This is a genomic window from Streptomyces sp. NPDC003032 (assembly GCF_053591415.1).
The window spans coordinates 1-113672 of the sequence record NZ_JBSFTT010000003.1; the positions used below are offsets into that span (position 1 = coordinate 1).

The window sequence follows — 113672 nt, forward strand, 5'->3', positions numbered from 1 at the left end:
AGGATGATCGAGATCCGCAAACAGAACCCCGCCTTCGGCCTCGGCACCTACACCGAACTCCCCTCCTCCAACCCCGCCGTCCTCGCCTTCCTCCGGGAAGCGCCCCCGACGGAGCAGGGGGGCGACGACGACCTCGTGCTGTGCGTGCACAACTTCTCGCGTTTCGCGCAGCCCACCGAACTCGATCTACAAGCCTTCAACGGACGCCATCCCGTGGAGCTGATCGGCGGGGTGCGCTTCCCGGCCATCGGTGAACTGCCCTACCTCCTCACACTGGCGGGGCATGGCTTCTACTGGTTCCGGCTGCGCGAGGAACCGTCGTAGGATCCAGCCGCGCGACGCCCTCGCGGGGCGGTTTCCGCCGCCCCGCCCTGGGCACTCCTACGCACAGCCGGCACTCCCGCACTCTGCCTTGTCCGCCCCGCGGAAAGGACGCGACGCCATGTCGGAAGCCGCCACCCGCCCCACCGCGCACGCCACGGCGCTGCTCGCCTCGCTGGACCCGCTGCTGCGCGAGTGGCTGCCGAGGCAGCGGTGGTTCGCCGGGAAGGGCCGCCCGATCGGCGCCTTCGAGCCGGTGGCGGTGACCGAACTCCTGCCGCGCAGCTCCCCGGCGGGCCTGTTCCACCTGCTTGTGCGGGTCCGCCAGCCGATCGTCCCCGCGCAGGACGCCGCCCTGCACGGCGCGGCGGCCGAACGGCCCGCCGACTGCTACCAGTTGCTGATCGGCGTACGCCGCACCCTCCCGCCGCAGCTGGCGCCCGCCCTCATCGGACACGTCACCGAGGGCCCTCTCGCCGGTCAGACGGTGTACGAGGCGCTGCACGACCCACGGCTCACCGCGCTGCTCCTGGAGCGGCTGCGGATGCCGGGCCGGCACGGCCCACTCCGCTTCGAACGCGACATGAGCACGGGCATCCCCTCGGGCCTCGCCCCGCGCCTGCTGGCCTCCGAGCAGTCCAACTCCTCCGTCATATACGGAGATACGTTCATCCTGAAGCTCTTCCGCCGCGTCGTGCCCGGCGTCAACCCCGACCTGGAACTCCCGCTCCACCTCGCCCGGCAGGGCTGCGCACGCGTACCCGCCCCCGCCGCGTGGTTCCTCGCCGATCCGGCGCCCGGCGCGGCCACGGCGGACGAAGCCTGCGGCCTCGGCGTGCTCCAGCCCTATCTGGCCGCCGCCGAGGACGGCTGGGAGCTCGCCCTGCGCATGATCGACAAGGACGAGTCCTTCACCGGCGAGGCGCGGGCGCTCGGCCGCGCCACGGCGGAGGTGCACGCCGCGCTCGCCGCCGCGCTGCCGACCGTCACCCTCGGCCGGGCCCAGGTCGAACTCATCGCCGACGGCATGGCCCAGCGCCTCGCGGCGGCGGCGCAGGCCGTCCCCGCGCTGCGGCCGTACGCCCCGGGGCTGCTCACCGCGTTCGAGGCGCTGGCCGACCTCGGCGGCGAGGGCCAGTCGTGGACGGCGCAACGCGTCCACGGCGACCTGCACCTCGGGCAGTGCCTGCGCTCGCCCGACGGCCACTGGTCGCTCATCGACTTCGAGGGCGAGCCCGCGCGCCCGCTCACCGAGCGCCGCCTGCCGCAGCCGCCGGTCCGCGATGTCGCGGGCATGCTGCGCTCCTTCGACTACGCGGCGTGCGCCACCGAACCGTGGGCCTCGCGGTGGGCCGCGGACTGCCGGGCCGCGTACTGCGTCGGGTACGCGGACGTCGCGGGCCGCGACCCGCGCACCGACCCGGTGCTGCTGCGCGCCCACGAGACGGACAAGGCGGTCTACGAAGTGCTCTACGAGGCCCGTCACCGCCCCGACTGGCTCCCCGTCCCCCTGGCCGCGGCCCGGCGCCTCGCCGGGGACGGCTCCGCCGACGCCTCCCACTGACCACCCTCTTCCGGAAGGAGGCCTCTCCTGTGGCCCCCCGTCCCCGCAAGCCGTCTGCCGAAGCCCCCGCCCCCGCCCCGCCCGCGCCCCGCACCCCGGAACCGGACCCCGCCGAGCAGACGCCCGCCCCGAAGGGCACGCGGAAGACACCGGCCCAGAAGAACCGGAAGAGCCAGAAGAAGGCGACGAGCGGGACAGCCGAGGCGGCAAGGGCGACCAAGGCGGCCAAGACCGCGAAGAGCCCGAGGACCACGCGGAAGGCGGCCGCGAAGACGGTCGCGAAAGCGGCCGTGAGGACACCTCCGGCCCCGGCCGTCGCCGCGTCCCCCGTGCCCGAAGAGGACCGCGTCCGCCTCCTGGACGGCACCCACCACGACCCGCACGGGGTCCTCGGCGCCCACCCCGTACCGGGCGGCACGGCCTTCCGGGCCCTGCGGCCGTACGCCAAGGCGGTCGCCGTGGTCGCCGGGGACCTCCGCGCCGAGCTGCACGACGACGGCGACGGGTTCTTCTCCGCGGTGCTGCCGACGGGGATCGCGCCCGAGGACTACCGGCTCCACCTCACGTACGAGGAGGCGGAGCTGGAGATCCACGACGCGTACCGCTTCCTGCCCTCGCTCGGCGAGCTGGATCTGCACCTGATCGGCGAGGGCCGGCACGAGCGGCTGTGGGACGCGCTCGGCGCCCGGCCGATGATCCACCAGGGCGCGACCGGCACCCGCTTCACCGTGTGGGCGCCGAACGCCCGCGGTGTGCGGGTCATCGGCGGCTTCAACTTCTGGGACGGCACCGGCTTCCCGATGCGTTCGCTCGGCGGCACCGGCGTCTGGGAGCTGTTCGCGCCGTCCGTCGGCGAGGGCGAGCTGTACAAGTTCGAGATCACGCGGCCCGACGGTTCGAGGACGCTGCGCGCCGACCCGCTGGCCCGCCGCACGGAGGCCCCGCCCGCGAACTCCTCGGTCGTCCACGAATCGCACCACGAGTGGCACGACGAACAGTGGCTGACGCGACGCGCCGAACGGCCCGCCCACGAAGCTCCGTTCTCGGTGTACGAGGTCCACCTGGCCTCCTGGCGGCCCGGACTGACATACCGTCAACTAGCGGAGCAGCTGCCCGCCTACGTCGCCGACCTGGGCTTCACCCACGTCGAGCTGATGCCCGTGGCCGAGCACCCCTTCGGCGGCTCCTGGGGCTACCAGGTCACCGGCTTCTACGCGCCGACGGCCCGCCTCGGCACCCCCGACGACTTCAAGTACCTGGTGGACGCGCTGCACCGCGCCGGGATCGGCGTCCTGATGGACTGGGTGCCCGCGCACTTCCCGCGCGACGACTGGGCGCTCGCCGAGTTCGACGGGCGGCCGCTGTACGAGCACGAGGACCCGGGCCGCGCGGCGCACCCCGACTGGGGCACCCTGGAGTTCGACTACGGCCGCACGGAAGTACGCAACTTCCTCGTCGCCAACGCCAGTTACTGGTGCGAGGAGTTCCACATCGACGGCCTGCGCGTCGACGCGGTCGCCTCGATGCTCTACCTCGACTACTCCCGCGAGCACGGCCAGTGGACGCCGAACGTGCACGGCGGCCGCGAGAACCTCGACGCCGTCGCCTTCCTCCAGGAGATGAACGCCACCGTCTACCGGCGCAACCCCGGCGTCGTCACCATCGCCGAGGAGTCCACGGCCTGGGACGGCGTGACCCGGGCCACCCACCACGAGGGGCCGGGCGGCTTCGGCGGCCTCGGCTTCGGCCTGAAGTGGAACATGGGCTGGATGCACGACTCGCTCGGCTACGTCTCCAAGGAGCCGGTGCACCGCAAGCACCACCACAACGAGATGACGTTCTCGATGGTGTACGCGTACAGCGAGAACTACGTCCTGCCCATCTCGCACGACGAAGTCGTCCACGGCAAGCGGTCGCTGGTCTCCAAGATGCCCGGCGACTGGTGGCAGCAGCGCGCCAACCACCGCGCCTACCTTGGCTTCATGTGGGCCCACCCCGGCAAGCAACTCCTCTTCATGGGCCAGGAGTTCGCGCAGGGCGCCGAGTGGTCGGAGGGGCACGGCCCCGACTGGTGGCTGCTCGACCCGGCGTACGGCGCGGAGCCCGACCACCGGGGCGTGCGGGATCTCGTCCGCGACCTGAACACCGTCTACCGGCGCGAGGGCGCCCTGTGGCAGCGCGACACGGACCCGGGCGGCTTCGCCTGGGTGGACGGCGACGCCGCCCATGACAACGTCTTCGCCTTCCTGCGCTACGACACGCAGGGGGCCCCGCTGCTCGCCGTCTCCCACTTCTCACCGGTCGTGCGGCACGCCTACCGCCTCGGCGTGCCGGACGAGTTCGCGGCGTGGCAGGAGGTCCTGAACACGGACGAGGCCCGCTACGGCGGCAGCGACGTCACCAACCCCGACCCCCTGAAGCCGGAGCCGGTGGCATCGCACGGCAGCCCCGCGTCCCTGCGCCTGACCCTGCCACCGCTGGCTACGGTGTGGCTGCGACCTGTTTGAGCGCGGCGGGCAGCTCCTCGGCGTACAGGATGCCGAGCCGCTGCGTGGCCCGGGTCAGGGCCACGTACAGGTCGCTCGCGCCGTAGCGCGCCGGTTCGACGACCAGGACCGTGTCGAACTCCAGGCCCTTCGCCTGACGCGGGTCGATCAGTACGACCGGCCGCGTCAGGTCCGGGGCCTCCCCGGCCGTCACTCCGGGGAGCTGTGCGGCGAGCTCCTGATGGAGGTCGCGCGGGGCGATCACCGCGAGGCGGCCCTCGTCCCGGGTCCCGGCCGCCACCGCGTCCGCCACGGCGGCGGCGAGGTCGTCGGCGCGGCGCCCCCAGGGACGTACGCCCGTGGACCGCACCGAGCTGGGCGGCCGGAAGCCGGGGTCCCCGGCGGCGCGCGGCACCTCGGCGGCCAGGTCCATGATCTCCACCGGGGTGCGGTAGTTGACGGCGAGGCGGGTGTACTCCCAGCGGTCCTCGACGTACGGCCGCAGGATGTTCTCCCACGATCCGCAGCCGCCCGCCTCGGCCGTCTGCGCCGGGTCGCCGACGAGCGTCATGGAGCGGGTCGGGCAGCGCCGCATGAGCAGCCGCCACGCCATCGCGGACAGCTCCTGCGCCTCGTCGACGATGATGTGCCCGAAGGCCCAGGTGCGGTCGGCCGCCGCGCGCTCGGCGGCGCTGCGGTGGTCGGCCTCCTCCTGCCGTTCGGCCATCCGCTCGGCGTCGATGATGTTGTGGGCGAGCAGGACCTCCGCGTCGTCCTCGTCCTTGTCCTCGAACTCGTACGTCCGTGAGGCGCGCGAGACGTCGAGGACGCCCTGCGCGTACGCGATCTGCCTGGCCCGCTCGGCCTCGGCCGCCGCCCGCTCGGCGCTGTCGTCGTGCCCGAGCAGTTCGGCCGCCTCGTCGAGCAGCGGGATGTCGGCGGGCGTCCAGGCCGCTCCGCGCGGACGGCGGATCGTCTCCGCGTCCTCCTCGCTCAGCCGCGTCGGCTCCTCCAGGAAGTCGGTGACGAAGTCCTGCGGGGTCAGCGTCGGCCACAGCTCCTCGATGGCCGCGTGGACCTCGGGGCTGGCCGCGATGCCCTTGCCGAGCTGGGCGATGTCGTCGGGGCCCAGGAAGTTGGGGCCGCCGTAGGGGTCGGCGCCGATGCGCTCGGCGAGCTGACCGGTCAGCGCGTCGATGATCCGGAACGCGAAGTAGGGGCGTCCCAGGTTGTGCGGCACATCCGCGTCGCGGGCCGCCTCCCGCGCCTCGTAGGCGATCGTCCAGTCGAGGATCAGGTCGCCGTCGTCGTGCGCGATGACCAGCGGCTCACCCGGCTCGGGAATCTGCTGCCGGTCGCGCACGACACCGGCGAGCACCTCGGCCATCTCCGCGCGGCCCTTCACCTCGGCCGCCGCCGGGCTGTCGGTACCGGTCGCCGTCACACCGGGGAACAGCTCGCCGACCGTCGACAGCAGGACGCCCGTCTCGCCGAGCGCGGGCAGCACCTCGCCGATGTAACCGAGGAACGCCGGGTTCGGGCCGACGATCAGCACGGCCCGCTTGGCGAGCAGCTCGCGGTGCGCGTAGAGCAGGAACGCGGCGCGGTGCAGCGCCACGACCGTCTTGCCGGTGCCGGGGCCGCCCTCGACGACGAGGACGCCGCGGTGCGGGGCGCGGATGATGCGGTCCTGCTCGGCCTGGATGGTCCGCACGATGTCGTGCATACGGCCGGTGCGCGCCGAGTCGAGCGCGGCGAGCAGCACCTCGTCGGCGTCGGCGCCCTCGTGGCCGGTGCGGGTCGTGTCGCTGAGGTCGAGGATCTCGTCGTGCAGATCGGTGACCTCGCGGCCCTTGGTGGTGATGTGCCGGCGCCGGCGAAGACCCATCGGCGCATGGCCCGTCGCCAGATAGAAGGGGCGCGCGACATCGGCACGCCAGTCGATCACCAGCGGAGTGCGCTCGGCGTCGGCGGCGCGGATTCCGATGCGTCCGATGTGGTGATCACGGCCGTCGCGGAATTCGAGTCTGCCGAAGCAGAGACCGTTCTCCCCCGCGTCGAAGGCGGCGAGCAGGCCGGACTGCTCCGCCACCAGCACATCACGCTCCAGGCGCGCCTGTAGACCGTTGCCCACCTGCGACAACGACGTCTGCACGGCGGTCTCGGCCTCCTCGCGCAGCGCGTCCAGGCGCGCGTACAGCCCGGAGACGAATTGCTGCTCTTTCCGCAATTCCTCGGTTGACAATTCAGCCCCTTGCCAGTTACAGTGCTCGTATAAAGCTTCTCGTGAACCGCTGTCCTGTCTGCATGGCTAAGCGGACAGCCTAAAAGGACAAGGCTTCGCGAAAGAATCCAATATACGCAGAGAAATACCCCGGACGTCAATTCGTCCGGGGTATTTCTCTGTGCCGCGCCGGTCTCAGAGCACGTCGGCCAGTTCCGCGAGGAGCTTCCGCTTGGCCCGCGCGCCCACCATCTGCTTCACGGGCTCACCGCCCCGGAACACGATCATGGTGGGCGCGGAGAGCACCTGGTACGCGATGGCGGTCTCCGGGCTGCGGTCCACATCCAGCTGTACGATCTTCAGCCGGTCCGCCTCCTCGCGCGCCAGCTCACTCAGGACCGGCGCCAGCTGCCGGCACGGGCCGCACCAGTCCGCCGTGAACTCCACGAGCACGGGGCGGTCCGCCTCGCGCAGCACCTCCCCCTCGAAGTCCGCGTCCGTCACCTCGGCCACGCCTGCTGCCTTCACTTCACCACTCTCCTCATCCACATCATCCGGGTCACCCGGGTCGCCCGGGTCATCCCGTCATCTCGCAGCGCGGCTCGGGGCCGCCTTCGAGCGTCGCCTCGGCGCGCGTCAACTGCGCGCCGACCTGTGCGCGCACCGCGTCCAACTCGCCGATCAGCGCGTCGAGTTCGGTGAGCTTGCGGCGGTACACGGCCAGCGACGCGGGGCACGAGTCGCCCTCCGGATGGCCGGAGCGCAGACACTCCACGAAGGGCCGGGTCTCCTCCAGGTCGAACCCGAAGTCCTGGAGCGTCCTGATCTGCTCCAGGAGCCGCACGTCGTCCTCGTCGTACGTGCGGTAGCCGTTGCCGGTACGCCGCGCGGGGAGCAGCCCGCGGGACTCGTAGTAGCGCAGCGTCCGCGTGGTCGTCCCCGCGCGCGCCGCGAGCTCGCCGATTCGCATGCGTCGACGGTAATGCTTGACGTGGGCGTCAAGGCCAGGGGTCTTCGGCGGGAGCTTCTTCACCAGGAGTTCTTCCGCAGCCGCGGATCAGGCCGGCCTGCGGATGCCCTCGATCGTCGAGGTCCAGGTGTCGGCGCCGTGCCCGAGGTCGACCGCCCTGCGGGCCGCCGCGAGGACCCCGCGCAGCGCGGAGGCGTCCAGGCCGCGGTGCTCGGCTGCGTGGACGATGTGCTCGATGCCCTCGGCCTCCATGGCGAGGTTGTCCATGACGCCGGGGTAGCTGCCCGCGTCGATGTCGGCGGCCGTGCCCTCGACGACGCTCTCCAGGAGCGCCACGTTGGCCTTCAGGTAGGGGACGAGGGCGGCGGCCTTCACGCCGTCCTCGGCGGCGAGGGCGAAACCGTGCACCAGGCCGTGCATGGCGGTCCAGAAGAAGTCCAGGACGGAGTTGTCGTAGACGGCGGCGAGACCGTGGTCCTCGCCGACGTAGGCGCTCCGCCCGCCGAGCGCCTTGAGCGTCTCCTCGTACTTCTCGTACGCGGCCCGCGCACCGCTGTGGAAGATCAGCGCGTCCGGCGTGCCGATCATCGGCACCGGCACCATGACCGCGCCGTCCAGATAGTCGACGCCGAGGTCCGCGGCGCGGGCGGCTGCCTCTCGGGCGCGCTCCGGGGTGTCGGATGTGAGGTTCACGAGCAGCCGTCCGGCGAGGTCGGCGGGGGCGACCTGGTCGAGGATCACCTGCGCGGCGTCGTAGTCGAGGACGCAGACGACGATGACCTCACCGGCGCGGACCGCGTCGGCGGGGGTGGCGGCGCGGACGGCCCCGAGGGCGACGAGCTCGTCGCCCTTGCCGGGTGAGCGGTTCCAGACGGTGGTGGGGTGGCCGGCGTTCAGAAAGGCGGCGGCGAGGGCCTGTCCCATGGAGCCGAGGCCGAGGACGGTGACGGAGGGGGATGTGTGTCGATCAGTGGTCATGCTCCCCATCGTTGGCGGGGGCCCGACTCCTTACAAGTACCGACTATTTGGTCAGGTACTCACCAGAAGGTAAGCAAGGTGGGCGGGGCCGTGCGGGGTGCCCCGAGGGCGCGGTGACCACGCGCATGACGTCAGCCGAAGTCCAGCTCTCCGTACGCCCGTTTGAACTCGTAGAAGCACTCCACCCCGGCCATCAGCACCACGCCGTCCCACAGCCGCCCCGCCGCCTCGCCCCGGGGAGCCGGGGACACGACGGGGCCGAACACCGCCCCGACGCCGTCGACGGCGAGCACCGGCGTGCCGACGTCCTCGCCGACCAGCGCGGTGCCTTCCTCGTGGGAGGCCCGTACCACCGCGTCGTACTCCGTGGTCATCGCCACGGCCTCCAGGTCCCCCGGGAGCCCCGCCTCGGCGAGCGCCGCCGTCATGCCCGTCCAGTCCTGCCGCTCGTGGACGCGCTGCCCGAGGGCGTCGAAGTACCGCCCGAGCGCGTCGTTCCCGTGCCGTTCGCGCACCGCGGCGCACACGCGGCCGTGCGCCTTCATGTACTCCCCGTACAGCCCCCCGGGGTCCTCCGGGTCGACCTCCAGGCCTTCGTTGAGGACGGCCAGGCTCATCACCCGCCACCGCACGGTGACGTCCCGCACCCGCTCCACCTCGCGCAGCCAGCGCGAGGTGATCCAGGTGTACGGGCAGACGGGGTCGAACCAGAAGTCGACGCCCATTCCACGGATCCCGTGTTCCTCGGTGCCGGTCATTCGTCCACCGTACGCCTTCAAGGAGTTGACGCGCCGCAGCCATTGACGCGCTGCCCGGCCGCAACTACAAAACCAACAGCGCCACTCTGAGAGCGCTCTCACCGTCACACTCCCACCCTCCACGGAGGTGCCTGATTCGGGCACAACTACTCGGGTGGCCCGCGCCATTGGGGTACGGGGTAGACCCAGGAGTACACGAACTCCTCAGGCAACCTGAATACCGACGGAGCAGGCAACCTGACGATCACCCCGCGCTGGGACGCGTCGGGCAAGTGGGCCTTGGCCCGGATCGAGTCGAAGCGCACCGACTTCAAGGCGCCGCAGGGCGGCACGCCGGCCATCGAGGCCCGCATCCGGATGCCGGACGTCACCGGCGACGCGGCGCTCGGCTACCGGCCGGTGTTCTGGGCGCTCGGCTCGCCCTACCGCGGGGACTACCAGAACTGGCCCTCCATCGGGGAGTTCGACGTCATGGAGAACGTGAACGGCGTCAACGCGGTCCGGGGCGTGCTGCACTGCGGCGTGAACCCGGGCGGCGACCGCAACGAGACCCAGGCCCTGGGCGCCGGCCGCCCCTGCCCGGGGGCGAGCTGCCAGTCGGCGTCCCACACGTGCCGCTTCGAGTGGAACCGCTCGGCGACGCCGAACCAGCTGCGCTGGTACGTGGACGGCGAGCGGTTCCACACCCTGAGCCAGGAGCGCTGTTCATCATCCTGCTGAACGTGGCGATGGGCGGCGCGTTCCCCAACGGCGTCGCGGGCCGCGCGACGCCGACACCAGCGACGGAGCCGGGCCACGCCATGGTGGTCGACCACGTGGCGGTGTGGACGCGGCCGTAGCACGCGGCGCGCGGGCAGCCGGGGGTGGCGGGGCCCTGGGGTGGCGTCACCCACTCGCGCGTCGGAGGCCGTGAACCGTTCCACCACACGCTGGACGGCGTCGAGTTCGCGCCCTTCCTCGAAGGCACCGAGGACCCGCCGCACGCCTACTTCCGTCGGTCCGGGCCCCGGGTGGCGTACGGCGGGACCGCCTCCGGCGTCACCAAACCCGGCCGGGCCCGACGGCACGACACTCCTCGACGCGGTCTGGTCGGCGGCCCCCTTCAAGAACAAGAACGCGCTCGTACGGCACGTCCGCGCCACCGTCGACTCCTGAGTGGCGGACGGGAGGCTGAGCGGCGCGGGGGACGGGGCCAGGGCGGTGAGTACGGCGAAGGGGGCGTCGTACGTGTCTCAAGAGCTGTTCCTGTGCTCGGTGGAGGTGAGCAGGGCCGCCCGGAGCCAGTTGTCGGCGGCGCCCGGCGTCGGCTCGGGCGGCCCCTGCGGTGGGCTGACGACCTCGGCGGTGAGCTGCCAGTAGTGGTCGATGCGGGGCTCGGCGGCGAGCATGCGGCCGAGTCCGCGGCGGAAGTCGGCGGTGTCGCGGGCGTTGAGGGCGGCGGCGTGGGCGGCGACGAAGCTGTCGAGCGCCTCGCCCCGGTGCGGCGCGCGGCCCGCCCGCAGCTGGGCCGAGGCGAGCGCGAAGGCCTCGGGGAGACCTTCGTAGAGCACGGCGGGGCGGTACCCCTTGCCGGGCAGGTGGACTTCGGGCTGGCCGTGGCGGGGAGTTCCGGTCCGCGGGCCCGAGTCGAAGCAGGAGCCGGAGACGAACGCGTGCAGCCGGGCGAAGGCGAGCACTTGTGCCGGGACCGGGTCGTCGGGCAGCTGCGGGACCGCCTGTTCGACGACCGCGGAGGCCACCCGGGCCGGCAGCCGCGCGGGCAGCCAGCGCCGCCAGAACCGCGCGAGCGCGGCCGTGCTGGGCGGCGCGGAGAGCGCCCCGACCAGGCGCAGCCGCTCGGCCCGCTCCTCGGCGGAACAGTCGCGCAGCAGGCGCAGCGCGGCCTCCCGCCAGCGCAGGGCGGTCAGCCGCGTACCGACGTCGCGCAACTGCCCCTCGACGATGTCCTCCAGCACGTCCTCCTGGTCCAGGACCCGGCTGACGTCACGGACCGGCAGGTCGAGGCCGCGCAGGGAACGGATGAGGCGCAGCCGTTCGAGCGCCTCGGGTCCGTAGCGGCGGTGCCCGCCGCCGCTGCGGGCGGCTTCGGGCAGCAGCCCGCGGTCGGAGTAGAAGCGGACGGTCTTGACGGTGACGCCGGCCCGCTCGGCGAGCTGCCCGATGCTCCACTTGCCGTCTTCCGGCACGACTTGAACCTCCCTCAGGGGGAGTTCCTAGCGTACGTGCGAGCGCGGCGGGGCGATCAGCCCGGCCGCGCGGGCAACGGCGTACCGAGGTCGTATCTGGACCTCGACCTGGACCTGGACCTCGATCTCGTTCTCGATCTGGAGGAATCATGACGGTGTTCGTGCTGGTGTCGGGCGGTCACACGGGCGGCTGGATCTGGCGGGACGTGGCGGCCCGGCTGCGGGCGACGGGAGCCGAGGTGCACCCGGTGACGCTCACCGGCCTGGGGGACCGCCGCCATCTGGCGGGCCCGCGGACGGACCTGGAGACGCACATCGAGGACGTGGTCCAGGTGATCGACCACGTCGACGCGCCCGAGGTCGTCCTCGTCGGCTACTGCTACGGCATCTATCCGGCCGCGGGCGCCGCCGACCAGCGCCCGGAGCGGATCGCCCGCCTGGTCCACCTGGACTCGCCGCTGCCGCAGGACGGTTGCTCCATGCTCGACCAGGTGCGGGAGCTGATGCCGGCCGGGGCGGCCCGCGAGCGGATGCTCGGCATGGTGGCGCGGGCCGAGGACGGCTGGCGGGTCCCCGCGCCCACCTCCGAGGAGTGGCGGGCGCACGGGAACCTCGCGGGGGTCTCCCCCGACGGGCTGGCCCGGATCGCCCGCCTGGCCTCGCCGATGCCGCTCGGCACGGCCACGCGGAAGCTGCGTGTCTCGGGCGCGGTCGCCGCCCTCCCCACGACCGGCGTCTTCTGCACCATCGGCGGCACGACGGACATCGCCGCGCTCGAAGCGCTCGTGGCGTCAGGCCTGCCGCTCGTCCAGCACCTCACCGACCCGAGGGCGACCTTCTTCGAACTGGCCACCGGTCACTGGCCGATGCTGTCCACTCCCGACGAGCTGTCCGACGTACTGCTGAGGGCGGCGGCGGGAGAGGGCCGCCGCCTCGGCTCGGCCGACAGCCGTACGTCAGATCTGCTTGTCGTAGGTGAGGAAGACGGTGCCGCTGTCGAGGAGAACGGCGTCCGTCCGCTCGTAGAGGACCGGGTCGAAGGTGGTCTTCTGTGAGAACAGGGGCGTGCCCGAACCCAGCGTCAGCGGGCCGATCTTGACGACGAGACGGTCGATCTCGTCCCGCAGCACCCCGGCCAGCTCGCCGCCACCGCAGAGCCAGATGTCCTTGCCGTCCTCGCGCTTCAGCTCCCGCACCCTCTCGACCGGGTCGGAGGCGACGAGTTCGATGCCGGGGTCGGGGGCCTCGGTGAGGGTGCGGCTGAAGACCAGGTGCCGCAGGTGCGGGTAGCAGTTGGGCTGCCCGGCGTCCACGCCGATCATGTACGTCCGGCGGCCCTCCAGGATCGTGTCGAAGTGGGACCCTTCGGCGGTGATGCCGAGGGCCTGCCTGGCCGGGGCCGGCAGGGTCTCGGGGTACGTCTCCGCGAGGTGCTGGACGTAGTCCTGACCGATCGGCCAGAAGCCGTCGGGGCCGGTGGGGTCGGAACCGTCGGGCCCGGCGATGAACCCGTCGAGGCTGACAGCGATGAAGTAGACGAGCTTTCGCATGGGGGCTCCTGGGAAGCGGTCGTGGCGCTGGTTGTGCTTGCGCTTCTGGTTCTGGTTCTGGTCGATGGGGTGTCTGGGTGGCCGCGGCGGCTCAGCTGCGGCTCCCGGGCTTGGGAAGCGGCCGGGGCCGCGGCACGGAGCGGGGCTTGGCGGGCTGCGGGAAGGGGCGGTGGGACGGGGCGTTTCGGGACTGAAGGGCGGCGGACCGGGTTCGCATTCCACTCCTCATCGGGTGCGCCGGGAAGCGCGTCGCTCGTTGTACTCTGTGTGAAGTGGTTAGAACGTAGTACTTCACCCGGAGTGGTGTCAACGAATTTCCGCGACCACTTCTCGCGGAGCGCGGCACGGAGCGGACGCCGGAGTGGACGCGCCCCTTTCGGCAAGCCGGGCACGCACGGTCTTGCCGCCGACTTCGCGCTTCTCGACTTCGGCAACACGCTGCCGCCACGCGTTCAGACCGACAGCGCTTGGGGCTCTGTCTCCACCTCGGACAAGCCGCCTGAAGTCGACCGGTTCGGCCGTCGATTCGACGCCATGGCAGCATCAGCGTTGCCTCCCGAGGACACACCTGAATACCTGCATCAACTAGAACGGGAGCTGTAGGCCCATGAATACTCACCTCCCCGCGGCCGGACTCGCCACCGAGAACGCCTGGTTCAAGTCCTCCTACAGCGACCCCGGCCAGAACTGCGTCGAGATCGCCGACCGCACTGCCACCCCCCACCCCTCCATAGCCGTACGCGACTCCAAAAACCCCCACGGCCCCGCACTACTCCTCCACCCCTCAGCCTGGTCATCATTCGTGGCGCACGTCAGCCACAACCAGACCACCTGACGACCTGACGGCACGCCACCGAAGGCGACCTCGACAGAGTGAAGGTCAGGCCGCCGTGCCGGTCGATGTCGGCCGTGCGGGCGGGCTGTACGACGAAGTGGAGGTGCCCGGGGGTGCGACCGGCGTGGGACCAGAGGCAGACGTACACCTGCTCGCAGTCCTCGACGCAGACGCGGACCGCGGCGGCCGCGCGGGAGAGCAGCGGTCCCGACTCGGCGGCCTCCTCGGGCGTCAGTTCATGTACGCCGGTGGCATGCCGCAACGGCTTGACCAGCAACGTCCCGACTCCGAGCGGCCCTACGCAGTGCTCGACGGTCCAGTGGGCGGTACGCAGAAGGGTGCCACCCGGCAAGGGGAGGGAGCCGTCGGCGAGGGCGCAGGCCATGCAGTCGACGACAGCAGCACGCACCGGCTCGCTCACCATGCTGCCCAATCCCCTTCCCCGCCGCCATCAGCCTCATCGGCATGGGTAAGGCCCCGAAGGCCCCGGCAACTTGGACATTACCGGGGCCTTCGGGGCCTTCGGGGGGGGCAGTACGAGGCAGCGCGCCTACCGGCCGCCGACCGCGGCCTCCGCGCGCTCAGGCTGCTCCGTGGCGGCCTCAGTCTCCGCACCGCCCCGCCTCCTCGGCAGCAGCACCGCCACCAGGACCGTCCCGACGCCCAGGATCACCGCGCCGACCAGGCTCGTGTGGGACACCGCGTCCGAGAACGCGGAGCCGACCGCGTCGGCCATCTTGCCCGCTCCCTGGGCGAGTTGCTCGGCCTGTCCCTTGAGCTGGGCCGCCTGCTGCTGCGAGCTCGCGTGGGCCGCCTTCTCCGCCGCCGCGTGCGCCTTGTCGCCGATGCCCTGGGCGACCGCGTAGCCCGCGCCGACCGAGTCCTGGGCGGTGGCCAGCGTGCCGTTCGGCAGTTTCGTCCCGGAGGAAGAAGCCGCGTCCGCGAGGTTCGAGGAGTACGAACTGGCCAGGACCGAGCCGAGGATGGCGATGCCGAGCGAGCCGCCGAGCTCCAGCGACGTGTCGTTGACCGCGCCGCCGACACCCAGCTCCGACTCGGGGAACGCGCCCATGATCGCGTCGGTGCAGGGCGAGAGCGCGAGGCCGATGGCCAGGCCCAGGATGATCAGCGGGGCCACGAAGTCCGCGTACGAGGACGAGACGTCCACCCGCGTCAGGAGCGCCAGCGCCACCGTGCCCGCGACCATGCCCGCCGTCACAGTGATCTTCATGCCGATGCGCGGCGTCAGGAAACCGGTGAGCGCCGAGCCGACGAAGACCGCGCCGGCGAGCGGCAACATACGTACGCCCGTCTCCAGCGGGTTGTAGCCGAGCACGAACTGCAGGTGCTGCGTCAGGTAGTAGAACGCGCCGAAGACCGCGAGGAAGAACAGCGCCACCGCGAGGTTCGAGCCGGCGAAGCGGCGGTCGAGGAAGCGGCGGACGTTCAGGATGGGGTGGGGGTGGCGCAGTTCCCAGGCGACGAAGGCCAGCAGGGCCACGCCCGCGACGACCGCCGCGGAGATCGCCTTCGCGTCCCAGCCGAAGTGCGGCCCCTGGATGATCATGTAGACCAGCGCGCCGGTCCAGACGACGGAGAGCAGCCCGCCGACGTAGTCGATCCGGTCGTGGTGCCCGGCCTTGGACGGCGGGATCAGCACGAAGGCGCCGACGATCGCGAGGGCGGCCACCGGCACGTTGATCAGGAACGTCGACGCCCAGCCGTGGTCCTCCAGGAGCGCGCCCGCGACCAGCGGACCCGCGGCGATCGCGAGGCCGGCCGTGGCGGTCCAGAGGACGATGGCCTTGGCCCGCTCCCCCTTGGGGAACGTCGCGGCGAGCAGCGACAGCGTGGCCGGCATGATCATGGCCGCGCCGAAGCCCATCACGGCGCGGGCCGCGATGACGCCCGTAGAGCTGTCGACCAAGGAGCCCGCGACCGATCCGGCGCCGAAGACGACGAGGCCGAGGACGAGCGCGCCGCGCCGGCTGTACTTGTCGCCGATGGCGCCGAGCAGCAGCATCAGCGCCGCGTACGGGACGGTGTAGCCGTCGATGACCCACTGGAGGTCGGAGCTGGAGAGGCCGAGGTCCTTGGTCATGTCGGGCGCGGCGACGGTCAGCGCCGTGTTCGCCATGACGATGATCAGCAGGCTCAGGCAGAGCACCCCCAGCGCCCACCAGCGGCGCGCGTACGGCTGCTTCATCTCCTCGACCGGTTGCTTCATGAGTAGAGCCACCGAAGTCTCACCCTTTCCCTGCTGCTGTACGTCCTGCTCTGCCAGTGCGGTGACCTTGCACAGCACTGTGCAATTACACACTCCTGTGCAATTTACGCCACTGCACACAGCTGTGCAAAAACGGTCGCGGGCGGCCCTCCATCGCGCGCGTGCAGAATGGAGCCCATGAGCCGAGCCGACGCCAACCGCCGCCGCATCCTGGACGTCGCCCTCGCCGAGCTCCTCCGCGATCCGGACGCGTCCATGGACCAGATCGCGCGGGCCGCGGGCGTCGTGCGCAGGACCGTGTACGGGCACTTCCCCAGCCGGGAGGCCCTGATCGGCGCGCTCATCGACGGCGCGGTCGAGGCGGTCGCCGCCGCCCACGCCGCCGGGCGGGCGCAGTCGGACGACCCCGCCGAGTCGATCGCCCACTCGATGGTCGCCGTCTGGGAGATCGCCGACGGCTACCGCCTCCTCGTCGGCCTCGCCCAGCGCAGCGTCGCGATGGAGGGCATCAGGCAGCGCCTCGCCCCGGTCCGCGAGGAGTGCGTGAATGTGCTGCGAGTCGGCCTGGAAGACGGTTCGTTCACGTCGTCACTGCCGCCCGCCGCGCTCGCGTACGTCCATGAGCAGCAGCTCTTCGGCCTGATGGAGGCCGTGAACGACGGCCTTCTGGACCCGGGGGACGCGGGCCGCGCCGCCGCGTCCACGGCGCTGCTCTCGGCGGGCGTCCCCGTGGACCGGGCCCGGAAGATCATCGCGGCTCTGCCGTAGCGCCGGCTCTGCCGTAGCGCCGGTCCCGTCGTAGCGCCGACCCTGCCGACTCAGTCGACGGACAGCCGCTCCGGTGGGAAGAGGTCGAGGCCGGAAACCTGCGGGCAGTTGTAGAGCTCGACGCGCACCCTCGCCAGAGGTGCCAGGGGTGTCAGGTCGAGCGGACCGCAGGCTCCGAACGTGACTTCCTCCAGCAGCGGCAGCTCGGCGAGCGCCGCGATTCCGTCGGTCCGGTGGACGTGACCGACATACACCTTGGTCAGTCCCTGGTGTACCGCGAGGGCGGACAGATCGACCTGCGGCACGTCCAGGATCTGCAGCGTGGACAACGGGGAGAAGACCCCCGCGGCCAGGAAGCCGCGCCACTGGTGGTCCTCGTTGACGGTCAGCCAGCGCAGGGAGGCCAGGGCTTCGAGCCCGGACAGCCGCATGTGTGCGGCCTGCCGGTAGAACCCGAGGCCGCTGAGCCGGGGGGCGAAGGGAAGCTCGTCCAAGGACTTCTCCACCGGGACGAAGTCGAACACCAGGTGGCGAAGCGTGGACAGGTCGTCCAGGGGGGCCAGCGACAGCGGAATCGACGGCGAGTAGAGGTAGACGTGGCTCAGGGACAGGGCCGCCAGCGAGCGGAGGTCGGTGACGGACGGGCAGCGGTTGAGGCTCAGGCTCTCCAGGTGCGGCAGCCGGCTCAGGCGCGAGAGGTCGGTGAGCGCGCGGTTGTCCCAGAGCTGCAGGAACTTCATGGCCGTGTGTTCCAGCACGACGTCCGGAAGGCCGTGATCACCCAAGAGGTTCAGATGGGTCAGTTCCGGCAGGCGCGGGAGGAATGCCAGCTCCTCCGCACTGGTCATGGGCACGATCTGTTCGGCCCCTACGGTGCCTTCAAGGACTGCCTCGAAGTACTCACGGGTGTCGAAGGCCGACCATGCGCAGGCCAGCGCGGAGCGCGTCCGGGGACGTCGGTCGGAGCGGAACCGGGAGATCACCGTCAGCGCCGCGGCTCCTCCGACCAGCTGGGCCGTGCGCACGACCGCCGCCGCCTGTCGATCGGTCAGCCTCTCGGGGCCCGGCAGCAGCTCCAGCACCAGCTCGCCCGCCTTGGCGAGGGAATCGGCCTGCGTGGAACTCTGCGGTGGCATCAACTCCCCCGTGCGTTCCTCCACCTCCCGCCGCACCCGCGGATCCAGCTCCGGCGCGTGCTCCAGACTGGCCGCCGCCAGCAGCACCAGCCGCTGCCGGTGCCTGCGGGCCTTGTCGGCGCGCCGCAGCAACTGCCGCAGCAGCCGCGTACGTTCTTCCACCCGCGCATGTCCCACCGCCATCCGCACCACGTCGTCCCACTGGTCGTCGTGTGCGTTGCGCACCAGCACGCCGAAGTCGCGGGCCTCGACCGCCGCCTTCGCCCCCAGGTAGTCCTGGAAGGTGCGGTGCACGAAGCCGACGGAACCGGGGACGGGTTCGCGGAGCAGGCCGCTGCGGATGAGCAGGTGGGCGAAGACCTGTTCGGCGTCGCCCTGCGCGCGCACCTGCGGCATCGCCGCGAGCCACTCGTCCAGCATCGCGACGACGTCCTGCCGGTCCGCCTCGACCTGCGCGTTGCGGATCATCCAGTACGCCAGCCGTTGCAGCAGCGCGGTCTGCTCGTCACGGGAGAGGGACACGCCCTCGACCGACGTGACCTCGCGCTCGGTGTCCCGGCGGATCAACAGCAGGTCCAGGGCCGCGTCGTAGAGCTCCTTGCGGGCGCGGGGCAGCTGCATGCGGCGGTCACGGTTCAGGGCGCACAGGAGCGCGCACATCAGAGGGTTGGTCGCCAGGCGTCCCAGGTCACGACGGGTCGTCACCGCCTCGACGAGGCTCGCCTCGTACCGGTCCAGCGGTTCCCGCCCACTCCGGTCCGCGCACTCCCGCCGGGCCGCGTCGTGCCAGTGCGCGATGAAGGCACGCACCTCGTCCCGTTCCATGGGCAGCAGGGTGAGCGCCGTGAAGCCCTGCCCCGCCGGCCAGTCCTCCGGCACCGCCGACGGGCGGGTGGTCACCAGGTACCGCGCACGCGGAAACGCAGCGATCAGCGACCTCAGCCAGCTCTCCGTACGACTGCGGAGCTTGGCCGGTACCTCGTCGACGCCGTCCACCAGCACCAGCGCCCGCCCACTGTCCAGCAGATCCTGCACCCAGCCCTCGGGCGCCCGCAGCGGCACGCCGGCCGCGGCCAGGAAGTCCTCCGGCAGCGGAAGTCCCTCCGGCAGCTGAAAGGAGCGAAGCCGCAGAACGAAGGGCACACAGCGGTTCCAGTCGGCCAGCTCCGGGCCGAAGCTCTGCCGCGCGGCGTTCAGCGCCAGCCACTGCACGAGAGTCGACTTGCCCGACCCCGCCGCCCCGCGCAGCACCAGCCGGTCGCAACCCGCCAGCGCTTGCTCCAGTCGCACCGCCGCCTGGGCCGCGCCGCCCGGCAGCCCTTCCTCCTCCGCATGCGGACCGTGCTGCCGGCCGCCGCTCACCGCGAGGCTCAGGTACGCCGTGTCCAGCGACCACGCGGCGCGTGTGCGCCCGCCCAGAGTGACGCCGAACAGCTCCAGACGGCTGTGGGTCTCGGCGACGAACTCCGCGTACCGCTGCTCGAAGCCCGGCGCGGTCGCCGTGGGCCGCTGCTCGAAGCCCGGCGTGGCCGCCGCGGGCCGCTGGTCGCGCAGGAGTGCTCCGGTGCGCCGGGTCTGCTCCACCGCGGCTCGTGCCGCGAAGGACGGGTGAGCCGTCAGCTGCTCGACCACGTGCGCACAGCACAGTTCCAGCAACTCCGCGTAGAGCGCCTGCGCCTGCTCGGCGAGGTCGGGCACCGGGCGGCGTATGGCGGCCGCCAGCCGCCGCGGATCCAGGTCCACCGCGAACAGCCGCTCCGCGTCCAGTGTCCCGGCCGCCGCGAAGCCGTCCTGCACGGCGGCCACCGCTGCGAGCCGCTCGTGCTCGGGCAGCCGCGCGTACGCGTCCTCGATCCCCCCGGCCAGCACCCGGGCCAGCCTCTCCGGGCTCGCCGGCTTCGGCAGGGGCCGTATTCGGGCCGTGACCAGGCCGGCCCCGGGCTGTGGTGTCACCGCCGACTTGGCGAGCGCCGCCAAGGCCGTCGCCGCCAGCCGGACGAGCACCGTTTCGAGCCCCTGCATCGCCGCCCCCGCTCCTGTTCCGTCGGCCTTCTCGCTCGTGACTGCGCCGGCGGAAGCTTCCCCATCTGAAGGCCGGGGGACACGCTATTGCGACGTAAGCCGGGGGAAGCCGGGGGAAGCCGATGATCTCTGTAGTCGCCGTCAGCGGAGCGAGCCTTGACCGTGGAACACAGAACGACCTGACCATGCGCGCCGTCACGGGACGCGGAGAGCTCGACCTCTTCTCCCGGTTCCCCTACGTCCTCAACGGGGAATCGGCGGACGACCTCGCCGCCGGCCGCCGACGCCCGGAATGGATGTGGGTCGCCCTGCGCGGTGACCGCCCGCTGGCCAGGGTTGCCTGGTGGAGCCGGCCCGACGACACGCCCCTCATCCTGGACGTCCTCGACATCGACGACAGCGCGTCGCGCCCCGATCGCCTGGACACCGGGGTGCGGCTCTTGCGGACCTCGATGGCCGCCACGCTCCCGCACGGTTCGCGCCCTCCGCCGTACAGCCGTTCCGTCCCACCGGACTGGTGTGGGAGGCGGCCGTGCGGCATTACGAGGACGACCTCGCGGGTTACCCGAGCCCCCGGGACTGGTGGCGGGTCGCCACCCCGCCCCATGGAGAGCCGGTGGGATTCGTCGTCCCGGCCCACAACGGCTTCAGCCCGATCATCGCCTACCTCGCGGTCCTGCCCCGGCACCGCGGCAACGGCTACATCGACGACATCCTCGCGGAGGGCACCCGCATCCTCGCCGAGCAGGACGCCCCGCGCGTCCGCGCGTCCACAGACCTCGGCGACATCCCGATGGCGAACGCCTTCCGGCGGGCCGGATACGTCAATTTCGGGCGTGCGATCAATATGACCTGGGGCTGATGGAGCCGACCACTACACCTTCGCCGGCTCCTTGCCGCCCTCGCTCCGCCGCTCCGGCACGGAAGCCGCGGCCTCCGGTGACTCCAGGCCGTGCCCGTCGTCGAGCAACGTACGTTCGTCGAACGGAAGCTGACCGGCGAGGACCGCCGTGACCCGCTCCTTGTCGACCTCCTTGGTCCACGTGCCGATGAGCAGCGTGGCCACCGCGTTGCCCGCGAAGTTGGTGAGGGCGCGGGCCTCGCTCATGAAGCGGTCGACGCCGATGATCAGGCCGACGCCGTCGACCAAGGCGGGCTTGTGCGACTGCAGACCGCTCGCGAGGACCGCGATGCCCGAGCCGGAGACGCCCGCCGCGCCCTTGGACGCGATCATCATGAAGAGGAGCAGCGAGATCTGCTCGCCGATGCCGAGCGGCTGGTCCATGGCGTCGGCGATGAAGAGCGAGGCCATGGTCAGGTAGATCATCGTGCCGTCGAGGTTGAAGGAGTAGCCGGTCGGGACGGTGATGCCGACGACCGGGCGGCTGACCCCCAGGTGCTCCATCTTCGCGATGAGCCGCGGCAGCGCGGACTCCGAGGAGGAGGTGGAGAGGATCAGCAGGAACTCGCGGCCCAGGTACTTCAGGAGCTTGAAGAGGTTGACCCCGGCCACCATGCGCACCAGCGTGCCGAGCACGATCACGATGAACAGGGCGCAGGTGACGTAGAACCCGATCATGATCGTGGCGAGCGCCTTGAGCGCGTCGACGCCGGTCTCGCCGATGACGGCGGCCATCGCGCCGAACGCGCCCACGGGAGCGGCCCACATGATCATGCCGAGTACCCGGAAGACGAGCTTCTGGATGTGCTCGATGCCGCGCAGCACCGGCTCGCCGGAGCGCCCCATGGCCTGCAGTCCGAAGCCCACGAGCAGTGCGACGAGCAGCGTCTGCAGCACCTCGCCCTGGGTGAAGGCGGAGACGAGCGTGGTCGGGATGATGCCGAGCGCGAAGTCGACGAGACCCTCGTCGGCCGAGTCGGCCGCGGTGTGGCCCGCGCCCTTCACGGACTCGGTGAGGTCCATGCCGGAGCCCGGGTGGAGGATGTTGCCGACGAGGAGGCCGATGGCGAGCGCGACGACGGACATCGCGACGAAGTAGGCGAGCGCGAGCCCGCCCACCTTGCCGACCTTGGCGGCCTTGCGGACGGAGCCGACGCCGAGAACGATCGTGCAGAAGATGATCGGCGAGATCATCATCTTGATCAGGTTCACGAAGCCGGTGCCGACCGGCTTCAGCTCCTTGGCGAAGTCCGGCCAGATGAAGCCGACGGCGATGCCGAGCAGCACGGCGCCGATGACGGCGATGTAGAGGTAGTGCGTGCGGTCCCGCTTGGCCGCGGGTGCCTTCTGCGGGTCAGCCGTGCTGGTCACGGGCCCTCCTTGAACGACGACGTCGGCGTTGTGGTGCCTGGCGGTGCGGTGCGTGCCGCGTGACGCGTGACGCGTGACGCGTGATGCCCATGCCTGGCGATGGCGCCTGCAGTGCGTGCGGCTCACGTCCTGGGCGATCCCGGCGACTATCTCCCGCTCTGTGAGGGCGGTCACCCTTACGTTCATTTCGTTCGCACTTATACGACCGCCGGTCCCGCGCCGAGCCGGCCGCTCGTGCGAAGGGGCAGACTGGCACCATGTCCCGCACCCGCCCGCCCCGCCGTCGCCGTCTGCCGCGCAGCCTGGCGGGCCAGCTCTTCGCGATGCAGATCGTGCTGGTCACGGCCGTGGTCGCCGGGTGCGCGCTCTTCACGTATCTGAGCGACAAGCACCAGGCGGAGGACGGCGCGCGCCGCCAGGCGACCGCGGCGGCGCGGGCGGTCGCGGACTCCCCTTCTGTACGAGACGCCATACGCGGCGACGACCCGTCGAAGGAGCTCCAGCCGTACGCGTCCCGGGTGCAGCGGCACACCGGCGTCGCCTTCGTCACGATCATGGACCCCCGCGGCATCCGCTGGACCCACCCCGACGAGCGGCGCATCGGCGAGCGTTTCCTCGGCCACACGGCGCAGGCCCTGCGCGGAAAGACCTTCGCGGAGACGTACACGGGGACGCTCGGCCCGTCCGTACGCGTGGTCACACCGATCCGGGCGGGCGAGGCGGGTGACGGCCGGATCGTCGGCCTGGTCAGCGCGGGCATCACCATCGAGGAGATCACCGCCAAGGCGCGCGGCCAGCTCCTCGCGCTGCTCGGTGTCGCCGCGGCGGCGCTCGTCCTCGGTGGCATCGGTACGTACGTCATCAACGCCCGCCTGCGCCGCAGCACCCACGGCATGAACGCGGCCGAGCTGAGCCGCATGCACGACTATCACGAGGCGGCGCTGCACGCGGTGCGCGAGGGACTCCTGATGCTCGACGGACAGCGGCGGATCGCGCTGATCAACGACGCGGGCCGGGAACTCCTCGGCGTCTCCGGTGACACGGTCGGGCACAACGTCGCGGAACTGGGGCTGCCCGCGCCGCTCACGGGGGCGCTCCTCGCCTCCGAGTCTCGGGTGGACGAGCTGCATCTGACCGCCGACCGCGTGGTGGTCGTCAACACCTCCCCCGTGACGGGCGGCGAGCGCAAGGGGACGGTGGTCACCCTGCGCGACCACACCGAACTCCAGGCGCTGACAGGCGAGTTGGACTCGGAGCGCGGTTTCACGCGGGCGCTGCGCTCGCAGGCCCACGAGGCCGCGAACCGCCTCCACACGGTGGTCTCCCTCATCGAACTGGGCCGCGCGGACGAGGCCGTCGACTTCGCCACCGCCGAACTGGAGCTGGCGCAGGCGCTGACCGACCAGGTGGTGGCCGCCGTCAGCGAACCGGTTCTCGCGGCGCTGCTCCTCGGCAAGGCGGCGCAGGCCAACGAGCACGGCGTGGAGCTCGTCGTCTCGGACGACAGCAGCATCGACGACGGCATGCTTCCGGCGTCCCTGTCCTCCCGTGACCTGGTGACCGTCCTCGGCAACCTCATCGACAACGCGGTCGACGCGGCACAGGGTTCACCGGCGGCGCGGGTCACGGTGACGGCACGGGCGGACGAGGCGGGCCTCCTCCTGCGCGTCTCGGACACGGGCCCCGGCGTCGACCCCGCGCTGCGGGACGCGGTCTTCGAACGGGGCTGGTCGACGAAGGCGTCCAGGGGCCGCGGCCTCGGCCTGGCCCTGGTCCACCAGACGGTGACGAGGAACGGTGGCGTGCTCTCCGTACGGGAGTCGCCTGAGGGGGGCGCGGAGTTCGAGGTGACGCTGACGGCGAGGGGGGCTCCTCCGGCTGGGGGCGACGGTGCCGCTGCCGTTGCCGCTGCTGCTGCGTCCACGGTGCCGGGTGCCCATCAAGAGGGCGCCGACCAAGAGGACGCCCGTCAACAGGGCGTCGCCCGAAGCACGGCTGGCCGAGCCCCGGCCCAGGGCACCGCCCAGAGAGACAGCACCCAGTGATCCGCGTACTCGTAGTCGAAGACGACCCCGTCGCGGCGGACGCCCACGTCCTCTACGTCAACCGCGTCCCCGGCTTCGAAGCCATGGCCAAGCCCGCCCACTCCGCCGCCGAGGCCCGCCGCGTCCTCGACCGCAGCCCGGTCGACCTGATCCTCCTGGATCTGCACCTCCCCGACGGGCACGGCCTCCAGCTGGCCCGTTCCCTGCGCGCCGCGGGCCACCCGACGGACGTGATCGCGGTGACATCGGCCCGTGACCTGGCGGTGGTCCGCGAGGGCGTGTCCCTGGGCGTCGTCCAGTACGTCCTCAAGCCCTTCACCTTCGCCACCCTCCGCGACCGCCTGACCCGCTACGCGGAGTTCCGCACGGCGGCCGCCGAGGGCGAGGCCACCGGCCAGGACGAGGTGGACCGCGCGCTCGCCACACTGCGCGCGCCCGGCCCCGTCGCGCTACCGAAGGGCCTCAGCGGCCCCACCCTCGAACGTGTCATCCGCACCCTGCGGGCCGCGCCCGACGGCCTGACCGCCACCGCCGCCGCCCAGTCGGCGGGCCTGTCCCGCATCACCGCGCGCCGCTACCTGGAACACCTGGTCGACACGGCACGCGCGGCCCGCAGCCCCCAGTACGGCCATGTCGGGCGCCCCGAACTGGTCTACCGGTGGCTCACCGCGACGGAGTGACATCCCACGGGCGGCCCCCGATGGACGTACGCCCTATAACAACGTTGTCACATTGACGACGAGCGCCAACGCCCATCCGTGGCACGGGGCATTGACCTTGCTCCGAGCACGCCCTTACGTTCACCGGGCAGCCCCGCGTCGCAACCCCGCGTTGTAGGAGGTCGTGCCCGTGCGTCCCACCACCACCCCGCTGCTCCTCACCGCCACCGCCACCGCCCTGCTGGCCGCCGGCACCCTCACCGCGTGCGGCGGCGGTTCCGGCGACGACCCCGACACCGTGAAGGTCTCGTTCAAGCAGTCCACGGACAACGAGATCAGGGTCATGGACACCTATCTGGCGGACATCAAGAAGCAGTTCGAGAAGGCGAACCCCGGCAAGAAGGTCAAACTGGTGCCGATCAAGGCGCCGGACTCCGAGTACTACACCAAGCTTCAGCAGATGCTGCGCTCCCCCAAGACCGCGCCCGACCTGGTGTACGAGGACACGTTCCTCATCAACTCGGACATCACCAGCGGGTACTTGAGGCCGCTCGACCCGTACCTGGGCAAGTGGAAGGACTGGGATCAGTTCATCGACACGGCCAAGACGGCGGCGAAGGCGGCCGACGGCAAGACGTACGGCGTGCCGGACGGCACGGACACGCGCGGCCTCTGGTTCAGCAAGGCGATCTTCAAGAAGGCGGGCCTGCCGGCGGACTGGCAGCCGAAGAACTGGGACGAGGTCCTCGACGCGGCCCGCGCGATCAAGGAGAAGGTCCCGGGCGTCACCCCCCTGAACGTCTACACCGGAAAGCCGGCCGGTGAGGCGGCGGCGATGCAGGGTTTCCAGATGCTCGCGTACGGCACGGGCAAGGACCCCCTGTACGACCCGGAGGCGAAGAAATGGGTCACCGGCAGCAAGGGCTTCAAGGACTCCCTGAAGTTCGTGGAGACGGTCTACGAGGAGAAGCTCGGCCCCGACGTCTCCGACGCGCTCGACCCCAACTTCGCGACGCGTGTACGCGGTGAGCTGCTGCCGGAGGGCAAGCTCGGCATCGCCCTCGACGGCTCCTGGCTCCCCCAGGACTGGGGCGAGGGCGCCGGCCACGAGTGGCCGCAGTGGTCGCGGAAGCTGGGCCTCGCCGCCATGCCGACGCAGCACGGCCAGGCGCCCGGCAAGGTGAGCATGTCCGGCGGCTGGACGTGGGCGATCCCCTCCAAGGCGGGCAACCCCGACCTGGCGTTCAAGTTCATCGAGACGATGCAGACCAAGGCCAACGCCAAGAAGTGGTACGTCGCCAACTCGGGCATCGCGGTCCGCGAGGACGTCGCGGCCGACCCCGCGTACGTGAAGGCACAGCCCGGCATCAAGTTCTTCACGGACCTGGTCGCCTCGACGCACTACCGGCCCGCGTACCCCGCGTACCCGAAGGTCTCCACGGCGATCCAGGAGGCGATGGAGTCGGTGACGACGGGCGACAGCTCGGTGGAGGAGGCGGCGCGCGCCTACGACGAGGAGGTCGAGTCGGCAACGGACGGCGAGGTCACGAAGAAGTAGGGGGCGAGGGCGAGGGCGAGGTTCGGAGCTGGAGCCGGGGGAGCCCCGGGTCCCACACCGCCCGCACCGCCCGCACCGCCCGCACCCCGCCGTCACCCGCCCTCACCACCCCGCGTTCCCGCGTTCCCGCGCCCGCGCGTTCCCGCGCCCCGCGCCCCGCGCCCCGCGCCCCGCGCCCCCGCAGAGAGTGAGTGCCCGTACGTGACTACCGCACCCGCCGCCGGGTCCCCGGCCGGCCCGCCCGCCGGGCCCGGCGGCTCCAAGACCGCGACGGGACCGGCCGCCCCACCGCCGGGCCCCCGCGCCAGTGCCCGCGTCCGCCGGGGGCTGATCAGGGCCCTGCCCGTCTCTCCCGCCGTCGTCCTGCTCGCGCTGTTCCTCGCGGGGCCGATCGGCTACTGCGGGTACATCGCCTTCACCGACCTCCAGTTGACCGGTCAGGCCGAGTCCAGCTTCATCGGGTTCGACAACTTCCGTGAGGCGTTCGGCGACGAGCGGTTCCTCAACGCGGTCTGGCTCACCCTGGTCTTCACAGTCGTCTCCTCCCTCATCGGCCAGAACACGCTGGGCCTGGCCCTCGCCTCCCTCATGCAGCGCGCGTCGAAGCCGGTCCGCACTCTCACGGGCGCCATCGTCGTCACGGCCTGGGTCCTGCCGGAGGTCGTCGCGGGCTTCCTGCTCTACGCGTACTTCCGCCGCGAGGGCACCCTCAACGCGGTCCTGGACTTCCTCCATCTCCCCACCCAGAACTGGCTGTTCACGCTCCCGATCCTGGCGGTCTCGTTCGCGAACGTATGGCGCGGCACGGCCTTCTCGATGCTGGTCTACTCCGCCGCCCTCAACGAGATCCCCAAGGAGATCACCGAGGCCGCCGAGGTCGACGGCGCGAGCGGCTGGCGCCGCATGTGGCACATCACGCTGCCGATGATCCGCCGCTCGATCGGCACGAACCTCATGCTCAACACCCTCCAGACGCTCTCCGTCTTCGGCCTGATCTGGGTGATGACGCGCGGCGGCCCCGGCAACCGCAGCCAGACCCTCCCCCTGTTCATGTACGAACAGGCCTTCCAGAAGAGCATGATCGGCTACGGCACGGCGGTGGCCCTGCTCCTCCTCCTGGTCGGCTCGCTCTTCTCGCTCGTCTATATGCGCCTGCTGCGTACGGAGGTCTGAGTGCCCGACAACAAGCGTTCGCGCGCGCCGCGTTCACGCCGCACGAAGCACCGACTGGCAGCGGACGCGGGCCTGCTGGTCGTGGCGGCGGCGTTCGTCCTCCCCCTGGCCTGGGTGATCCTGTCCTCCTTCGATCCGGAGGCGGACTTGCGGGTACGGCTCCCCGACAGCCTCACCCTGGACAACTACGACAAGGTCCTCACCCCCGAGATCACCTTCACCCCGCTCCTCAACAGCCTGCTGCTGTGCGGCGGCGGCACCCTGCTCACGGTGGTCTGCGCGGCCCTCGCCGCGTACCCCCTCTCCCGCTACCGGTCCCGCCTGAACCGCCCCTTCATGCTGACGATCCTCTTCGCGACGAGCCTGCCGATCACGGCGATCATGGTCCCGGTGTACGCGCTGTTCGTACAGGTCGACCTGATCGACACGATGCAGGGCACGATCTTCTTCTTCGCCGCGTCCCAACTGCCCTTCGCCATCTGGCTGATGAAGAACTTCATGGACGGTGTCCCGAAGGAACTGGAGGAGGCGGCGTGGACGGACGGCGCGTCGTCGTTCCAGTCCCTGCTCCGGATCGTCCTGCCTCTGATGGGCCCGGGAGTGGCGGTGGTAACGGTCTTCTCATTCGTCATGATGTGGGGCAACTTCTTCGTCCCCTTCATGCTCCTGCTCACTCCGGAGCAGATGCCGGCGTCGGTCAGCATCAACGACTTCTTCGGCAACAAGGGGACGGTGGTCTACGGCCAGCTGGCCGCGTTCTCCATCCTCTACTCGACCCCGGTGATCCTCCTGTACGTCCTGGTCTCGCGCCGCCTGGGCGGGGGCTTCGCGTTGGGCGGGGCGGTGAAGGGCTGAGGCACAGAACTGTGACATACGTTCGCGCCGATACATCCCTCGCGCCCCATTCGTGCCGGGACATCTCCCTGGTATCAGGCCTCGCCTCGCACTAGCGTGCTGAGCCCGCGCCCTCTCCCACCTGCCAGGAGCCGACAGTGAACCGCCCTCTCCGCCTCGCGACGGCCGCGCTCACCGCGTCCGCGGCCCTGCTGCTGACGTCCTGCGGCAGCGACGACAAGTCCTCCGGGGGCGATGACAAGATCGCCGGTGCGGAGCAGGGGGACGGCAAGTCCAAGAAGCCCTCGCCCACACCGCAGGAGAAGCGGGCCGAGCGCCCCGAGATCAAGCTGCCGTCGGACCTGTCGTACGAGTTCGAGTGGACCAAGACCGGCGACAAGGACAAGGACGCGGTCCTGGCCGACACCGAGCAGTACCTGAAAGCGGTCGACATGGCCATCGCCGAGCAGAAGCCCCTGCACGAGGCCTACCGCTTCTACTCCGAAGGCGACGCGGCGGCAGCCAGCCAGAAGTTCGTCCAGGAGTACGTCGAGTACAAGGACCGGATCACCGGCGCCAAGCGGTACTACAACGCGCGGGTCGACGTGACGGGCGGCAAGACGGCAGGCCTCGTCTACTGCGAGGACCAGCGCAAGGCGCACAACAAGAGCCTCAAGACAGGAAAGACCGCCAAGGCCGCCGCGCCTTCGAAGGACGACTTCGTGCTGTACAGCAGCCGACTGCGCGTGAACGAACAGGGCGTCTGGGTCACCGAGACGACCACATCCGACCGGGGGAACGCCACATGTCAGCCATGAGAAGGAAACCGCTCATAGCCGCCGGGGCCGTGGCGATGGCCGCGACGCTGCTCCTGTCGATGCCCGTGTCGGCGCGCACCGGCCACGGCGGCAGCACCAACGGCGCCGCCGAAGGCCCCACCGAGGACGGCGGCGACGGCTCCCTGCTGGCCACAGCCGGCGGCATCAGCTACGACGACTCCAAGAACGGCAGCGGCCCGAAGGCCGGCCCCATCGCCCCCACGGGCGACTACAGCCCGCCCCCCTGCTGGTACGGTCCGGCCTACACACCCGCCCAGTTCAAGAAGGAACGTGAGGCGGTCTGGGCGGTGGACTCCACGGGCCACCAGTGGGACCTGGAGCAGCGCAAGCGTTACGTCGAGGGCGAGCCGTACAAGAACTTCAACCTCGACAAGGCCGGCAAGGGCTACTGGTGGACGTCGTACCCCAACAAGACCTACCCGCCCGGCTGGGACAAGTGCACCAAGGAGACCTTCTGGGTCGACGAGAACGAGCCTCCCCCCGCCGACATCCCCGCCATCGACCCGGAGATCCTGGCGAAACTCGCCTACGCCAGAATCCGCGTACCCGGCACGAAGGTGTCCCTGGCCCCCGAGGCCGAGACCAAGGTGAACCTGCCCACGTGGGCGTGGCTGGACGGCGCGGAGTTCAAGCCGGTGTCGGTCACGGCCAGGGTGGACGTCCTCGACATCGAGGCGACGACGACCGCCGAACCGATCTCCCTCAAGATCGACCCCGGCACGCCGGACGCCGAGACGTATCCCGCGTCCGGCGTCTGCGACCTCACGGGAGACAAGATCGGTGAGCCGTACGCCAAGGGCAAGTCCAAGCAGACCCCGCCCTGCGGCGTGAAGTACCTGCGCTCCTCGGGCGACGGCTCGTTCCCGCTGAAGGCGACGGTCACGTGGAAGATCCACTGGACCGGCACAGGCGTGCCTGACGAACAGCTGCTCCCCGACGGTGAGTTCGGCGCGGAACAGGACGTGGTGGTCCAGGAGATCCAGGCCATCAACCGATAGGTGACGGGGGTCGCGGTATGGCAGGGAATCGTCCACGGGACTGGCACGTCCTGGACCTGGACAAGGACCCGACGCCGGGTGATCCGGACCGGGTCCGCAAACTCGCCAAGGACCTGCACGACTTCTCCGACGACGTCGGCAAGGTCCTCCGCGACATCAAGGGCATGGCGGGCGAGGAAGCCATCCTCCAGTGGGCGGGCAAGACCGCCGAGGCCTTCACGGAGAAGTTCGAGGACGCCCCGAGCAAGCTGAAGAAGCTCAAGAAGTCCTACGGGATGGCGGGCGACGCCCTCGCCGCCTACTGGCCGGAACTGGAGCGCGCCCAGTCCCTCGCCGACAAGGCGCTCATCAAGGGCCGCGAGGCCCAGGCCGACCTGTCCTCCGCCAAGTCCCGCCTGTCCTCCGCCGACTCCTGGGTGGAGAAGGCGGGCAAGGAGGCCGACAAGTACAAGGACGAGGGCGGCAAGGGTTCGGGCGGCGGCAAGGATGTGCCCAAGCCCGACCCGGACAAGGTCAGGGCCGCCACCCGCAACGCGACCTCCGCCGAGAGCGCCCAGAAGTCCGCCAAATCCGACGTCACCTCCGCGCAGAACGCCCTCGACGCCGCGAAGAAGATGGCCGAGGACGCCCGCAGAATGCGGGAAGAGGCCGCCGGGACGGCCAAGCGGAAGATCGACGAGGCGTCCGACGCGGGTATCCGGAACCGCAAGTGGTGGGAGGAGATCGGCGACTGGGTCTCCGACAACTGGGACACCATCATCGCCGTCTGCAAGGTCGTCGTCGCCGTCGTCGGCATCATCGCGATGATCGTCGGCGGACCCATCCTCGCCGCGATCGTCATCGTGGCCGGAGTCATCGTCCTTGCCGACACCCTCAACAAATACCGAAAAGGCCAAGCAGGCCTGCTCGATGTCGCGTTCGCGGCACTGGACTGCGTACCGGGCATGAAGGGCCTGACCACCGCCGCCAAACTCGGCAAGGGGCTGAAGGGCCTCAAGGGCGGACTGAAGGGTTTCAAGTCGGCCCGCACAGCGCTGAAGGACGGTGCCAAGGGCGCGTACAACCGGGTCAAGAGCAAGATCAAGGGATGCGGCGACCCGGTGGACGTGGCCACCGGGCAGATGTTCCTCGACGCGACCGACGTCACGCTGCCCGGCACCCTGCCACTGGTCTTCACCCGCCGGGTCGCCTCGGGCTACCGCAGCGGCGGCTGGTTCGGCCCCACCTGGACCTCCACCCTCGACCAGCGCCTTGAAGTCGACGAGGACGGTGTCGTCTTCGTCACCGAGGACGGCATGCTCCTCGCCTACCCCCACCCCGAGGGCCCCGACGCACCCGTGCTGCCCGACGGTGGGCCCCGCTGGCCCCTGGAACGTCTGGACGACGGCGGCTACCGCCTCACCGACCCACTCACCGGCCACACCCGCCACTTCACGCCACCCGACCCCGACGACGGCGTGGCCCTCCTGGCACGGGTATCCGACCGCCATCACAACACCATCGACTTCGACTACGAGGCCGACGGGGCCCCGGTGGCGATCCGCCACTGCGGCGGCTACCACCTGAAGCTGACCGTCGAGGACGACCGCGTCACCGCCCTCGCGCTGGCGGACGACGGCACCGACATCACGATCAAGCGGTACGGCTACACCGACGGCGACCTCACCACCGTCACCAACTCCTCCGGTCGGTCACTGACTTTCACCTACGACCACGACAGACGCATCACATCCTGGCTGGACACCAACCAGAGTCTGTACAACTACGCCTATGACTCCCGAGGGCGGTGTGTGAGCCAGAGTGGGGAGTCCGGGTACCTTGCGAATACTTTCTCGTATGACTGCGCCGACCAGGAATTCGCAGACCAGCGCATCACAACCGTCACAGACGCCGACGGAGCCGAAGCGCGTTATGTGATCGATTCCAGCTGTCTGGTCGTGTGCGAGATCGACCCTCTGGGAAACAGGGTCCACACAGCCTACGACGAGTTCCACCACGTGGCTTCGCGAACGGACGCGCTGACAAATACCACGCAGTTCGTCCACAATGAGCACGGGCAACCGCTTCGAGTGCGACGTCCGGACGACGCGGTGACCCAGCTGGAGTACAACGAACTCTGCCGTCCCGTCAGGGTCACACTGCCGGACGGAAATTCCTGGATTCGGAAGTACGACGCCAGAGGTAACTGTCTGGAGGTCATCGACCCGACTGGCTCCGTCACGCGATACGCGTTCGACGAGTCCGGCGGGCCGACGTCCGTCACGGACCCGCTCGGCGCCACCACGTATATACGCAGCAACGCCGCCGGCCTGCCCCTCCAGATCGTCGACCCGCTCGGGAACAGCATCACCTATGAGTACAACAGCTTCGGTCGGCCAGTAGTCAGCATCGACGCGACGGGTGGAAGGACCGAGCAGAGCTGGACCATTGAAGGGCGCATAAGCCGCCGTACCGCGCCCGACGGCTCGGTGGAGGCGTGGTCGTACGACGGCGAGGGCAACTGCCTCAGCTACACGGACCCCGCGGGTGCCGTCACGCACTACGAGTACTCACATTTCGACGTACTGACCGCGCGTCTCGAACCCGGCGGAATGCGGCACGAATTCACGTACGACTCAGCACTCCGGTTGATCGAGGTCCGCAACCCGCTGGGTCGCACATGGAGATATCAGTACGATCCTGCGGGGCGACTGACCTCTGAGATCGACTTCGACGGACGTGAGATCAGATATGACCACGACGCGGCGGGCAGACTCATATCCCGTACGAATCCGTTGGGCCAACAGATCCGGTATGAGCGCGACGCCCTCGGCCAGATGGTGCGCAAGGAGGCGGAGGCCGAGGTCAGCACCTACTCCTATGACGTCTTGGGAAACCTGACAGAGGCGTCGAACCCGCACTCATCAGTACATCTGCGCCGAGACAGCAAGGGCGCGCTCGTAGCCGAGACGGTCAACGGCCGTACGGTCACTTACGAGTACGACGCGGTGGGGCGCCGCACGCGCCGCGTGACCCCTTCCGGAGCCATCGGAGAGTGGTCTTATGACGCAGTCGGAAACCGCACGAGTCTGACGTCCTCGGCCCGCACGATGGGGTTCCAGCATGATTCCCAGGGCAGGGAGGTGTCACGTACCACCGACGCGTCCGTCGCCGTGAACAACGCCTATGACCTGCTCGGACGCCTGACCGACCAAACGGTCACCGCGCGCGATGGCCACACCGTTCAGCGGCGTTCCTACGCCTACCGAACTGACGGTTACCCGACCTCCATCGACGACCGATTGAACGGGGCCGTCCGGTTCAGCCACGACAGTGCCGGTCGGATCCTGACGGCCGACGCCGAGAGCTGGTCCGAACGCTATGCCTACGACGACGCGGGAAACCTGCTGTCAGCGGATTGGCCGCCTACCCATGCCGGCCGAGAGGCGGTCGGGACTCGGAGCTATGAGGGCACCGCCATACTCCGGGCAGGCCGGGTCCGGTACGAGTACGACCGAGCCGGACGCATCACGCTCCGTCAAAAGAAGCGGATGTCGCACCGGCCCGATACATGGCACTACACATGGGATGCCGAGGACCGGCTGACCTGCGCCATCACACCGGACGGAACGGAATGGCGCTACCGGTACGACCCATTCGGCCGGAGAATCGCCAAGGAACGTCTCACCGAGGGACACGTCACCGAGTCGACGGCCTTCACCTGGGAAGGCACGACCCTCTGCGAGCAGACGACCAGATCACAGCAGCTGGGGAATCAGATCACGCTGACGTGGGACCACGTCGGTCTTCTCCCAGTAGCTCAGACCGAGAGCCGCACCGCCCTGGAGGCCCCGCAAGCGGAGGTGGACCAAAGGTTCTTCACGATCGTGAGCGACCTCGTGGGAACGCCGACCGAGCTGCTTGACGAAACTGGCGAGATCGCCTGGCGTGCGCGACGGACCGTCTGGGGCGTTACTACGTGGAACTCCGACGCGACAACCTACACGCCGCTTCGGCATCCAGGTCAGTACTTCGACCCCGAGACCGAGCTGCATTACAACTGCTTCCGCTACTACGATCCCCAAACAGCGCGGTACTTGACACTCGATCCGCTCGGACTCACCCCGGCCCCCAACCCCGTCACGTTTGTCCACAACCCACACGCCCTTTCCGACCCTCTTGGCCTTGCACCCTGCCGAGAGTTCTTCACAGTGCAGTCGCCCGCCGACGCAGCCCGGCTCCGGGGTGGTGGTGAGCCCTGGCCTTCGTCCATGCACCGGGCTCACTTCGGAGAGGGTGTCTACTCGTGGGCCTCGCGGAGCGACGCAGAACGGTACTTCGCCATCAAATCGAAGCGTACGGACGAACTGGAGATGGTGCGCTTCACCATCCCGGAAGCAGAGTTCGCCAAGCTGCGCAAGGCCGATATATCGAAGATGACAGACGATGAAGCCGATGCCTTTATCGACAGATACAGCCTCATGTCCGATACCGGCAAAACGGATCACGGGTATCAGTACATCACGCGTCCGACAAACCTCGGCAGTGAGCATTTCTTCGACAAGTCCGTCATGCACCTCCTCAAGTTCGACTGATGGTGAGAAAGATGAAGTCCAGGACCGTCACATACCGCAAGTTCATGGGCCCCTGGGGGCTGTTGGTGAATCTCACGGCCTGTGTGAGCCATGGGGAACGGCCCGACCCCGCGGACCAGGCCGTTTCCGACCGGCTCTATCTACGTGTCCTGGACCGGTTCGCCGATGACGAAGATGTCAAGTTTCTGATGCTGGGTCTGCGCCTCATGGCCCAGCCCGTCCTCGCCGCTTGTGACGAGGACACGATCGGCATTCACGTGCAAGAGCTCGACTACCTGCCGACGGACTACCAACCGGAGGCCGCCGCGCTGGCCATGATGACGTGGATCGGCGCCGAGTTCGGTGTGGAGATTCCGCAGATCGATATCGAGTTCGACCGGGCGACCGGATACTCGGTCAGCTGGCCGGAAGACCTCTAAGGGCGCAGTGCGGCATAACAGCCGCATCGGGTCGGCGCCTCAAGCCCGCTTCCAAGGCTGCGCCCCGTAGCTTCCCACCAATCCGCAACCTCGTAGGAACACACCGTAGTCGCCACCCCCAGGGGCGCCTACCGTGTGCCCGTGCAACCGAGCCCCCCGAGCCAGCCCACGCCCCCCTTCAACTTCCCCGCCGCCCGTCGCCTGCGCGAAGCGCTCGGGATGGCGCACGGGCATGTCGCGTATGGGATGCGGGCCGGTTACGGGCTCACGTACATCACCGCCGACACCGTCGCCGCCTGGGAGCGCGGGCTCGCCTCGCCCAGCTCCGCCGAGCTCGCCGCGCTGGCGGCCACGCTCTGGTGTTCGCCCGGGGAACTCATGGGCGCCGCGCGGACCCTGCGCGAGCACCGGATCGCCCGGGGGCTCGCCCCCGAGGACGTCGCGCGGCAGGCGGGCGTCGAGGTCCAGGCGTATCTGCGGATGGAGGAGACCAACGGCTGGCGCGGCAACGAGCGGCAGTCCGCCGCCCTCTCCCGAACCCTCGGCCTGTCGCTGCCCGACTTCGTGACCGTGACCGGGCGGTCCGAGCCGCTCGCCGAGCTGTTGCGCAGTGCCGTCACCACCCGGTGGCAGGGATACGTGCGGTCCGTCGCCAAGCTGCTGCCCGTGGAGCGGCGGCACGTCGAGGACGTGCTGCGGCAGATGCACGAGGACTACCAGTCACGGATGGCGCGGACGCTGAGCTGGGGCGGCGGCGCCAGTTCGGACGCGTCCGGCGAGGCCGGGCGGGACTATCTCGAACGGATCCTCGACCATTTCTGGCCCCTCGTCCGAGGCGGAGAGGGAGGCGGGCAGGCCTCCTAGAGGAGAGGTGTCAAGCCCCGTAGCAAGCCCAGCAGCAAGCCCCATAGAGAGGCGTCAAGCCTCATATGGGCGTCAAAGCCTCCTAGAACACCGACTCCGCCTCGTCCATCCGGTCCTTCGGGACCGTCTTCAGCTCCGTCACCGCCTCCGCCAACGGCACCATCGTGATGTCCGTCCCCCGCAGCGCCGTCATCTTGCCGTACTCCCCGCGGTGCACCGCCTCCACCGCGTGCCAGCCGAAGCGGGTCGCGAGGACGCGGTCGTACGCGGTGGGGGTGCCGCCGCGCTGGACGTGGCCGAGGATGACCGGCTTGGCCTCCTTGCCGAGGCGGGCCTCCAGCTCGTACGCGAGTGCCGTGCCGATGCCCTGGAAGCGCTCGTGGCCGAACTGGTCGATCGCGCCCTTGCCGTAGTTCATCGTGCCGTCCTGCGGGTGCGCGCCCTCGGCCACGCAGATCACCGCGAACTTCTTGCCGCGCGAGAACCGCTCCTCGACCAGCGTGACCAGGTCGGCGGGGTCGAAGGGGCGCTCGGGCAGGCAGATGCCGTGCGCGCCGCCGGCCATGCCGGACTCCAGGGCGATCCAGCCGGCGTGGCGGCCCATGACCTCCACCACCATCACGCGCTGGTGCGACTCGGCGGTGGTCTTGAGGCGGTCCATCGCCTCCGTGGCCACGCCCACCGCCGTGTCGAAGCCGAAGGTGCGGTCCGTGGAGGAGATGTCGTTGTCGATCGTCTTCGGGACGCCCACGACCGGCACGCCCGCCTCGGAGAGCATGCCCGCCGCCGTCAGGGTGCCCTCGCCGCCGATCGGGATGAGCGCGTCGAAGCCGCTCTTCTCGATCAGCACCTTGGCGTCGTCGCAGGCGGCGCGGAAGCGGTCGCGCTCCAGGCGTGAGGAGCCGAGGATCGTTCCGCCGCGGGCCAGGATGCCGCTGACCGCGTTGAGGTCGAGGGGGCGGTAGCGCCCGTCGAGCAGGCCCGCGTAGCCGTCCTCGAAGCCGATGACCTCGTCGCCGTAATGCGTCACGGCGCGGTGCACGACCGACCGGATCACTGCGTTGAGGCCGGGGCAGTCGCCGCCCGCGGTGAGAATTCCGATACGCATCGCGCTGTGTCTCCTGCTCGCTGTTGGTACTTGTGAGCCGGTCCGATTGTTCCACGGCCGGAAGGGGGTCGCCGCTCACACCTGTCCGACGGATGTGCGTCCGATATAGGGGCAGGGGGCTTGTGACCCCTCTTGCGGGGCCTTTCGTCGGCGGGCGACCTAGCCAGCCACAGAGGTATTGTCAAGAGGACACAGCCGCGATATCGGGTCATTTGTCCAGGCAGACGGGCCGACCGGCCTGCGACCCAGGACAGCGAAGACAGCGGCTGCGAAGACAGCGGCAGCCAAGAAGCAGTAGCCAAGACAGCAGCAGTAGCAGCCAGGAAACGGCTCCAGAAAGCCAAGAAGGAGAGAGCACGCGTGACGCGCAGCGTGTACGTGACCGGGATCGACCGCGGCGACGGCCGCCAGGTCGTCGAGCTGGGAGTCATGGAGCTCCTGACCCGCCAGGTCGACCGGGTCGGCGTCTTCCGGCCGCTCGTCCACGACGGCCCCGACCGTCTCTTCGACCTGCTGCGGGCCCGCTACCGCCTCTCGCAGGACGCCGCGTCCGTGTACGGCATGGACTACCACGAGGCGTCCGCGCTCCAGGCCGAGCAGGGCACCGACGAGCTGGTCTCGCGGATCGTCGACCGCTTCCACCGGGTCGCCGGGGAGTACGAGGTGGTCCTCGTCCTGGGTACGGACTTCGCGGCCACCCAGCTCCCGGACGAGCTGGCGCTCAACGCACGCCTCGCCAACGAGTTCGGCGCCTCCGTGATCCCCGTGGTCGGCGGCAAGAACCAGACCGCCGAGTCGGTGCGCGCCGAGACGCGCAACGCCCACCGCGCGTACGAGAGCCTGGGCTGCGACATCCTCGCGATGATCACCAACCGGGTGGCGCCCGCCGACCGCGACGAGATCCGCGAGCTGCTCGCCCCCGACCTGCCCGTGCCCTGCTACGTCCTGCCGGACGAGCCCGCGCTCTCCGCGCCGACGGTCGCGCAGATCACCCACGCCCTCGGCGGCCGCGTCCTGCTCGGCGACGATTCGGGGCTCGCGCGTGACGCCCTGGACTTCGTCTTCGGCGGCGCCATGCTGCCGAACTTCCTGAACGCCCTGACCCCGGGCTGCCTGGTCGTCACCCCCGGCGACCGCGCCGACCTCGTGGTGGGCTCGCTGGCCGCGCACAGCGCCGGTACGCCGCCCATCGCGGGCGTCCTGCTGACCCTGAACGAGCAGCCGGGCCAGGAGATCCTCACCCTCGCCGACCGCCTCGCGCCCGGCACCCCGGTCGTCGCGGTCTCCGGCGGCTCCTTCCCCACGGCGGCGGAACTCTTCGCCCTGGAGGGGAAGCTGAACGCCGCGACACCCCGCAAGGCGGAGACCGCCCTCGGCCTCTTCGAGCGGTACGTCGACACCGCGGACCTGCTGGGCCGCGTCTCCGCGCCGAGCAGCGACCGCGTCACGCCGATGATGTTCGAGCACAAGCTCCTGGAGCGGGCCCGCTCCGACCGGCGTCGCGTCGTGCTGCCCGAGGGCACCGAGGAGCGCGTGCTGCGCGCCGCCGACGTGCTGCTGCGCCGGGGCGTCTGCGACCTGACGCTGCTCGGCCCGGTGGAGCAGATCCGCAAGAAGGCCGCCGACCTCGGCGTGGACCTCGCCGACTCCGAGCTGATCGACCCGCAGACCTCCGAGCTGCGGGACCGTTTCGCCGGGAAGTACGCGGAGCTGCGCGCCCACAAGGGCGTCACCGTCGAGCTGGCGTACGACGTGGTGGCGGACGTGAACTACTTCGGCACGCTGATGGTCCAGGAGGGCCTGGCCGACGGCATGGTGTCGGGCTCCGTGCACTCCACGGCGGCGACGATCCGCCCCGCCTTCGAGATCATCAAGACCAAGCCGGACGCGTCGATCGTGTCGTCCGTGTTCTTCATGTGCCTCGCCGACAAGGTCCTCGTGTACGGGGACTGCGCGGTGAACCCGGACCCGAACGCCGAGCAGCTCGCGGACATCGCGGTCCAGGCGGCCGCCACCGCCGAGCAGTTCGGCGTCGCCCCGCGGATCGCGATGCTCTCGTACTCCACGGGTACGTCCGGTTCGGGCGCCGACGTCGACAAGGTGCGCGAGGCCACCGAGCTGGTGCGCGACCAGCGGCCCGACCTGAAGATCGAGGGGCCGATCCAGTACGACGCCGCCGTGGAGCCCTCGGTCGCGGCGACCAAGCTGCCCGGCTCGGATGTCGCGGGCCAGGCCAGCGTGCTGATCTTCCCGGACCTCAACACCGGCAACAACACCTACAAGGCCGTTCAGCGCTCGGCCGGCGCGATCGCCGTCGGCCCGGTCCTCCAGGGCCTGCGCAAGCCGGTCAACGACCTGTCCCGTGGCGCGCTCGTCCAGGACATCGTCAACACCGTCGCCATCACGGCCATCCAGTCCCAGGCCCCCGGCCAGTAACCCCCACAGAAAGCGCCTCATCAGTGACTGCCACGCGCGTACTCGTCCTCAACTCCGGCTCCTCGTCGGTGAAGTACCAGCTGCTCGACATGCGCGACAGCTCACGCCTGGCCGTCGGCCTCGTCGAGCGGATCGGCGAGGAGACCTCGCGGCTCAAGCACACCCCTCTCACCGGCGGCGGCGCCGAGTCCCGTGAGCGCGAGGAGCCGATCGCCGACCACGGGGCGGCGCTCAAGGCCGTCGCCGAGGAGCTTGCCGCCGACGGCCTCGGCCTCGACTCGCCCGAGCTGGCCGCGATAGGCCACCGGGTGGTGCACGGCGGTCTGAAGTTCAGCGCGCCGACCGTCGTCACCGACGAGGTGCTCGCCGAGATCCAGCGCCTGGTGCCGGTGGCCCCGCTGCACAACCCGGCCAACATCACCGGCATCCGCACCGCTCAGGCGCTGCGCCCGGACCTGCCCCAGGTCGCCGTCTTCGACACCGCGTTCCACACGACGATGCCGGAGTCCGCGGCGCGCTACGCGATCGACGTGCGGACCGCCGACGAGCACCGCGTGCGGCGCTACGGCTTCCACGGCACCTCGCACGCGTACGTCTCGCGGGAGACCGCGAAGCTGCTGGGCAAGGCGCCCGAGGACGTGAACGTCATCGTGCTGCACCTGGGCAACGGTGCCTCCGCGTCCGCCGTGCGGGGCGGAAGGTGCGTCGATACGTCGATGGGGCTGACGCCGCTTGAGGGACTCGTGATGGGTACCCGCTCCGGTGACATGGACCCGGCGGTCATCTTCCACCTGGCGCGGGTCGGCGGGATGTCCATCGACGAGATCGACGCCCTGCTCAACAAGAAGAGCGGTCTGATCGGACTCTGCGGCGACAACGACATGCGGGAAATCCGGCGCCGGGTCGACGCGGGGGACGAGGAGGCCGCGCTCGCCTTCGACATCTACATCCACCGTTTGAAGAAGTACATCGGCGCCTATTACGCGGTGCTCGGCCGCGTGGACGCCATCGCGTTCACGGCCGGGGTAGGCGAGAACGCGGCGCCGGTACGGGAGGCGGCCGTGGCGGGCCTGGAGGAGCTGGGCCTCGCGGTCGACGGCGCACTCAATTCCGTACGTTCCGACGAAGCGCGGCTCATTTCGCCGGAGTACGCGCGCGTGGCCGTCGCCGTGGTCCCCACGGACGAGGAACTGGAGATCGCGAACCAGACATACGCGCTGGTCGGGAACGTATCGGCGCCGTAATTCGATAATCGCGCCGGCACCGCAACTGAGCGCCCTTCCGCCCATTTGTAGATTCCACCAGACGGAATATTCCGAGCCGAAACAAACCGATAGGATCGCCCCCATGCGCCGTTCCAAAATCGTCTGCACGCTTGGCCCCGCCGTCGACTCCGAAGAGCAGCTCGTCTCGTTGATCGAGGCCGGCATGAACGTGGCCCGCTTCAACTTCAGCCACGGCACGCACGCCGAGCACCAGGGCCGGTACGACCGTGTCCGCTCGGCCGCCGCGAAGACCGGCCGCGCGATCGGCGTCCTCGCCGACCTGCAGGGCCCGAAGATCCGTCTGGAGACCTTCGCCGAGGGCCCCGTCGAGCTGGTGCGCGGTGACGAGTTCACCATCACCACCGAGGACGTGCCCGGCGACAAGTCGATCTGCGGCACGACCTACAAGGGTCTGCCCGGCGACGTCTCCAAGGGCGACCAGGTCCTCATCAACGACGGCAACGTCGAGCTGCGCGTCGTCGAGGTGGACGGCCCGCGCGTGAAGACGATCGTCGTCGAGGGCGGTGTCATCTCCGACCACAAGGGCATCAACCTGCCCGGCGCGGCCGTCAACGTCCCCGCCCTGTCCGAGAAGGACATCGAGGACCTGCGCTTCGCCCTGAAGATGGGCTGCGACATGGTCGCCCTGTCCTTCGTACGGGACGCGGGCGACGTCAAGGACGTCCACAAGGTGATGGACGAGGAGGGCCGCCGCGTCCCCGTCATCGCCAAGGTGGAGAAGCCGCAGGCCGTCGCCAACATGGAGGGCGTCGTCGCGGCGTTCGACGCCGTGATGGTGGCCCGTGGCGACCTGGCCGTCGAGTACCCGCTCGAAAAGGTCCCGATGGTGCAGAAGCGCCTCGTGGAGATGTGCCGCCGCAACGCCAAGCCGGTGATCGTCGCGACCCAGATGATGGAGTCGATGATCACCAACTCGCGCCCCACGCGCGCCGAGGCGTCCGACGTCGCCAACGCGATCCTGGACGGCGCGGACGCGGTCATGCTGTCCGCCGAGTCGAGCGTCGGCGCGTACCCGATCGAGACCGTCAAGACGATGTCGAAGATCGTCGCGGCGGCCGAGGAGGAGCTGCTCTCCAAGGGCCTCCAGCCGCTGGTGCCCGGCAAGAAGCCGCGTACGCAGGGTGGCTCGGTGGCCCGCGCCGCCGCCGAGATCGCGGACTTCCTGGACGCCAAGGCCCTGGTCGCCTTCACCAAGTCCGGTGACACGGCCCGCCGCCTGTCCCGCTACCGCGCGGCCCAGCAGATCCTGGCCTTCACCACCGACGAGTCGACCCGCAACCAGCTCACGCTGAGCTGGGGCGTGGACACGTACGTCGTGCCGCACGTCGACAACACCGACGCGATGGTCGACATCGTCGACGCCGAGCTGATCAAGCTCAACCGCTTCAACGACGGCGACACGGTCGTCATCACCGCGGGCTCGCCCCCCGGCGTCCCCGGCACCACCAACATGGTGCGGGTGCACCACCTCGGCGGCGTCGACCGCGACTGACGGCCCGTCTCCTTCGTACTCCCTCGTACTCCCTCGTACTCCTTCGTACGTACGCGCTGAGGGCGCCCCCTGCTGCAGGGGGCGCCCTCGGTGTCGTACGGGTCAGTCGCTGATCGACTGGTGCAGGCCGGGGATCGTGAGGTCGCCGCCGAACTGGCCCGCCTGCTGCACCTTCACATCCGTGAAATGGATCAGCGGGATGTTCAGCGGCGGCGGGTGCTCGGGGTCGAAGGTGATCGGGATGAGCCCGAACAGCTTGCCCGAGATCCGCTCGGTGTACATCGTCGTCTCGCCGTTCCGGATGGTGGACGTGGAGCCCTTCGCGGCCTCGACGTGGTACTTCTTGCCGGCCGGTCCCTCGACGATCTGGTGCAGGTCGCCGATGTCCGTCTTCTGCACGACGTACTTCAGGGCCTGCTTGGTCCGGCCGCCCGGCATCGTGAGGTTCACGACGCCCTGGTAGTCGGCGCCCTTGAGGGTGAGCGAGCTGGCTTCCAGGTGCCACGGCTGGTTCGGGATCGGCACGGGCGTCTGCTCGCCCTTGCCGTCGACCTTCTTCTCGACGACGCACGGGAACGGCTTCTTGCCGTTCTCGTCGGGGGCGAGCGGGTCCTCGGCCTTGTCCGCCTCGCCGTCCGTGACCTCGTCGGCCTCGTCGACCGTGTCCTCTACAGGCTTGGTGGCCTTGTCCGTCGTGTCCTTGTCCGTCGTGTCCTTGTCCGCGGGATCCTTGGCCGGGTCCTCGGGTGACTTGGGGTCCGACTTGGGGTCCTTCGAGGCGGACGGGTCCGGGTCCGGGCTCTCGGAATCCTTCCCATCGGACTTGTCCGGCTCGGCGGGCTCGTCGGGCGTGAAGGCGTCCTTGAGGGCGTCGCCGAGACCCAGCGGGTCCCAGGGGTTCTTGGGCTCGGCCGCCTCGGGCTCCGGGTCGGGCTCCGGGTCGGGGCCGGGCTTCGGGGCGGGGTCCGGCCTCGGGGCCTCGTCCTTGTCGCCCGCGGACGGCGCGGGATCCGGTTCGGGCTTGTCGCCGGGGTCCTTGTCGCCAGGGTCCTTGTCACCGGTGGAGGGCGACGTAGGCGCGGACGGCTCGTCGGCCTTCTCGTCGGCCTTCTCGTCGGCCTTCTCGTCCGCTTCCGCGTCCTTGTCCGGCGCCGTGACGCAGGGGCCGTCCTGGAAGGGGTTCTCGGGCACACCGGGCTTCGCCTGTGCGAGCGTCGGCGTCAGGCCCATGCCCATCAGGACCGCCGTGGGCATGGCGGCAAGGGCTATCGCCTTGCCCGCGGGCACCTGGAGCCGGGTCAGCAGCGGCTTTCTGGGTGCCGCGTGGCGCGGCCCGGTTCTCGCACGAGGCGCCCCCGCGGAGCTCTCGTGCTGCACCTCGTCAGCCGGCACGGTGCCTCCCGTTCGTCCCGTTCGTCGGGCTCGTTCCTGACAGATCGTCCTGCTCGCCGCTCACCCCACCCGCGGCCGCCGTGGTGGCGGGCTCGGGAGCCCCGTCGCGCACGGGGTCGCCGGACCCCTGGGTCGTACGCCTCTTCGCGGGCTCACCGGCGGGCCGCGCGGGCGCCCAGGAGACGCCGAGGGCGCCGCCGAGCAGGGCGAGCAGGTAGCCGATGACGAAGCCGCCGAAGTTGGAGACCACCAGGGAGACCAGGGCGAGCAGAATCGCCGCGACGCCCGCGAAGACCCGGGAGTGCGGCTGGAACCACATGGTCAGGCCGAGCACGACCAACAGCACGCCGATGATCAGGGACCCGGCGCCGGCGGTGGTCGCCATCCGGATCGTCATCGTGCCGAGCGTGAGGTTCGCATACGGGAAGTACATGATCGGGATGCCGCCGAGCATCGTCAGCAGACCACCCCAGAACGGGCGCTGACCGCGCCACCCCCGGAACGATCGGCGCATCCGGCCGAGCTTGTCGCCCAGTCCCACTTGCGCTTCGGCGCTCATGTCGTACAGCTCCTCGGGAATGGCGTTGGTTCTGTGTGTGGTGCGGATTCGGGCACGGGGACGGCTCCGTCATATGCCGTCGCGCCCCCGCGCCCGGCCGTTCATAGCGGCGAGTGCGTACCGGACCGCGTACGACCTACCGGGGCGTCAACCGCCCCAGGTCGTGTCCTAGTAGCACTCGTGCTTGCCCTTTTTGACCGACATCGCGAGGCCGGAGAGCTTGAAGGTGCCGGCCGTGGTCGCCCACGCGCGCTGCTCGACGTCGGTGAACTTCACCGACTCCGCCTGCTGCGCGAACGAGTCCGGGGCGTACGTGTCGTTCTTCGCCGGACCCGGTCCCTTGGTGGTCTGGTCGACCGAGACGCCGATGTCGACCTTGTGGAAGGTCGCGTTGGCCCTCAGGTCGTCGGCGTCGATGTACAGCTTCTTTGCGATGACCTTGGGGCCACCGGCCCGGCCTGCCCTGAGGGTCATCGACACATCGCCGAAGACCGGTACCGGGACGACCACGGACTGGCACAGATTGGTGATCGTGGCCGACTCCAGGCCGACGACGGCGACCGGGTGGTTACCCGACTTGCCGTGGTCCAGGGCCCCGTACTGGATGAATCCCTTGCCCTTGAGTTCGTCGGCAGTCACCTTGAACTGCTGACCCGACACACTGAAAGATGCCGCGAGCGCACCCTGGGACAGGGCGACGCCTATCGCGGCAGTCGCCGCGACGCTCGGCACCATGACCACGGCGAACCGCTTCCATCTGGTTCCGCCACGAGCCACGGACTCCATGACTTTCCTCCTTCTCGGACGTACATCTCCGGCCCTGACTGCTCCCGCTCGGGCGGCTCAGCCGGGCAGGGATGGGAGAAGTGCTACGTCCTCGGGAAGGAGAGCGCCCGCGTCGGAGGCGCGATCCGCACCACACATCACCGGCGATCACCCCCGAGCGACAACCACTGGTCGCGCCTGACGCACATCACGCACAACCTCACGGACAGGCCCTGCCGGAAACGGCAGAGACCCCCCTGTCCAAGACCGGCGACGGCGTCACCGGTCTGCTCGGTGGGGACCCGAAGCGCCCGCTCCCGACTGGCTGTCGGACTGCGGGTCATCGGACCGAGCGTCGCCGATCGTGGTGCATTCTCGGCCGCCGCACAAGGGGGTTCATTACTGGCTAGTAACGGCCGGATAACCGAACCGCGACCGCGCGGTATCGGTCGGCCACGGACGGTGGCTCAACGGCGGGAGGCAGAACGGGATATGGGCGGGCGAAACCGCCCAGAGGGCGCCCCACCCCTTACTGCAAGTAACAGTGGCCGCGTTTGCCAATTTTTGGCAAATCACGGCCACTGTCGCGTCCTGGGAACAGATTTTTCACTCGGGCATCACAAGCCCCGGCGTTTACGGACTGGTCAGAAAAGCACCCGGGCCAGCGCCGTGCGCGCGGTCGTCACACGCGGGTCGTCCGCGCCCACCACCTCGAAGAGTTCGAGGAGCCGCACCCGCGCGGCGTCGCGGTCGTCGCCCGCCGTGCGGCGCACCGCGTCGATGAGCCGCCCGAAGGCGTCCTCGACATGACCGCCCACCAGGTCGAGGTCGGCCGCCGCGATCTGCGCCGACACGTCCGCCGGCCTGTCGGCCGCGTCCTTGCGGACCTGCTGCGCGTCAAGTCCCTGGACCCGCTGGAGCAGTTCGGCCTGCGCGAGACCGAGCTTGGCCTCGGTGTTGGCCGGATCGTCGCTGAGTACGTTCTTGTACGCCTGTACGGCACCGCCCAGATCACCGGCGTCCAGCGCCTGGACGGCCGCTTCGAGCAGGGCGTCGTAGGGACCGGCCGGCACCTCGGCCGGTGCGGGGGCCTGCTGCCCCGGGGCTCCCTCGGCGTCGGCGTCGACGACGAGGCCGGTCAGGCCGAAGCGCTCCTCGCCGACCTGGATGAGCTGGTCCAGGGTCTGGCGGATCTGCGCCTCGGGGGCGGCGCCCTGGAAGAGGGGCAGGGCCTGTCCCGCCACCACCGCGAAGACGGCCGGGATCCCCTGGACCCCGAACTGCTGCATCAGCATCTGGTTCGCGTCGACGTCGATCTTGGCGAGGAGGAAACGGCCGTTGTACTCCTGCGTGAGCCGCTCCAGGAGGGGGCTCAGCTGCTTGCACGGCTCGCACCACTCGGCCCAGAAGTCGATGACGACCGGGACCTCGGTGGACCGCTGCAGGACCTCGCGCTCGAAGCCCGCCTCGTCGACATCGATGACCAGGCTCGACGGGGACACCGCGGCACCCGCCGCGCCCCCGCCCTGCCGGGCCGCTTCGGCGCGCGCCTGCTCCGCCTTCGCCTTGGCCTCCTGGGCCGCCTTCACGGCGGCGAGGTCGACGACTCCGCTCATGGACATGTTCCGTGGCTGCATGAGTACATCCTCCCCCAAGCCGTACGCGAACCGCGCCCGTCCGTGGCCCTCCGCCGGATCGCGGGGTCACAGGGGGCACGGTCCAAGGCCCCGAGGGGGACCGCCGGTTGGCGCGGGGTCCCCACCCCGGGCCGGTCGTGCTGCGTGGTTGTCGCTCGTGGCTTTCGCTACGGCTCGTAGCGTAACCGCCGTGCCCCGGGTGGGGACAGGCGCCGTCGGTGATCTCCCTCACTGTGGTGTCCGTGGGGCTCCCGGGACAGTCCGTACTGGCCGGTATGGTCGCGGCCATGCAGAGCCGTACGTCCACCACTGCTGCCGCCCACCGCACCGGCGGGCGCCCGCGCAGCGCGACCGCCGACGCCGCGATCCTGGAGGCGACCAGGCAGGGGCTCGTCGAGCTGGGCTGGTCCAAGCTGACGCTCGGCGCCGTCGCGACGCGGGCGGGGGTCGCCAAGACCACCCTGTACCGGCGATGGGCGGGCAAGAGCGAGCTGGTCGTGGACGCGGTGGCGGAACTCTTCGACGAGCTCGAACTGCCCGACCGGGGCAGCCTGGCCGCCGACATCGAGGGCGTGGTCCTGCAGTTCGCGGTGCTGCTCGGGCGGCCCGAGACGAAGACGGCGCTCATGGCGGTGGTCGCCGAGTCGACGAGGGACGAGCCGCTGCGGCACCGCATCCGCACGTCCATCGTCGACCGCCAGAAGCGGCTGGTCCTCGCGGGGCGGGAGCGGGCGCAGGAGCGGGGCGAACTCCCCGCCGAACCGGACTCCGCCGCCGCGGGCCGCACGGCCGACCTCATCTTCGACGTGATCGCCGGCGCGGTGGTGCACCGCGCGCTGGTCAGCGCGGAACCGGTGGACGAGGAGTGGGCCCGCCGCTTCACGCTGCTGCTGCTGGGGGGCCTGGCCGCGGCGGCCTCGGCGCCCACGTGACTCAGACCTGGTACCGCTCCGGCGCGAAGAGCCGGAGGTTGTCCGCCACCCAGGCCGAGGTCAGTGCGAGGCCCTCCGTGAGGGAGACCTGAGGTTCCCAGCCCGCCCACTGCCGCGCCCGGGAGTTGTCCGACAGAAGCCGCTCCACCTCGCTGCCCGAGGGGCGGAGCCGCGCGGGGTCGACCACCACGGAGGCCTCCCGGCCGGACGCCGCGATCAGCGCCTCCGCGAGGTCGCCGATGGAGATCTCCCGGCCCACGCCGAGATTCACCGCGTGGCCCAGCGCCCGGTCGCAGACCGCCGTCGCCATGAAGCCCCGCGCCGTGTCCGTCACGTACGTGAAGTCCCGCGTGGGCGTCAGCGACCCCAGCTTGATCTCCCGCGCCCCCGCGTGGAGTTGCGCGAGGATCGTGGGGATCACCGCACGGGCCGACTGCCGGGGCCCGTACGTGTTGAAGGGGCGGACGACCGTGACCGGCAGTTCGAAGGCGTGCCAGTGCGACAGCGCCATCATGTCGGCGCCGATCTTCGATGCGGAGTACGGCGACTGGGGCTGGAGCGGGTGCGATTCGGCGATCGGCGCCGTCAGCGCGGTCCCGTACACCTCACTCGTGGAGGTGTGGACGAGCCGCCGCACGGAGTGCCTCCGGCACGCCTCGGCGACGTTCTCGGTGCCGACGACGTTCGTCTGGACATACGCCCCCGGGGAGTCGTACGAGTACGGAATCCCGATCAGCGCGGCCAGGTGGAAGACCGTGTCGCACCCGGCGACCGCGTCCATCACGCGCCCCGCGTCCCGCACGTCCCCCGCGATCATCTCGACCCGCGTATCACCGAGGAGATGCGCGAGGTGCCCCTTCTCCGCGTACGGCTTGTAGTGCACGAAGGCACGGACCTTCGCGCCCTCCGCGAGCAGCAGGTCGACGAGCGTCGAGCCGATGAAGCCCTCGGCTCCGGTGACGAGGACGGTGCGGTCCCGCCATGAGAAAGACGTGTTCACGCGTACTCCAGGTGAGGTGTGGGGTGGGTGAGTCGGAGGACTTGCTCCGCCAGCAGGTCGGCGGCGCGGGCGTGCGGTCCCGGGTCCGCGGCGCCGCTCATCGCGGCGAGCCGCGCGGGGTCGGCGAGCAGCGGCCCGACCAGCTCCGCGAGGCGTTCCGCGGTGGTCTCGGCGTCGGGCAGCAGCAGGCCGGCGCCCGCGTCGGTGAGGACCCGGGCGTTGTGGGTCTGGTGGTCGCCGGGCGCGTGCGGGTAGGGCACGAGGACGGCGGGGACCCCGGTGGCGGCCAGTTCGGCGACGGTCGCGGAGCCGGCGCGGCAGACGACGAGGTCGGCGGCGGCGTAGGAGAGGTCCATGCGGTCGAGGTAGGGGACGGCGCGGGCGATCGCGTCGCCGCCCGCCGACGCGAGCCGCGCCCGTGTCTTCGCGAGGGCGGCCGGGCCGGTCTTGATGAGGAGGTGGACGTCCCCGCGCCCACGCCCCCGCCACCGCTCCGCGAGCCCGACCGCGGCCTCGGTGAGCCGGGCCGCCCCGAGGCTGCCGCCGTTGAAGAGGACGAGGCGGGCCCCGGCCGGTACGCCGAGCGCGCGCCGCGCCTCGTCGCGCAGCGCGGCCCGGTCGAGCGCGGCGAGCGGCGCGGCGATCGGCATCCCGGTGGTGTGCGCGCGCTCGCCGCCCGGCAGATGCGCGCGGCTGCGGTCGAAGGCGACGGCGATGTGGGGGGTGAGCCGGGCGGCGAACCGGTTGGCGCGCCCGGGTACGGCGTTGGACTCGTGGATGAGGCTCGGCAGGCCGGCCATGCGTGCGCCGACGATGACGGGGGCGCTGGGGTAGCCGCCCATGCCGACGGCGACCTGCGCGCCCTGCTCGCGCAGGATGGCCCGGCACTGGGCGCCGGACCTCACCAGCGCGGCGGGCAGCAGATAGCGGCGGGCGCCGAGCGACGGGTCGAACGGGATCATGTCGACGGTGTGCAGGCGGTACCCGGCGTCCGGTATCAGCCGGGTCTCCAGGCCCCGCTCGGTGCCGACGAAGGAGATCACCGCGCCCGGCACGGCGCGGCGCAGCGCGTCGGCGAGGGCGAGGCCGGGATAGATGTGCCCGCCGGTGCCGCCCGCGCCGATCACGACGGAGAGAGAGGTTCGCATGGCAGGGAAGCCTCACGCGAGGGTCTAAGAGGCTTTTAAGAGCCGCGTTTGGCACCTTTGACCCATGAGCTTCACGAGCTTCACGAGCCCGACCGGCAGAGGCGGCCCGCCGGGCGCGGGCGAGGCGGCGGCGCACAAGATCCTCGTCGTCGACGACGACCCGGAGGTCCGTGCCGCCGTCGAGGACGCCCTGACCGTCGAGGGCCATCTGGTGCGCGGCGCGGCCGACGGCCACCGCGCGCTCACGGCGGTGGCCCGCTGGGAGCCGGATCTCGTGGTCCTGGATGTCCTGATGCCGGTCATGGACGGTCTCGCGGTCTGCCGTCAGCTGCGCGCGGCGGGCGACCGGACTCCCGTGCTCGTCCTGACCGCCCTGGACTCGGTGAGCGAGCGCGTGGACGGCCTGGACGCGGGCGCCGACGACTATCTGGTCAAGCCCTTCGCCCTGGACGAGCTGGTGGCCCGCGTGCGGGCGCTGCTGCGGCGCGCGACCCCGGAGCGGCCCGCGAGCGACGGCGACGACCTCTCGTACGGTGATCTCGTCCTGGACCCCGCGACCCGCACCGGGCGCCGCGGCGGGCGCCGGATCGAGTTCAGCCGCACGGAGGCCGTCCTCCTCGAACTGCTGCTGCGCAACGCCGGGCAGGTCCTGCCGCGCGAGCTGATCCAGCGGGCGGTGTGGGGCCGCGACTTCGGGCCCGACTCCAACTCCCTCGCCGTGTACGTCGGTTATCTGCGCCGCAAGCTGGAGTCGGGCGGCGAGCCACGCCTGGTCCACACCGTGCACGGCGTCGGCTACCGGCTGGGCTCGCCGTGAGCGCGCGGCGCGGGCTGGGCGCGCGCTGGCGGCGCCGCAGGCCGCTGCGGACCCGCCTCGCGCTGGCCGCGGCGGCGGCCGTGGCGCTGGTGGCGGTCGGGGTGTGCGCCGCCGCGTTCCTCGTGATCCGCTACAAGCTGTACCAGCAGCTCGACCAGAACCTCGCCCAGTCGGCGACGCTCATCGCCCAGCAGCACCGCGACGAGGGCCTTGGCGTGATGACGGGCGAGTGCCGGTTCCTCGGCGCGCCCGCCTGCTCGCAGCTCGTCCCGGCGGACACCGCCGAGGACCCCGCGGAGCCGTATCTGCTGCCGGTGACACGGGCGACGCGCGAGGTCGCCTCGGGCCGGCGGGCGCCGTACTACGCGAACTTCACGCTGCCCGGCGGGAAACCGGGCCGGATGTACACCACCACCTTCGACAGGAGCGAGGCCGTGCAGGTGGCCCTGCGCGCCGACATCGCCGAGCGCGGTGTGCGCCAGGCCGCGTCGCTGCTCCTCGCGGTGGGCGGCGCGGGCGTCCTGCTCTCCGCGGTCGGCGGCTACTGGGTCTCACGCACCGGCCTCGCCCCGATCACCCGGCTCACCGCCACGGCCGAACACATCGCCGCCACGCGCGACGCCCGGCACCGCATCGAGCTGCCGCCGGTCCCGCCGGGCCGCGAGGGCCATCAGGACGAGGTCACGCGGCTCGCCGCTACGTTCAACACGATGCTCGCCGAGCTGGAGGAGTCCGTCGCCGCCCGCCGACGCCTGGTCGCCGACGCCTCCCACGAACTGCGCACCCCGCTGACGGCGCTGCGTACGAACGCGGAACTCCTCGCCAAGGCGGACCGCCTGACGCCGGCCCAGCGCGAGCGCGCCTCGGGGGCGCTGGGCCGCCAGCTGCGCGAGGTCACCGGCCTGGTCAACGACTTGATCGAGCTGGCCAGGGACGAGGAGCCGCGGCCCCTGCTTGAGGAGGTGCGGCTCGCTCCGCTGGCCGCGCACGCGGTGGAGGCGGCGCGCGGCCACTGGCCGACGGTCCCCTTCACACTCCAGGTCGCGCCTCAGGCGGCGGACCTCAGCATCCCCGGCGTACCGGCGCGGCTGTCCCGGCTGCTCACCAACCTCCTCGACAACGCGGCGAAGTTCAGCCCGCCGGGCACGCCCGTCGAGCTGGCCCTGACGGCGACCGAGCTGACCGTGCGCGATCACGGGCCGGGCATCGCGGAGGAGGACCTGCCGCACGTCTTCGACCGCTTCTACCGCGCCGAGAAGGCCCGCGCCCTGCCGGGCTCGGGCCTCGGCCTCGCGATGGCCCGCCAGATCGCGCACGCCCACGGGGCGGAGCTGACGGCGGAACGGGCACCGGGCACAGGCGCCCTGTTCCGTCTCGTCCTGCCTACTTCTTAGCCCAGGCGCAGCTGCCGAGGGTGGCCCGCTCCTTCGCGACGAGGCGGTCCGCTTCCCGCGCCGCGAGCACTCGTGTGTGCTCGCCCTTGCACACGACCGTCCGCTCGCCGTGCCCCGCGAGGTCCACCAGGATCTGGTCCCAGTGGCGGTACTGCACGTCATGGCCGGAGTCGGCGTAGCTCCGCACCTTGGGGGTGCCGGGCAGCTCCTGCCGCCAGGTCTTCAGCGTCTCCGGGGGCACGGTGGTGTCCTTCTCGCCGCCGTAGAGGTAGACGGGCGCGTCCAGCTTCGACAGGTCGGGGCCGGGGCGCTCGCAGTACAGCCGCTGCTCGTGCACCTGGGGCGCCGGGTCGGACTGCTGGCCGCGCTGGTTGTAGGTGCGCGCGCCTTCCTCGTACGCCGTGTCGGCGAAGCCCGGTATCGACTTCACGGGGCTGTCGTCGGGGAACGCCCACCACTTGCGGGGGTCCTTGATCTGGTTCTTCACGGCGGTGGCGAGCGCGTCGTCGGACAGTCCGCAGAACGCGGGCCTGGTGCCGTAGGGCGGGAGCGCGGCGGCGAGGTGCAGCGCGGAGACGCGGCCCGGGGCCCTGGCGACGAGTTCGGCGGCGTAGGGGCCGCCGCCCGAGATCGCGACGACGGAGAAGTCCCGCACCTTCAGGCGGTCCATGACGGCCAGGGCGTCCTCGGCGAAGTCCTCCTTGCCGAGCCCCTTGTCGAACTCGGTGTCGCCGAAGCCGTTGCGCTCGACGGAGACGAGGCGCAGGCCCAGGTCCTCGCGCGTCGTGCGGAAGAAGTCCGTCATGTGCGCGGCCCGTGCGCTCGTACCGGTGCCGCCGATGTACAGGACGGGGCGGCCGTCGCGCGGCCCCTGGTCGATGTAGTGGGCGGTGCGGCCGCTGTCCAGCTTCGCGGCGCGCACCTCGGGCCCGAGCGAGTCGAAGTCGTCCTGCACCTTGGGCTCGGGCGGCGGGCTCGCACTCACCTCACCGGAACCACCGACCAGCAGTGCACCGAGGACGGTGAGGGTGGCGGCTCCTATGGCGATGGCGGCGGTACGGGCGTGGCCGTTCGAGGTCACGGATGACTCCAGGGGCGGGGGCGGGGAACGGGGCGCGCCTACCCAGCCCGGGGAACTTAAACCTGCTTGTTTCCGTGCGGACCGCGGGGGCTGGGCGTGCGCGGTTCCCCGCGCTCTTTCGTGGCCGGCCCCCGCGCCCCTCGCCCTAGAACCCCGGCGGCTCCACGTAAACGCCCCACTCGTCCCGCAGAACCCCGCAGATCTCCCCGAGGGTCGCCTCCGCCCGAACCGCCTCCAGCATGGGCCCGATCATGTTCGACCCGTCCCGCGCGGCAGCGAGCATCGCGTCGAGCGAGGCACGAACCCGCACGTCGTCGCGCCGCTCCTTGCGCCCCCCTAGCTCGCGGACCTGCTCCCGCTCGACCTCGTGACTGACCCGCAGGATCTCCAGGTCACCGGTGACGGAACCCTTGAGGCAGTTGACGCCGACGACGCGCTTGTCGCCCTTCTCCACGGACCGCTGGTACTGGAAGGCCGACTCGGCGATCTCGCCGGTGAACCAGCCGTCCTCTATGCCCCGCAGGATTCCGGACGTGATCGGCCCCACGGGGTGCTGCCCGTCGGGGCAGGCCCGCCGTCCCCGCTCCCTGATCTGTTCGAAGATCTTCTCGGCGTCGGTCTCGATGCGGTCGGTGAGCTGCTCGATGTACCAGGAGCCGCCCAGCGGGTCCGCCACGTTGGCGACGCCGGTCTCCTCCATGAGGACCTGCTGGGTGCGCAGCGCGATCTCGGCGGCCTGCTCGCTGGGCAGCGCGAGGGTCTCGTCGAGGGCGTTGGTGTGCAGCGAGTTCGTGCCGCCGAGCACCGCCGCGAGGGCCTCGACGGCCGTGCGTACGACGTTGTTGTACGGCTGCTGGGCGGTGAGGGAGACGCCGGCGGTCTGGGTGTGGAAGCGCAGCCACTGGGCCTTGTCGGTCCTGGCGCCGTAGACGTCCTTCAGCCAGCGGGCCCAGATGCGGCGAGCGGCGCGGAACTTGGCGATCTCCTCGAAGAAGTCGACGTGCGCGTCGAAGAAGAAGGAGAGGCCGGGCGCGAAGACGTCGACGTCGAGGCCGCGGCTGAGCCCCAGCTCCACGTACCCGAAGCCGTCCGCGAGGGTGTACGCCAGCTCCTGCGCGGCCGTCGCACCGGCCTCGCGGATGTGGTAGCCGGAGACGGAGAGGGGCTTGTACGCGGGGATGTCGCGCGCGCAGTGCTCCATCAGGTCGCCGATGAGGCGCAGATGCGGCTCGGGCTGGAAGAGCCACTCCTTCTGCGCGATGTACTCCTTGAAGATGTCGGTCTGGAGCGTGCCGTTGAGGACGCCCGGGTCGACGCCCTGGCGCTCGGCTGCGACCAGGTACATGCAGAAGACGGGCACGGCGGGCCCGCTGATCGTCATGGAGGTCGTCACGTCGCCGAGCGGGATGTCCTTGAAGAGGACCTCCATGTCGGCGGCGGAGTCGATGGCGACGCCGCAGTGCCCGACCTCGCCGAGGGAGCGGGGGTCGTCGGAGTCGCGGCCCATGAGGGTCGGCATGTCGAAGGCCACGGAGAGGCCGCCGCCTCCGTTGGCGAGGATCATCTTGTAGCGCTCGTTCGTCTGCTCGGCGTTGCCGAAGCCCGCGAACTGGCGGATGGTCCAGGTCCTGCCCCGGTACCCGGTGGCGTGGAGCCCGCGCGTGAAGGGGTACTCCCCGGGCCAGCCGATCCGCTCGAACCCGTCGTACGTGTCCCCGGGGCGCGGCCCGTAGACCGGGTCGACGGGGTCGCCGGAGAGCGTGGTGAAGTCCGCGTCGCGCTTGCGGGCCTTGTCGTAACGGGCCTGCCAGCGGCGGCGGCCTTCCTCGATCGCGTCAGCGTCCATACCCCCGAATTTACTAGGACGTCCTAGTAAAAGTCGATGCCTGACCGCCACGGGTTGCCCGTGGCGGCGGAGGTCACGCCTTCGCGGTGACCGGCGAACCGTCGGTGATCAGCGGCTCGACCTCGCGGGCGATCCTGCGCTCGACGAAGAACGCGGCGGTCGGAATCGTCCCGGAGACGAGCACCCACAGGAGCTTGCCGAACGGCCACTTGGCCTTGGAGCCGAGGTCGAAGGCGAAGATCAGGTAGATGATGTAGAGGACTCCGTGGACCTGGGAGACCACCAGGGTCAGACCCTCGCCCTTCTCGAAGCCGTACTTGGCCACCATGCAGGCGCACAGGATGAGGAGCATGACGGCGGTGACGTAGGCCATCACGCGATAGCGGGTCAGCACGCTGGATTTCATGGATACGAGCGTAACCGCCCGGCGAGCCTTCTCGTCGGCGGGGCCCGGCCCTCAGCCCCTGTCCTCGAAGTCCTCCGCCGCCACCCGCAGGGGCCTGAGCATCGCGAAGATCTCCCCGCACTCCTCCGCGTCGTACACCCCGAGCCCGAAGTCCATCGCCATCAGCTCGCGCGTGGCGGCCTCGACGACCTCGCGGCCCTTCTCCGTGATGGACGCGAGGGTGCCCCGCCCGTCGTTGGGGTTCGGCCGCTTGTCGACGAGGCCGGACTTCACGAGGCGGTCGACGGTGTTCGTCACGGATGTGGGGTGCACCATGAGCCGCTCGCCGATCTTGGACATCGGCAACTCGCCGGCCTGCGAGAAGGTGAGCAGCACCAGCGCCTCGTAGCGCGCGAAGGTCAGCCCGTACGGCTTGACGACCGCGTCGACCTCGGCGAGCAGGATCTGGTGCGCGCGCATGATCGAGGTGATCGCGCCCATGGCCGGGACCGATCCCCAGCGCTGCTTCCAGAGCTCGTCGGCGCGGGCGATGGGATCGAAGGGAAGGCTGAGCGGCTTCGGCACGCCAAAGACCTTACCCGCCGGTCACATGCTGGTCAGCCCCGTCTCGCAATTCGGGCGTACGTTCCCTGATCACCCCCGGGCGACCCGCCGTACGCCACGCCGCGGTGTCGCGCGAGGGGATGATTCACCCCATATGTAACGATTGCGGAGCTGACTGTCCGTCACCGTAGCCCAAGGGGTCTGGATGCACCGGCTGCTCCGCACATTCACGGCACTCACGGCCCTCACCGCCATCGGGCTGACGGCGGGCTGCTCGTCGGGGTCCGGGTCCGAGGCCGGGCCCGCCAGGTCCAAGGGCGCGGGTGTCGCCTCCGGCCCCTCGACCGCCGCCGCGAAGGCCCCGCCGAGCACGTTCTGGGTCGACCCCGAGAGCCCCGCGGCCCGCCAGGTCGAGGAGTGGGAGCAGCAGGGCCGCGCCCGGGACGCCGAGGCGCTCAGGCGGATCTCCGAGCAGCCCGTGGCCGTCTGGCCCGCCGGGGACGATCCGGCGCCCGACATCAGGGCGGCGGCCGAGGGCGCGGCGAAGGAGGGCCGTACGGCGGTGCTCGTCGCGTACAACATCCCGCACCGCGACTGCGGCCAGCACTCCGCGGGCGGCGCGAACAGCGCCGACTACTACCGGAACTGGGTGGACACCTTCGCCGACGCGATCGGTCCCGCCCCCGCCGTGGTCGTCCTCGAACCCGACGCCATCCCGCACATCGTGGACGGCTGCACCCCGGCCGAGTACCACGCGGACCGCTACCAGCTGCTCTCCGAGGCGATCCAGCGGCTCAAGCGGCAGCCGAAGGTGAAGGTGTACCTCGACGCCGGGAACCCCGGCTGGATCACCGACGCGCGCAAGCTCTCCGAGCCGCTCCTGAAGGCGGGCATCGCGCAGGCCGACGGCTTCTCGCTGAACGTCTCGAACTTCCAGAGCGACCAGGTCACCAAGGCGTACGGCCGCACGCTGTCGGCGGCGGTCGGCGGCAAGCACTTCGTCATGGACACCAGCCGCAACGGCAAGGGGCCGCTGTCGGGCGACCGGCAGGACGCCTGGTGCAACCCGCCGGGCCGCGGCCTCGGCACTCCGCCCACCGACCGTACGGGTGACCCGCTGCTCGACGCCGTCCTGTGGATCAAGCGTCCGGGCGACTCGGACGGCCCGTGCCGGGGCGGCCCGGCGGCGGGCCAGTGGTGGCCGGACTACGCCCTGGGCCTGGCGCGCAACGCCAAGGCGGCGTGAGGCACGAGGTCAGGCGGTCAGGCGGTCAGGCGGTCAGTCAGTCCTCCTGGCCCACGTGGATCCACTTCGCCTCCGATGACGTGCCGTCCGTGTCCGTGACGAACAGCATGTACCAGCCCGGCGGGACCAGCGCCGCGTCGTCCCGGGGGACGTGCACCGTCACCGCCCCCTGGCTCTTGCCGAGCCCCAGCGCGACCGAGCGCTGCTCGACGTCCGTCGTGTGCGTCACCGCGCTCGGCCGCATCAGGCGGGCGGAGGCGATCTTCTCGGGGTGGTCGGTGAGGAACGTCGCGCGGCCGTCCGCGGGCAGCTGCCGCGGGCCGTCGCCGAGCACCGGGCGGTTCTTGCCGCCCCGGTGCAGCGCCGGCGGCGTGAAGACCTCCATGCGCTGCTCGAAGTGGCCGAGCTTGGTGTTCTGCTCGTTGTCGAAGAGGGGGTCCGAGCCGAAGGTGACGACCCGGCCGTCGGGCAGGAGCAGCGCCTCGGAGTGGTAGTTGCGGCCCACCCTGGGCGACGCGGCCTCGCGGAAAGCGTTCGTCCTGGGGTCGTAGAACTGCGCCTTCAGGATGTTGCTGGCGCCGCGGCCCCGGTAGTCGGAGGAGCCGTTGGAGGTGAACACCGAGTCGTCCGGCATGATCACGCTGTTCAGATAGCGGGTGCCCCGCGGGAGCCGCGGTCCGGTCTTGAAGGACGGGTTCTCCTCCTTGAGGTCGATCACGGCCGTGCGGCGCGTCGCCTTGTCGGATTCGCCCACTCCCCCGCCGCCCATGATCATCACTTTCTGGTCCTGCGCGGGCGGCAGCAGCACGGACGCCGACGTCTCGGTCTGGTCGAGGTCGGTCAGCCCGGGGACCTTCTCGAACTTGTTCGTCTCCAGGTCCCACAGGCCCGGCTCACGGCCCTTCTCGGCGGGCCCGTAGCCCGCGTTGGACGCCGGGTAGAAGAGCTTGCCGCCCTTGGTGAGGAAGAGCGCGGGGTAGGTCGGGAAGTACCGCTTGGGGCCGTCCGTCCACTTCTTCGTCCTCGGGTCGTAGATCTCGTTGTCGCCGGGGTCGATCACGCCCACGTCGTCGAGCCCGGAGACCGCGAGCACCTTGCCGTCCTCCAGGCCGACCAGCGTCGGATACCAGCGGGCCTTCTTCATCGGGTCGACCTGGATGTACCGCTCGGCCCTCGGGTCGAACTCGTACGCGGCCTTGATCCCCTGGAAGTCCTGCTTCGCCATGTCGATCTTCTCGGCGATGCCGTACGTGTTGTCGGCCTCCTCGCCGGTCAGACCCTCGATCTCGTACTGCGCCGACCTGTCGTTGACCGACTGCTCGCCCGGTTCGAGCGCCTCGACGAAGACCCGCGCCTCGCTCGCCTTGATCTTCGTCTTCCAGGGCCGCATGGAACCGGACTTGGAGTACGTGATCTCGTAGTCCCGCTTGGCCTTCGGCACCTCGACGTCGAACTTGCTCTCGTACTCGATGCCGGAGGGCGAGCGGAACCGGGTGCCCTTCTTCAGGACCACCGGCCTGTCCGGGTTCTCGTTCTTCACCCGCATGCCGCCGCCGGCCCGCTCCACCTCGCCGTCGAGCAGTTCGTAGCGCGCGGTGCCGCCCGCCACCAGGAGGCGCCCGTCGGGGAGCTGGGCGTGCCCGGAGCAGAAGAAGTCCACGGGGGTGTCGACTTTCTTGAAGCTATTGTCCTTCGGGTCCCACAGGACCGTGTCGAACGACCCGGCGTCGAACTTCTTCTGCTCGTTGCCGGAGCCCGCGACGATCAGCACCTTGCCGGTGTGCAGGAGCGCGGCGTGGATGGCGTTGGTGCGGAACTCCTCGGGGATGTCGACCTGTTTCCAGGAGCCGTACCTCGCCTTGTAGCCGGGCCGGGAGATCTTGTACTCGTAGTACTGCTCCTCGGCGAAGGAGAGCGCGGCGGGAGCGTTCAGTCCGACGAGCAGCGCGCCGGCGCCGACTCCGATGAGTGTCTTCCTCGTACGTCTTGAGGGCCGGTAGGCCATGGGTGCCATGTGTCAGTTCCCTCCTGTCGTCGTGCCCGTGGCGAACGCCGGCTCGCCCTCCGCGTCCGGGGCGGGCTGCCCGGTCGGCTCCTCCCTCCGCTGCCTGACTTCCAGGGCCTCTCCGCGCTCCTTGCGCTCCTTTCGCTCCTTGGTGACGGTGAACGCCCATACCGCGACCGGCGCGAGGGAGATGGCCATCGCGAGGACCGCCCAGGTGCGCATCGCCACGTGTGTGTGGCCGAGCGCGAAGGAGGCGATCAGCGAGCCGGCGAGGAGCGCCGCCCAGAAGAGGTGGATACGGAAGGTCAGCAGCCGGTCGGGGCTCGCGTCGCCGCCCTTCGGCGTGACCACGAAGCGGCTCGGGCGGCGCACGACGGCCGCGCCGAGTGATTTGGCGTAGATGGGCGCGGAGAGCGCCGACATCGCCATGCCGGCGAGGCCTCCCGAGCCTTCGGGCTCGTGCGGGGAGACGTTGTGGCGGCGGTTCCAGAGGTAGAGGCCGATCTGGAGGGCGGCCGCGTCGCTGTAGAGCATCATCCAGACGGAGGCCGCGACCTGGGTCCCGGAAGCGCCGAACCACAGGAAGAGCGTGCAGCTCAATATCCCCAGCAGCCAGTTGACCGCCGTCATCGGGTAGTAGACGAGCATGAGCGTGTACGAGAAGAGACGGCCGGGCGGCATCGAGAGCGGCGCCTTCCAGTACTGCTTGAACAGCGTCTCGTACGTGCCGCGCGACCAGCGCATCTGCTGGGTGAAGAAGTCCGTCCACGAGGCCGGGCCCTCGCCGACGGCCAGCACGTCCGGGGTGTAGACCGAGCGCCAGTGCCGCTGGGTGGCCGGGTTGCGGCGGCGGTGCAGTTCGAAGCCGGTCGCCATGTCCTCGGTGATCGAGTCGTACAGGCCGCCTATCTGGGTGAGCGCGCTGACGCGTACGACGTTGTTGGTGCCGACGAACATGGGCGCCCGGTAGCGGTTGCCCGCGCGCTGGATGAGCGCGTGGAAGAGGAACTGCTGGGACTCGGCGGCCTTGGTGACAGGCGTCTCGTAGTTTCCGTAGACCTGCGGCCCGACGACGAACGCGACGTCCGGATCCCGGAAGTAGCCCATCATCCGCTCCAGGAAGTTGGGGAGCGGCACGTGGTCCGTGTCGACGGAGGCGAAGAAGTCGTACTCCGTGTGGTGCATCGCCAGCCAGGCGTTGTAGTTGCCGTGCTTGGTGCGGGCCTTGTGCGGGCCCTTGGCGCGGTTCCACTCCGGTACGCCGAGCCGGGTGAAGTGCCGGACGCCGAGCTCTTCGCAGAGGGCTTTGGCGTCGGGGCTGTTCCCCTCGTCCAGGAGCCACACGTCGAGGGGGCCGGTGTGGTGTATCCGGACGGCCCCCTCAAGGGTGGCCCGGACCATGGACAGCGGCTCTTTACCCGGGACGTACGTGGTCAGGAACGCGACGCGGGTGCCCTCCTCGGGGACCACCGGTACGGGGTCGCGCGCGACCATCGTGGCGTGCGCGATCGATATGACGTTGATCAGCATGAAGAGCTCGATCAGACCGATCGCCGCGAGCATCGTGATGTCGAGACCGATGAGCCAGCGTTCGCCGCCCTCGCGTTCGGTCCAGTGCGTGGGCCATACGAGGTAGACGAGCAGGAGCCCGGTGAGCAGGGGCGCCAGCGTCATCAGGAGCACGGCCCGTATTCGATGCGGCTCGGAGGCGAGAAGCTTGCGGTACCGGACCCGATAGCAGCCGTCGCCGTCTCCGCCGCCGTCCTCGCCGCCGCGCGGCTCGGTGAGCGGCCCGGCCAGCGTGCTGTGGGTGTCGTAGTCGTAGCCCTCCGGCTGCCGCACAGCGCCCTCCAGTGTTCTGGTGATCGAACGAGCCGATACCCCCACAAAAAGGGAGTTTCGTCAGCGTGTCGAACCGGGTGCGTCCGTGTGAGGGGTTTTTGGGGCGGGGGGTGGGGGTGGGGTTGCGGGGCGGGTAGTGGCGGGGGTAGGGCGGGGGGCCTGTCGGTGGGGGGGTGGGGGGTGGGGGGCGTCGTTGGCTGTGGTGCGCCTGCCGGCGGGGTGGGCGGGGCGTCGTTGGCTGCGGTGCGCCTGCGGGCGGGGTGGCTGGGGGCCTCGTTGGCTGTGGTGCGCCTGCCGACGGGGTGGGCGGGGCGCCTCGTTAGCTGCGGTGCGCCTGCCGACGGGGTGGGCGGGGGCCGCAGTGGTTGCGGTGCGCCTGCCGACGGGGTGGGCGGGGCCGTGGTGGGTGCGCCTGCGGGCGTGGGGCGGGCGGTGTCGTCGGTTTCGCCTGCGGGCGTGGGTGAAGCGGGGGCCGTCGTTGGCTGCGCCGCCTGCGTGGGTGGGGCGGGGCCGCGGCGGTATGTCCGTCCTCGCTATCTTGGCGCGGGCGCCTGTCCGCTTCGGCGCCCTGTGCTGCATCACTGTGCTCCGGGCGGACATACCGCCACGTCCCCTCCGGTCTCGCCGGCGGCTGCGGACCGGTGGGGCGGGCTGCCGCTGCTCCTACGTCGCCATGTCCGTCGCCGGGCAAACGGGTGGGTGGGTGGGAGACATCCGCCGCGAAGCGGCGGGCTTGGGTTCGGGCCTAGGGAGAAGACGGCACCGCCAGTCAAGGACGCGAGGACCGGCGGAGCCGGTGGCGGACGGCGCGTTGGGCGAGGGGGCCGAGATCCTCGACGGCGGTCACCAGGAGGGACAACTGCTCCAGAGCAGTGAGGGCCCGCTCCGTACCCACGGGGTCGACCCCTTCGTACAGCTCCATCCCGACGAAGGACGCCGCCACCGCCCGCGCAAGCCCCACCGCATCGGTGAACTCCCCGAGCGGCGAGTCGGAAAGAACCCGGACCAGGACCTTCTCGATCTCCTCGACCCAGAGCGCGAGCCCCGCCGCCGTGGCCACCGCCAGCCGAGGCTGCGTCTGCGCCCCCGCGAGCAACTGCCCAAGGACCGCGACATGCCCGGCGGCACGCTCCTCCTCGTGCACCTCCCGCCCGAAGGCGAGCAGTTCGGAGAGGGAGCCGATCTCGGAGAGGCGGTCCCGATACAGGGCCACCCGCTGCTCCGTCCCGTACCGGCACGCCGCCGCGAGCAGGTCGTCGACAGAGCCGAAGTGGTAGAAGACGAGCGCCTGGTTGACCCCGGCGGCCGCCGCGATGGTCCGCGCCGACGTCTTGGCGATGCCCTGCTCCGTGAGTGTCCGCAGCGCCCCTTCGAGGAGCTTGTCGCGGGTCTCCTGCCCCTTGGCGGGGTCCTTGGCCGCGCTCACGCCCGCGCCTCCTCGCGGACGGGCCGCAGCCCGGCCCGCACCCCGCACGCACGGACGTCCGTGTACGTCGCCGTGAAGGACCCCTCGTACCCGAAGAGCGGCCCGAAGCGCCGATTGACCACGCGGACCTGGATACGGAAGCGCCCGGCGGCCTCGTCGTAGGACTCCCGCACCTCGGCGTCACCCCCGATCAGCGACGGAACGCGGCAGTCCACCGGCCCCTCGCGGAACCGGTGCTCTCCGGAGCGGATCACGAGCGAGCCGTCGGGCTCGGCCCGGAAGTGCAGGTCGCTGGCGAGGTGCTGATGCGTGCCGAGGTAGTCGAGCACGCGGTCGCCCTTGGGGCTCAGGACCATCTGGGCGTCGAAGCGGCGGGACCCGCCGGGCAGGTCGAAGGTGCGCACGAAGCTCACCGTCTCACGGCCGTACGTGTCGACGTACGGCACGTTCTCGATCTTGAAGGGGACGTCGCGGCCCTGGCGCGGGACGAGGATGTTGCGGGTGCCGCCGACGGCGAGGAACGGCTTCACGAAGCCCCGGCCGTGCCAGATCCGGTCCATGACGCCCCGCCCGGTACAGGCCTCGCCGCTCTCCAGGCCGACGGAGAAGCGGCGGCGCAGCTGCGGGTGGAGCCGGTGGAAGTCGGCGCCCAGCACGGTTTCGAAGATCGACGTCATGAGCGCGGCTCCTTGGCGACGGCGAGGGTGGACAGGATGCGCGGGGCACGCGCGCGTGCCGGTGGGGTGCGCAGGCAGCGGCGGGCCGCCGGGGTGGTCGGCAGCGGCGGCAGGATCACCGCGAGCGCGGCGGCCGCGAGGGCCGTCATGGGGGCGAGGACGACCGCCGCCGCCACACAGAGAACGCGGAGGACGACGTCGGCGACGGCGTTCAGGAGCGCGCGCTCGGGGGTGATGCCGCGCTCCAGCCAGAGCCTGAGCCGGTCGAAGGACCAGGCCGTCGCCCACCCCATGAGGGGGCGGAAGCACACGCGGTCGGCGAGCGCGCCGAGGCGGCCCCAGCGCGGTCGGTAGTCGTACCCGGTGAGGAAGCGGACACCGTCACCGTCCGGCGCCGGTACGTAGCGCCAGTAGCCGCTGCCTTCTTCGAGGAGGGAGAGCGGGTGCGGTGAGGTGAAGCGCAGGGCGGACGTCCGGGTGCCGTCGGGGCGCCGCTTCTCGCCCGCACTGACTCCGGTGCCGGCGATCGTGAGGAAGGGCAGTACGCGCGTGGCGTACCGGAAGGGCTGCGGCTCGCCCTCCTCGCACGGCAGGTAGGCGATCTCGGTGAAGCGCAGGTCCCAGCGCTGGTGGTGGGCGGGCTCCTGGGTGTGCGACCAGAGGTCGTCGAGTTCGGCGCGTATCCGTGCCTCGATGTACAGGCTCACGGTAAACTCCCACGTCAGCGGCTTTTGAGCGACTGCTCAAAAAGAAGGTATCGGTGTTTGAGCAGTCGCTCAAGTCGGTGGCCACAGAAAAGCCCCCGCCCAGGAGGCGGGGGCTTCTCGAAGTCGCGGCGCGTAAGGCCGGCAGGCACTACGCGGAGAGGCGGCGCTCCACCGTCTCCACCTTGGAGGTGAGACCGTCCGTCACCCCGGGGCGGATGTCCGCCTTCATGACGACGGAGACGCGCGGCGCCCGCGCCTCCACCGCGGCGACGGCCCGCTTGACGACGTCCATCACCTCGTCCCACTCACCCTCGACGGAGGTGAACATGGCGTCGGTCCTGTTCGGCAGCCCCGACTCGCGGACGACACGGACGGCGTCGGCCACGTACTCGCCGACGTCCTCACCGACGCCGAGCGGGGTCACGGAGAAAGCGACGATCATGCGTTCACGATCCCTTCCTTGCGGGCGCGCGACGCGATCACCGCGGACTCGGCCTCCCGCTTGAGCTTGCGCTCGGCGAGCAGGCCGCCGAAGGGCGGGATCGCGAGCAGGAAGTAGACCGCCGCCTTCTGCCACGGCCACTTGGTCCGGTTCCAGGCGTCGAGCAGGAAGACGACGTAGAGGAGGAACAGGATCGCGTGGATCCACCCCATCACCGGGACGGCGTTGAACTCGGTGGTGCGCTTGAGCACCGAGCAGACCAGCAGGATCGGGAACGAGATGGCCTCCGGGATCGAGACCAGTCGGAGTCGGTGCAAGGCAGCGGCAGTCTTGATGTCCACGGGTCACCTTCGGTGAGGGGCGGGGCGGGGCGGGAAAGAGACGCACGCTCGGCGCGCCGATCTTGTGAACGCGCGCACAAGCGACCCCCATTGTGACATCGGGGAGTTCTCGGGGTTCGCTCAGGGGCCTTCACCCTGTTCTGGGCGGGTACGCGGCGGCTACCGTCGATTCGTGGCTACATTCCGGCTCCAAGGGAGCAGAGTGCTCGCCGTCGACATGACCGGCGACGCCGTGAAGGCGAAGAACGGCTCGATGGTCGCCTATGACGGCCAGCTGGCCTTCAAAAAGATGTCCGGCGGCGGCGAGGGCATCCGGGGCATGGTGACCCGCCGCGTCACCGGCGAGCAGATGACGGTGATGGAGGCGAAGGGGCACGGCACCTGCTGGTTCGCCGACCGCGCCACCGAGATCAACCTCGTGGAGCTGCGCGGCGAGAAGCTGTACGTGGAGGCGGGCAATCTGCTCTGCACCGACGCGGGGCTGCGCACCGGCACCAGCTTCACGGGGCTGCGCGGCGCGACGCAGGGGAACGGGCTGTTCACCACGACCGTCGAGGGGACGGGGCAGGCGGCGATCGTCTCCGACGGGCCCGCGGTGGTGCTGCGCGTCTCGCAGCAGTACCCCCTGACGGTCGACCCGGGGGCCTACATAGCCCATCAGGGGAACGTCCGCCAGAGCTTCCAGTCCGGCGTCACCTTCCGCACCTTCATGGGCGAGGGCGGCGGCGAGGCCTTCCAGATCCGCTTCGAGGGCGACGGCCTCGTCTACGTACAGCCCAGTGAGCGCACCACGATCGCGGGGGATGTCTGACATGCCCTTCCGGGAGATCAACTCGAAGATGGTCGAGGCGACGGTGGAGCCGGGCGCCAAGATCTTCAGCCAGCGCGGCGCCATGCTCGCCTACAAGGGAGATGTCTCCTTCACGCCCAACCTCCAGGGCGGCCAGGGCGGCCTGGCCTCCATGATCGGACGCCGGGTCGCGGGCGAGGCCACTCCTCTGATGACCGTGGAGGGCAGCGGCACGGTCCTGTTCGGGCACGGCGGTCACCACATCCAGGTGATCGGCCTCTCCGGAGACACCCTGTACGTGGAGGCGGACCGGCTCCTCGCCTTCGACGGCACCCTCCAGCAGGGCACGATGTTCATGGGCTCCCAGGGCGGCGTCATGGGCATGGTGCGCGGGCAGGTCACCGGCCAGGGCCTGTTCACCACGACCCTGAAGGGACACGGCGCGGTCGCCGTCATGGCGCACGGCGGCGTCATCGAGCTCCCGATCACCCCGCAGCGCCCGGTCCACGTCGACCCGCAGGCGTATGTCGCGCACCACGGCGACGTGCGCAACAGACTCTCCACGGCGCTCGGCTGGCGCGACATGGTGGGCCGCGGCTCCGGAGAGGCGTTCCAGCTGGAGCTGTCGGGAAGCGGCGCGGTGTACGTCCAGGCTTCGGAGGAGAAGCTGTGAACCCCAATGTCTCGACCCCGGCGGGCGCGCCCGCGGTCTTCGACCCCATGACGCTGCCGAGCGACGACAACGTCAACGCGTACACCTTCTGCGTGGAGCTCAAGGGAAGCCAGTGGTTCCTGCAGAAGGGCAAGATGATCGCCTACTACGGGCGGATCGACTTCAACGGCATCGGGCACGGCCGGCTGGACCGTCTGGTCCGGACCAGTTTTCATTCGCCGCTGCACGCAAGTGACTGGGTCGTGGCGGACGGCCAGGGCAAGATGCTCCTCGCCGACCGGGCCTTCGACGTCAATTCGTATGACCTGGATGAGGGCAACCTCACCATTCGCTCGGGCAACCTCCTCGCTTTTCAGCCAACTCTCGCGCTGAAGCAATCGATCGTTCCGGGCTTTCTGACGCTGATCGGAACCGGCAAGTTCGTGGCCGCGTCGAACGGCCCGGTGGTGTTCATGGAGCCGCCGATCCGGGTCGATCCACAGGCGCTCGTGGGCTGGGCGGACTGCCCTTCACCGTGTCATCACTACGACCACGGTTACCTCACCGGCGTGATCGGGGGCGTGCGGGCACTGACCGGCATCGGGGGCACCTCGGGAGAGGAGCACCAGTTCGAGTTCGTGGGCGCCGGCACCGTGCTGCTCCAGTCGACCGAGGCGCTCATACCCGAGCGGGCGGCGGGAGGGGTGCCGGACCAGGCCGGGGTACCGGGCGGGCGGAGCGCTCCCACTCCACCAGGGCACCAGTCCGGCGCACCGCGTCTTCCCGGACAACTGGGGGACCTCCAGCGTCGCTTCGGGCTGTGAGCGGTAGTCTGCGGAGTGTGACGGCGAACGCCTGTGCCCCTCCCCGTGATCAGGGGATGCGAGGCGCGTCACATCCCACCATTCGTTCACCTTTCAACTTCTTAGGTAGAATCGATTCCATGGAGACCGAGACGGCCCCGCAGTGGCTGACCGACGAGGAACAGTGCGCCTGGCGCACCCACGTGGAGGTCAACAGGATGCTGACATATCAGCTCGAAAAGGACCTTCAGCCGTTCAACCTGACCATGAACGACTACGACATTCTCGTGCATCTCTCAGAATCGGAAGACCTGCGGATGCGCATGAGTGATCTCGCCGCCGCGACCCTCCAGTCCAAGAGTCGCCTGTCGCACCAGATCACCCGCATGGAGAACGCGGGCCTGGTACGCCGTGAGAACTGCGAGTCCGACCGGCGCGGCCTCTACACCGTCCTCACCGACGAGGGCATGGAGACCATGCAGAAGGTCGCCCCGCACCACGTCGCCTCCGTGCGGCGGCACTTCGTCGACCTCGTCTCCCCCGAGGCGCTCGGCGAACTGCACAAGGCCCTGACCCCGATCGCGGAACATCTGCGCTCCCAGCGCGGCAAGCCCTGACCCGCTCCGCGTGACCGGCCGTGCCGTCCCTCAATCCGCCGACGACTGAGGGGTGGGCAGCCGGAGCTCGAAGAGCGCACCCCCGGACGGCGCCTCCCTGACCCCGAGCGTGCCGCCGTGCCGCGCCGCCACGTCCCGCGCGATCGCGAGGCCCAGACCGGCCCCGCCCTCGTCGCGGGTCCGCGCGTCGTCCAGGCGTACGAACCGCTCGAAGATCCGCTCCCGTTCGCTCGGGGGCACACCGCTTCCGTCGTCGGCCACTTCAAGGACCGCCCACGCGCCATCGGCCCGGGTGGTGACCGTGACACGGGAGCGGGCGTGCCGCTGCGCGTTGTTCACGAGGTTGCCGAGCACCCGCGCCAACTGGCCGCGGGAGCCCGTGACTTCGACGCTCTTCAGATCCATGTGTACGTCGACACGGTCCCGTGTGCGCTGCGAGAGCTCCTCGCGGACCAGGGCCGCCAGGTCGACGCGGCCCCCGCCGGGCTTCTCGCCCGCGTCGAGGCGGGCGAGCAGGAGCAGGTCGGCGGCGAGTTCCTGGAGCCGCACGGTGTCCTCGACCGCCCCGTCGACGTCCAGCAACTCCGGGTGCGCCGCGCCGACTTCGAGCTGGGTGCGGAGCGAAGCGATGGGGCTGCGCAGCTCGTGCGAGGCGTCCGCCACGAAGCGCCGCTGCCGCTCCACCGAGGTCTGCAGGGCGGTCAGCGTCTCGTTCGTGGTGCGGGCCAGGCGGGCGATCTCGTCGTGCGTGTCCGGCTCGGGCACGCGGCGCGCGAGGTCCTCCGACGCGGTGATCGCGGACATCTCCGCGGTGATGGCGGCCACCGGGCGCAGCGCGCGGCGCGTCACCAGCCAGGTGACGCCCGCGACGACACCGAGCAGCAGGGGGAAGCCGATCAGCATGGACGTCAGCGCCGTCGACACGGCGCTGCGTTCGTCGGAGAGCGAGCCGCCGGCGTAGACGGTGAGGTCGCCCTTGGTCTCCGTGCCGACCTCGACGGCGGCGAAGCGGTAGTCGGCGCTCTCGCCGTCGACGGTGGCGGACCCGTCGGTGTACTTGGCGTCGTCGTCGATCTCGCCGGACTCCCCCGGCTCGGCCTTCTCCGTCTCCGCGTCGTTCCCGGACGGCTTCGCGGCGCCGCCGCCGGGCTTGACCACGTCGGTCCCGGTGCCGCTGATCCGCTCCAGATCCTCGCTGGCCGCGACCACCTTCCCGTTCTCGTCGACCACTTGCACCGGTACCTCATCACCGTCCGGCAGGTCGAGATCGCCGTACGACCGGCCCGCCGCGAGCTGCGAGGCGACCTCACGGGCGGCGGAGTCCGCCCGGCCGTCCGCCTGGCCGGTGAGGTTGTCGCGCACCGAGAGCAGCACGGCGGCGCCCGCCGCGACCAGCGCGAGCGCCACGACCAGGCTCGCGCCGAGCGTGGCGCGGGCGCGCACGGAACCGAAGAAGCGCCTCATCGCGGGGCCTCCAGACGGTAACCGGCGCCGCGCACCGTCTTGATGAGGGCCGCACCCAGCTTGCGGCGCAGCGTGCTCACGTACACCTCGACGATGTTCGGGTCCCCCTCGTACGCGAAGTCCCAGACGTGCTCCAGGATGTCGCCCTTGGAGACGACCTCCCCGGCCCGCAGCACGAGCTGCTCCAGGACCGCGAACTCCTTGGCAGTGAGCGTGACTTCGTCCTCACCCCGGAAGACGCGGCGCGCGGCCGTGTCGACCTTCAGGTCGCCCAGGATGTGGACGGGCGAGGGGCCGCCGTTGCCGCGGCGGCGCAGCAGCGCCTTCACGCGGGCCACGAGCACGACGTACGAGAACGGCTTGGTGAGGTAGTCGTCGGCGCCCGTGTCCAGACCCTCCGCCTCGTCGTACTCGCCGTCCTTCGCGGTGAGCATCAGGATCGGCACGTCGTTGCCCGCGGCGCGCAGCGTCGAGCAGATGCGGTATCCGTTCATGCCCGGCAGCATGATGTCCAGGACGACCAGGTCGTACGTGCCCTCGCTCGCCCGGTGCAGTCCGTCGACGCCGTCGTGGACGACATCGACGGCGTAGCCCTCGGCGGTCAGGCCCTTGGCGAGCGACAGGGCCAGCCGCTTCTCGTCCTCCACGATCAACAAACGCATGCGTTCAGGGTCGCAGAGCGAACCTGAAGAGTTCTTCAGGCGGCTTCAGCTTCCGTTCAGCATCGTTCAGCCAGATTGGTCCTCGTCGAAAGCGAACGGCAGCGGCCCCCGGGCCGCCGCCGACCTCGCACCACCGTCTCGGGAGGAACTCCTCATGAAGCGCAACATCGTCATCGCCACCGTCGCCGCCGCGGCCCTGATCACGGGAGGCACCGCCACCGCCCTCGCGACCACCGGCGACGACGACAGCGCCGCCAAGCAGTCGAGCGTCCAGGTGAAGGACGACGACCGCAAGGATGACGACCGCACGGGTGACGACGACGACAGCCGCGACGACGCCACGGACAGCGACGACGCCGCGGAGAACACCGCCGAGGCCAAGGCCGCCAAGGTGACGGCCGCGGACGCCATCAAGGCGGCCCTCGCGAAGACCTCCGGCACCGCTGTCTCCGCCGAGCTCGACGAGGAGGACGGCGGCGTGGTCTGGGATGTCGACATCCTGAAGGGCAGCACCTGGCACAACGTCGAGGTCGACGCGGGCACCGGCAAGGTGCTCGGCACCTGGGTCGACAAGGACGACGAGGGTGACGACGACGCCGACGCCGCCCGGGTGAACTCCGCGCTCAAGGGCGCCGCCACCAGCGCCGAGGACGCCGCGCGCGCCGCCGCCGGCAAGGGCACGGTGACCTCCGTGGACCTGGACGACGACGGCACGGCGGGCGCCTGGGGCGTGGAGACGACGGGCGCCAAGGGCGCGGAGTCCGAGTGGAACGTCGACCTGAAGACCGGCAAGGTGTCCGCGGACCGCCACGACGACGACCGTGACGACCAGGACGCCGACGGCTCGGACGACTGACACGCAGCGTACGTACAACCGCCCCGGGGGCGGCGTCCAGGGACGCCGCCCCCGGGGCATTTCCGCGAAGCGGCGGCCCGGATCACCCCGAAGTAAGCCCCGCGACCAACTCGTCCGCGGCCGCGTAAGGATCAAGCTCCCCCGCGACGATCCGCTCCGCGAGCAAAGACAGCCGCCGATCCCCGTGCAGGGAGCCGATCCGCTCCCGCAGCGCGGTGACCGCGATCGTCTCGACCTCCCGCGAGGCACGGGAGACTCGCCGCTCGGCGAGGACCCCCCGCTCCTCCATCCACGCCCGATGCTTCTCCAGCGCCTCGACGACCTCGTCGATGCCCTCGCCCCGCGCCGCGACCGTCTTCACGATGGGCGGCCGCCAGTCCCCCGGCCCGCGGGACTCCCCGAGGCCGAGCATGTGGTTCAGCTCCCGCGCGGTCGCGTCCGCTCCGTCGCGGTCCGCCTTGTTGACGACGTACACATCGCCGATCTCCAGGATTCCGGCCTTGGCCGCCTGAATGCCGTCGCCCATGCCGGGGGCGAGCAGGACCACCGAGGTGTCCGCCTGCGAGGCGATGTCGACCTCGGACTGCCCGACGCCGACGGTCTCGACGAGCACCACGTCGCAGCCCGCCGCGTCCAGGACGCGGATCGCCTGCGGGGCGGCCCAGGCGAGCCCGCCGAGGTGGCCGCGCGTGGCCATGGAGCGGATGTAGACGCCGGGGTCGGACGCGTGGTCCGACATCCGCACCCGGTCGCCGAGGAGCGCGCCCCCGGAGAAGGGCGACGACGGGTCGACGGCGAGCACGCCGACCCGCTTACCGGCCCGGCGGTAGGCGCTCACCAGCGCGGACGTCGATGTCGACTTGCCGACACCGGGGGAACCCGTGAGCCCCACCACGTACGCGTGTCCCGCCAGCGGAGCAAGCGCCGCCATCACTTCGCGCAGCTGCGGCGACGCCCCCTCGACCAGTGAGATCAGCCGGGCCACGGCCCGCGGCCTGCCCTCGCGGGCCTGCGCCACCAGGGAGGGGACGTCCTGCATGAACAGCTCCGTTCGCTACGTACGACGTACGGGAAACCACGTACGGGACAGGGAAGGCCGCGGGCTCAGCCCTTGGCCACCTTGACGATGAGCGCGTCGCCCTGCCCGCCGCCCCCGCACAGCGCCGCCGCGCCCACGCCGCCGCCGCGGCGCTTCAGCTCCAGGGCGAGGTGCAGCACGACACGCGCGCCGGACATCCCGATCGGGTGACCCAGCGCGATGGCGCCGCCGTTGACGTTCACCTTTTCCGTGGACACTCCGAGGTCCTTCATTGACTGCACCGCGACGGCGGCGAAGGCCTCGTTGATCTCGATGAGGTCCAGGTCCGCGACGTCCAGGCCCTCCTTCTTCAGGGCGTGCCGGATGGCGTTGGACGGCTGGGACTGGAGCGAGTTGTCCGGGCCCGCCACATTGCCGTGGGCGCCGATCTCCGCGAGCCAGTCCAGGCCCAGCTCCTCGGCCTTGGCCTTGGACATGACGACGACCGCCGCCGCGCCGTCGGAGATCTGCGAGGCGGAGCCCGCCGTGATCGTGCCGTCCTTGGCGAAGGCGGGGCGCAGCTTGCCGAGGGACTCGGTGGTGGTCTCGGCGCGGATGCCCTCGTCCTTGGAGAAGAGCACCGGGTCGCCCTTGCGCTGCGGGATCTCGACCGGGGTGATCTCGGCCTCGAACAGGCCGTTCTTCTGCGCGGCGGCGGCCCGCCGGTGCGAGGCGGCGGCGATCTCGTCCTGCTCGGGGCGTGCGATGCCGAGGCGGCTGTTGTGCTTCTCGGTCGACTCGCCCATCGCGACGCCCTCGAAGGAGTCGGTCAGACCGTCGTACGCCATCGAGTCGAGCATCTCGATCGCGCCGTACTTGTAACCCTCGCGGGACTTGGGGAGCAGGTGCGGGGCGTTGCTCATCGACTCCTGGCCGCCGGCGACGACGATGTCGAACTCGCCGGCGCGGATCAGCTGGTCGGCGAGGGCGATCGCGTCGAGGCCCGAAAGGCACACCTTGTTGACGGTGAGCGCGGGGACGTTCATGGGGATGCCGGCCTTGACGGCGGCCTGGCGCGCCGGGATCTGCCCCGCCCCGGCCTGGAGGACCTGGCCCATGATCACGTACTGGACCTGGTCACCGCCGATGCCGGCGCGGTCGAGCGCGGCCTTGATCGCGAAGCCGCCCAGGTCCGCACCCGAGAAGGACTTCAGGGAGCCGAGGAGGCGGCCCATGGGCGTACGGGCGCCCGCGACGATCACTGAGGTGGTACCGGACGTTCGAGACATGTGCCACGGCCCCTTGGGAGGAGAAGTTAACGAGGGTTTATCTGAATGTACTGAGCGGTACCCCATGCGTCATCGGGCGGCGGGTGTGATCGCGCGCACGTTGCGTAATCACCGCATGAAGCGCTGCACTTGAACCATGCTGACGCGAATCGATCACATCGGGATCGCCTGTTTCGACCTCGACAAGACCGTCGAGTTCTACCGGAAGACGTACGGATTCACGGTCTTCCACTCCGAAGTCAACGAAGAGCAGGGCGTGCGCGAGGCCATGCTCAAGATCAATGAGACCAGTGACGGGGGCGCCTCCTACCTCCAGCTCCTGGAGCCCACGCGCGACGACTCCGCGGTCGGCAAATGGCTGGCCAAGAACGGTGAGGGCGTGCACCACATCGCCTTCGGCACGGCGGACGTGGACGGCGACGCAGCGGCCATCAAGGACAAGGGCGTACGCGTTCTGTACGACGAGCCGAGGATCGGTTCCATGGGGTCGCGCATCACGTTCCTCCACCCCAAGGACTGCCACGGCGTTCTCACGGAACTCGTCACTTCGGCGCCCTCCGAGTCACCGGAGCACTGACCTCCGTATATCTGGGCCGGTAGGGTTAGTGACTGGCCGTCCGAAGTCGGGGCGGCAGGCTGCCCGAAAGCTGGGTGGCCACGTACCGGGGTCCGGGTTTCGGGGGACGAGCGTCGGGGCAGCAACGCATGCTCCGCCGTTGATCTGACACCATTCCCCCGGGGGCCCCGTTCGGCGGATGAACGGGGCTCGTTGGAGAGACTTGCGACCAGGGGACGGATGGGACCGCGCAGTGCGGGGCTACGAACGCCAAGAGAACTCGCGGGCTGAGACCGACAGTCTTTCGCGGTTCGAGGCCGAGATGGACCGGCTGAAGACCGAGCGGGAGAAAGCCGTCCAGCACGCCGAGGACCTCGGCTACCAGGTCGAGGTGTTGCGCGCCAAGTTGCACGAGGCGCGCCGCAACCTCGCGAACCGTCCTGCCTACGACAGCGCGGACATCGGTTACCAGGCCGAGCAGCTGCTCCGTAACGCGCAGATCCAGGCCGAGCAGCTGCGCGCCGACGCCGAGCGCGAGCTGCGCGACGCCCGCGCGCAGACGCAGCGCATCCTCCAGGAGCACGCCGAGCAGCAGGCCCGGCTCCAGTCCGAGCTGCACGCCGAGGCCGTCTCGCGCCGACAGCAGCTCGACCAGGAGCTGGCCGAGCGCCGACAGACGGTCGAGTCGCACGTCAACGAGAACGTGGCGTGGGCCGAGCAGCTCCGCGCCCGTACCGAGCAGCAGGCCCGCCGTCTCCTGGACGAGTCGCGCGCCGAGGCCGAGCAGGCCCTGTCCGCCGCCCGCGCCGAGGCCGAGCGCGTCGCCGAGCAGGCCCGCCGGCGCCTGGCGAGCGACGCGGAGGCCGCCCGCGCCGAGGCCGAGGCCATCCTGCGCCGGGCCCGCACGGACGCCGAGCGCCTCCTGAACGCCGCCTCCACGCAGGCGCAGGAGGCCACCGACCACGCCGAGCAGCTGCGCTCCACCACGGCGACCGAGTCCGAGCAGGCCCGTCGGCAGGCCGCCGAGGCGAGCCGGGCCGCCGAGCAGCGCATGACCGAGGCGGACACGGCGCTGCGCGAGGCGCGGGCCGAGGCCGAGAAGGTGCTCGCCGAGGCCAAGGACACCGCGGGCAAGCAGCTCGCGGCCGCCGAGGCCGCGGGCGAGCAGCGCACGCGCACCGCCAAGGAGCAGGTCGCACGGCTCGTCAGCGAGGCCACCAAGGAGGCCGAGTCCGCCAAGTCCGAGGCGGAGCAGCTGATCGCCGACGCCCGCGCGGAGGCCGAGAAGCTCATCGCGGAAGCCGCCGAGAAGGCGCGCACGATCACCGCCGAGGAGACCGCGGGCCAGCTCGCGAAGGCCGCGCGGACGGCCGAGGAGGTCCTCGACAAGGCCTCGAAGAACGCCAAGGAGACCACGAAGGCCGCCACCGAGGAGGCCGAGCGGATCCGCTCCGAGGCGGAGACCGAGGCGGACCGGCTGCGCGCTCAGGCGCACGACATCGCCGAGGAGCTCAAGGGCGCGGCGAAGGACGACACCAAGGAGTACCGCGCCAAGACCGTCGAGCTGCAGGAGGAGGCGCGCAGGCTGCGCGGCGAGGCCGAGCAGCTGCGGGCCGACGCGGTCTCCGAGGGCGAGCGCATCCGGGGCGAGGCGCGGCGCGAGGCCGTCAAGGAGATCGAGGAGGCGGCCAAGTCCGCCGAGGAGCTGCTTGCCAAGGCGAAGGCCGACGCCGAGGAGCTGCGTACGGCCGCGACCGCCGAGAGCGAGCGGGTCCGCGCCGAGGCGGTCGAGCGCGCCACGACTCTGCGCACGCAGGCCGAGGAGACGCTGGAGCGCACCCGCGCGGAGGCCGAGCGGCACCGCGAGGAGACCGCCGAGCAGGCCGAGGCCACCAGGGCCGAGGCCGAGGAGGCCGCCCAGGCGCTGCGCGAGGAGACCGAGCGGGCCATAGCGGCGCGGCAGGCCGACGCCGCCGAGGAGCTGACGCGGCTTCACACGGAGGCCGAGGAGCGCCTGACCGCCGCCGAGGAGGCGCTGACCGACGCCCGCGCCGAGGCCGAGCGCATGCGCAAGGAGGCCACGGACGAGACGGACCGGCTGCGCACCGAGTCGGCCGAGCGGATTCGTACGCTCCAGTCGCAGGCGGAGGCCGAGGCCGAGCGGCTGCGCGATGAGGCCGCCGCCGATGCCTCGCAGGCCCGCGCGGAGGGCGAGTCCCTCGCCGTGCGGCTGCGTTCGGAGGCCGCGGCCGAGGCCGAGCGGCTCAAGACGGAGGCGCAGGAGTCCGCCGACCGGGTGCGCGCGGAGGCCGCCGCCGCCGCCGAGCGCGTCGGCACGGAGGCCGCCGAGGCGCTGGCCGCCGCGCAGGAGGAGGCGGTCCGCCGTCGCCGGGAGGCCGAGGAGACCCTCAACTCCGCGCGCGCCGAGGCCGACCAGGAGCGCGAGCGGGCCCGCGAGCAGAGCGAGGAGCTTCTCGCGTCCGCCCGTAAGCGCGTCGAGGAGGCGCAGGCGGAGGCCATCCGCCTCGTCGAGGAGGCCGACCGCCGCGCGACCGAGCTGGTCTCGGCCGCCGAGCAGCACGCCCAGTCCGTACGCGACTCCGTGGCCGGCCTGCACGAGGCGGCGCAGGAAGAGGTCGCGGGCCTGCGCTCGGCCGCCGAGCACGCCGCGGAGCGCACGAGGACGGAGGCGCAGGAGGAGGCCGACCGCGTCCGCGCCGACGCCCACGCCGAGCGGGAGCGCGCCGCGGAGGACGCCAACCGCACCCGGCGCGAGGCGGCGGAGGCGTCGGAGGCGGCCGAGGCCCTTGCGGAGCGCACGGTTTCGGACGCGATCGCTGAGGCCGAGCGGATGCGCTCGGACGCCTCTGAGCACGCCCAGCGGGTGCGCACGGAGGCCTCCGACACCATCGCGCAGGCCGAGCAGGACGCCGCCCGCACCCGGGCCGACGCCCGCGAGGACGCCAACCGCATCCGCAGCGACGCGGCGGGCCAGGCCGACACGCTGATCGGCGAGGCCCGCAGCGAGGCCGAGCGGCTGCAGAACGAGACGATCGCGGAGGCGGAGCGCCTCAAGGCGGAGTCCACGGCGGAGGCGGAGCAGCTCAGGGCCGACTCCACCGCGGAGGCCGAGCGCCTGCGCGCCGAGTCGACCGCCGAGGCCGAGCGCCTCAAGGCGGACACGGCGCGGGAGGCCGAGCGGCTGCGCGCCGAATCCACCGCCGAGGCGGAGCAGCTCAGGGCCGACTCCACCGCGGAGGCCGAGCGCCTGCGCGCCGAGTCGACCGCCGAGGCCGAGCGCCTCAAGGCAGACACGGCGCGGGAGGCCGAGCGGGTCCGCGCGGAGTCCGTGGCCAAGGCCGAGAAGCTCATCTCGGACGCTTCCGGCGACGCGGAGCGGCTGCGTGCCGATGCCGCGGAGGCGGTCAACTCCGCCCAGCAGCACGCCGAGCGGATCCGCAGCGAGTCCGAGCGGGTCAAGGCGGACGCGGCGCGGGAGGCCGAGCGGCTCACCGCCGAGGCGCGCGAGGAGGCCGAGCGCACCCTGGACGAGGCCCGCCAGGCCGCCAACAAGCGCCGTCAGGAAGCCGCCGAGCAGGTCGACACGCTCATCACGGAAGCGGCGGCCGAGGCCGAGAAGCTGACGTCGGACGCCCACCGGAAGGCCCTGAAGGCGACGGCGGACGCCGAGGCGCAGGCCGACACGATGGTCGGCGCGGCCCGCAAGGAGGCCGAGCGCCTGGTCGCCGAGGCGACGGTCGAGGGCAACACCCGGGTGGAGAAGGCACGTGCGGACGCGGACGAGCTGCTGGTCGGCGCCCGGCGTGACGCGACCGCCATAAGGGAGCGCTCCGAGGAGCAGCGGGACCGTATGACGGCCGAGATCGAGGAACTGCACGCCCGTGCGCGCCACGAGTCGGCCGAGGCGATGAAGTCGGCGGGCGAGCGCTGCGACGCGCTGGTGAAGGCGGCGGAGGAGCAGCTCGCGCAGGCGCAGGCGAAGGCGAAGGAGCTGCTCTCGGACGCCAACTCCGAGGCGGGCAAGGTCCGTATCGCCGCCGTGAAGAAGGCGGAGGCGCTGCTGAAGGAGGCCGAGACGAAGAAGGCCTCGCTGGTCGCCGAGGCCGAGCGGATCAAGGCCGATGCCGAGGCCGAGGCGGAGCGCACGGTCGAGGAGGGCAAGCGCGAGCTGGAGGTCCTGGTGCGGCGCCGCAAGGACATCAACACGGAGATCTCCCGGGTCCAGGACGTGCTGGAGGCGCTGGAGTCCTTCGAGGCTCCGACGGGCGGTGCGAAGACGCCGAACAGCGGTTCCGGCGCGGCGGGTGTCAAGGCGGGGGCCTCGGCCGGATCTACACGTTCGGGTGGCAAGACGTCAGAGAGCTAGCCAAAAAGGGCCTACCGTGATCCGAGAGGACCTTTGGCCCTGTCACTGGCAAGTCCTCTGACGTCTTGCCACTCAAAAGGGGTGTCATTCTCCAGATCAAACGGCCATCTGCTCGATGACACGCCGCCCGGACCCCTAGGATTCCCTCTATCACCTCACCGGTCTCATTCGACAGGAACCCCATGAGCGACACTTCCCCCTACGGCTTCGAGCTTGTGCGGCGTGGGTACGACCGCGCTCAGGTGGACGAACGTATCTCCAAGCTCGTCTCCGACCGTGACAACGCTCTTGCCCGTATCACTGCTCTGGAAAAGCGCATCGAGGAGCTGCACCTCGAGACGCAGAACGCCCAGGCCCAGGTCGCCGACGCCGAGCCGTCGTACGCCGGGCTCGGGGCGCGCGTCGAGAAGATCCTCCGCCTCGCCGAGGAGGAGGCGAAGGACCTGCGCGAGGAGGCCCGTCGCGCGGCCGAACAGCACCGCGAGCTGGCCGAGTCGGCCGCCCAGCAGGTACGCAACGACGCCGAGTCGTTCGCCTCCGAGCGCAAGGCCAAGGCCGAGGACGAGGGCGTCCGGATCGTCGAGAAGGCCAAGGGCGAGGCGAGCGCGCTGCGGGCCGAGGCCCAGAAGGACGCGCAGTCCAAGCGTGAGGAGGCGGACGCCCTCTTCGAGGAGACGCGCGCCAAGGCCGCCCAGGCCGCCGCCGACTTCGAGACGAACCTCGCCAAGCGGCGCGACCAGTCCGAGCGTGACCTGGCATCCCGTCAGGCCAAGGCGGAGAAGCGCCTCGCGGAGATCGAGCACCGGGCGGAGCAGCTGCGTCTGGAGGCGGAGAAGCTGCGGACCGACGCGGAGCGTCGCGCTCGCCAGACGGTGGAGACGGCTCAGCGTCAGGCCGAGGACATCGTCGCCGACGCGAACGCCAAGGCGGACCGTATCCGCTCGGAGTCCGAACGGGAGCTGGCGGCGCTCACGAACCGGCGTGACTCCATCAACGCGCAGCTCACCAATGTGCGTGAGATGTTGGCGACGCTCACCGGCGCGGCGGTCGCTGCCGCCGGGACGCCCGCGGAGGACGAGCCGATCTCTCGTGGGGTGCCTGCCCAGCAGACTCGCTGAGGTTGTGGGTCCAGGCCAAGCCCCCTGCCACCGCTGAGTGGCAGGGGGCTTTGTCGCGTTTTAGCGTTGCCGCATGATCGAGCTCTCGGGGCTGACCAAGCGGTACGGCGAGAAGGTGGCCGTCAACAACCTGACCTTCGCCGTCCACCCCGGCACCGTCACCGGCTTCCTCGGTCCGAACGGCGCGGGGAAGTCCACCACGATGCGCATGATGCTCGGGCTCGACAACCCGTCGGCCGGCGACGTCCGCATCGACGGCAAGCACTACTCCCAGCTGAAGAACCCCCTGAGGTGCATCGGCGCCCTCCTCGACGCCAAGGCCATGCACGGCGGGCGCAGCGCCTTCAACCACCTGCTCTGCCTCGCGCAGAGCAACGGCATCCCGCGCGGCCGCGTCGCCGAGGTCCTCGACACCGTCGGTCTCACCGCCGTCGCCAGGAAGAAGGCCAAGGGCTTCTCGCTCGGCATGGGCCAGCGCCTCGGCATCGCGGGCGCGCTGCTCGGCGACCCCGAGATCCTGATGTTCGACGAGCCGGTCAACGGCCTCGACCCCGAGGGCATCCACTGGATCAGGAACCTCATGAAATCCCTGGCCTCACAAGGGCGTACGGTCTTCGTCTCCTCGCACCTGATGAGCGAGATGGCTCTCACCGCCGACCATCTCGTCGTCATCGGCCAGGGCCGCCTCCTCGCCGACACGTCGATGTCCGACTTCATCCGGCAGAACTCACGGTCGTACGTCCGACTGCGCTCCCCGGAGCGCGAGCGCCTCGTGGACGTCCTGCGGCAGGCGGGCGTCACCGCCGCCGAGGCTCGGGACGGCGCCCTCGAAGTGGACGGCGTCGCATCCGAACAGCTCGGTGAACTCGCCGCGCGCCACCAGCTCGTACTCCATGAGCTGAGCCCCCAGCAGGCCTCCCTGGAAGAGGCGTTCATGCGGCTCACCGCGGAGTCGGTCGAGTACCACGCGCACTCCGACCACGCCGGAAGGGGGCCTGAGGGATGGCCGCGGCACAGGTACTGAGGTCGGAGTGGACCAAGATCCGCTCGGTCTCCTCGACCGTGTGGACGCTCGGCCTCGCCGTCGTCCTCACGATCGCGCTCGGGGCACTGATCAGCATCCTGTCCAAGGACGACTACGACGGCCTGGACGCCAGGGACAAGCTGACCTTCGACCCGACCTACATCAGCTTCTCCGGGATGTCCCTCGGTCAGCTCGCGATGATCGTCTTCGGGGTGCTCGTCGTCTCCAACGAGTACAGCACCGGGATGATCCGCACCTCGCTCGCGGCGGTCCCGCAGCGCGGCACGTTCCTGTTCGGCAAGCTCCTCGTGGCCACGCTGCTCGCCTTCGTCGTGAGCCTGGCGACCAGCTTTCTCGCGTTCTTCGTGGGGCAGGCCGTGCTCGGCCCGTACAGGGCGGAGATCGGTGACCCGGGCGTGCTGCGGGCCGTCATCGGCGGCGCGCTCTACATGACGCTCATCGCGATGTTCTCGATGGGCGTGGCGGCGATGCTGCGCAGCCCGATGCTGTCGCTGGGCATCCTGATGCCGTTCTTCTTCCTCATCTCCAGCATCCTCGGCAACGTATCGGCCACGGAGAAGATCGGCCGCTACCTGCCCGACCAGGCCGGCAGCGAGATCATGCAGGTCAAGACGCCGTTCGACGACGACACCCCGTACGGGCCCTGGGGCGGGCTCGCGATCATGGTGGTGTGGGTGGTCGTGGCGCTGCTCGGTGGGTACGTAACGCTGAAGAAGCGGGACGCGTAGGCGCGCGTGCGGAGACGTGAGTGCGTAGACGCGGGTGCGGAAGGGCGAGCGCGGAGGGACATGTGACAGCGCGGGACCGCGGGCTCGCCGCGCTCGGACCGGACGGCGTGCCCGCGCTGCGGCCCCTCACCTATCCCGGTCTCCCCGTCGCCGCGCCCGCCCTGCTGACCGGGGCCGAGCTGCTGCCGCTCGCGGTACGGCCGGGCGGCGCGCTCGGCGCGTGGTCCGTCGGCGGGGAGCTGCCGCTCGACGAAGCCCTCGCCCGGCTCGGGCAGTCGCCCCTCGGCCGCCGCAGCCCCGTCATCGCCGTCGGCTCGAACGCCTCCGCCGGGCAGATCGCGCACAAGCTGGCCCGGCACGGCGTCCCGGCGGCCGTGCCCATGGTCCCCGTGCGGGTCCGCGGCATCGGCATCGGCTGCTCGGCGCACATCGGCCGCGCAGGATACGTGGCGGCCGCCCCCTACCCGGACCCGGCGGCCGAGGCCACGCTGGTCGTCTCCTGGCTGGACGCGCCACAGCTCGCCGCCATCGACGCCACGGAGCTGCCCAACTACCGGCGGGCCCTGCTGCCGGGCGAGGCGTACGGGATGACCCTGCCGTCCGGTGAGCCGCTCGGCGAGGCGTCCCTGTACGTCAGCGTGCGCGGCGTTCTCGCCGACCCGGCGACCGGACTGCCCCGGCCGGGCCGCGGCGACCAGGCGGCGCTCCTCGGCGCCCTGCTCGACGCCTCTCCGCGGCTGCGCGCGCTGCTCGGGCCCGACCCGGCGGTCTGGGTGCGGCGGGCGGCCGCCGACGCCGCGCTGCGGGCCCTGGGCACGCGCCTGTTCGTGGAGGAGGGCTGGGTGCTGCCCTGGACGGACCTCCCGGCCCCGCCCCCGCCACCGCCCCCGCCGTCCCTGTGAACCCGGCGGCTTTACTCGCTCTTGGCTGGAACCGTCAGCTCCCCGTTATCCTCCTAACCCTTACGGGGGCGTGTGCCCCGACGTCCTGAACCATTCGATGGGTGCGGAGAATGATCGAGGCAGTCGGCCTGACGAAGCGCTATGGCGCCAAGACAGCCGTGTACAACCTTTCCTTCCAGGTGCGGCCCGGTACCGTCACCGGCTTCCTCGGGCCCAACGGCTCCGGCAAGTCGACGACGATGCGCATGATCCTCGGGCTCGACACCCCCACCACGGGGCAGGTGACGATCGGCGGTTACCCGTACCGCAAACTCCCCAACGCCCCGCGTCAGGTCGGCGCCCTGCTCGACGCCAAGGCGGTGCACGGCGGCCGGCACGCCCGCAACCACCTGCTCTGCCTCGCGCAGCTCTCCGGCATCCCGGCCCGCAGGGTCGACGAGGTGCTCGGTGTCGTGGGTCTCCAGGAGGTGGCGAAGAAGCGCTCCAAGGGCTTCTCGCTCGGCATGGGCCAGCGCCTCGGCATCGCGGCGGCGCTCCTCGGCGACCCGCAGGTGCTGCTCTTCGACGAGCCGGTCAACGGCCTCGACCCCGAGGGCATCCTCTGGGTCCGCAACCTGATGAAGTCGCTCGCGGCCGAGGGGCGCACGGTCTTCGTGTCGTCCCACCTGATGAGCGAGATGGCGCTCACCGCCGAGCACCTGATCGTGATCGGCCGCGGCCAGCTGCTCGCCGACATGAGCGTGAGGGACTTCATCTCGGCGAACTCCGCCGACTTCGCGCGCGTACGCACGCCGGAGAGCGAGCCCCAGCAGCGCGAGAAGCTGACGGCCGCGCTGACCGAGGCGGGCGGCCAGGTGATGCCCGAGCAGGACGGCGCGCTGCGCGTGCTCGGGCTGCCGCTGCCCCGCATCAGCGACCTCGCGCACGGCGCGGACGTCCGCCTGTGGGAGCTCTCGCCGCACCAGGCCTCGCTGGAGGAGGCGTACATGCGGATGACGCAGGGCGCCGTCGACTACCGCTCCACGGTCGACCAGCGCGCGGGCCTCCAGGAGCCGGTGCAGCCCGGCGCCATGCCCCCCGGCCTGCCGCCGCAGGGACAACCGCCGGTGCCCGGCCAGGGCCAGCACGGATGGTACGCGCCGCCGCCGCCCCAGCAGGGTGGCCAGCCCTTCGCGATGCCGCAGCAGCCGCAGCAGCCGGCCTCCCCCGCCCCCGCCTCCGCGCCCGAGATGACCAAGCGCGCCAACGACAACGAGGATGCCCCCCGATGACCACGCCTCCGACTCCGCAGCAGCAGCCGCAGGCGCAGCAGGCCCCGCAGCCCCAGCCCCAGCATCAGCACGCGTACGCCCAGGCCGGTGCCCCCGCGCAGGGTGCCCCGATGCCGCAGGGTGCCCCGATGGCTCCCCCGCCCGCCGCCCCGGCGCCGCCCTCCGCCTGGCAGCAGGCGATGAACAACGCGTACACCTCGCCGATCCCAGTCAGGAAGACCCACCTCGGCAACGCCCTCGCCTCCGAGTGGACGAAGATAAAGTCGGTCCGCTCCACGATGTGGACCCTGGGCATCTTCCTCGCCCTGGTCATCGGCATCGGCCTGCTCGCCGCCGCGAACACCACCCCCGAGAACTACTCGGACATGCCGTACACGGTCCCGGCCTTCTTCGGCCTCATGCTGGGCCAGATCTGCCTGATCACGCTCGGTGTCCTGGTGACCTCGTCGGAGTACGGCACGGGCATGATCCGTACGACGTTCACGGCCTCCCCGCAGCGCCACCGCGTGCTGGCCGCGAAGGTCATCGTCTTCTTCGTCACGGCCTTCGTCGTCTCCGCGGGCTCCATCCTGCTGGTGGGCCTCGCGGCCTCGTCCATGAACAGCGGTCCCGAGTCGGGCGACCTCCCCTGGATGGGCACCGTCTTCAAGGGCGGCCTGTACGTCTCACTGCTCGGTGTGCTCGCGCTGGCCGCCGGCTCCATGCTGCGGCACTCCGCGGGCGCCATCACCGCCATGCTCGGCGTCGTCCTCGTACCGGCGATCCTGCCCGCGTTCCTGATGATCTGGGACAGCACGCGGTCGCTCGCCGAGAAGATGTCGGACTACAACGCCATCAACTCGCTCGCGAAGATCTTCGGCGCGGACGGCATCGACGGCTCCGGCGGCACGTCCCAGCTGGTCGTCCTCGTCGTCGTGACGGTGGTCGCGCTCGGCGGCGCCTTCGCCCTCCTGGAGAAGCGCGACGTATAGCCGTATAGCCGTACGAGATCTCCGAGCCGTACCGGAGGCCGACTACTAGTACCTCGGCGCGTTACGGGACCGCTGCACCCTCGTGGTGCGGCGGTCCTTCGCGTTCCAGCAGGCCTTGTGCCAGTGTCTGCGCTCGTCCACCCCGGAGTGCTCCGGCCAGGCCACCAGGTGCGCGAGGGACGAGGGGATCTCCTGGTCGCAGCCGGGACAGCGGTACCGCTTGCCCTCCGCGCTCGCGCCCGCGACATGGCGTACGCTCCACTGCTCGTCCTGCCAGGTCTCGGCGCTCTGGAACCCGCCGTAGCGGCCGGGCGGCACCGCGCCCGCGGACGCCCTCGACTCTGCGGCGCCCTTGGGGCGGTTGCGACGCGGGGACACAGAACACCTCTCGGCTGTACGGCGATCAGGGGGGTGACCAGCCTACGCGCCGTGTCGAGGGGTACCCGCCCCGCGCGGATCCCACAGCTGCCCCCGCGGTGCACGGAAAATCCAACAATCTTCACGCCAAGCCGTGCCTTTGGCACGTGTCACGCGTTGTTGCCCGTGGGGGGAGTGCCTGCGTCGGCGCCAAGGAGGCAGGAGTTCGATGCGTGTAGGTAGTTTTGTTCCGGCCGGTCAATTCCCCGGACAGGGGCAGGGGGAGGCTCTGCACCGAGCGGTGCGGTCCGCCGAGGTGGCCGAGGAGGCGGGGCTCGACTCGGTCTGGCTCGCCGAACACCACTTCGTGCCGTACGGCACATGTCCCTCGGCGGTGACCCTGGCGGCGCTGCTCCTCGGACGGACCCGGCGGATCCGGATCGGCACGGCCGTGAGCGTCCTGCCGACCGTGCACCCCGTCGCGCTCGGCGAGCAGGCGGCCCTGCTCCACATCACGTCCGGCGGCCGTTTCTCGCTGGGCGTCGGCCGGGGCGGCCCCTGGGTGGACCTGGAGGTCTTCGGCGTGGGCCTGGAAGCCTACGAGAAGGGGTTCCCCGACTCCCTCGACCTGCTGCTCAGGTGGCTGCGCGAGCCCCGGGTCGATAGTTCGGGCGAGCGGTTCGCGTTCCGCGAGGTCGCCGTCGTACCACGTCCCCAGGAGGCGCTGGGCGGCCAGGACGACAGCGGCCCCGAAGTGGTCCTCGCCTGCACCTCGCCGTCCAGCGTGCGGCTCGCCGCACAGCGCGGACTGCCCATGCTGCTCGGTATGCACGCGGGCGACGACGAGAAGGCCGAAATGGTGGCCTTGTGGAATCGGCACGCCCGTGCCGCCGGGCATACGCCGGAGGAAATCGCCACGGCTTCGCACGTCTCCGCCGGCGTCGTGCAGATCGCGGACCGGCGTCTTGAGGCGGCCGAGGTGTTACAGAAAGCGATGCCGGGCTGGCTCAAGCAGGGTCTGGACGCCCATGTGACGGTCGACGGCCGCAGCCGCGCCATGCGGGACCCGCTGGCGTACACCGAACTGCTCTGCGGCCTGCACCCCGTGGGCACACCGCAGGTGTGCGCGGACCGCCTCGCCGCCACGTCGGAGCGCACGGGCATCACGCGCTTCGCGCTGCTCGTCGAGGGCTCCGGCGACCTCGCGGCCACGGAGGAGAACGTGCGGAGGCTGGGGGCAGAGGTGCTGCCCCAGCTGCGCTGAGGGCCGGTGCGGCCCCAGCCGGGCTGAGACGGAAGCTGCCGCTCCGGACTGACACACCTCCCGCGTACGGAGCGGCAGCAGCAAGCGTCAGCAGTCCCGCAGTTCGGGAGACTGGTTGAGCAGCTGGCCCCGGATCGAGGTGAAGCGGGCGAGCCTGTCGTCCACCGAAGAGTCCAGCGGGAACACCGCCACGCGGTGGCAGTTCTGGAATGCCAGACGCACCCCGAAGTGCCGCTGCAGAGCGCCGCGAATCGCGTCACTCGCGAGCGCGCGCAGCAGCTGTCCACGTGCCTGCTCGTCCGGCGGCGGCGTCTGGTTGTCGGCGAACTCTCCGCCGTCGACCTTCAGCTGGGCCACCAAGGAGCTGATCATCTCCCATGCGTAAGGCAGGGAGGTCCGGACGCAGTCGACGAATGCTGCTTCGTCCACCTCGCCTCGCTCGGCCTGTTCCAACAGTGCCGGTGAGACGTCGAGCGACATGGGTTCTCCTCTCGCACCCCCGCGAAGCGAGGGCTTACGGACAGGGATGGAGTCCGCATACGCAGCGTGCACGGATGACGACCTCCCGCTTCTACGGTAGGCAACAGCGCGTGACCGCACCAGGAGATTGGGCGCATAACCGGCCAGGATCGAACGGGTCCATCGGCGGACAAGTCGTGCGGCCCCCGCGGTGCCCGGGTCCCCGGGTGGGCGAATCGCGTGCACCACCCCGAGTCGAGTAGCGTTGCGCCCCATGCGTCTCGTCATTGCCCGATGCTCCGTGGACTACGCGGGCCGGCTCACCGCCCATCTCCCGTCGGCGCCCCGTCTGATCCTCGTGAAGGCGGACGGCAGCGTCTCGATCCACGCGGACGACAGGGCCTACAAGCCCCTCAACTGGATGTCCCCGCCCTGCACCTTGAAGGAGGGATCAGGGGACGACGCCGGTGTGTGGACCGTCGTGAACAAGGCGGGCGAGAAGCTCATCATCACGATGGAGGAAGTCCTGCACGACTCCTCGCACGAGCTGGGCGTGGACCCGGGGCTCATCAAGGACGGTGTGGAAGCGCACCTCCAGGAGCTGCTCGCCGACCGGATCGAGACACTGGGTGAGGGTTACTCGCTCATCCGCCGCGAGTACATGACGGCGATCGGCCCGGTCGACATCCTCTGCCGGGACGCCGACGGGCAGACGGTCGCCGTGGAGATCAAGCGGCGCGGCGAGATCGACGGCGTGGAGCAACTGACCCGCTATCTGGACCTGTTGAACCGCGACCCGCATCTGGCGCCCGTCAGGGGCGTCTTCGCCGCCCAGGAGATCAAGCCGCAGGCCCGCGTCCTGGCCACGGACCGCGGCATCGGCTGCACCGTCCTGGACTACAACGCGCTGCGCGGCATCGAGGACGACAAGCTGCGGCTGTTCTGAGAGACATCACACGTACGTCGTGAGGGGCCGGGTCCGTCAGGACCCGGCCCTTTATGACGTGCTCGCCGAGTCCGAGGTGTCGGCGGAGGTGACGGCCGAGGACGGCGCGGCGTCGCTCGTGGGCGGGGAGGGCGGCGGGTCGTCGGTCGTCGGCGGGTCCGTCGGCTCGTCCGTGGTGGGCGGGTCGGTGGGCTTGTCCGTCGGTTTGTCGGTGGGCTTGTCCGTGGGTTTGTCGGTCGGCTTGTCCGTCGGCTTGCCGGTGGGCTTGTCCGTCGGTTTGTCCGTGGGCTTGTCGGTCGGCTTGGCCGACGGCTCGCCGCTGTCGCTCGGCTTGCTTGAGGGCTCGCCGGTGGCGGAGGGCTTCGGGTCGTCGGAGGTGCCGATGACGCCGTCCTTGCCGGGGCCGTCGGGGCGGTTCGTGGAGTCCGTCCGCGGCTCGTCGGCGCTCAGGCCGCCGCCGTCGCCGTCCTTCTCGGCCGACTGCTCCGTCTTGACCCGGTCGCCCTCGGGGCGGTCGCCGTCGGACGTGGCGCCGAGCGTGACGACGGTGCCGAGGACGGCGGCGAGCAGGGCTCCCGCGCCCGCGGCGACGAGGTTGCGCCGGGTGCCGCTGAGGATGGAGCGGCGGCTCGGCGCGCCTCCCGCGCCGACGGCGGGCGTGACCCTGCTGGTGACCAGGGTGTCCGGCTCGGCGGGCGGTCCGGGCAGCGCGAAGGCAGCCGGGACACCGCCGGGGGGCGACGCCGACTCCTCGTACCGCGCGTCGGGGACCTCTTCGCCCGCGGCCGTACGCCCGCCGGGCAGCGCGCCGCCCGAGCGGTCGGCGACCAGGGCGAGGGCTCTGCGCCCGGAGATCATGCCGCGCTTGTCGGCGAGGGCGCCGCGCAGCCCTATGGAGGCCTCCAGCTCGGCGCGGGCCCGGTCGAGCTGTCCGCCGCAGAGCGCGAGGACGCCCAACTCGTGGTGGAAGTACGCCTCTTCGCCGACTTCCCCGGCGTTGCGTGCCGCTTCCTGGCCGGAGCGCAGGGCACGTTCCCAGGCGCCCCAGTGGAGCCCGCCGGCGAAGGCGGGCGCGGCGGTGCGGGCCAGCAGCACCGCGGCGCCGCTCTCCGGGCCGACCAGGGCGGCCAGGGCGGCCTGCACGGCGTCCGCCTCGGCGGCGACCCGCTCCGGGGCGACGGAGGGGTGCCCGGCCCACCAGGTGTAGTGCCGGGCGGTGGTCCTGGCGTGCTCGGCGGCCTCGTCGGCGTATCCGGCGCCCTCCAGTTGCGTACGCACTCCGGCGGCGAGGCGGTAGCGGGCGCCGACGGCGGTGACCAGGGCGCAGCCGACCAGCTCGGCGAGGGCCGCGTCGGCGTGGGTGTCACCGACCAGGGCGGGCAGGTGCGCCTGGTGCGGCAGCTCACCGCCGAGCGCGACGGCGAACTTCAGGGTGGCGCGGGCGGAGGGGCTGAGCCGCGAGGCGAGCAGGGCGGCGGGCGCTGCTCCGTCGGCGAGCGAGGGCAGCGGGATCTCGGATTCCGCGTCGGCGCCGGTGTCGAAGGGCGCGTCGACCGGGGTGTCGGCGAAGTAGCCGTGCTCCTCGAAGGCGCGCGGGTCGGCGCGGAGCTGGTCGCGCTGGCGGAGCAGGGCGCCGGCCTGGACGAAGCGCAGCGGCAGGCCCTCGGACTCGAACCACAGGTCGCCCGCCCAGTTGGCCTCCTCGTCGTCGAGGACGCGGCCGACGGCCCGCTCCAGGAGCTCGAGGCCGCCGCCGCGTCCGAGGCCGCCGAGGAACACCTCTTCGAGGTGGGAGTCGGCGGACGGGGCGGTGACGTCGGGCGTCGTGGACAGGAGGAAGGCGCACTCGGGTGTCGCGTCGAGCAGCTCGTCGAGGCCCGCGCCGCCGAACTCCAGGTCGTCGAGGACGACGACGGCGCCGATGTCGTGGACGAGTTCGAGCAGCAGGGCGCGGTCGGGGCGGTGCAGCGGCGCGTTGTAGACGATGGCGAAGAGTTCGTGGAGCAGTTCCACGGGCGTCTTGCGGTAGCCGGAGAGCCGGACGACGCCGTCGGGGGCGAGGTCCGCGCAGTCGTCGGCGACGGCGTTGAGCAGCGCCGTGCGGCCCGATCCCGCGGGTCCGGTGAGCCGCACCGAGCGGCCGCGCGCGAGGAGCCGTACGAGGCGCTCACGCTCCTCCTGGCGCTCCAGGAGCGGCAGCCTGGGCAGTGCGGGGCCCGGCGGCACGGGCGGCAGCGCGGCGCGGCGCAGCTCCATGCGCTCGGCGGCGGTGCGCCTGGTGGGCGTGTCCGGCCGCTCTCCGGGCGGGCAGGGCTCTATCTCGCTGCCGTCGATGGGGTTGACGGTGAGCAGGAAGTCGCCCGTGACGAGCTGGACGGTGCGGGCGAGCGCCGGTGCGGGCTGCCCGAAGTCGGGCGTCAGAGGATCGCGCGGACGCTGCGGTCGCGCCGAGCCGTCGTGGTCGTCGCCACTGTGGTCGTGGCCGTGGTCTTCGGGTCCCCGGTTCATCGGGTCCATGGTCTCAGCCCCCCAGATGCGTCGTGTGCAGAGCCCCCTCCGGCCTTCGTGCACACTGCGCTGTCGCTTCTGGTCCGGTGCCCGCGCGGGTCCGTCTGTCGGTGGGCGACCGAACCCTAGACCTTCGCTCAGTATCTACGAGAGGGCGGGGTATCGCCCCGCCCGAGACGTCACAGTCTCGTGAGGATTGTGCGTGAGGTGCGGGTTCAGGCTCTGGGGAGCGATTCGACGCCGATGCCGCCTTCGATGGCGAGGATGCGGTGCAGTCTCGTCGCGACGAGCAGGCGCTGCATCTGGGGCGGCACATGGCGCAGGACGAGCCTGCGTCCGCACCGTCCGGCGCGGCGGTGCGCGCCCATGATGACGCCGAGTCCCGTGGCGTCCCACGAGTCGAGTTCGGACAGGTCGAGCACCAGGTCGCCGGCTCCGTCGTCGACGGCCGAGTGCAGGACCGTACGGGCGTCCGCCGCGCTACGTACGTCGAGGCGCCCCCCGACGACCAGCTGGGCCTGGTCGCCCCTGATGTGCATATGCGCTCCCCAAGAGTGCTGAGTCTGCTGTGACGTCTGATCCGTAAGCCGTCTGCGTATGTCACTGCAACTGACTGCCGCATGGGACAGGAAGTTGCCGTCTGTAAGCGAACCGATACCGAATTCACTCCGAGGGGTGACCCTGGAGGCGACCAATCGTCAGACGAGGCGTCAGATGGCGTACGTCAGTACCGTTCAGTGCTTGTAGAAGCCCTGCCCGCTCTTGCGGCCGATGTCACCGGCGTCAACCATCCGGCGCATCAGCTCCGGCGGCGCGAACTTCTCGTCCTGGGACTCCGTGTAGATGTTGCTGGTGGCGTGCAGCAGGATGTCGACGCCGGTGAGGTCGGCGGTCGCGAGCGGGCCCATGGCGTGGCCGAAGCCGAGCTTGCAGGCGGTGTCGATGTCCTCGGCGGTGGCGACGCCCGACTCGTAGAGCTTGGCGGCCTCGACGACGAGCGCGGAGATGAGACGGGTGGTCACGAAGCCGGCGACGTCGCGGTTGACGACGACGCAGGTCTTGCCGACGGACTCGGCGAACTCCCTGGCGCGGGCGAGCGTTTCGTCGCTGGTCTTGTAGCCGCGCACCAGCTCGCACAGCTGCATCATCGGCACCGGCGAGAAGAAGTGGGCGCCCACGACGCGCTCCGGACGCTCCGTCACGGCCGCGATCTTGGTGATCGGGATGGCGGAGGTGTTGGAGGCGAGCACCGCGTCGTCGCGCACGAGCTTGTCGAGCGTGCGGAAGATCTCGTGCTTGACCTCCAGCTTCTCGAAGACGGCCTCGACGACGATGTCCGCGTCGGCGACGGCGTCCAGGTCGGTGGTGGTCGTGATGCGTCCGAGCGCGGCCTCGGCGTCGCCGGCCGCGAGCCTGCCCTTGCTCACGAACTTGTCGTACGAGGCCTTGATCCCGTCGGTGCCCCGGGTCAGGGCCTCGTCGGTGACGTCGCGCAGGACGACGTCCCAGCCCGCCTGGGCGGAGACCTGAGCGATACCGGACCCCATGAGTCCGGCTCCGATGACGGCGAGCTTGCGTGCCACTGTTCCGACTCCCCTACCGCTTATCACGCTTGGCTTACACGCTGTTCACGTATGCCTCTGCGGCGGACATTAGCGGTCGTGAGCCCGCCTGTGGCCGCGAAGAGATGCGCGTCACGTCTCAAATGACGGACATCACACCGGTACGCGTCACCGGGCGCCCCGCACCGCGTAGTTGAGGACATTTTCGCTGAGCAGGTCCTCCACCTCGTCGAGCAGCACGAGGGCTTCGCGGGAGACCTCGGCGGGGTCGCGGCACTTGGACATCTCATCGCCGATCCACGTCATGAGCGTGCCGTGGACCCAGGAGAGCTGACCCGCGATCAGCCCGGGCAGCGGGTCGCCGTCGGCGGCGCCGGTCTCCTCGGCGAGGGTCTTCGTGAGTCGGTCCAGGGCCTCCTGCTGGATCGCCCAGAGCCGGGAGCGCAGGGCGTGCGCCTCGGTGATGACCTTCATGAAGTCGGCCCAGCCGGGGAAGAGCCCGATGCCCGGCGAGACGCCCTCCACGTCGGCGCGCAGCTCGCGCAGGACGGCGTCGGCGGCGGACTCCCCCTCGCGGCGACCGCGTACGTAGCGGGAGAGCCGGTCGACGACGTCCTCGCCCCGGTCGAGGAAGAGGTCCTCCTTCGCCGGGAAGTAGTTGTAGACCGTGTTCACGGACACGTCGGCGGCGTCCGCGATCTCCGCGATGGTCACCGTGACGAAGCCGTGCTCCAGGAAGAGCCCCGTCGCGATGTCGGAGATCCGCTGCTTCGTCTGCCGCTTCTTGCGCTCCCTGAGTCCCTCAGCCATGCCCCCATCCTAGGGTCCATGAAAATTTGGAGTGATTGCAAAATTTCATGGACTCTGTTTTTGTGGTCGCCATGGCAATCATCAGCACCGCCGGGCTCGCCCGGACCTTCCAGACCAAGAGCGGGCCCGTGGAGGCCGTGCGCGGCATCGACCTGACCGTCCGGCCGGGCGAGATCCTCGGCTTCCTCGGGCCGAACGGCGCGGGCAAGACCACCACGCTGCGCATGCTCACCACGCTGCTGCCGCCCACCGGCGGCGCCGCCACCGTCGCGGGCTGCGACCTTGCCGAGGACCCCGCCGGCGTACGGCGCAAGATCGGTTACGTCGCCCAGTCCGGCGGCGTCGACCTGAGCATCTCCGTACGCGAGGAGCTGATCACCCAGGGCCGCCTCTACCGCCTGACGAAGGCACAGGCCAAGATCCGGGCCGAGGAGTTGGCGCACGACCTGGGCCTGACCGACCTCATGGAGCGTCCCTGCGCCGCGCTCTCCGGTGGCCAGCGGCGGCGCCTCGACATCGCCCTCGGGCTCACGCACCGGCCCGAGGTGCTCTTCCTCGACGAGCCGACCACCGGGCTCGACCCGGGCAGCCGCGCCGACCTGTGGGCGCTGGTGCGGCGGCTGCGCGACGAGCACGGCACCACGGTCTTCCTCACCACGCACTACCTCGACGAGGCCGACGCGCTCTCCGACCGCCTGGTCGTCGTCGACAAGGGCGTCGTGGTCGCCGAGGGCACGCCGAGCGCGCTCAAGCTCCAGTACGGCGGCTCCATCGACGCCACCCTCCAGGACACCTTCCTCGCCATCACGGGACGCGACATCGCGCCCAAGGACACGGCCCCCGTCGCCGTCTGACACCCCAGGACCCCTTCGATGCCCGCACTGCTCTCCGACACCGCGCTCATCTTCGGGCGGTACGCCCGGCAGACCCTGCGCTCCAAGTTCCAGATCCTCTTCGGCGTCCTGACGCCCCTGCTCTACCTGCTCTTCTTCGGGCCGCTCCTCACCGACCTGCCGCTCGGCTCCCAGGGCGACTCCTGGCAGGTGCTCGTACCGGGGCTGCTGCTCCAACTGGGCCTGTTCGGAGCCACCTTCAGCGGTTTCGCGCTCATCATCGAGAAGCAGTTCGGCGTGGTGGAGCGGATGCGGGTGACGCCCGTCAGCCGCCTCGCCCTGCTGCTCGGCCGGGTCCTGCGCGACGCCGCGCTCTTCGTCTTCCAGGCGGTGCTGCTGGTCCTCGCCGCGCTGGCGATGGGGCTCAGGGCGCCGCTGGGCGGCATCCTCATCGGGTTCGCGTTCGTGGCGCTGCTGACCGCCGGGCTCGCCTCGCTCTCGTACGCGCTGGCCATGAAGGTCGACAAGGCCCACGAGTTCGGGCCCGCGGTGAACGCCATCAGCATGCCCTCGATGCTGCTCTCCGGCCTGATGCTGCCGATGGCGCTCGCGCCGGCCTGGCTGGACGTGCTCTCGCACCTCATGCCGTTCCGCTATCTGGTCGACGCGGTACGGGCCGGATACGTGGGCGACTACGCGACGGCGACCATGCTGTACGGCGTCCTGATGGCGCTCGCCTTCGTACTCCTGTCCGTGACGGTGGGCACACGAGTCTTCAAGAAGGCCGGGGCGTAACTACGCTGGCCGCATGGTCAATCTGACGCGCATCTACACCAGGACCGGCGACCAGGGGACGACGGCCCTCGGGGACATGAGCCGCACGGCGAAGACCGACCCGCGGATCGCCGCGTACGCCGACACCAACGAGGCCAACGCGGCCATCGGCGCGGCCATCGCCCTCGGTGCCCTCGACGAAGGGGTCGTGAAGGTTCTCGTACGGGTCCAGAACGACCTCTTCGACGTGGGCGCCGACCTCTCCACGCCGGTCGTCGAGGACCCGAAGTACCCGCCCCTGCGCGTCGAGCAGTCGTACATCGACAAGCTGGAGGCGGACTGCGACCGGTTCCTGGAGGAGCTGGAGAAGCTGCGCAGCTTCATCCTGCCGGGCGGCACGCCGGGCGCGGCGCTGCTCCACCAGGCCTGCACGGTGGTGCGGCGGGCCGAGCGGTCCACGTGGGCGGCGTTCGAGGCGCACGGCGACACGATGAACCCGCTGACGGCCACCTACCTCAACCGCCTCTCCGACCTCCTGTTCATCCTGGCCCGTACGGCCAACAAGGAGGTCGGGGACGTGCTGTGGGTGCCGGGCGGCGAGCGTTAGCCGTCGGACCCCGGGGCGGGGGCCGGGACCCGCTTCGGGAAGAGCGCGTAGCTGAGCGCGATCAGGCCATGGATGCCCGCCGCCCGCCAGGCGATGTGCATCCACGACTCCAGCGACGAGGTGCGGCCCGGGTCGTCGACGTACCACATGGCGAGCAGCAGCAGCCCGGTCGCCACGGCCGCCGCGACGGCGGTGCCGCACCAGACCTTCGCCTCGTGCAGGGCCCTCGGCATGCCGTGGCGCGGCGGGCGCGGCACCGGCGTGCCGTCGAAGCGGTGCGCCGCGTGGCCGTCGAGCCACTTCACCGTGCGGTGGCCGTGGCCCACGGTGTAGCCGATGTACACCGCGGCGAGACCGTGCTTCCAGCTCGGGTCGGCGCCGTTCTTCAGGTCGACGGCGGTCACCACGAGCAGCAGGACCTCCAGCAGCGGCTCGCACAGCAGGACCGCGATGCCGAGGCGCGGCATCCGCAGCAGATAGCGGGTGGCCAGGCCCGCGGCCAGCAGCACCCAGAAGCCGACCTCGCAGATGATGATCAGGGTGACGATCACGGCTCGCTCCTCTCGTTCACCCCTCAAGGCTCCCGTGGGACCGGGCACGGATCATCGTCGTCAGTGACGAAGCGGGACTGCATCCTTCGATGTAGCGGGCGGTTCCTCCCCCAGGATCAGGCGTGGCACCACCTCGCCGTGTTGGATGGAGGGCATGGCCCCGTCCCTTCCCCGACCGCAGCGCGTCGACGTACGGATCGCCGTGGCCAGCCTGCTCAGCGGGCTCGCGCTGTGGGCGCTCGGGCTGCACATGCAGACGGACCGGCTACTCGGCGCCGACTGGTCGCTGATCCCGCTCTTCGCCCTCGCGGTGCTGGAACTGCTGCGCAGCAGCATGCCCCAGACCGCCCTCGTCCTCGCGACGTGCGCGCTGGTGTCCGACCAGTTCACGACGGGCAACCTCGCCTCGGTGATGATGTTCACGGACATCATGTACGCCGCCGTCGTCTACGGCACCCCGGCCGCCGCCCGCCGCATCCCGCTGACCACGGGCGCCATCACGGTCGCCGTGACGCTCGGCTTCCTCGCTTGGTGGCGCGAGCCCGACGCCGTGCTCGCCGGTGTCCTGACCGGCATCGTCTCGTTCGGGCCCGCCGCCACCGGCGTCCTGGTGCGCAACCACCGCGAGGCGACCGCCGCGGCGAAGCTGCGCGCCGAGCAGACCGCGCTGCTCGCCGAGATGGACCGCGTCCAGGCCGTCACGGCCGAGCGCGCCAGGATGGCCCGCGAGCTGCACGACATGGTCGCCAACCACCTCTCGGCGATCGCCATCCACTCCACGGCCGCGCTCTCCCTGGACGACCCGCAGACCAGCAAGGACGCGCTCGCCGTCATCCGTGAGAACAGCGTCGAGGGGCTCGCCGAGATGCGCCGCCTCATCGGCATCCTGCGCGACGACAGCGGCGACCTGGAACCGGCCGCCGCCCCCACCCTCGACGGCCTCACCGCCCTGATCGACGGCGCCCGCACGAACGGCCTCGACGTCACACTCGACGACGCCCGCGCCCCGCAGGGCCCGAAGCCGCCCGCGCCGGTCGAGCTCGCCGCGTACCGCATCATCCAGGAGTCCCTGACCAACGCCCTCAAGCACGCGTCCCCCGGCCGGGTCACCGTGACCCTCACTCAGGAGCCGCGCGCGCTGAAGGTCCACGTCACCAGCCCGTACGGCGATCCGTCCGGGCCCCGCGCCCCCGGCTCGGGAGCCGGCCTCGTCGGCATGCGCGAGCGCACCGAACTGCTCGGCGGCACCTTCCGCTCGGGCCCCGAGAGCAGCACCGACGGCAAGGTCTGGATCGTCTCCGTGACCCTGCCCGTCGACCCCGCAGACGAAGGAGCCAAGGAATGATCCGGGTGCTAGTCGCCGAAGACCAGTCAGCCGTACGCGCGGGACTCGTCCTGATCCTGCGCAGCGCGTCCGACATCGATGTGGTCGGCGAGGCGGCGGACGGCGAGCAGGCCGTGGCGCTCGCCCGTGAGCTGCGCCCCGATCTGGTCCTGATGGACATCCAGATGCCGCGCCTGGACGGAGTGTCGGCAACGCGCCAGGTCGTCGCCGAGGGACTTGCGGACGTCCTCGTCCTCACCACCTTCGATCTCGACGCGTACGTCTTCGGGGCGCTGCGCGCGGGCGCCTCCGGGTTCCTCCTGAAGAACACCGAGGCGAAGGACCTCCTCGAAGGCGTCCGTACGGTCGCGCGCGGCGAGGGCCTGATCGCCCCGGCCGTCACCCGCCGCCTGATCGCCGAGTTCGCCGCCCCGCCGAAGGCCGTACGCAGGGAGAACGCACCGGACCCGGCCGTCCTGGACAGCCTCACGCGCCGCGAGCGCGAGGTGCTCTCGTGCATCGGCGAGGGCCTGTCGAACGCGGAGATCGCGAGCCGCCTCTCCATGGCGGAGGCCACGGTGAAGACGCATGTGAGTCGGCTGCTCGGAAAACTGGAGCTGCGCAGTCGGGTCCAAGCGGCGGTTCTGGCCCAGGAGTTGGGCGTCTGATATCCGTCTGATCGCTGCCTGATCACTCCGGACCGGCACAATCCGGCCATTGGTTCAGACCTCTTGACCGCTGGTCCAGACCTTTCTATTCTCACCGCACTGCGGTGAGCACTCCCCCACGTGTCCACGTGCTCACGGGCGGCGCAGGGTCCCACCCCCAACCCCCGGATCTCACCCGAGGAGCACCTCGTGCGCTTCACACAGAGCACCACACGCCCGAGAGTCAGAATCAGACACAGAGCCGTGGCCGGACTGACCACGCTGATGCTGCCGCTCGCCACCCTGGTCGCCCTCGGCACTCCCGCCGAGGCGGCCCCCGACGCCGCTCCCGAGGCCACCGCCACCTACGCCAAGACCCAGGACTGGGGCAACGGCTTCGAGGGCAAGTGGACCATCAAGAACACCGGCACCACCACGCTCAGCTCGTGGAACGTCCAGTGGGACTTCCCCGCCGACACCAAGGTGACCTCCGCCTGGGACGCCACCGTCACCAACTCCGGCACCCGCTGGACCGGCAAGAACCTCGGCTGGAACGGGACGCTGGCCCCCGGCGCCTCGGTCTCCTTCGGCTTCAACGGCACGGGCCCCGGCGCCCCCGCCAAGTGCACGCTGAACGGCGGCAGCTGCGATGGCGGCAGCGTCCCCGGCGACAACCCGCCGAGCGCCCCCGGCACCCCGACCGCCTCCGGCATCACCAACACCTCGGTGAAGCTCGACTGGAAGGCCGCCACCGACGACAAGGGCGTCAAGAACTACGACGTCCTGCGCGACGGCGCCAAGGTCGGCACGGTGACCGGCACCTCGTACACCGACAACGGCCTGACCGCGGGCACCGACTACTCGTACACCGTCCAGGCCCGCGACACCGCCGACCAGACGGGCCCCGCGAGCGGCGCCGTCAAGGTCCGCACCACGGGCGGCGGCGACCCGGGCCCCGGCCCCGGTGACAAGATCAAGATGGGCTACTTCGCCGAGTGGGGCGTCTACGGACGCAACTACCACGCGAAGAACATCGCGACCTCCGGCTCCGGCGGCAAGATCACGCACATCAACTACAGCTTCGGGAACGTCCAGAACGGCAAGTGCACCATGGGCGACTCCTACGCGGCGATCGACAAGGCCTACACCGCCGACCAGAGCGTCGACGGCGTCGCCGACACCTGGGCCCAGCCGCTGCGCGGCAACTTCAACCAGCTGCGCAAGCTCAAGGCCAAGTACCCGAACATCAAGATCCTCTGGTCCTTCGGCGGCTGGACCTGGTCCGGCGGCTTCACCGACGCCATGAAGAACCCGGCGGCCTTCGCCAAGTCCTGCCACGACCTGGTCGAGGACCCGCGCTGGGCCGACGTCTTCGACGGCGTCGACCTGGACTGGGAGTACCCCAACGCCTGCGGTCTCTCCTGTGACACCTCGGGGCCGGCCGTCTTCAAGAACATGATGCAGGCGTTCCGCAACGAGTTCGGGTCCAAGAACCTCGTCACCGCGGCCATCACCGCCGACGGCTCCAACGGCGGCAAGATCGACGCCGCCGACTACGGCGGCGCGGCGCAGTACGCCGACTGGTACAACGTGATGACGTACGACTTCTTCGGCGCGTGGGCGGCCAAGGGCCCGACGGCCCCGCACTCCCCGCTCACCTCCTACGCCGGCATCCCGCAGGAAGGCTTCAACTCCGCGGCGGCGATATCCAAGCTCAAGGCCCAGGGCGTGCCCTCCGCCAAGCTCCTGCTCGGCATCGGCTTCTACGGCCGCGGCTGGACCGGCGTCACCCAGAAGGAGCCGGGCGGCACGGCCACCGGCGCGGCGCCCGGGACGTACGAGGCGGGCATCGAGGACTACAAGGTGCTCAAGAACTCCTGCCCCTCGAACGGGACGGTGGCCGGAACGGCGTATGCCCACTGCGGTACGAACTGGTGGTCGTACGACACCCCGGAGACCATCCGCTCGAAGATGGCCTGGGCCAAGCAGCAGGGCCTCGGAGGCGCGTTCTTCTGGGAGTTCAGTGGGGACACGGCCAACGGTGAGTTGGTGAGCGCGATCAACGACGGACTCAAGTAGTCCGTACGGCCCCCAAGAACGAAGCCGGGGAGATGGGATCGCCCCCCATCTCCCCGGCTTCTCAATGTCCTCGTCTGCGGGCCGGTTGTGGCTGGTCGCGCAGTTCCCCGCGCCCCTTACGGGGCGCTCTCCTACGCCACATTCACACGTTGCCCCGGAGGCGCCGCCTCCAGCCACGCCAGGAAGCCCGTCAGCGCGTCCTCGCTCATCGCCAGTTCCAGGCGGACCCCGCGGTGCAGGCAGCCGAGGACGGTGGCGTCGGAGAGCAGGGCCAGCTCCTCCTCGCCGTCCGGCGCCCGGCGGTCGACGACCTCGATGGCCGAGCGCTCAAGGACGCGGCGCGGCCGGGGGGCGTAGGAGAAGACGCGGTACCACTCGACCCGGTCGCCGTTGTAGCGGGCGACCCCGTACCCCCAGCCCTTGCCGGAGGTGTCGCCCTTCTCGGGCGCGTCCCAGCGCAGGGAGCAGTCGAACGTCCCGCCGGAGCGCTGGATCAGCCGGCGCCGCAGTCCGAAGACGAAGAGCCCCACCAGAACCAGCGCGATCAAAGCAAGTCCGCACATGAGCAGAGTGAGGATCATCGGCACCGACCTCCTCGCCTCTACTGTCGGTCGACCGACCGACAACGGACCAACACATTGCACCCGCATTGCCTCAGCCGCGACCCGGTCCGGATTGTTCCCGGACCTGGCCGCGGCTGAGTCACGTTACGCCGCGCGCTGGGGTCAGCGCGCCGCCACCGCGCGCAGTCGGACGTCGGCGCGCCGCTCGGCGGAGGCGTCGGCCTCCGACTGAGCGCGCTCCAGCGCCCGCTCCGCACGCTGGACGTCGATCTCGTCGGACAGCTCCGCGATCTCGGCCAGCAGCGACAGCTTGTCGTCCCCGAAGGAGATGAATCCTCCGTGGACAGCGGCGACGACCGTGCCGCCGTCGCTCGTACGAATGGTCACCGGGCCCGACTCCAGCACACCGAGCAGCGGCTGGTGACCGGGCATGACGCCGATGTCGCCGGACGTGGTGCGCGCGACGACCAGGGTGGCCTCGCCGGACCAGACGCTGCGGTCCGCGGCGACCAGCTCGACATGCAGCTCAGCAGCCAAGGGTGGCTCCTCGGGTCACCACCCGGCGGCTTCGCCGGGTGTTGGGTCAAATTCTAGTGGGCGTACGGAGAAGGGCGGGACACGGGCCCCACGGGGTGGCCCCGCCCCTCTCCGCGGATGAGCTACGGGGCTCAGGAGACGCCGAGCTCCTTGGCGTTCTTCTTGAGGTCCTCAAGACCACCACACATGAAGAAGGCCTGCTCGGGGAAGTGGTCGTACTCGCCGTCGCAGATCGAGTTGAAGGCCGCGATCGACTCCTCGAGGGAGACGTCCGAGCCGTCCACGCCGGTGAACTGCTTGGCGGCGTGGGTGTTCTGCGACAGGAAGCGCTCCACGCGACGGGCACGGGCGACGACGAGCTTGTCCTCCTCGCTCAGCTCGTCGATGCCGAGGATCGCGATGATGTCCTGGAGGTCCTTGTACTTCTGCAGGATCCCCTTGACGCGCATGGCGCAGTCGTAGTGGTCCTGCGCGATGTAGCGCGGGTCCAGGATGCGGGACGTGGAGTCCAGCGGGTCCACGGCCGGGTAGATGCCCTTCTCGGAGATCGGACGGGAGAGAACCGTCGTCGCGTCGAGGTGGGCGAACGTGGTGGCCGGGGCCGGGTCGGTCAGGTCGTCCGCGGGGACGTAGATCGCCTGCATCGAGGTGATCGAGTGACCGCGGGTCGAGGTGATGCGCTCCTGGAGGAGACCCATCTCGTCGGCCAGGTTCGGCTGGTAGCCCACCGCGGAGGGCATACGGCCGAGCAGGGTCGAGACCTCGGAACCGGCCTGCGTGAAGCGGAAGATGTTGTCGATGAAGAACAGCACGTCCTGCTTCTGCACATCGCGGAAGTACTCCGCCATGGTCAGACCGGCCAGGGCGACACGCAGACGCGTGCCCGGCGGCTCGTCCATCTGGCCGAAGACCAGCGCGGTCTTGTCGAGAACGCCGGCCTCCTCCATCTCGACCATGAGGTCGTTGCCCTCACGGGTGCGCTCGCCGACACCGGCGAATACGGAGACACCGTCGTGCAGCTTGGCCACACGGACGATCATTTCCTGGATCAGCACGGTCTTGCCGACACCGGCACCACCGAACAGACCGATCTTTCCACCCTTGACGTACGGGGTGAGAAGGTCGACGACCTTCAGGCCGGTCTCGAACATCTCGGTCTTGGACTCGAGCTGGTCGAAGGCCGGGGCCTTGCGGTGGATCGTCCAGCGGTCCGCCCCGTCGACCACGGACGGGTCGTCGTTCAGGACCTCACCGAGCGTGTTGAACACACGGCCCTTGGTCACGTCGCCGACCGGCACCGAGATGCCCTTGCCGGTGTCGGTGACGGGCGCCTGGCGGACCAGGCCGTCGGTGGGCTGCATCGAGATGGAGCGGACCACGCCGTCACCCAGGTGCTGGGCGACCTCGAGGGTCAGCGTCTTGCGCGCGCCTTCGGTCTCCGGGTCGTCGACCTGGACGTGCAGAGCGTTGTAGATCTCCGGCATCGCGTCGACGGGGAACTCCACGTCGACGACCGGGCCGATGACCCGGGCGACGCGGCCCGTGGCAACGGCCGTCTCAACAGTGGTCGTCATTACTTGTCACTCCCCGCGGTCGCGTCGGCCAGCGCTGCTGTGCCGCCGACGATCTCGCTGATTTCCTGGGTGATTTCGGCCTGGCGGGCCGCGTTGGCAAGCCGGGAGAGGCTGTTGATCAGATCCCCGGCGTTGTCGGTCGCCGACTTCATCGCGCGGCGCGTGGCGGCGTGCTTGGAGGCAGCCGACTGGAGCATCGCGTTGTAGATACGGCTCTCGACGTACCGCGGCAGCAGGGCGTCGAGGACGTCCTCCGCCGACGGCTCGAAGTCGTACAGCGGAAGGATCTCGCCCTTGGCGGGCTTCTCCTCCGCCCCCGCGGCGGTAGCCGCTGATGTCACGTCTTCGAGGCTGAGCGGCAGCAGCCGGCCGTCGATGGCCGTCTGCGTCATCATCGAGACGAACTCGGTGTAGACGATGTGGAGCTCGTCCACGCCGCCCTCCGCCGTCTCCTTCTCGATCGCCTCGATCAGCGGCGCCGCGACCTTCTTGGCGTCCGCGTACGTGGGCTCGTCGGTGAAGCCCGACCACGACTCCACGACCTTGCGCTCGCGGAAGTTGTAGTGGGCCAGACCACGGCGGCCGACGATGTACATGTCGACCTCCTTGCCCTCGGCCTCCAGGCGCGCGGTCAGCTGCTCCGCGGCCTTGATGGCGTTCGAGTTGAAGGCGCCGGCCAGACCGCGGTCGCTCGTGAGGAGCAGAACCGCGGTACGGGTCGCCGTCTCCGCCTCGGTCGTCAGCGGGTGCTTGGTGTTGGAGCCAGTGCCGACCGCCGTGACCGCGCGGGTGAGCTCGGTCGCGTACGGCGTGGAGGCCGCCACCTTGCGCTGCGCCTTGACGACGCGCGAGGCGGCGATCATCTCCATCGCCTTGGTGATCTTCTTGGTCGCGGTGACGGATCGGATGCGACGCTTGTAGACCCGGAGCTGAGCTCCCATGAGTCAGGTCCCTTCCTTACGTCACTTGGCCGCGGCCGGAGCGTCCTCGCCGAGAAGCTTCCCGTCCGAGGTCTCGAACTGCTTCTTGAACTCCGCGATGGCGTCGCCGACGGCCTGCAGGGTGTCGTCCGACATCTTGCCGCCCTCCTTGATGGAGGTCATGAGGCCCTGCTCCTTGCGGTGCAGGTACTCCAGGAGCTCCTTCTCGAAGCGGCGGATGTCGTTGACCGGCACCTCGTCCATGCGGCCGGTGGTACCGGCCCACACGGACACGACCTGGTCCTCGGTCGCCATCGGCTCGTACTGCGGCTGCTTGAGCAGCTCGACCATGCGCTGGCCGCGCTCCAGCTGCGCCTTCGACGCGGCGTCCAGGTCGGAACCGAAGGCGGCGAACGCCTCCAGCTCACGGAACTGGGCGAGGTCCACGCGGAGGCGGCCGGAGACCTGCTTCATCGCCTTGTGCTGCGCGGAACCACCGACTCGGGAGACGGAGATACCGACGTTCAGCGCGGGGCGCTGACCGGCGTTGAAGAGGTCCGACTCCAGGAAGCACTGGCCGTCGGTGATGGAGATGACGTTGGTCGGGATGAACGCCGACACGTCGTTCGCCTTGGTCTCGACGATCGGCAGACCCGTCATCGAGCCCTTGCCCAGCTCGTCGGAGAGCTTCGCGCAGCGCTCGAGCAGACGCGAGTGCAGGTAGAAGACGTCACCCGGGTAGGCCTCGCGCCCCGGCGGGCGGCGGAGCAGCAGGGACACGGCGCGGTAGGCGTCGGCCTGCTTCGAGAGGTCGTCGAAGATGATGAGGACGTGCTTGCCCTCGTACATCCAGTGCTGGCCGATGGCCGAGCCGGTGTACGGCGCCAGGTACTTGAAGCCGGCCGGGTCGGACGCCGGGGCGGCGACGATGGTCGTGTACTCCAGCGCGCCGGCCTCTTCGAGGGCACCGCGCACGGAGGCGATGGTGGAGCCCTTCTGACCGATGGCGACGTAGATGCAGCGCACCTGCTTGTTCACGTCGCCCGTGCGCCAGTTGTCGCGCTGGTTGATGATCGTGTCGACGGCCAGGGCGGTCTTGCCGGTCTGGCGGTCACCGATGATCAGCTGACGCTGACCACGGCCGATCGGGGTCATCGCGTCGACGGCCTTGTAGCCGGTCTCCATCGGCTCGTGCACCGACTTACGGGCCATGACGCCCGGGGCCTGCAGCTCGAGGGCGCGACGTCCGCTGGTCTCGATCTCGCCGAGGCCGTCGATCGGGGTGCCGAGCGGGTCGACGACGCGGCCGAGGTAGCCCTCGCCCACGGCGACGGAGAGCACCTCACCGGTGCGCTGCACCGGCTGGCCCTCCTCGATACCGCTGAACTCGCCGAGGACGACGGCGCCGATCTCGCGCTCTTCCAGGTTCAGCGCGAGACCGAGGGTTCCGTCCTCGAACTTCAGCAGCTCGTTCGCCATCGCCGAGGGGAGGCCCTCGACCTTGGCAATACCGTCGCCGGCGACGGTGACCGTACCGACCTCCTCGCGCGAGGCCGCGTCCGGCTTGTACGCCTGGACAAAGTTCTCCAGCGCGTCCCGGATCTCCTCCGGCCGGATCGTGAGCTCCGCCATCTGGGTTCCCTGCTCTCCTTGTTGGGCCCGAAGTTTTCTTGGGGGGTCTGGGGTCAGCCCCCAGGAATCCTCTGCACGGCCCAACTAGGGCCGTATTTCGTGCTTGTTGAGTTACTGGCCGGCCACGCGGCGGCCGGCTTCCTCGATGCGGTCCGCGATGCTGCCGTTGATGACCTCGTCGCCCACCTGGACGGTGATCCCGCCGAGGACCTCGGGGTCCACGTCGAGGTTGAGGTGCATCGGGCGTCCGTACACCTTGACCAGGGCGGCGCCGAGACGCTCCTTCTGCTGGTCCGAGAGCGGAACAGCGGAGGTGACGACGGCCACCATGCGGTTGCGTCGGTCCGCGGCCAGCTTGGAGAGGGACTCGAGTCCCTCTTCCAGGCTACGTCCGCGCGGCGCGGTCACAAGACGCTCGACGAGTCGCTCCGTCACGTCCTCGGCGCGACCGCCGAGCAGGCTGCGCAGCAGCTCGCTCTTGGCCGTGCCCGTGGCGGTGCGGTCGGTGAGCGCCGCCCGCAGCTCGGTGCTGGAGCTGACGATCCGGCCGAACCGGAAGAGCTCGTCCTCGACGTTGTCCAGCACGCCGGCCTTCTGCGCGCCGGTCATGTCGGCGAGGTTGGCGAGCTCCTCGAGGGCGTCCACCAGGTAACGCGACTGCGACCAGCGCGTGCGCACCATGCCGGCCACCAGGTCGGCGGTCTCGCCGCCCACCTGGCCGGACAGCAGGCGCCCGGCCAGCTCGGCCTTGGCCTCGCCGGACTGCGCCGGGTCGGTCAGGACCCGACGCAGCGAGACCTCGCGGGCGAACAGCGCGGTGACCGCGGCCAGCTCGTCCGCGAGCTGCTTCGCGTCGACCGACGTGTTGTCGGTCAGCGCGTCCAGACGCTCGCGCGCGGCGGCCAGGGCCTCGCGGCTGGCTCCGTGCGCTGTCATCGAGCCGCCTCGGCCTTCTCCTCGAGCTCGTCGAGGAAACGGTCGATGGTGCGGCTCTGCCGCGCGTGGTCCTCAAGGGACTCGCCCACGAGCTTGCCGGCCAGGTCGGTGGCCAGCTGGCCCACGTCCTGACGGAGCGACTGCGCGGCGGCCTTGCGGTCGGCCTCGATCTGCGCGTGGCCGGCGGCGACGATCTCCTCGCGCTGACGCTGGCCCTCGGCCCGCATTTCGGCGATGAGCGTGGCGCCCTGCTCCTGCGCCTCCTGACGCAGACGCGCGGCCTCGTGCCGGGCCTCGGCGAGCTGAGCCTTGTACTGCTCAAGAACGCTCTGGGCCTCGGTCTGAGCGGCGTCGGCCTTTTCGATGCCGCCTTCGATCGCCTCGCGGCGCTCTTCCAGAACCTTGTTGATGTTCGGGAGGAACTTCTTGGCGAAGAAGCCGAAGACGATGACGAACGCGATCAGGCCGATGACGAGCTCGGGGATCTCCGGAATCAGAGGGTTTTGAGGCTCCTCCGACGCCAGCTGTACCAGGGAGATCACATCAGTGCCTTCCGTTGAAGTTTCTCGTCAACGAGACCGGATCAGGAAGGAACCGGGTAAACGAAGCCCATGACCAGACCGATCAGCGCCAGGGCCTCACAGAGCACGAAGCCGAGGATCTGGTTCTGGCGGATGAGGCCGGCGGCCTCGGGCTGACGGGCGAGGGCCTGCGTACCGTTACCGAAGATGATGCCGACGCCGATGCCGGGGCCGATGGCGGCGAGGCCGTAGCCGATCGCACCGAAGTTGCCCTGGACGTTGACCGCGGCGAGGGTCTCGAGAGCGGACATGCCGTAACTTCCTTCTTTTTACGGGCCGGTGGGGGTTGGCCACCGGATGTATCGGGGGGAGAGGCCGGGCGTACTCAGTGGTGCTTGGCGAGCGCGCCCTGGATGTAGCTGGAGGCCAGCAGGATGAAGACGTAGGCCTGCAGCGCCTGGATGAACAGCTCGAAGATCGTCATGATGATGACCATCACGAACGAGACACCCGCGTAGGCGATGCCGATGCCGTTCAGCAGGTACCAGCTCGCGATGGTGAAGATCACCAGCAGCACGTGGCCCGCGAACATGTTGGCGAAGAGCCGCACCGCGTGGGTGAAGGGCCGGATGATCATGTTCGAGAGGAACTCGAAGAACATGACCATCGGGAAGACCGGGCCGAGCGAGCGGTCGTAACCGGTGATGTTCTTCCAGCCACCGATGAAGCCGTGCCTCTTGAAGGTCACGCTCACCCAGAGGATGTAGACGATCGCCGCGAGGCCCGCCGGGAGGGCGATGACCGACGTCACCGGGAACTGGGCGAGCGGAACGATCGACCAGATGTTCATGATCCAGATGAAGAAGAACAGCGAGACCATCAGAGGGACGTACTTCTCGCCCTCCTTCTTGCCGAGCGTCTCGTAGACGACTCCACGGCGCACGAAGTCGTAGCCGATCTCGCCGATCATCTGGAGCTTGCCAGGGATCAGCTTGGGCTTATTGAAAGCCGCCCAGAAGAAACCGATGACGACGACCGAACTCACCAGCGCCAGCAGCATTGGCTTGTTGAACTCAAAGCCGCCAACGGTGAAAATCGGCTCGAAGAGGAAGGAGTGCAGGCCGGGGGTCGGGAAACCGCACCCTTCAAAAATATGGCAATCGGTCTCGAAGGCGAGCGTCTGGGCGTTACTCACCGCGAGCTCCTTCAACGTGGCGCATGGGTACGGCAACCTCGATGTGTCGGCGCGGCCTACGACCGCGGAGCGGCACTGGACTGGACTTGCGGATTTGGGGGCGGCGGCTGGGATCCGAGCCGTAAGGCTTCACAGGCACGGCCGCCTCCCGCGCCAGCTCTGCCGCAGTTGTGGCGAGACCATAGCAAATGAGCGGAGGCCTTCTTACGCTGGCCCTACAGCTCACGATTGCGGCCGGGCGGTATCCGGCTCCACATAGAGGACCTTGGCCTTCATATGGGCGCGCAGCTGCGCCCCGATCCACACCAAAGTGGCGGCGAGCAGCGTGAACGCGAAGCACTTGGAGTTGAAAGCCGATGTACCGCGCAGCGCGGTGAGGACGACCATCAACAGCAGAATCTGCACGGTGTAGACCAGCAGGCCCATCATCTGGAACAGATGCGGGAAGGAACGCGCACTCCGCTGCAGCACCACGAGGCCACCGCCCATGAACAACAGGACGAGAAGAGCACCGAAGGTGGCACCGAGCGCACCCTTGCCACCGGCCACGGCGGCACTGACCGCGACTCCCGCCGCACCCGCGGCAGCGGTGGGCAGGGCACAGTGCAGAAGTGTGCGGGCGTCGTTGGACTGCATGGCGGCAGCTCCTCCGGCGAAATTTGGGGACGTGGCATTGCGATCGTCGAGCGAAGGCCCTAGCCCGGACACGACGAGGCGCACCTCACCAGGGCGGCCGGTCTCGTCGGGCCGCCCCAATATATCTCGGGTTCTCGTGAACCGTATCACAAACTATTTGATGCAGTCTTTACCTGAAAGTGTGCCGACCATCACACGATCGGTCCGCGGTGCCGGGGCCTGTCGGAGACCGCGGTGCTGCCGTGCGCCTTTCCGGCGCCGGTCAGCTCCCGCACGGGGGCGGCCGGGCTCGCGGGCGTCCCGACGTCGTCGAGGGCGGCCTCCGTGTCGGCGCGCCGCGTCCGGCGGCGGTAGCGCGGGGGCACGAACGCCTCGGCCCAGCGCGGGGTGCGCGGCGTGAAGCGCGGCAGCAGCAGGAGTACGAGTCCCAGCGCGCTGAGCGCGACGATGACGAAGAGGATCCACACGCTCGTGGAGTGCACCGAGTACGCGACGGTGCCGAAGGCGATGAGCGCCGACCAGAAGTACATGATCAGCACCGCGCGGCTGTGCGAGTGGCCGATCTCCAAGAGGCGGTGGTGCAGGTGCCCGCGGTCCGCGGCGAACGGCGACTTGCCGTTCCAGGTGCGCCGCACGATCGCGAGGACCAGGTCCGCGAAGGGGATCGCGATGATCGTCAGCGGCATCAGGAGCGGAATGAAGACGGGCAGCATCGCGTGCGTGGCGTCGCGGCCGCCGCCGAAGTTCAACTTCAGCGTCGCCGGGTCGACCTGTCCCGTGACGGAGATGGCGCCCGCCGCGAGGACGAGGCCGATGAGCATCGAGCCGGAGTCGCCCATGAAGATGCGGGCGGGGTGCATGTTGTGCGGCAGGAAGCCCAGGCACATGCCCATGAGGATGGCGGCGAAGAGCGTGGCGGGCGCCGCCGACTCGATGCCGTAGCCGTACCAGATGCGGTAGGCGTACATGAAGGACGCCGCGGAGGCGATGCAGACCATGCCGGCCGCGAGGCCGTCGAGGCCGTCGACGAAGTTGACGGCGTTGATGGTGATGACGACGAGGGCGACCGTCAGCAGGGTGCCCTGGCCGGACGTCAACGAGACCGTTCCGACGCCGGGGACCGGGATCCACAGGATCGTCAGGCCCTGCATCACCATGACGCCCGCGGCGATCATCTGGCCGCCGAGCTTGATCAGGGCGTCGATCTCGAACTTGTCGTCCAGGACACCGATCAGCCAGATCAGCGCCGCTCCGGAGAGCAGCGCGCGCGGCTCGTTGGAGTTCTCGAAGACCGCGTTCAGGTTCGGCAGGTGGTCGGCGACCAGCAGCCCCGCGCAGAGTCCGAAGAACATCGCGATCCCGCCGAGCCGGGGCGTGGGCTCCCGGTGCACGTCGCGGGCGCGGATCTCCGGCATCGCGCCGGCCACGATCGCGAACTTCCGCACCGGCCCGGTCAGCAGATAGGTCACCGCGGCCGTGATGCAGAGCGTCAGCAGGTATTCACGCACGGGCTTCCCCACAGGTATCGCTGGCCATCTCAGCCCCACACCCTAGCTTTGCGCGCATACGGTTGGGGACTTACGGGTAGCGACGATGGTTGCACGAGTACGCGCACGTCTCCGACGCCCCTGCCCCCTCCTAGCCCGGATACGGCGGAAATCTGCCCACCAGTTCGCGTACCTCTTCTCGTACGTTCGATGCCTCGCGGACCGCTTCGACCAGCAGGGCGGCGATCCGCACCAGGTCGGGGCCGGTCATGCCCTGGGTCGTGACGGCGGCGGTGCCCAGGCGCAGGCCGCGGGCCTCGCCGTGGGGCAGGGCGCAGGCGTCGAGGACGATCCCGGCGGCCGCGAGCCTGCCGCGGGCGGTGTGCGCCTCCACTCCCAGGGGTGCGGGATCGGCGAGGATCAGATGCGTGTCGGTGCCGCCGGTGGTGATCGCGAACCCGCCGGCGGCGAGGGCGTCCGCCAGCGTGCGGGCGTTGGCGACGACCTGATGGGCGTAGGCCGTGAAGGCCGGGGTCAGCGCCTCCCCGAACGCGACGGCCTTGGCGGCGATCGTGTGCATCTGGGCGCCGCCCTGCGTGAACGGGAAGACGGCCCGGTCGATCCGTTCCGCGAGGTCCGCCCCGCAGAGCAGGAGGCCGCCCCTGGGGCCGCGCAGGACCTTGTGGGTGGTGGCGCAGACGACGTCGGCGTGCGGCACCGGGTTCGGCGCCGCTCCCCCGGCCACCAGGCCCATGGGGTGCGCCGCGTCGGCGATGAGATACGCCCCCACGTCGTCGGCGATCTCACGGAAGGCCGCGTAGTCGATGTGCCGGGGATAGGAGATCGAACCGCAGACGATCGCCTTGGGGCGGTGGGTGCGGGCGAGGGCGTGCACCTGGTCGTAGTCGAGGAGGCCGCTCTCGGTGTCGACGCCGTAGCCGACGAAGTCGAACCAGCGGCCGGAGAAGTTCGCGGGCGAGCCGTGCGTGAGGTGGCCGCCGTACGGCAGCCCCATCGCGAGGACCGTGTCACCGGGCCGCAGCAGCGCGGCGTACGCGGCGAGGACGGCGGAGGACCCGGAGTGCGGCTGCACATTGGCGTGTTCGGCGCCGAAGAGGGCCTTGGCCCGGTCGACGGCGATGCGCTCGGCGACGTCGACCAGCTCGCAGCCGCCGTGGTGGCGCGCGCCCGGGTAGCCCTCGGCGTACTTGTTGGCGAGGGGGGAGCCGAGGGCGGTGAGGACGGCGGGCGAGGTGAAGTTTTCGGCGGCGACCAGCTGGAGCACGTCGGCCTGCCGGGCGGCCTCGGCCATGAGGACCTCGGCCAGCTCGGGGTCCTGTCGGCGCAGCGCGTCGAGATCCGTGTACGACGCCTCGTGGGCGGTGGGTGCGGTGCTGACCGTGCTGAGCGGCATCGTGGGCTCCGGGGCCTGGCGGGGGTGACCTCAGATCCAATGTAGGCCGCCGCCCGCGTACGGGCACGCCGGTCGGCTACATGTGTGCGGGCACCCCGGTCAGCGCCGTCACCACGGGGTCAAGCGCCTGGTTGATCTCGTCGCCCACCGAACGGAAGAACGGCAGGGGCGCGCCGTACGGGTCGTACACCTCGTCGGCCTCGACGCTCGGCGCGAGGAGCCAGCCGCGCAGTGCGGCGGCGGCCCGCACCAGGGCACGGGCGCGCTCCACCACGCCGTTGCCGTCCGGCTCCGGCAGGGTCGTCGGGTCTATGGCCCGCACGAGCCGTGTGAACTCCTTGAGCGTGAAGGTGCGCAGGCCCGCCGAGTGGCCCATGGAGATGACCTGCGCCCGGTGGTCGCGGGTGGCGGTCAGGACCAGGTCGGCGCGGATGACGTGGTCGTCGAGCAGCTCGCGCCCCATGAAGCCGGTGGCGTCCGCCCCGAAGTCCGCGAGGACCGTCTCGGCGTTGGTCTCCATGGGGGCGCCCTCGTGGCCCCAGGTGCCCGCGCTCTCCACGGTCAGACCGCCGAAGAGGGGGTCGCCGAGGCGGTCGGCCAGGGCGTGCCGGGTCAGCCGCTCGGTGATCGGCGAGCGGCATACATTGCCGGTGCTGACGTGGAGGATGCGGAAGGTGCCCGCAGAGCCCGGGAAGCCCGCTATGCCACGCCCCGTCTCAGGGGCTGTCAATTCGCCACCTCGAGGTCGGGTACCACCTTGCGCAGCTCGTCCGCGTCAAGGGCGCCGGCGCGGAGCAGGACCGGCACCTTGCCCGTGACGTCGACGATGGACGACGGGACGATCCCGGGGGTCGGGCCGCCGTCCAGGTACACGGAGACGGAGTCGCCGAGCATGTCCTGGGCGGCGTCGCAGTCCTCGGGGGCGGGGTGCCCGGTGAGGTTGGCGGAGGAGACGGCCATGGGGCCGACCTCGGTGAGCAGTTCGATGGCGACGGGGTGCAGCGGCATGCGGATGGCGACCGTGCCGCGGGTGTCGCCGAGGTCCCACTGGAGGGACGGCTGCTGCTTGGCGACCAGGGTCAGGGCGCCGGGCCAGAAGGCGTCGACGAGTTCCCAGGCCATCTCGGAGAAGTCGGTGACCAGGCCGTGCAGGGTGTTCGGGGAGCCGATGAGGACGGGGGTGGGCATGTTGCGGCCCCGGCCCTTGGCGTCGAGCAGGTCGGCGCACGCCTCCGGGCTGAAGGCGTCGGCACCGATGCCGTAGACGGTGTCGGTGGGCAGCACCACCAGCTCGCCGCGGCGGACGGCGGACGCGGCCTCGCGCAGACCGGTCGAGCGGTCGGTCGCGTCGTTGGTGTCGTATCGCCGTGCCATTAGCGGGCCTCCTCGTACACGTACTGCTGCCTTGAAGTGGTCTTGGTTGTCACGGCATCGCCCTGCGGGCGGTCGCGAAGCGCGGCCTGTTGTTGAGGTCGGGGTGGTCGGCCGCGTCGGCCCAGCCGCGTGCCTCGGTGAAGATCCACGGGACCTGGCCGCCCTGGGTGTCGGCGTGCTCGATGACGACGACGCCGCCGGGGCGCAGCAGGCGGTGGGCGGTGCGCTCGATGCCGCGGATCAGGTCGAGGCCGTCCTCGCCGGAGAACAGGGCGAGGTCGGGGTCGTAGTCGCGGGCTTCCGGAGCGACGTACTCCCATTCGGTGAGGGGGATGTACGGCGGGTTGGAGACCACGAGGTCGACCTGGCCGTCCAGCTCCGGGAGCGCGTCGCGGGCGTCGCCCTGGGAGAGCTGGACCCTGGACCCCTCGACGTTCTTACGCGTCCACTTCAGGGCGTCCTCGGACAGCTCCACGGCGTGCACGCGCGAGCGCGGGACCTCCTGGGCCAGGGCGAGCGCGATGGCGCCGGAGCCGGTGCACAGATCGACGATGAGCGGCTCGACGACGTCCATCGCGCGGACCGCGTCTATGGCCCAGCCGACGACCGACTCGGTCTCCGGGCGCGGCACGAAGACGCCGGGGCCGACCTGGAGCTCCAGGTAGCGGAAGTAGGCGCGCCCGGTGATGTGCTGGAGCGGCTCGCGGGCCTCACGGCGCGCGATCGTCTCCCAATAGCGGGCGTCGAAGTCGGCGTCCTTGACGGAGTGCAGCTCGCCCCGCTTCACGCCGTGCACGAAGGCGGCGAGTTCCTCCGCGTCGTTGCGCGGCGAGGGTACGCCGGCGTCGGCCAGCCGCTGGGTGGCCTGGGCCACTTCCGCGAGCAGCAGGTTCACGCTGGTCCTCCGAGGGGCGTCGTACGAGGGATGGGGGCGTCGTCGGGCTCTCAGGCTGCCGCGAGCTTGGCCGCGGAGTCCGCGTCGACGCAGGCCTGGATGACCGCGTCGAGTTCGCCGTCGAGCACCTGGTCCAAGTTGTACGCCTTGAAGCCGACGCGGTGGTCCGAGATCCGGTTTTCCGGGTAGTTGTACGTCCGGATCTTCTCGGAGCGGTCCACGGTGCGGACCTGGCTGCGGCGCGCGTCGGCGGCCTTGCTCTCCGCCTCCTCCTGCGCCGCGGCGAGCAGCCTGGAGCGCAGGATACGCATCGCCTGCTCCTTGTTCTGGAGCTGGCTCTTCTCGTTCTGGCAGGAGGCGACGACGCCGGTGGGGACGTGGGTGATGCGCACCGCCGAGTCGGTGGTGTTGACGGACTGGCCGCCCGGCCCGGAGGAGCGGTAGACGTCGATCCGCAGGTCGTTCGCGTGGATCTCGACGTCGATCTCCTCGGCCTCGGGCGTCACCAGGACACCGGCGGCGGAGGTGTGGATGCGCCCCTGGGACTCGGTGGAGGGCACGCGCTGCACGCGGTGCACGCCGCCCTCGTACTTCAGGCGCGCCCAGACGCCCTTGCCGGGCTCGGTGGCACCCTGGCCGCCCTTGGTCTTCACGGCGACCTGGACGTCCTTGTAGCCGCCCAGCTCTGACTCGGTGGCGTCGATGATCTCGGTCTTCCAGCCGACGCGCTCCGCGTACCGCAGGTACATGCGCAGCAGGTCGCCGGCGAAGAGGGCGGACTCGTCGCCGCCCGCGCCCGCCTTGACCTCAAGGATGACGTCCTTGTCGTCGTTGGGGTCCCGGGGCACGAGCAGCAGCCGCAGCCTCTCGGTGATCTCCTCGCGCCGGCGCTCCAGGTCCTTGACCTCGGCGGCGAACTCCGGGTCGTCGGCGCCCAGCTCGCGGGCGGTCTCGATGTCGTCCCCGGTCTGCTTCCAGGCGCGGTACGTCGTGACGATCGGGGTCAGCTCGGCGTAGCGCTTGTTGAGCTTGCGCGCGTTGGCCTGGTCGGCGTGGACCGACGGGTCGGCGAGCTGCTTCTCGAGATCGGCGTGTTCGCCGATCAGTTCCTCGACCGCCTCGAACATCGGGGGCTCCTGGTTTTCTGCGCGTGGGTTCTACGCCAACGCGAGGGTTCTACGCGAATTGGCTGCGGGACGGCAAAAGCGCCGGTCCCGGCCACCCCCTCCCGAGGGCGGCCGATGACCGGCGCAGTGGCTCGCTACTTGTTGGCGCCGGCAGCCTTGCCGAAGCGGGCCTCGAAGCGGGCCACACGGCCACCGGTGTCGAGGATCTTCTGCTTGCCCGTGT

Annotated in this window: 104 protein-coding genes and 1 pseudogene (1 of these 105 running past the window's edge); 48 read left to right on the plus strand and 57 right to left on the minus strand. The window is 70.6% G+C overall.

The features are described 5' to 3' along the window. From ACWDZ7_RS04595 to glgB, 3 genes are all read left to right on the plus strand, one after another. The coding region (locus ACWDZ7_RS04595; protein WP_451794801.1) for an alpha-glucosidase C-terminal domain-containing protein at positions 1 to 324 on the plus strand (324 nt) is incomplete at its 5' end. A 118-nt stretch (positions 325 to 442) separates the two neighbouring features. Next, on the plus strand, positions 443 to 1885 hold the full coding sequence (locus ACWDZ7_RS04600) for a maltokinase N-terminal cap-like domain-containing protein (protein WP_451794803.1): 1443 nt from the start codon (positions 443 to 445) through the stop codon (positions 1883 to 1885). A gap of 29 nt (positions 1886 to 1914) precedes the next feature. Next, on the plus strand, positions 1915 to 4392 hold the full coding sequence (gene glgB / locus ACWDZ7_RS04605) for a 1,4-alpha-glucan branching enzyme (RefSeq protein WP_451794805.1): 2478 nt from the start codon (positions 1915 to 1917) through the stop codon (positions 4390 to 4392). On the opposite strand, the gene ACWDZ7_RS04610 is transcribed toward glgB, so the two are convergent. The 5 genes from ACWDZ7_RS04610 to ACWDZ7_RS04630 all read right to left on the minus strand — a co-directional run bounded on the left by ACWDZ7_RS04610 (position 4367) and on the right by ACWDZ7_RS04630 (position 9301). Continuing rightward, positions 4367 to 6616, minus strand: a complete 2250-nt coding sequence (locus tag ACWDZ7_RS04610; RefSeq protein ID WP_451794807.1) for a HelD family protein — start codon at positions 6614 to 6616, stop codon at positions 4367 to 4369. The two genes, glgB and ACWDZ7_RS04610, sit on opposite strands and share 26 nt — an antisense overlap. 174 nt (positions 6617 to 6790) lie before the next feature. Beyond that, complete coding sequence (gene trxA / locus ACWDZ7_RS04615; RefSeq protein WP_451512892.1) at positions 6791 to 7123, minus strand: thioredoxin; 333 nt, start codon at positions 7121 to 7123, stop codon at positions 6791 to 6793. Positions 7124 to 7172: 49 nt separating this feature from the next. Next, positions 7173 to 7565 (minus strand): MerR family transcriptional regulator, encoded by a 393-nt coding sequence (locus ACWDZ7_RS04620; protein ID WP_451794809.1) that lies wholly within the window; start codon positions 7563 to 7565, stop codon positions 7173 to 7175. An 87-nt stretch (positions 7566 to 7652) separates the two neighbouring features. Further along, positions 7653 to 8543, minus strand: a complete 891-nt coding sequence (locus tag ACWDZ7_RS04625; protein ID WP_451794811.1) for an NAD(P)-dependent oxidoreductase — start codon at positions 8541 to 8543, stop codon at positions 7653 to 7655. Between the two features lie 131 nt (positions 8544 to 8674). Further along, complete coding sequence (locus ACWDZ7_RS04630; RefSeq protein WP_451794813.1) at positions 8675 to 9301, minus strand: mycothiol-dependent nitroreductase Rv2466c family protein; 627 nt, start codon at positions 9299 to 9301, stop codon at positions 8675 to 8677. Between the two features lie 138 nt (positions 9302 to 9439). Here ACWDZ7_RS04630 and ACWDZ7_RS04635 point away from each other — a divergent pair. Further along, positions 9440 to 10134: pseudogene (locus tag ACWDZ7_RS04635) on the plus strand (glycoside hydrolase family 16 protein); the annotation flags it as partial. Between the two features lie 76 nt (positions 10135 to 10210). Then, entirely contained in the window at positions 10211 to 10456 is a 246-nt protein-coding gene (locus tag ACWDZ7_RS04640) for a hypothetical protein (RefSeq protein WP_451794815.1), read from the plus strand. Positions 10457 to 10533: 77 nt separating this feature from the next. On the opposite strand, the gene ACWDZ7_RS04645 is transcribed toward ACWDZ7_RS04640, so the two are convergent. Then, positions 10534 to 11487 (minus strand): MerR family transcriptional regulator, encoded by a 954-nt coding sequence (locus tag ACWDZ7_RS04645; protein ID WP_451794817.1) that lies wholly within the window; start codon positions 11485 to 11487, stop codon positions 10534 to 10536. 149 nt (positions 11488 to 11636) lie between these two features. Here ACWDZ7_RS04645 and ACWDZ7_RS04650 point away from each other — a divergent pair, with 149 nt between their 5' ends. Then, positions 11637 to 12542: an alpha/beta fold hydrolase gene (locus ACWDZ7_RS04650; RefSeq protein WP_451794819.1), complete on the plus strand. Its 906-nt coding sequence runs from the start codon at positions 11637 to 11639 to the stop codon at positions 12540 to 12542. Here the strand turns inward: ACWDZ7_RS04650 and ACWDZ7_RS04655 are convergent. Then, entirely contained in the window at positions 12444 to 13037 is a 594-nt protein-coding gene (locus ACWDZ7_RS04655) for a dihydrofolate reductase family protein (protein ID WP_451794821.1), read from the minus strand. The two genes, ACWDZ7_RS04650 and ACWDZ7_RS04655, sit on opposite strands and share 99 nt — an antisense overlap. A 303-nt stretch (positions 13038 to 13340) precedes the next feature. Between ACWDZ7_RS04655 and ACWDZ7_RS04660 the strand changes: the two genes are divergently transcribed. Next, positions 13341 to 13640, plus strand: a complete 300-nt coding sequence (locus tag ACWDZ7_RS04660; protein ID WP_451794823.1) for a Scr1 family TA system antitoxin-like transcriptional regulator — start codon at positions 13341 to 13343, stop codon at positions 13638 to 13640. A 4-nt stretch (positions 13641 to 13644) separates the two neighbouring features. After that, on the plus strand, positions 13645 to 13872 hold the full coding sequence (locus ACWDZ7_RS04665) for a DUF397 domain-containing protein (RefSeq protein WP_451794825.1): 228 nt from the start codon (positions 13645 to 13647) through the stop codon (positions 13870 to 13872). On the opposite strand, the gene ACWDZ7_RS04670 is transcribed toward ACWDZ7_RS04665, so the two are convergent. Both ACWDZ7_RS04670 and ACWDZ7_RS04675 read right to left on the minus strand, forming a co-directional pair. After that, on the minus strand, positions 13850 to 14296 hold the full coding sequence (locus ACWDZ7_RS04670) for an HIT family protein (protein ID WP_451794827.1): 447 nt from the start codon (positions 14294 to 14296) through the stop codon (positions 13850 to 13852). The two genes, ACWDZ7_RS04665 and ACWDZ7_RS04670, sit on opposite strands and share 23 nt — an antisense overlap. 126 nt (positions 14297 to 14422) lie before the next feature. Next, positions 14423 to 16099, minus strand: a complete 1677-nt coding sequence (locus ACWDZ7_RS04675) for an MFS transporter (RefSeq protein ID WP_451794829.1) — start codon at positions 16097 to 16099, stop codon at positions 14423 to 14425. Positions 16100 to 16267: 168 nt separating this feature from the next. Here ACWDZ7_RS04675 and ACWDZ7_RS04680 point away from each other — a divergent pair, with 168 nt between their 5' ends. After that, positions 16268 to 16867 (plus strand): TetR/AcrR family transcriptional regulator, encoded by a 600-nt coding sequence (locus ACWDZ7_RS04680; RefSeq protein ID WP_451794831.1) that lies wholly within the window; start codon positions 16268 to 16270, stop codon positions 16865 to 16867. A gap of 50 nt (positions 16868 to 16917) precedes the next feature. On the opposite strand, the gene ACWDZ7_RS04685 is transcribed toward ACWDZ7_RS04680, so the two are convergent. Next, the gene (locus tag ACWDZ7_RS04685; RefSeq protein ID WP_451794833.1) at positions 16918 to 20025 is read right to left on the minus strand and encodes an NACHT domain-containing protein; all 3108 of its coding nucleotides are present in this window, start codon (positions 20023 to 20025) and stop codon (positions 16918 to 16920) included. A 532-nt stretch (positions 20026 to 20557) separates the two neighbouring features. Here ACWDZ7_RS04685 and ACWDZ7_RS04690 point away from each other — a divergent pair. Next, positions 20558 to 20887 (plus strand): GNAT family N-acetyltransferase, encoded by a 330-nt coding sequence (locus tag ACWDZ7_RS04690; protein WP_451794835.1) that lies wholly within the window; start codon positions 20558 to 20560, stop codon positions 20885 to 20887. A gap of 12 nt (positions 20888 to 20899) precedes the next feature. Here the strand turns inward: ACWDZ7_RS04690 and ACWDZ7_RS04695 are convergent, their stop codons facing one another. Continuing rightward, on the minus strand, positions 20900 to 22297 hold the full coding sequence (locus ACWDZ7_RS04695; protein ID WP_451794837.1) for a cation:dicarboxylate symporter family transporter: 1398 nt from the start codon (positions 22295 to 22297) through the stop codon (positions 20900 to 20902). A 257-nt stretch (positions 22298 to 22554) separates the two neighbouring features. Here ACWDZ7_RS04695 and ACWDZ7_RS04700 point away from each other — a divergent pair, with 257 nt between their 5' ends. From ACWDZ7_RS04700 to ACWDZ7_RS04745, 10 genes are all read left to right on the plus strand, one after another. Then, positions 22555 to 24342: a sensor histidine kinase gene (locus ACWDZ7_RS04700; RefSeq protein WP_451794839.1), complete on the plus strand. Its 1788-nt coding sequence runs from the start codon at positions 22555 to 22557 to the stop codon at positions 24340 to 24342. Further along, the gene (locus tag ACWDZ7_RS04705; RefSeq protein WP_451794841.1) at positions 24339 to 25022 is read left to right on the plus strand and encodes a response regulator; all 684 of its coding nucleotides are present in this window, start codon (positions 24339 to 24341) and stop codon (positions 25020 to 25022) included. The genes ACWDZ7_RS04700 and ACWDZ7_RS04705 overlap by 4 nt, the downstream gene beginning before the upstream one ends. A 163-nt stretch (positions 25023 to 25185) precedes the next feature. Continuing rightward, positions 25186 to 26559 carry an extracellular solute-binding protein gene (locus tag ACWDZ7_RS04710; RefSeq protein WP_451794843.1) on the plus strand — a complete coding sequence of 458 codons (1374 nt, stop codon included), beginning with the start codon at positions 25186 to 25188 and terminating at the stop codon, positions 26557 to 26559. Positions 26560 to 26760: 201 nt separating this feature from the next. Further along, positions 26761 to 27732: a carbohydrate ABC transporter permease gene (locus ACWDZ7_RS04715; RefSeq protein ID WP_451794845.1), complete on the plus strand. Its 972-nt coding sequence runs from the start codon at positions 26761 to 26763 to the stop codon at positions 27730 to 27732. Next, a complete protein-coding gene (locus ACWDZ7_RS04720; RefSeq protein ID WP_451794847.1) occupies positions 27733 to 28587 on the plus strand; it encodes a carbohydrate ABC transporter permease in 855 nt (284 codons plus the stop codon). Between the two features lie 137 nt (positions 28588 to 28724). Continuing rightward, positions 28725 to 29384 carry a hypothetical protein gene (locus ACWDZ7_RS04725; protein ID WP_451794849.1) on the plus strand — a complete coding sequence of 220 codons (660 nt, stop codon included), beginning with the start codon at positions 28725 to 28727 and terminating at the stop codon, positions 29382 to 29384. Continuing rightward, complete coding sequence (locus ACWDZ7_RS04730; protein WP_451794851.1) at positions 29372 to 30403, plus strand: hypothetical protein; 1032 nt, start codon at positions 29372 to 29374, stop codon at positions 30401 to 30403. Before ACWDZ7_RS04725 ends, ACWDZ7_RS04730 begins: the two co-directional genes overlap by 13 nt. A 17-nt stretch (positions 30404 to 30420) precedes the next feature. After that, positions 30421 to 34977 (plus strand): DUF6531 domain-containing protein, encoded by a 4557-nt coding sequence (locus ACWDZ7_RS04735; RefSeq protein WP_451794853.1) that lies wholly within the window; start codon positions 30421 to 30423, stop codon positions 34975 to 34977. Positions 34978 to 34988: 11 nt separating this feature from the next. Further along, a complete protein-coding gene (locus ACWDZ7_RS04740; RefSeq protein WP_451794855.1) occupies positions 34989 to 35396 on the plus strand; it encodes a hypothetical protein in 408 nt (135 codons plus the stop codon). A 135-nt stretch (positions 35397 to 35531) separates the two neighbouring features. Further along, on the plus strand, positions 35532 to 36260 hold the full coding sequence (locus ACWDZ7_RS04745) for a helix-turn-helix domain-containing protein (protein ID WP_451794856.1): 729 nt from the start codon (positions 35532 to 35534) through the stop codon (positions 36258 to 36260). An 82-nt stretch (positions 36261 to 36342) separates the two neighbouring features. On the opposite strand, the gene ACWDZ7_RS04750 is transcribed toward ACWDZ7_RS04745, so the two are convergent. Beyond that, positions 36343 to 37368 carry a 6-phosphofructokinase gene (locus tag ACWDZ7_RS04750; RefSeq protein ID WP_451794858.1) on the minus strand — a complete coding sequence of 342 codons (1026 nt, stop codon included), beginning with the start codon at positions 37366 to 37368 and terminating at the stop codon, positions 36343 to 36345. 360 nt (positions 37369 to 37728) lie between these two features. Here ACWDZ7_RS04750 and pta point away from each other — a divergent pair, with 360 nt between their 5' ends. From pta to pyk, 3 genes are all read left to right on the plus strand, one after another. Continuing rightward, on the plus strand, positions 37729 to 39804 hold the full coding sequence (gene pta / locus ACWDZ7_RS04755; RefSeq protein ID WP_451794860.1) for a phosphate acetyltransferase: 2076 nt from the start codon (positions 37729 to 37731) through the stop codon (positions 39802 to 39804). A gap of 23 nt (positions 39805 to 39827) precedes the next feature. Continuing rightward, positions 39828 to 41048 (plus strand): acetate kinase, encoded by a 1221-nt coding sequence (locus ACWDZ7_RS04760; RefSeq protein ID WP_451794862.1) that lies wholly within the window; start codon positions 39828 to 39830, stop codon positions 41046 to 41048. 103 nt (positions 41049 to 41151) lie between these two features. Beyond that, positions 41152 to 42582 (plus strand): pyruvate kinase, encoded by a 1431-nt coding sequence (gene pyk, locus ACWDZ7_RS04765; RefSeq protein WP_451794864.1) that lies wholly within the window; start codon positions 41152 to 41154, stop codon positions 42580 to 42582. 102 nt (positions 42583 to 42684) lie between these two features. Here pyk and ACWDZ7_RS04770 read toward each other — a convergent pair whose 3' ends face one another. The 4 genes from ACWDZ7_RS04770 to ACWDZ7_RS04785 all read right to left on the minus strand — a co-directional run bounded on the left by ACWDZ7_RS04770 (position 42685) and on the right by ACWDZ7_RS04785 (position 46935). Continuing rightward, complete coding sequence (locus ACWDZ7_RS04770) at positions 42685 to 43974, minus strand: hypothetical protein (RefSeq protein WP_451794866.1); 1290 nt, start codon at positions 43972 to 43974, stop codon at positions 42685 to 42687. Continuing rightward, positions 43964 to 44533, minus strand: a complete 570-nt coding sequence (locus tag ACWDZ7_RS04775; protein WP_451794868.1) for a DUF6114 domain-containing protein — start codon at positions 44531 to 44533, stop codon at positions 43964 to 43966. The genes ACWDZ7_RS04770 and ACWDZ7_RS04775 overlap by 11 nt, the downstream gene beginning before the upstream one ends. A 168-nt stretch (positions 44534 to 44701) precedes the next feature. Then, positions 44702 to 45319: a DUF6230 family protein gene (locus ACWDZ7_RS04780; protein ID WP_451794870.1), complete on the minus strand. Its 618-nt coding sequence runs from the start codon at positions 45317 to 45319 to the stop codon at positions 44702 to 44704. Between the two features lie 623 nt (positions 45320 to 45942). Next, on the minus strand, positions 45943 to 46935 hold the full coding sequence (locus tag ACWDZ7_RS04785; protein ID WP_451794872.1) for a tetratricopeptide repeat protein: 993 nt from the start codon (positions 46933 to 46935) through the stop codon (positions 45943 to 45945). Between the two features lie 287 nt (positions 46936 to 47222). Between ACWDZ7_RS04785 and ACWDZ7_RS04790 the strand changes: the two genes are divergently transcribed. Next, complete coding sequence (locus ACWDZ7_RS04790; protein ID WP_451794874.1) at positions 47223 to 47867, plus strand: TetR/AcrR family transcriptional regulator; 645 nt, start codon at positions 47223 to 47225, stop codon at positions 47865 to 47867. Position 47868: 1 nt separating this feature from the next. On the opposite strand, the gene ACWDZ7_RS04795 is transcribed toward ACWDZ7_RS04790, so the two are convergent. Then, complete coding sequence (locus ACWDZ7_RS04795) at positions 47869 to 48867, minus strand: SDR family NAD(P)-dependent oxidoreductase (RefSeq protein WP_451794876.1); 999 nt, start codon at positions 48865 to 48867, stop codon at positions 47869 to 47871. Then, the gene (locus tag ACWDZ7_RS04800; protein ID WP_451794878.1) at positions 48864 to 50015 is read right to left on the minus strand and encodes a UDP-N-acetylglucosamine--N-acetylmuramyl-(pentapeptide) pyrophosphoryl-undecaprenol N-acetylglucosamine transferase; all 1152 of its coding nucleotides are present in this window, start codon (positions 50013 to 50015) and stop codon (positions 48864 to 48866) included. The genes ACWDZ7_RS04795 and ACWDZ7_RS04800 overlap by 4 nt, the downstream gene beginning before the upstream one ends. A gap of 64 nt (positions 50016 to 50079) precedes the next feature. Between ACWDZ7_RS04800 and ACWDZ7_RS04805 the strand changes: the two genes are divergently transcribed. Beyond that, positions 50080 to 50832 carry a response regulator transcription factor gene (locus ACWDZ7_RS04805; RefSeq protein WP_451512858.1) on the plus strand — a complete coding sequence of 251 codons (753 nt, stop codon included), beginning with the start codon at positions 50080 to 50082 and terminating at the stop codon, positions 50830 to 50832. Further along, a complete protein-coding gene (locus tag ACWDZ7_RS04810) occupies positions 50829 to 52226 on the plus strand; it encodes a sensor histidine kinase (RefSeq protein ID WP_451794880.1) in 1398 nt (465 codons plus the stop codon). Before ACWDZ7_RS04805 ends, ACWDZ7_RS04810 begins: the two co-directional genes overlap by 4 nt. Here the strand turns inward: ACWDZ7_RS04810 and ACWDZ7_RS04815 are convergent. From ACWDZ7_RS04815 to ACWDZ7_RS04830, 4 genes are all read right to left on the minus strand, one after another. Beyond that, the gene (locus ACWDZ7_RS04815) at positions 52216 to 53307 is read right to left on the minus strand and encodes an alpha/beta fold hydrolase (RefSeq protein WP_451794882.1); all 1092 of its coding nucleotides are present in this window, start codon (positions 53305 to 53307) and stop codon (positions 52216 to 52218) included. The genes ACWDZ7_RS04810 and ACWDZ7_RS04815 overlap by 11 nt on opposite strands. 145 nt (positions 53308 to 53452) lie before the next feature. Next, positions 53453 to 55153, minus strand: coding sequence for an acyl-CoA mutase large subunit family protein (locus tag ACWDZ7_RS04820; protein ID WP_451794883.1), 1701 nt, complete (start codon positions 55151 to 55153; stop codon positions 53453 to 53455). 73 nt (positions 55154 to 55226) lie between these two features. Then, on the minus strand, positions 55227 to 55559 hold the full coding sequence (locus tag ACWDZ7_RS04825; protein ID WP_451794884.1) for a DUF3817 domain-containing protein: 333 nt from the start codon (positions 55557 to 55559) through the stop codon (positions 55227 to 55229). Positions 55560 to 55610: 51 nt separating this feature from the next. Further along, on the minus strand, positions 55611 to 56123 hold the full coding sequence (locus ACWDZ7_RS04830) for a MarR family winged helix-turn-helix transcriptional regulator (RefSeq protein WP_451512853.1): 513 nt from the start codon (positions 56121 to 56123) through the stop codon (positions 55611 to 55613). Positions 56124 to 56307: 184 nt separating this feature from the next. Here ACWDZ7_RS04830 and ACWDZ7_RS04835 point away from each other — a divergent pair, with 184 nt between their 5' ends. Then, positions 56308 to 57348 carry a glycoside hydrolase family 6 protein gene (locus ACWDZ7_RS04835; protein ID WP_451794886.1) on the plus strand — a complete coding sequence of 347 codons (1041 nt, stop codon included), beginning with the start codon at positions 56308 to 56310 and terminating at the stop codon, positions 57346 to 57348. A 37-nt stretch (positions 57349 to 57385) separates the two neighbouring features. Here the strand turns inward: ACWDZ7_RS04835 and ACWDZ7_RS04840 are convergent, their stop codons facing one another. The 7 genes from ACWDZ7_RS04840 to ACWDZ7_RS04870 all read right to left on the minus strand — a co-directional run bounded on the left by ACWDZ7_RS04840 (position 57386) and on the right by ACWDZ7_RS04870 (position 64788). Further along, a complete protein-coding gene (locus ACWDZ7_RS04840) occupies positions 57386 to 59353 on the minus strand; it encodes a galactose oxidase-like domain-containing protein (RefSeq protein ID WP_451795355.1) in 1968 nt (655 codons plus the stop codon). Positions 59354 to 59365: 12 nt separating this feature from the next. Next, positions 59366 to 61240, minus strand: a complete 1875-nt coding sequence (locus tag ACWDZ7_RS04845; RefSeq protein ID WP_451794888.1) for a glycosyltransferase family 2 protein — start codon at positions 61238 to 61240, stop codon at positions 59366 to 59368. 724 nt (positions 61241 to 61964) lie between these two features. Continuing rightward, positions 61965 to 62621, minus strand: coding sequence for a TetR/AcrR family transcriptional regulator (locus ACWDZ7_RS04850; protein WP_451794890.1), 657 nt, complete (start codon positions 62619 to 62621; stop codon positions 61965 to 61967). After that, complete coding sequence (locus ACWDZ7_RS04855; RefSeq protein ID WP_451794891.1) at positions 62618 to 63298, minus strand: DUF4166 domain-containing protein; 681 nt, start codon at positions 63296 to 63298, stop codon at positions 62618 to 62620. The genes ACWDZ7_RS04850 and ACWDZ7_RS04855 overlap by 4 nt, the downstream gene beginning before the upstream one ends. After that, positions 63295 to 64005: a hypothetical protein gene (locus ACWDZ7_RS04860; protein WP_451794892.1), complete on the minus strand. Its 711-nt coding sequence runs from the start codon at positions 64003 to 64005 to the stop codon at positions 63295 to 63297. The genes ACWDZ7_RS04855 and ACWDZ7_RS04860 overlap by 4 nt, the downstream gene beginning before the upstream one ends. A 148-nt stretch (positions 64006 to 64153) precedes the next feature. Next, positions 64154 to 64447: an MTH1187 family thiamine-binding protein gene (locus ACWDZ7_RS04865; protein ID WP_451794893.1), complete on the minus strand. Its 294-nt coding sequence runs from the start codon at positions 64445 to 64447 to the stop codon at positions 64154 to 64156. Next, complete coding sequence (locus ACWDZ7_RS04870) at positions 64444 to 64788, minus strand: DUF3817 domain-containing protein (protein WP_451794894.1); 345 nt, start codon at positions 64786 to 64788, stop codon at positions 64444 to 64446. Before ACWDZ7_RS04870 ends, ACWDZ7_RS04865 begins: the two co-directional genes overlap by 4 nt. Positions 64789 to 64960: 172 nt before the next feature. On the opposite strand from ACWDZ7_RS04870, the gene ACWDZ7_RS04875 reads away from it, so the two are divergent. From ACWDZ7_RS04875 to ACWDZ7_RS04890, 4 genes are all read left to right on the plus strand, one after another. Next, positions 64961 to 65599: an AIM24 family protein gene (locus ACWDZ7_RS04875; RefSeq protein WP_451794896.1), complete on the plus strand. Its 639-nt coding sequence runs from the start codon at positions 64961 to 64963 to the stop codon at positions 65597 to 65599. 1 nt (position 65600) lies between these two features. Further along, positions 65601 to 66251, plus strand: a complete 651-nt coding sequence (locus ACWDZ7_RS04880; RefSeq protein WP_451795357.1) for an AIM24 family protein — start codon at positions 65601 to 65603, stop codon at positions 66249 to 66251. A gap of 47 nt (positions 66252 to 66298) precedes the next feature. Beyond that, on the plus strand, positions 66299 to 67054 hold the full coding sequence (locus ACWDZ7_RS04885) for an AIM24 family protein (RefSeq protein ID WP_451794897.1): 756 nt from the start codon (positions 66299 to 66301) through the stop codon (positions 67052 to 67054). A 119-nt stretch (positions 67055 to 67173) separates the two neighbouring features. Continuing rightward, a complete protein-coding gene (locus tag ACWDZ7_RS04890; RefSeq protein WP_451794898.1) occupies positions 67174 to 67650 on the plus strand; it encodes a MarR family winged helix-turn-helix transcriptional regulator in 477 nt (158 codons plus the stop codon). Between the two features lie 30 nt (positions 67651 to 67680). On the opposite strand, the gene ACWDZ7_RS04895 is transcribed toward ACWDZ7_RS04890, so the two are convergent. Together ACWDZ7_RS04895 and ACWDZ7_RS04900 are read right to left on the minus strand one after the other, a co-directional pair. Further along, entirely contained in the window at positions 67681 to 69114 is a 1434-nt protein-coding gene (locus ACWDZ7_RS04895; RefSeq protein ID WP_451794900.1) for a sensor histidine kinase, read from the minus strand. Continuing rightward, the gene (locus ACWDZ7_RS04900; protein ID WP_451794901.1) at positions 69111 to 69776 is read right to left on the minus strand and encodes a response regulator transcription factor; all 666 of its coding nucleotides are present in this window, start codon (positions 69774 to 69776) and stop codon (positions 69111 to 69113) included. Before ACWDZ7_RS04900 ends, ACWDZ7_RS04895 begins: the two co-directional genes overlap by 4 nt. 154 nt (positions 69777 to 69930) lie before the next feature. Here ACWDZ7_RS04900 and ACWDZ7_RS04905 point away from each other — a divergent pair, with 154 nt between their 5' ends. Then, positions 69931 to 70632 carry a PepSY domain-containing protein gene (locus ACWDZ7_RS04905; protein ID WP_451794902.1) on the plus strand — a complete coding sequence of 234 codons (702 nt, stop codon included), beginning with the start codon at positions 69931 to 69933 and terminating at the stop codon, positions 70630 to 70632. Between the two features lie 82 nt (positions 70633 to 70714). Here ACWDZ7_RS04905 and meaB read toward each other — a convergent pair whose 3' ends face one another. After that, entirely contained in the window at positions 70715 to 71671 is a 957-nt protein-coding gene (gene meaB / locus ACWDZ7_RS04910; RefSeq protein ID WP_451512838.1) for a methylmalonyl Co-A mutase-associated GTPase MeaB, read from the minus strand. 65 nt (positions 71672 to 71736) lie between these two features. Further along, on the minus strand, positions 71737 to 72939 hold the full coding sequence (locus ACWDZ7_RS04915; protein ID WP_451794904.1) for an acetyl-CoA C-acetyltransferase: 1203 nt from the start codon (positions 72937 to 72939) through the stop codon (positions 71737 to 71739). Positions 72940 to 73075: 136 nt separating this feature from the next. Here ACWDZ7_RS04915 and mce point away from each other — a divergent pair, with 136 nt between their 5' ends. From mce to ACWDZ7_RS04955, 8 genes are all read left to right on the plus strand, one after another. Further along, complete coding sequence (gene mce / locus ACWDZ7_RS04920; protein WP_451794905.1) at positions 73076 to 73516, plus strand: methylmalonyl-CoA epimerase; 441 nt, start codon at positions 73076 to 73078, stop codon at positions 73514 to 73516. A 232-nt stretch (positions 73517 to 73748) separates the two neighbouring features. Further along, a complete protein-coding gene (scy, locus tag ACWDZ7_RS04925; RefSeq protein ID WP_451794906.1) occupies positions 73749 to 77882 on the plus strand; it encodes a polarized growth protein Scy in 4134 nt (1377 codons plus the stop codon). Positions 77883 to 78064: 182 nt separating this feature from the next. Next, positions 78065 to 79000 carry a cellulose-binding protein gene (locus ACWDZ7_RS04930; protein WP_451512834.1) on the plus strand — a complete coding sequence of 312 codons (936 nt, stop codon included), beginning with the start codon at positions 78065 to 78067 and terminating at the stop codon, positions 78998 to 79000. Positions 79001 to 79073: 73 nt separating this feature from the next. Next, the gene (locus ACWDZ7_RS04935) at positions 79074 to 80024 is read left to right on the plus strand and encodes an ABC transporter ATP-binding protein (RefSeq protein WP_451794907.1); all 951 of its coding nucleotides are present in this window, start codon (positions 79074 to 79076) and stop codon (positions 80022 to 80024) included. Further along, positions 80003 to 80773, plus strand: a complete 771-nt coding sequence (locus tag ACWDZ7_RS04940; protein ID WP_451794908.1) for an ABC transporter permease — start codon at positions 80003 to 80005, stop codon at positions 80771 to 80773. The genes ACWDZ7_RS04935 and ACWDZ7_RS04940 overlap by 22 nt, the downstream gene beginning before the upstream one ends. 62 nt (positions 80774 to 80835) lie before the next feature. After that, positions 80836 to 81675: a hypothetical protein gene (locus ACWDZ7_RS04945; protein WP_451794910.1), complete on the plus strand. Its 840-nt coding sequence runs from the start codon at positions 80836 to 80838 to the stop codon at positions 81673 to 81675. Between the two features lie 110 nt (positions 81676 to 81785). Then, positions 81786 to 82946 (plus strand): ATP-binding cassette domain-containing protein, encoded by a 1161-nt coding sequence (locus tag ACWDZ7_RS04950; RefSeq protein WP_451794911.1) that lies wholly within the window; start codon positions 81786 to 81788, stop codon positions 82944 to 82946. A gap of 128 nt (positions 82947 to 83074) precedes the next feature. Then, complete coding sequence (locus ACWDZ7_RS04955) at positions 83075 to 83917, plus strand: ABC transporter permease (RefSeq protein WP_451512919.1); 843 nt, start codon at positions 83075 to 83077, stop codon at positions 83915 to 83917. Between the two features lie 45 nt (positions 83918 to 83962). Here ACWDZ7_RS04955 and ACWDZ7_RS04960 read toward each other — a convergent pair whose 3' ends face one another. Then, positions 83963 to 84295, minus strand: a complete 333-nt coding sequence (locus ACWDZ7_RS04960) for an ATP/GTP-binding protein (RefSeq protein WP_451794912.1) — start codon at positions 84293 to 84295, stop codon at positions 83963 to 83965. Positions 84296 to 84503: 208 nt separating this feature from the next. Here ACWDZ7_RS04960 and ACWDZ7_RS04965 point away from each other — a divergent pair, with 208 nt between their 5' ends. Further along, positions 84504 to 85538 carry an LLM class flavin-dependent oxidoreductase gene (locus tag ACWDZ7_RS04965; RefSeq protein ID WP_451794913.1) on the plus strand — a complete coding sequence of 345 codons (1035 nt, stop codon included), beginning with the start codon at positions 84504 to 84506 and terminating at the stop codon, positions 85536 to 85538. An 87-nt stretch (positions 85539 to 85625) separates the two neighbouring features. On the opposite strand, the gene ACWDZ7_RS04970 is transcribed toward ACWDZ7_RS04965, so the two are convergent. Next, complete coding sequence (locus ACWDZ7_RS04970; RefSeq protein ID WP_030789356.1) at positions 85626 to 86018, minus strand: SCO5389 family protein; 393 nt, start codon at positions 86016 to 86018, stop codon at positions 85626 to 85628. Positions 86019 to 86271: 253 nt separating this feature from the next. Here ACWDZ7_RS04970 and nucS point away from each other — a divergent pair, with 253 nt between their 5' ends. Next, positions 86272 to 86943 carry an endonuclease NucS gene (nucS, locus tag ACWDZ7_RS04975; protein WP_451794914.1) on the plus strand — a complete coding sequence of 224 codons (672 nt, stop codon included), beginning with the start codon at positions 86272 to 86274 and terminating at the stop codon, positions 86941 to 86943. A 51-nt stretch (positions 86944 to 86994) separates the two neighbouring features. Here the strand turns inward: nucS and ACWDZ7_RS04980 are convergent, their stop codons facing one another. From ACWDZ7_RS04980 to ACWDZ7_RS04995, 4 genes are all read right to left on the minus strand, one after another. Beyond that, a complete protein-coding gene (locus ACWDZ7_RS04980) occupies positions 86995 to 89460 on the minus strand; it encodes an ATP-binding protein (RefSeq protein ID WP_451794915.1) in 2466 nt (821 codons plus the stop codon). A gap of 206 nt (positions 89461 to 89666) precedes the next feature. Then, a complete protein-coding gene (locus ACWDZ7_RS04985; RefSeq protein WP_030792181.1) occupies positions 89667 to 89990 on the minus strand; it encodes an STAS domain-containing protein in 324 nt (107 codons plus the stop codon). 195 nt (positions 89991 to 90185) lie between these two features. Beyond that, complete coding sequence (locus ACWDZ7_RS04990; RefSeq protein ID WP_451794917.1) at positions 90186 to 91034, minus strand: 3-hydroxyacyl-CoA dehydrogenase family protein; 849 nt, start codon at positions 91032 to 91034, stop codon at positions 90186 to 90188. 147 nt (positions 91035 to 91181) lie between these two features. Then, entirely contained in the window at positions 91182 to 91823 is a 642-nt protein-coding gene (locus ACWDZ7_RS04995; protein WP_451794918.1) for a TetR/AcrR family transcriptional regulator, read from the minus strand. Positions 91824 to 91894: 71 nt separating this feature from the next. On the opposite strand from ACWDZ7_RS04995, the gene ACWDZ7_RS05000 reads away from it, so the two are divergent. Genes ACWDZ7_RS05000 through ACWDZ7_RS05010 form a run of 3 tightly spaced genes read left to right on the plus strand, consistent with a single transcriptional unit; the run spans position 91895 to position 94037 of the window. Beyond that, complete coding sequence (locus ACWDZ7_RS05000) at positions 91895 to 92677, plus strand: ABC transporter ATP-binding protein (RefSeq protein WP_451794920.1); 783 nt, start codon at positions 91895 to 91897, stop codon at positions 92675 to 92677. Between the two features lie 18 nt (positions 92678 to 92695). Beyond that, the gene (locus tag ACWDZ7_RS05005; RefSeq protein ID WP_451794922.1) at positions 92696 to 93451 is read left to right on the plus strand and encodes an ABC transporter permease; all 756 of its coding nucleotides are present in this window, start codon (positions 92696 to 92698) and stop codon (positions 93449 to 93451) included. 13 nt (positions 93452 to 93464) lie between these two features. Next, positions 93465 to 94037 carry a cob(I)yrinic acid a,c-diamide adenosyltransferase gene (locus ACWDZ7_RS05010; RefSeq protein WP_451512820.1) on the plus strand — a complete coding sequence of 191 codons (573 nt, stop codon included), beginning with the start codon at positions 93465 to 93467 and terminating at the stop codon, positions 94035 to 94037. Here ACWDZ7_RS05010 and ACWDZ7_RS05015 read toward each other — a convergent pair. Further along, positions 94034 to 94588, minus strand: a complete 555-nt coding sequence (locus ACWDZ7_RS05015) for a hypothetical protein (RefSeq protein ID WP_451794923.1) — start codon at positions 94586 to 94588, stop codon at positions 94034 to 94036. The two genes, ACWDZ7_RS05010 and ACWDZ7_RS05015, sit on opposite strands and share 4 nt — an antisense overlap. Before the next feature lie 154 nt (positions 94589 to 94742). On the opposite strand from ACWDZ7_RS05015, the gene ACWDZ7_RS05020 reads away from it, so the two are divergent. From ACWDZ7_RS05020 to ACWDZ7_RS05030, 3 genes are all read left to right on the plus strand, one after another. Beyond that, positions 94743 to 95933: a sensor histidine kinase gene (locus ACWDZ7_RS05020; RefSeq protein WP_451794924.1), complete on the plus strand. Its 1191-nt coding sequence runs from the start codon at positions 94743 to 94745 to the stop codon at positions 95931 to 95933. Then, positions 95930 to 96580, plus strand: coding sequence for a response regulator (locus ACWDZ7_RS05025; RefSeq protein ID WP_451794925.1), 651 nt, complete (start codon positions 95930 to 95932; stop codon positions 96578 to 96580). Before ACWDZ7_RS05020 ends, ACWDZ7_RS05025 begins: the two co-directional genes overlap by 4 nt. 264 nt (positions 96581 to 96844) lie before the next feature. After that, complete coding sequence (locus ACWDZ7_RS05030) at positions 96845 to 98638, plus strand: glycosyl hydrolase family 18 protein (protein ID WP_451795359.1); 1794 nt, start codon at positions 96845 to 96847, stop codon at positions 98636 to 98638. Positions 98639 to 98769: 131 nt separating this feature from the next. Here ACWDZ7_RS05030 and ACWDZ7_RS05035 read toward each other — a convergent pair whose 3' ends face one another. The 17 genes from ACWDZ7_RS05035 to rpmE form a co-directional block, all read right to left on the minus strand. Next, on the minus strand, positions 98770 to 99219 hold the full coding sequence (locus ACWDZ7_RS05035; protein WP_451794926.1) for a DUF2550 domain-containing protein: 450 nt from the start codon (positions 99217 to 99219) through the stop codon (positions 98770 to 98772). A gap of 144 nt (positions 99220 to 99363) precedes the next feature. Beyond that, the gene (locus ACWDZ7_RS05040) at positions 99364 to 99738 is read right to left on the minus strand and encodes a F0F1 ATP synthase subunit epsilon (protein ID WP_451512815.1); all 375 of its coding nucleotides are present in this window, start codon (positions 99736 to 99738) and stop codon (positions 99364 to 99366) included. A 131-nt stretch (positions 99739 to 99869) separates the two neighbouring features. Continuing rightward, a complete protein-coding gene (gene atpD, locus ACWDZ7_RS05045) occupies positions 99870 to 101312 on the minus strand; it encodes a F0F1 ATP synthase subunit beta (RefSeq protein ID WP_451794927.1) in 1443 nt (480 codons plus the stop codon). Beyond that, positions 101312 to 102253 carry a F0F1 ATP synthase subunit gamma gene (locus ACWDZ7_RS05050; RefSeq protein ID WP_451794929.1) on the minus strand — a complete coding sequence of 314 codons (942 nt, stop codon included), beginning with the start codon at positions 102251 to 102253 and terminating at the stop codon, positions 101312 to 101314. The genes atpD and ACWDZ7_RS05050 overlap by 1 nt, the downstream gene beginning before the upstream one ends. Positions 102254 to 102274: 21 nt before the next feature. Next, the gene (gene atpA / locus ACWDZ7_RS05055; RefSeq protein WP_451512812.1) at positions 102275 to 103864 is read right to left on the minus strand and encodes a F0F1 ATP synthase subunit alpha; all 1590 of its coding nucleotides are present in this window, start codon (positions 103862 to 103864) and stop codon (positions 102275 to 102277) included. A 111-nt stretch (positions 103865 to 103975) separates the two neighbouring features. Further along, the gene (locus ACWDZ7_RS05060) at positions 103976 to 104800 is read right to left on the minus strand and encodes a F0F1 ATP synthase subunit delta (RefSeq protein WP_451794930.1); all 825 of its coding nucleotides are present in this window, start codon (positions 104798 to 104800) and stop codon (positions 103976 to 103978) included. After that, positions 104797 to 105342: a F0F1 ATP synthase subunit B gene (locus ACWDZ7_RS05065; RefSeq protein WP_451794931.1), complete on the minus strand. Its 546-nt coding sequence runs from the start codon at positions 105340 to 105342 to the stop codon at positions 104797 to 104799. Before ACWDZ7_RS05065 ends, ACWDZ7_RS05060 begins: the two co-directional genes overlap by 4 nt. Before the next feature lie 41 nt (positions 105343 to 105383). Then, on the minus strand, positions 105384 to 105632 hold the full coding sequence (atpE, locus tag ACWDZ7_RS05070) for an ATP synthase F0 subunit C (protein ID WP_205036302.1): 249 nt from the start codon (positions 105630 to 105632) through the stop codon (positions 105384 to 105386). A 74-nt stretch (positions 105633 to 105706) separates the two neighbouring features. After that, positions 105707 to 106516, minus strand: a complete 810-nt coding sequence (gene atpB, locus ACWDZ7_RS05075; RefSeq protein WP_451512917.1) for a F0F1 ATP synthase subunit A — start codon at positions 106514 to 106516, stop codon at positions 105707 to 105709. 222 nt (positions 106517 to 106738) lie between these two features. Beyond that, a complete protein-coding gene (locus ACWDZ7_RS05080; RefSeq protein WP_451794933.1) occupies positions 106739 to 107152 on the minus strand; it encodes a hypothetical protein in 414 nt (137 codons plus the stop codon). Between the two features lie 191 nt (positions 107153 to 107343). Further along, positions 107344 to 108660, minus strand: coding sequence for an MraY family glycosyltransferase (locus ACWDZ7_RS05085; RefSeq protein ID WP_451794934.1), 1317 nt, complete (start codon positions 108658 to 108660; stop codon positions 107344 to 107346). Between the two features lie 130 nt (positions 108661 to 108790). Further along, the gene (locus ACWDZ7_RS05090) at positions 108791 to 110053 is read right to left on the minus strand and encodes a serine hydroxymethyltransferase (RefSeq protein WP_451794935.1); all 1263 of its coding nucleotides are present in this window, start codon (positions 110051 to 110053) and stop codon (positions 108791 to 108793) included. 76 nt (positions 110054 to 110129) lie between these two features. After that, entirely contained in the window at positions 110130 to 110783 is a 654-nt protein-coding gene (locus ACWDZ7_RS05095) for an arsenate reductase/protein-tyrosine-phosphatase family protein (RefSeq protein WP_451794936.1), read from the minus strand. Further along, the gene (locus ACWDZ7_RS05100; protein ID WP_125515115.1) at positions 110780 to 111427 is read right to left on the minus strand and encodes an L-threonylcarbamoyladenylate synthase; all 648 of its coding nucleotides are present in this window, start codon (positions 111425 to 111427) and stop codon (positions 110780 to 110782) included. Before ACWDZ7_RS05100 ends, ACWDZ7_RS05095 begins: the two co-directional genes overlap by 4 nt. A gap of 49 nt (positions 111428 to 111476) precedes the next feature. Further along, the gene (gene prmC, locus ACWDZ7_RS05105) at positions 111477 to 112322 is read right to left on the minus strand and encodes a peptide chain release factor N(5)-glutamine methyltransferase (RefSeq protein WP_451794938.1); all 846 of its coding nucleotides are present in this window, start codon (positions 112320 to 112322) and stop codon (positions 111477 to 111479) included. Between the two features lie 50 nt (positions 112323 to 112372). Then, a complete protein-coding gene (prfA, locus tag ACWDZ7_RS05110; RefSeq protein WP_451794939.1) occupies positions 112373 to 113449 on the minus strand; it encodes a peptide chain release factor 1 in 1077 nt (358 codons plus the stop codon). 134 nt (positions 113450 to 113583) lie between these two features. Then, positions 113584 to 113672, minus strand: the end of a protein-coding gene (gene rpmE / locus ACWDZ7_RS05115; RefSeq protein WP_098244794.1) for a 50S ribosomal protein L31. Its footprint extends 133 nt past the window's final position; 89 of the gene's 222 nt are visible here — the last part of the coding sequence; its start codon lies off the right edge, out of view — the gene reads right to left on this strand; its stop codon occupies positions 113584 to 113586.

Bases quoted from the DNA above. Each gene is read 5' to 3' on its own strand.
- ACWDZ7_RS04630 (WP_451794813.1), bottom strand. From the start codon at position 9,301: ATGACCGGCACCGAGGAACACGGGATCCGTGGAATGGGCGTCGACTTC.
- ACWDZ7_RS04995 (WP_451794918.1), bottom strand. From the start codon at position 91,823: ATGGCTGAGGGACTCAGGGAGCGCAAGAAGCGGCAGACGAAGCAGCGG.
- ACWDZ7_RS04650 (WP_451794819.1), top strand. From the start codon at position 11,637: ATGACGGTGTTCGTGCTGGTGTCGGGCGGTCACACGGGCGGCTGGATC.
- ACWDZ7_RS04940 (WP_451794908.1), top strand. From the start codon at position 80,003: ATGGCCGCGGCACAGGTACTGAGGTCGGAGTGGACCAAGATCCGCTCG.
- pyk (WP_451794864.1), top strand. From the start codon at position 41,152: ATGCGCCGTTCCAAAATCGTCTGCACGCTTGGCCCCGCCGTCGACTCC.
- ACWDZ7_RS05060 (WP_451794930.1), bottom strand. From the start codon at position 104,800: ATGACAGCGCACGGAGCCAGCCGCGAGGCCCTGGCCGCCGCGCGCGAG.
- ACWDZ7_RS05090 (WP_451794935.1), bottom strand. From the start codon at position 110,053: ATGCCGCTCAGCACGGTCAGCACCGCACCCACCGCCCACGAGGCGTCG.
- ACWDZ7_RS04825 (WP_451794884.1), bottom strand. From the start codon at position 55,559: ATGAAATCCAGCGTGCTGACCCGCTATCGCGTGATGGCCTACGTCACC.
- ACWDZ7_RS04700 (WP_451794839.1), top strand. From the start codon at position 22,555: ATGTCCCGCACCCGCCCGCCCCGCCGTCGCCGTCTGCCGCGCAGCCTG.
- ACWDZ7_RS04750 (WP_451794858.1), bottom strand. From the start codon at position 37,368: ATGCGTATCGGAATTCTCACCGCGGGCGGCGACTGCCCCGGCCTCAAC.
- atpD (WP_451794927.1), bottom strand. From the start codon at position 101,312: ATGACGACCACTGTTGAGACGGCCGTTGCCACGGGCCGCGTCGCCCGG.
- ACWDZ7_RS04670 (WP_451794827.1), bottom strand. From the start codon at position 14,296: ATGGTGAGCGAGCCGGTGCGTGCTGCTGTCGTCGACTGCATGGCCTGC.
- ACWDZ7_RS04775 (WP_451794868.1), bottom strand. From the start codon at position 44,533: ATGAGCGCCGAAGCGCAAGTGGGACTGGGCGACAAGCTCGGCCGGATG.
- ACWDZ7_RS05005 (WP_451794922.1), top strand. From the start codon at position 92,696: ATGCCCGCACTGCTCTCCGACACCGCGCTCATCTTCGGGCGGTACGCC.
- atpE (WP_205036302.1), bottom strand. From the start codon at position 105,632: ATGTCCGCTCTCGAGACCCTCGCCGCGGTCAACGTCCAGGGCAACTTC.
- nucS (WP_451794914.1), top strand. From the start codon at position 86,272: ATGCGTCTCGTCATTGCCCGATGCTCCGTGGACTACGCGGGCCGGCTC.
- ACWDZ7_RS04665 (WP_451794825.1), top strand. From the start codon at position 13,645: ATGAATACTCACCTCCCCGCGGCCGGACTCGCCACCGAGAACGCCTGG.
- ACWDZ7_RS04740 (WP_451794855.1), top strand. From the start codon at position 34,989: ATGAAGTCCAGGACCGTCACATACCGCAAGTTCATGGGCCCCTGGGGG.
- ACWDZ7_RS05025 (WP_451794925.1), top strand. From the start codon at position 95,930: ATGATCCGGGTGCTAGTCGCCGAAGACCAGTCAGCCGTACGCGCGGGA.
- ACWDZ7_RS05100 (WP_125515115.1), bottom strand. From the start codon at position 111,427: ATGGCACGGCGATACGACACCAACGACGCGACCGACCGCTCGACCGGT.
- ACWDZ7_RS04820 (WP_451794883.1), bottom strand. From the start codon at position 55,153: ATGGACGCTGACGCGATCGAGGAAGGCCGCCGCCGCTGGCAGGCCCGT.
- ACWDZ7_RS05080 (WP_451794933.1), bottom strand. From the start codon at position 107,152: ATGCAGTCCAACGACGCCCGCACACTTCTGCACTGTGCCCTGCCCACC.
- ACWDZ7_RS04955 (WP_451512919.1), top strand. From the start codon at position 83,075: ATGGCTCCCCCGCCCGCCGCCCCGGCGCCGCCCTCCGCCTGGCAGCAG.
- ACWDZ7_RS04980 (WP_451794915.1), bottom strand. From the start codon at position 89,460: ATGGACCCGATGAACCGGGGACCCGAAGACCACGGCCACGACCACAGT.
- ACWDZ7_RS04675 (WP_451794829.1), bottom strand. From the start codon at position 16,099: ATGAAGCAACCGGTCGAGGAGATGAAGCAGCCGTACGCGCGCCGCTGG.
- ACWDZ7_RS04985 (WP_030792181.1), bottom strand. From the start codon at position 89,990: ATGCACATCAGGGGCGACCAGGCCCAGCTGGTCGTCGGGGGGCGCCTC.
- ACWDZ7_RS04890 (WP_451794898.1), top strand. From the start codon at position 67,174: ATGGAGACCGAGACGGCCCCGCAGTGGCTGACCGACGAGGAACAGTGC.
- atpA (WP_451512812.1), bottom strand. From the start codon at position 103,864: ATGGCGGAGCTCACGATCCGGCCGGAGGAGATCCGGGACGCGCTGGAG.
- ACWDZ7_RS04885 (WP_451794897.1), top strand. From the start codon at position 66,299: ATGACGCTGCCGAGCGACGACAACGTCAACGCGTACACCTTCTGCGTG.
- ACWDZ7_RS04655 (WP_451794821.1), bottom strand. From the start codon at position 13,037: ATGCGAAAGCTCGTCTACTTCATCGCTGTCAGCCTCGACGGGTTCATC.
- ACWDZ7_RS04800 (WP_451794878.1), bottom strand. From the start codon at position 50,015: ATGCGAACCTCTCTCTCCGTCGTGATCGGCGCGGGCGGCACCGGCGGG.
- ACWDZ7_RS05050 (WP_451794929.1), bottom strand. From the start codon at position 102,253: ATGGGAGCTCAGCTCCGGGTCTACAAGCGTCGCATCCGATCCGTCACC.
- ACWDZ7_RS04685 (WP_451794833.1), bottom strand. From the start codon at position 20,025: ATGCAGGGGCTCGAAACGGTGCTCGTCCGGCTGGCGGCGACGGCCTTG.
- ACWDZ7_RS05035 (WP_451794926.1), bottom strand. From the start codon at position 99,219: ATGATCCTCACTCTGCTCATGTGCGGACTTGCTTTGATCGCGCTGGTT.
- ACWDZ7_RS04855 (WP_451794891.1), bottom strand. From the start codon at position 63,298: ATGACGTCGATCTTCGAAACCGTGCTGGGCGCCGACTTCCACCGGCTC.
- meaB (WP_451512838.1), bottom strand. From the start codon at position 71,671: ATGCAGGACGTCCCCTCCCTGGTGGCGCAGGCCCGCGAGGGCAGGCCG.
- ACWDZ7_RS04780 (WP_451794870.1), bottom strand. From the start codon at position 45,319: ATGGAGTCCGTGGCTCGTGGCGGAACCAGATGGAAGCGGTTCGCCGTG.
- prfA (WP_451794939.1), bottom strand. From the start codon at position 113,449: ATGTTCGAGGCGGTCGAGGAACTGATCGGCGAACACGCCGATCTCGAG.
- ACWDZ7_RS04835 (WP_451794886.1), top strand. From the start codon at position 56,308: ATGCACCGGCTGCTCCGCACATTCACGGCACTCACGGCCCTCACCGCC.
- ACWDZ7_RS04930 (WP_451512834.1), top strand. From the start codon at position 78,065: ATGAGCGACACTTCCCCCTACGGCTTCGAGCTTGTGCGGCGTGGGTAC.
- ACWDZ7_RS04790 (WP_451794874.1), top strand. From the start codon at position 47,223: ATGCAGAGCCGTACGTCCACCACTGCTGCCGCCCACCGCACCGGCGGG.
- ACWDZ7_RS04900 (WP_451794901.1), bottom strand. From the start codon at position 69,776: ATGCGTTTGTTGATCGTGGAGGACGAGAAGCGGCTGGCCCTGTCGCTC.
- ACWDZ7_RS04905 (WP_451794902.1), top strand. From the start codon at position 69,931: ATGAAGCGCAACATCGTCATCGCCACCGTCGCCGCCGCGGCCCTGATC.
- ACWDZ7_RS04600 (WP_451794803.1), top strand. From the start codon at position 443: ATGTCGGAAGCCGCCACCCGCCCCACCGCGCACGCCACGGCGCTGCTC.
- ACWDZ7_RS04680 (WP_451794831.1), top strand. From the start codon at position 16,268: ATGGAGCCCATGAGCCGAGCCGACGCCAACCGCCGCCGCATCCTGGAC.
- ACWDZ7_RS04880 (WP_451795357.1), top strand. From the start codon at position 65,601: ATGCCCTTCCGGGAGATCAACTCGAAGATGGTCGAGGCGACGGTGGAG.
- ACWDZ7_RS04840 (WP_451795355.1), bottom strand. From the start codon at position 59,353: ATGGCCTACCGGCCCTCAAGACGTACGAGGAAGACACTCATCGGAGTC.
- ACWDZ7_RS04970 (WP_030789356.1), bottom strand. From the start codon at position 86,018: ATGTCGCTCGACGTCTCACCGGCACTGTTGGAACAGGCCGAGCGAGGC.
- ACWDZ7_RS04965 (WP_451794913.1), top strand. From the start codon at position 84,504: ATGCGTGTAGGTAGTTTTGTTCCGGCCGGTCAATTCCCCGGACAGGGG.
- ACWDZ7_RS05020 (WP_451794924.1), top strand. From the start codon at position 94,743: ATGGCCCCGTCCCTTCCCCGACCGCAGCGCGTCGACGTACGGATCGCC.
- ACWDZ7_RS04950 (WP_451794911.1), top strand. From the start codon at position 81,786: ATGATCGAGGCAGTCGGCCTGACGAAGCGCTATGGCGCCAAGACAGCC.
- ACWDZ7_RS05010 (WP_451512820.1), top strand. From the start codon at position 93,465: ATGGTCAATCTGACGCGCATCTACACCAGGACCGGCGACCAGGGGACG.
- ACWDZ7_RS04735 (WP_451794853.1), top strand. From the start codon at position 30,421: ATGGCAGGGAATCGTCCACGGGACTGGCACGTCCTGGACCTGGACAAG.
- ACWDZ7_RS04730 (WP_451794851.1), top strand. From the start codon at position 29,372: ATGTCAGCCATGAGAAGGAAACCGCTCATAGCCGCCGGGGCCGTGGCG.
- ACWDZ7_RS04865 (WP_451794893.1), bottom strand. From the start codon at position 64,447: ATGATCGTCGCTTTCTCCGTGACCCCGCTCGGCGTCGGTGAGGACGTC.
- ACWDZ7_RS04915 (WP_451794904.1), bottom strand. From the start codon at position 72,939: ATGTCTCGAACGTCCGGTACCACCTCAGTGATCGTCGCGGGCGCCCGT.
- ACWDZ7_RS05030 (WP_451795359.1), top strand. From the start codon at position 96,845: ATGCTGCCGCTCGCCACCCTGGTCGCCCTCGGCACTCCCGCCGAGGCG.
- ACWDZ7_RS04625 (WP_451794811.1), bottom strand. From the start codon at position 8,543: ATGACCACTGATCGACACACATCCCCCTCCGTCACCGTCCTCGGCCTC.
- ACWDZ7_RS05000 (WP_451794920.1), top strand. From the start codon at position 91,895: ATGGCAATCATCAGCACCGCCGGGCTCGCCCGGACCTTCCAGACCAAG.
- ACWDZ7_RS04785 (WP_451794872.1), bottom strand. From the start codon at position 46,935: ATGCAGCCACGGAACATGTCCATGAGCGGAGTCGTCGACCTCGCCGCC.
- ACWDZ7_RS04895 (WP_451794900.1), bottom strand. From the start codon at position 69,114: ATGAGGCGCTTCTTCGGTTCCGTGCGCGCCCGCGCCACGCTCGGCGCG.
- mce (WP_451794905.1), top strand. From the start codon at position 73,076: ATGCTGACGCGAATCGATCACATCGGGATCGCCTGTTTCGACCTCGAC.
- ACWDZ7_RS04935 (WP_451794907.1), top strand. From the start codon at position 79,074: ATGATCGAGCTCTCGGGGCTGACCAAGCGGTACGGCGAGAAGGTGGCC.
- ACWDZ7_RS04620 (WP_451794809.1), bottom strand. From the start codon at position 7,565: ATGCGAATCGGCGAGCTCGCGGCGCGCGCGGGGACGACCACGCGGACG.
- ACWDZ7_RS04805 (WP_451512858.1), top strand. From the start codon at position 50,080: ATGAGCTTCACGAGCTTCACGAGCCCGACCGGCAGAGGCGGCCCGCCG.